Source organism: Lysobacter rhizosphaerae (assembly GCF_054779795.1).
On sequence record NZ_BAAGXO010000003.1, the window covers coordinates 1 to 115,343 of the forward strand.

Below are 115,343 nucleotides of genomic sequence, written 5' to 3' on the forward strand. Positions count from 1 at the left end.
CTTGAAGGACGTCCAGAAGCTGCTGGAAAGCCGGCCCGAGATCGCCGCCCTTACGCGCGGCGGCAACGACAAGGCCATCGCCGATGCGTTGAAAGAACAGCTCAATAATGCCGGCGGCGAAAAGGCCGTTGCCGACGCCGTGAAGGAACAGCTCAAGAATGCCGGCGGCGAGAAGGCCGCTGCCGACGCCTTGAACCAGTACCTCAGCAAGCATCCGTTGAAGGATGGACAAGACATCACGGACCTTGCCCGCAACGGCAAGGAGAAGGCCATCGCCGCTGCCTTGAAGGCACGCTTCGGCAAGCATCCATGATCTCTGGTGAATCAGTAGCGCGTTAGGAACAAGGACTCACAGCCATCCGCCCGCGCTTCTCGTCCAATCACGCGGCGTTGTGAACGGCACAACAGTTTGTAACGCCCGTTGGACTAGTGATTCCGGCTTGGCAACGCAAACTTTGACGCACGGTCGACGGCGAACTTGCAGTGAAGGCTGTTCGTTCCGCCATGTCGATGGTGTGGAGTTTCACCCTTCAAATCCGTTGGCTGTTCCTGGTGGACGCAGCCTGATCAAATCTGAGGTTATTCGTAATGAAGATTCAAGAACTGCTGAAGTCCAAGTCGGGCGCCGTGGTCACTATCGATGTCGGCGACACAGTCGGCGCGGCAGCCCAGAAGATGACGACCCACAAGATTGCCGCGCTGGTCGTTACCCGCGGTTCGCGTCCGGTGGGCGTGATATCCGAACAGGACATCGTGGCCGCCGTGGCCGAAGATGGCACGCAGGCTGTGAGGCGCCCCTTGAGCCAGCTCATCAAGAGCGCCATCGAAAGCATCGCGCCGGACACCAGCCTCAAACAGGCAATGTCGATGATGACCCACGCACGCCTACGTCATCTGCCCGTGATCAGCAACGATGTGCTCGTTGGCATCGTCAGCCTGGGCGACATCGTCAAGAACCGGCTCGACGAACTCGCGCTCGAGCGGGATGTGTTGCGTGACATCTACATCGCAGCACATTGACCACCCCGCGTAACTCCACGCAGGAGCAGGTTAATGCCTCGGTCCCAATCGTGTCTGGTGCAGGTAGAAGGCTCCCAACGCATACGCGCTCGAGCCAAGGATGAGTGATGCGATGGCAAGAGCGGCGATGTTCTGATTCAGCCCCGCAACATGGCTAACGAGCATCATTGCCCCGAACAGGCAGCTCGAAAGAAGGGCTGTTGCTGCAATGGCTTTCATGTCTTCGTACATACCGTCTGTCAAGAAGGAAAGAGCCGAGGGAAGCACCGGCTGTTGGTGCACCAGGCAATTGCCTCCTCCAATTGTTGATCAGCAATCGAAGCATGCCGCCGGTGGATCGCCCGGCGGCATGCTTCCTCCCTGGGCCACTACGACTCACGACAGGTCGGCGGGGATGGGCCAATAGCACCCAGATCACCGCGATGACCAGCAGCGCGACAAACACACCTCTTTCGATTCTGTCGGTGGAGTCGGAGCGGGATTGCATGCCGACATTGATGGTGAGTTGCTGCTGCGGCACTAATGAAACGCTCCTTCATGGCGCTGATCTGCGATTGGCATCACGCGCCGGGACAAATCAGACTTTTCCTAGGAATGGCTGCCTGTGACACGAAAGGATCAAGAGCAGGGGACGTGGCCTGCTCTTGTCAGCAGTCATGCATCCAGCACGTGGGGAAAGCGGCGCTGCAACGAGGCATAGGCCAACAGCGATGCCACCACGCCTGCGGGAAGCGACCGGATCAGCGCCTTGTCGAAGAGCATCGCGGCGGAGGGGCCGTCTTTCACGACGATCGCAACCACGGCCATCATCATCAAGGCCACGAACACGGTGAGTGCCGAGCCAAAAGCGAGGCTCCAGAACGCGTTGATCAGCGTCATTGAGCGCAGCTTCGTTGGATTCTTCAGTTGCCCAGACTGTGGCATCGCATTTGCAACGTTGTGGTCGATGAGCTCTATGTACGCTTTACGACCGTCCACTGGATAGCAGGAATTGAGAACGCCACGTTTGTGTTTCGCGAACGAGTTTCCACTGCGGATGGCTTACCCGCAGGGCCTGGCTGGGATCAGCGGCAGATTCTCTGTCGAATCATTGAAGGCGGGCATGCCGTTGGAAGCAGGTATTCCCGATGCGAATGTGCTCGTTCGTAAAATGCGAACAGCGTGTTCGCTGTTTTTGGCTAGGCGCGTCGGCCACAAACGTATAGCGTCCATTCAACGTCATGGCACACAGCCGGGACGTTCTTCCAGGTAGTTCTGCAGCGACTCCCCTAAGGCAGTTCTCTTTTATTGGTCGTGGCAGCATGGAAGCTCATCGGCGGCATCATCGGTTGCCGTCTTGTTTATCCGCACAAGGAGAAAAGAAATGAGAGAACTGAGTCTTCAAGAAATGGAGATGGTTTCTGCTGGAACCGAGGCGGGCGCCCGAGAAGCACTGAAGATATGCGAAGGGCTTCCTAACAGTGCCACTGTGTCGGTATCCGCAACCATCAAGGGAAATGTGACGCTGAGCGGTGGGTTTGTTTCGGGCGGCCAAGATTCGGAGGTGACGAAGAGTTTTTCAGCTAATTGCGGCGACCTCCGCAGTCGCGAGGGCGGCGGCGCTGGAACCGGGCGGGCTGCTGGCAGCACTTACACCGGGGTTGGCGCGGGCAGCTCCGGCGGCACGCCTACCGTAACTGTTGGAACTCCTGTTCGGATCAACTGATCCATGCCCGCAAGGCGTTTGCAAGTAACAGCCCGAGGAGCATTCCTCGGGCTGTGCCTGATTCTCGGCCTCGGATGCGTGCCGCGTGCGGAGCACGATCAGGATGCAATTCCGATCGAGTTCGACCCGGCGGTATGGTCGCAGGCCGAGCGCATTGTGTGGCCAGGGACGGATCGGCACGTGATGGTGGCTTACAACCACAAGCCCGATGACGAACTTTGTCAAAAGCCACTGAAAGATTCATTTCGCGATTCTCTAAACAAACGCCGGTTTGTCAGTGGAACTGCCTGTGGGCAATTCTGGGTGGTGATGCCGCCATATCCGGAACTTGCGAAATTGACGAGGATGGGGTGGAGAGGGCTAGCCGCTCATGAAGCGTTTCACTCGGCGGTGCAATTGTCAGGGACGAGAAAGGTACCGTTTGCCATCGCCACTGCCGCCGACGCAGATTGGGCGGACGCAGATCTCAAGCAAGCCAATCGGTTCTTCTGGGAGGTCGTGGCGGCAACCCGCCCGCCGCAGACGCTAGACCCTGCTGAAACCTGCTCCAGGCTATCTGAAGCCTACGGGGCGTTGGGCGAGCGTGAACTGAGGTACGTCAGGTACAAGGCACATGCCGAGTGGCCGGCAGAGTTCTTCATGCGGAACTACGACGCCGGCCTTGTCAACGATCAGGCTTACGAATCATATCGTCGTCAGAAGCTGGCATTCGTTGAGGACGACGTCCTCTACTTGGCTGGAGGCTTCTCAATGCAGTTAGTCGACCGCAAGTTGGGTCGGCAGGCGTGGCAGAAGCGCTACATCGAGGGCGAAACCCCGCTCAATCTTCTGTTTGAGGCCTTGGGTTGTGAGAAGCCAGATCCTGGACAGGATGCCTTTCCGGCGACCGTCACGATTACGCAATCCCCGCTCACAGTGAACTAAGGCGAGGCAATAACTGTTGGAACTCCTGTTCGGACCAACTGATCCCATGCCGGCAAGGCGTTTGCAGGCAATAGCCCGAGGAGCGTTCCTCGGGTTGTATCTGATTTGCGGGCTTGGATGCGTGCCGCGTTCGGAGCACGATCAGGATGCAATTCCGATCGGTTTTGACCCGACAGTGTGGTCGCAGGCCGAGCGCATTGTGTGGCCAGGGACGGATCGGCACGTGATGGTGGTTTACAACCACAAGTCCAATGACGGACTTTGTCAAAAGTCACTGAGAGATACAGTTCGCAGTGATCTAAACAGACGCCGTTTTGTCATTGGAACTGCTTGCAGGCAATTCTGGGTGGTGATACCGCCATATCCGGATTTTGCGAAATTGACGAGGATGGAGTGGAGAGGGGTGGCCGCACATGAAGCGTTTCACTCGGCTGTGCAATTGTCAGGGACGAAAAAGATGCCATTTTCCATCGCCACTGCCGCCGACGCAGATTGGGCGGGGGTAGATATCAAGCAGGCCAATCGGTTCTTCTGGGAGGTCGTGGCGGCAACCCGCCTGCCGCAGGACCATGCGGAAACCTGCACCAGGCTATCTGAAGCCTACGGGGTGTTGGGCGAGCGTGAGCTGAGGTACGTCAGGACCAAGGCATACTTCGAGTGGCCGGCCGAGTTCTTCATGCGGAACTACGACGCCGGCCTTGTCAACGATCAGGCTTACGAATCATATCGTCGTCAGAAGCTGGCATTCGTTGAGGGCGATGTTCTCTACTTGGCTGGAGGCTTCTCGATGCAGTTTGTCGACCGGAAGCTGGGGCGGCAGGCGTGGCAGAAGCGCTACATCGAGGGTGAAACCCCGCTCAATCTTCTGTTTGAAGCCTTGGGTTGTGAGAAGCCAGATCCTGGAAAGGATGCCTTTCCGGCGACCGTCACGACTACACAACCCCCGCTCACGGTGCAGTAAGGCGAGGCAATGCTGGAGCGGTTAGAGCTATTCACGCGCCGGAGCACGCCGCTCGTTCTGCAATCCGAGGCAGCCGAATGCACTTTGGCTTGTCTGGCAATGGTGGCTGGCCATCATGGTCATCACGTGGATCTCAGGGAGCTGCGTAGCCGGTTCTCGCTTTCTCTTAAGGGAGCGACGCTTGATCAGCTCGTTCGCATGGCGGCGCGGCTGAACCTGCAGGCGAGGCCCTTACGGCTTGAACCCGATGAGCTGCCCAAGCTCCGCATGCCGTGCGTATTGCACTGGGACCTCAACCACGTCGTGGTGCTAGTTAAGGCGACGCGCAAGTCCGTGATCATCCATGACCCGGCAGTTGGCCGGCGTCGACTCAATCATGACGAGGTGTCGAAGCACTTCACGGGTGTGGCCTTGGAATTGACGCCTTCCATGGCGTTTCAGAAGCACAAGGTCGCTGCGCCATCGGTCTCCCTGGGGCAGTTGATGGGGCAGGTGACCGGGTTCAAGCGGGCCATGTTCCAGATAATCCTGCTGTCGCTGGCCTTGCAGGTGTTTGCGCTGGTTGCACCCATGCTGATGCAAGGTGTGATGGATCAAGTGCTGGTGACGGCCGACCGCGACCTGCTGCTGGTAATCGTGCTTGGATTCGTACTCATGCTGGTGCTGCAGTTGGCGATCGGCCAGTTGCGGAGCTGGTCCCTGCTCTATCTGTCAACCAGCATGGGCCTGCAATGGATGGGCAGCGTGTTCGCTCATCTGTTGCGTCTGCCGCTGGAATTCTTTGAGAAGCGGCATCTGGGCGACATCACCTCGCGCACAGGTTCGGTCGGCGTGATTCAGGACACGCTTACGCGCAGTTTCATCGAGGTGCTACCGGACGGGCTCATGGCCGTCGCAACGCTGTTAATGATGATGCGCTACAGCCCCCGACTGGCGGGTATTACGTTGGCTGCTGTCACCTTGTATCTATTGCTTCGGGTGCTGGCTTACCCCCTCTATCGCCGGGCAAATGAAGAGCAGCCCATCCGGGCCTCGAAGGAGAACAGTCATTTCCTGGAATCGATACGTGGGGTTCAGTCCCTCAAGGTTGCTGGGAAAGAAATCGACCGTCATAGCGCTTGGCAGAATCTGGTCGTCGATTCGGTCAATCAGCATGTGCGGATAGAGAAGATGAACATGGTGTTCGGCACGTCGAGCCAACTGCTCTTCGGCCTCGAACGCATTGTCGTGATCTGGCTGGGATCTTTGCTTGTTCTAGAGAACCAGTTTTCGATTGGCATGCTGGTAGCGTATTTGTCTTACAAGGATCAGTTCAGCGGCCGTATCGGCAATCTTATCGATACCGGCGTCCGGCTACGAGTGTTGCGCCTGCACGGTGAACGTCTCGCCGACATCGTGCTGACGCCGCCCGAAGAGGACTACGCTCTTCCGGATATCTCGCTTCCAGGCCACCCCCGGATCGTCGTTGACAATCTTTCGTTCCGTTATGCGGATGGCGAACCGTGGGTACTGAGGGACTGCAGCTTCATCGTCGAGCCCGGTGAGGCAGTCGCCCTCACGGGGGCGTCCGGATGCGGTAAGACCACGCTGGTCAAGTTGATGCTGGGCCTGATGAAACCCACCGAGGGTACGATCTCGGTCGGGGGACATGACCTGCATAAACTCGGGCCGCGTAGCGTCCGCACGATCGTGGGCGCGGTGATGCAGGACGACCAACTGTTTGCCGGCAGCATCGCCGACAACATCAGCTTCTTTGATTCCGGTGCCGATCCAACCAGGATCGAGGCCTCGGCCCGGCTCGCGGCGGTGCATGATGAGATCGCCGCGATGCCGATGGGCTACTACAGCCTGATTGGCGACATGGGCAGTTCGCTATCAGGCGGACAGAAGCAACGCGTGATTCTCGCCCGTGCCCTGTATCGAAGCCCGAGGCTGCTGTTCCTCGACGAAGCGACCAGTCACCTCGACGTAACGAACGAACGCCTGGTCAACGACGCCGTGCATCAACTCCGACTGACCAAGGTCATCGTGGCGCACCGGCCGGAGACGATCGCCAGTGCAGACCGGGTGTTGCTCATGGAGCAGGGGCGGATCGTGCAGGATTTTCGGCCTCAAGCTCACTCGGCTGCCGCCGCCTCAACGGAAGAACGACATCCCGCTTCCTCATTGGCGCTGTGATCGAAATTCGCGCGGCTTAGCCCGACCAGGGACGACGTTCGCGAAATGCGAACGCGATGTTTCCGTTCGAGCTCTGGGCGTGCGCAGTGCGCTCCGTAAGATCGGCATCAGGTTATGACGGCGTAATCAGTGAATTTATTGCGCTTGCCTGCCTGCGACGCAGCCAGAGACTGCCCATGTTCAATCCGTTCTTTTACAAGACCGAACGTATGCGGCAATTGCCGATTGCCATAACCGGTGCCGCCTCGCTGGGGTGGGTGTTGGTATTGGTGTTGGTATTGCTGTTGGGTCCGCCACTGCTGGGCGTCTCTCTACTTCATCGCGCCCTCGTTTTCCTGGTCGATTGGATGACTGGCACCAAACGATCATGACCATTGAGCAACTGCGTCTAACCCTCAGCAAGGTGTAGATCGAACATGCGACCAGGTATGAAATTCAACTTCGAAGGCGAGCAGCTGACAATTTCCGAGATCCGAAAACGTGTACCGATCCTGGCGAACAACACCATCCGCAGTCATTTGAATGCGGGCCGCAACACGCGGATCTCCATGCTGTCCTATGACCCGAAGATCGGCATGGCGAAAGGTGGGCAACGTGCGGCGCGCAAGAGTGCTCGAACGCACGGGTACGTTCGATAGCCACGTCGGCTTAGGCCAAGTTCCCAGGCGTGGCTCTGGTCCTGCCAGCTGAGCCGTTCAGTTGCCGGCTGCAGCATCTGTTGAATGCCCGCGGAAGGCGGAGTACAGATGCATTCCCTGCAGAGGGAATAAGTGATGGCGTACATGTCAGCGCACCGCGACGAAGTCTTGTTGAATGCCGTTCTTCGTGTCGCACATGAGGAGTGTTCGCACGGCGACTGGGACCAGATCGAACCGGCCCTGGCGGCAACCTGGGAACGATTGCGCAGCCCCAACTGCCCGCATTGGGAAGAGGTGGCGGAGCGCGTCCGATATTGCTGTGACAATGATGGATTGCTGCATTAGCTGAATCCGGCGGCGCATGCCGCTGGTTCCATGCTCGACCGGGTCACGCGCCGGCACGTTGAGGCTGGACCCGGTGGTCTGTTTCGTGGAATCTCCCCGGCGCCATTCCTGGTGGATGCGGCTGCGCGGTGATCGCTTCTCGGCCATACTCCGGCGTAGCTACCGCCCCGGATTGCCGTCATGGATATCGCCGCCACCACCCCTGTCTCCGAGCTCGCGCCGACACTGCACCGCCTGCGTCAGGCGTGGTTGAAGCAGCGCCCGGACTACCAGCAGCGTCGCGATGACCTGCAGCGCCTGCGCAAGGCCTTCCACGCGCGCCTCGACGAAATGGCGGCTGCGGTCAGCGCCGATTTCGGCCATCGCTCCACGCATGAAAGCCTGCTGGCCGATGGCATGACGGTGCTGGCCGAACTCGACCACATGATCGCGAACCTGCGCCGCTGGATGCGTCCGCAGCGCCGCGGCGTGGGCTGGCGCCTGTGGCCCGCGCGCGCGCAGGTGAGGCATGTGCCGCTGGGTGTCGTCGCCGTGATCGGGCCGTGGAATTACCCCGTCAACATCTCACTGGTGCCGCTGGCGACCGCCATCGCCGCGGGCAACCATGTCTACCTGAAGCCTTCCGAGTACAACCCGCGTACCAACCAGTTCCTGTGCGAACTGCTGGCCGAGGTGTTCCCGCCCGACCGCGTCGCCGTCGCCCTGGGCGGCGCCGACGTGGCCGCGGCGTTCGCGGCGCTGCCGTTCGACCACATCATGTTCACCGGCTCGACCTCGGTGGGGCGCAAGATCATGGCCGCGGCCGCGCCGAACCTGACGCCGGTGACGCTGGAACTGGGTGGCAAGTCGCCGGCGGTGATCGGTTCGGATGCGCCGATGGATACGACCGCCGCGCGCATCACCACCGGCAAGCTCTTCAACGGTGGACAGACCTGCATCGCGCCCGACTACGTGCTCGTGCCGCACGCGCGCCGCGATGAGTTCGTACAGGCCTTGCGCCGGGAAGTGGCATCGCGCTATCCGGACCTGGAAAGCACGTCCGACTACACGACGATCATCAACGAGCCCAATTACCGTCGCCTGCGTGGCTATCTGGATGACGCCCGCGAACGCGGCCTGGAAGTAATGCCGCTGGTGGAGTTGAAGGACGCCCAGCGCGCCGAGGTAAGGCGCCTGCTTCCGCCCACCCTGGTGATCGAACCGGGCGACGACGCCAAGGTCATGCAGGACGAGATCTTCGGGCCGATCCTGCCGATCCGCACCTATCGCCACTTCGATGAAGTGATCGACTACATCAACGCCCACGATCGCCCGCTCGCCCTCTACCATTTCGGCCACGACAGCGCCGAGATCGAGCGGCTGCTAGGCAATACCGTCGTCGGCGGCGTCTGCGTCAACGAGACGTTGCTGCAATACGCCTGCAGCAACCTGCCGTTCGGCGGCGTGGGTGCCAGTGGCATGGGCCATTACCACGGCCATGATGGCTTCATCACATTCAGCAAGGCGATGCCGATCCTGCGGCAGGCGCGCTGGACGCTGTCGGACAAATTGAAGCCGCCCTATGGCGGCTTCCCGGCGAAGATGCTCAAGCTGCTGCTGCGCTGAGCAGCCCCTATTGCGAGGCGGCGGACGCGGCCGTGGCGTCCGCATCCCAGCGGCGCAGGGCGGCTTCCACCGCGTCGACGCCGTGCGCCGCTGCATTGGCGTCCACTTGTGCCAGCGTGTCGCCATCGGTGTGGATGACCTGCATCACCTTTGGCACGGATGTGAGCTTCTTGCCGTCATAGGCGGCCAGGATTGCCGTGATCTCGTCGCCGCCGACGAGTGAGTAGGAAACCGCCGGCCAGCCCGACTTGAGGAAGGCCAGGTGATCGGTAGGCGGATAGTGCTCGCCCGCGGCGAGCTTCAATCCGTTCGCACTTGCAGCCTGGCGGCTTGCGTTGGCCAGGCTGTCGTCGGTGTCGGGCGTCATCATCCATACCGTGTCGCCCCAGGCGAAGACATCGAAGTTGACGTACAGCGCGGGTTTGACGCTGCCGTCGGCGACAAAGGCCTTGGAGCCGAGCAGCCCTTTTTCTTCGAGATCCCAGAACGCGATTGCAACGCGGTGGTGGACGAGCGGCCTGGCCTTGAGGCGCTCGGCCAGCGCAAGCACGGTCGCGCTGCCGGAAGCGTTGTCGGTAGCGCCTTCGCCCTTGCTCACCTGGTCCGAATGCGCGCCCAGCAGGAGCAGCGGCGCTGCGCTGTCGCCGGCGACGTCGGCGAGGATGTTGGTGCCGTGCTGGCCCTCGATCTCGAACGGGCTGTTACGCCATTTGATGCCGAGCGTGTCCAGGCGTTTTGCAATCGCGTTGCGTCGACCGGCGGTGGCATCGGCATCCGCGATGGCGCCGACATCGGCCAGCCAGCTTTTGGCCGCAGGGGAGTTGGGCGTCGCGGCTTCCTGGGCGGGATGCGCGCAGGCGGGCAGGGCAAGGATGCAGGCAACGAGGACAGGGAGGAGGTGGGGGCGCATGGCGGGCGGAATATTGGAAGAGCCTGCAGTTTGCTACAAAACGCGGCGGTTGCACGGGCGTGTTGTGCATGCTTAGCCTCGCCCGCAAGGAGTTTCGGTCAAGGGGCGGACAGGGATGAGTATTCGGGTCTTCATCGTGGACGACCACACGCTGGTACGCGCGGGCATGCGCCTGATCCTGTCGGCGCATACCGACATCGAAGTGATCGGGGATGTCGATACCGGCGAGGCGGCATTGCCGCTGATCAGGCGACTCAGGCCGGACATTGTCTTGTGCGACCTGCACCTGCCGGGACTGAGCGGCCTGGAGGTCACCGAGCGCCTGACGCGTGGCGGGAACGGTCCCCGCGTGATCATCGTGTCGGTGCTCGAGGACGGGCCGATGCCGCGAAGGCTGCTCGAAGCGGGTGCGTCGGGCTACGTGGGCAAGGCCGGCGATGCGCATGAACTGCTCGATGCCATCCGCGAAGTCGCACGCGGCAAACGCTATCTCGCCCATGCCATCGCGCGGGGCATGGCGCTGTCCGGAGTCACCGGCAGTGCGACGCCGATCGACAGCCTCACTGCGCGCGAGCTCGAAATCGCCTTGCTGATGGCGCAGGGCATCCGCCAGAACGACATCGCGCAGCGATTGAGCCTGAGTCCCAAGACCGTCAACACCCACAAATCGCGGCTGTTCGAAAAGCTCGGGATCGGCGACACGGTGGCGCTGGTGCGCATGTTGAAGCAGCACGGTCTGCTTGATCCGGCCCTGCCGTTCTAGGACGCGCTGTAATCCAGAAAAAGAAACGGCCGCGATGAGCGGCCGTTTCTGTTCAACATGGCGGTAGCGCCTCAGATGCGCTGTTCGCCACCTTCCTGCTCGATCGCCCTGGCAGCGGCGTCAGCCGGAGGCGGTGCGATCGGCTGCGGCACGTCGTCGAACAGGCCCGCCGTGCGTGGCAGTTCCTCCACCGGCAATTGCGAGGCGGCTCCGGCGGACTCGTCCTCGTCGATGCCAAGTGCCGGCGTCGAGGCGGGTTCGACTTCGGCGCTGACGTTGGCCACCACATGGCCGCTGTCGCCAGGAAGCGTGTTGGTGACAGCGCTCGCGTCATCCGTCGATTCGACGACGTCGACAACGGTGTCGGTGACGATTTCGGGTTCAACCGACTCGGGCGTCGGCACGACTACGGGTTCGACGACCTCGTCGCGGACAACGACGGCGGGTTGCCCGGCGCCGGTCGGTACTTCGCCCGTCCCGCCGGTACCACTGGCCTGCATTGTCGGCGGCGCCTCACTGATGGCCTCGGCGGCGGAGTCGGCCGGGGTCTTTTGCGCTGGTGCTGCGGGCAATGCGTCGATGGCATGGGCAACCGCGACAGCGAGAGGCGCTACGGCCAGGGTCGCCTGCGTCTGCGTCTGCGTCTGAGCGGTCTGAGTCGGCTTGGCGGGCTTGGCAGGCGCGATGTCGTCGAACTCGAACTCGGGCTGGGCGCGGTCCACCGAAGCGACCGGGGTCGGTTCTTCGCCGTCGGCGGCGAATTCGTCGCCATCGTCGGCGTCGAAATCGTCGCCTGCCATCATTTCATCCTGCAGCGCGTCGCTTCCGGAAATTGCACCGGCTTCAGCGGCGCCACCACCGCGACGGCGGCGGCGACCACCACGACGGCCGCGACGGCGGCGGCCCGCGCCTTCGGCAGCAGCTTCGCTACCGGCAGCAGCCGTACCCGCTTCGATCGGGGCAGGTGCACCCGTTTCCACCGGAGCGGCGGTCACGGTGTCGGCAGCGATCGTCGCGGCACTGGCGACGGCGACCACGGGCGCGACATTCATCAGTTCAGGCGTTGCGGCAGCGGTAGCGGTTTCAGGCTGGACGGCCTCCTGCCTAGGCTGCTGCGGCTTGGGCTGCTGCTGTTCGCGGGGCGGACGCGGGGCCTGCGCCTGCGCGCGCTCCTCGGTCTGCTGACGCGGCGCGTTCTGCTTCGGCTGCTGCTGTTGCTGCTTCTGCTGCTGGGGCTGCTGCTGCTTCTGCTGCTTGGGCTGCTGTTGCTGCTGCGGCTGGGCACGGCGCTCTTCGCGACGCTGCTCGTCGCGACGGCCGTCGCGTCCCTGCTTGGCATTGCGGTCACCGCGACCCTGGCCATCGCGGCGTTCATCGCGACGTTGGCTGCCGCGATCGCCGCGACCCTCCTGCGGACGGCCCTGTGCGGCGCGCTCGGCCCGCGTCGGTTCAACCGTGATCGGCTTGCTGCCGCGGAAGAAACCGAGGATGCGATCGACGATGCCGACCGACTGCACGGGTGCAGCCACCGGCGCCGGAGCTGCAACCACTGCCGCAACCGGCGCCTCGCGCGGTTCACGCGGTTCGCGCAGCGGCGCGGGCGAGGCCGGCCTGACGTTGGTGACGACCGGCAGGTCGGGGATGTTGAGGTGGGCCTTGGTCAGCGCATGCGTCGGCAGCTTGCGCGGGGTGCCGCGGTGGTAGCTGGGCTTGCTCGACTCTTCGCCGAGTTCGTTTTCGCGGATGCGGGTGACTTCGTAGTGCGGCGTGTGCAGTTGCTCGTCGGCGACGATCACGATCGGCGAGTCGTGGCGCTTCTCGATCTCGCTCAGTGCGCGGCGCTTTTCGTTGAGCAGGTAATTGGCGATCTCGGTCGGAGCCTGCACCAGCACCTGGCCGGTGTTCTCCTTCATCGCGTGCTCTTCGGCCAGGCGCAGGATCGACAGCGACAGCGATTCCACGCTGCGCATGCGGCCATGGCCCTCGCAGCGCGGGCATACGATCTGGCTGGATTCGCCCAGCGACGGCCGCAGGCGTTGGCGCGACATCTCCATCAGGCCGAAGCGCGAGATGCGGCCGAGCTGGACGCGGGCACGATCCTGCTTGAGGGCGTTCTGCAGGCGGTTCTCGACCTCGCGCTGGTGCTTGTTCGAGGCCATGTCGATGAAGTCGATCACCACCAGGCCGCCGAGGTCACGCAGGCGCAGCTGGCGGGCCGCTTCTTCGGCCGCTTCCAGGTTGGTGTGGAACGCGGTTTCCTCGATGTCGCCGCCCTTGGTGGCGCGCGCCGAGTTGACGTCGATCGCGGTCAGGGCTTCGGTCTGGTCGATCACGAGCGCGCCGCCGGAGGGCAGGCGCACTTCGCGTTCGTACGCGTTCTCGATCTGGGATTCGATCTGGAAGCGGTTGAAGAGAGGGGTGTCGTCGGTGTAGTGCTTCAGCTTGCGCTGGTTGTGCGGCATCACCTGTTCGACGAACTCGCGGGCCTCGGCGTACATCTCCGGCGTATCGACGAGGATCTCGCCGATGTCCGGGCGCATGTAGTCGCGCAGGGCGCGGATGATCAGGCGCGATTCGGCGTAGATCAGGAACGGCGACGGCTTGGTCAGCGCGGCTTCGGCGACCGCCTTCCACACCTGCAGCAGGTAATCGAGGTCCCACTGCAGCTCTTCGGCATCGCGGCCGACGCCGGCGGTGCGGATGATCACCCCCATGTCGTCGGGGATGGTGAGCTTGTCCATCGCTTCCTTGAGCGCGGCGCGGTCGTCACCCTCGATGCGGCGCGACACGCCGCCGGCGGTGGGCGAGTTGGGCATCAGCACCATGTAGCGGCCGGCCAGCGAGATGAACGTGGTCAGGGCCGCGCCCTTGTTGCCGCGTTCTTCCTTGTCGACCTGGACGACGATTTCCTGGCCTTCGCGCAGCAGTTCCTTCAGGCCGGCCTTGTTGTGGTCGACGCCCGGCTGGAAATAGTCGCGGGAGATTTCCTTCAGCGGCAGGAAGCCGTGGCGTTCCGCACCGTAATCGACGAAGGCGGCTTCGAGGGAGGGCTCGAGTCGAGTGATCTTGCCCTTGTAGATGTTGGACTTCTTCTGTTCCTTCGACGGCTGTTCGATATCGATGTCGTACAGGGTCTGGCCGTCGACGATGGCGACGCGCAGTTCTTCCGCCTGCGTCGCGTTGATGAGCATTCGCTTCATTGTTGCGTCCTCGCGCGCTACACCCTGCCCGAAAGCAGGCCGCGCGGAACGCCGTGGGCGTTTCGCCTCTGGATACCGCAAGCCGACTGGCGCGGGGCTGCATCTCATCGATGTGCCCGACTGCCGAACTGCTTGACCGCGCGTGGCACGCGCAGTCGGCTTCAATTTCCAGCGCTACGACACCACGGCAAACCGCGGGAGCGCTTCTTGTTGCTGTTCCTTAAGGCCGGCGACTATGAAGCGGGAACCGATCGTACGGAGGCGAGCCAGGCATTGCGCTGTTGCTCGTCCCTCGGTGCGTCGCTACCAACTCCCGTCGCACGGGTCGTTGTTCATCTCACGGCGGTTTGACCCGCCGGGCGGGAGCCGGTTCCGCCGGGCCGTCGCTGCTAACATGGCTGCCCCCAGGGCAGTGGTCAGGCGCGGACCGGATCGCAGGAGCGGGGCTTTCGGCCCCAAGCCTTCAAAAGCATGGCTTTTGGAAGCGTGCCTCCGGATCGACCGGGGGTTGTGGCAACTCCAGCGAAATCAAAACCTTATCTCGCGCGCTCAGTGTAGCAGATCAACCAATCCTATGACCCGTTCAGACCCCCCCGCCTCGTCCGGCCCGGGCGCGCGCACCGTTCGCGTGCCCGACGACCGCGATGGCCAGCGCCTCGACAACTTCCTGCTGGGCCAGCTCAAGGGGGCCCCGCGCTCGCTGGTCTACAAACTGGTGCGCTCGGGCCAGGTCCGGGTCAATGGCGGCCGGGCCAAGGCGGAGCGCAAGCTGGCCGCGGGCGATGAGGTCCGCATTCCGCCGGTCCGTCTCGGCGAGCCCAGCGACAAGGGGGCGCCGCCGGCCGGCTTCCTGAAGGCGATGGAAGCGGCAATCGTGTTCGAGGACGCGCGCCTGCTGGCCCTGAACAAGCCCTCCGGCGTCGCCAGCCACGGCGGCAGCGGCATCTCTTTCGGCGCGATCGAGACCATGCGCGCACTGCGCCCCGAGCAGTCGCTGGAGCTGGTGCACCGGCTCGATCGCGACACCTCCGGCCTGTTGATCATGGCCAAGAAGCGTTCGGCCCTCACCGAGATGCAGGCCCTGATGCGCGAGGAAGGCGGGATCGCCAAGCGCTATCTCGCGCTGCTGACCGGCCGCATGCCGGACGGCGTGATGAGCGTGGACGCGCCGCTGCACGTCGGCCTGCGCCAGGGCGGCGAGCGCCATGTACAGGTCAATGCCGCAGGCAAGGCCTCACTGAGCCATTTCAGGGTGTTGGAACGCCGCGGCGGGCAATCCTATTGCGAAGTGCGCATCGAAACCGGCCGCACCCATCAGATCCGCGTGCATTCGCAGCACATCGGCCATCCAATCGCGGGCGACGACAAATACGGCGATGCCGAAGCCAACAAACGCCTGCGCGAGCAGGTCGGCCTGAAACGGATGTTCCTGCATGCCTCGACGCTCGAATTCGCGCTCGATGGCGGCAAGGTCCCTTATCTGTTGAATGCGCCGCTGGTGCCGGAATTGCTCGACGTGCTCGACCGTCTGGCCTGAAGGCTGCGTGCCTGGCCAGGCACCGCTACAGGTACTGGTTGCACTCGTCCGGCGGCGGATTCGGCGGCGAAAAGGTGACGGGCACCTGGATCTTGCTCGGCGCGGGCTTGCCGCGGAGGGTCGCAGGCCGGAACTTCCAGCCGTGCACGGCCGTCACCGCCAGGTCGTCCAGTGCCTTGGTGCCGCTGCCCTTGGAGACGTCGATCTTCACCGGATAACCGTTTGCCGCCAGCGCCACGTCGAGTACCACCGTGCCGCCGATCCGCTTGCAGGCATATTCGGGAGGGTAGTCGGGTGGCGGTGTGTCCTGCGCCATCGGTGGGGTGGGGGCCGGCGGAGCAGGTTCCTGCGTCTGCGGGCTTTGCTGGCAGGCAGCCAGCAGGACGAGCAGGGACAACATCCACCAGGCACCCGGTCCGCGGAGGACCGTGCCGCCATCGGTTTTCGGGGAGCAGTGCCGGCTGGACATGGTTCCTCGCTCAGCCCTTCAGGGCTTCGGCTTTGGCCGCGCAGATGAAATCGTTCTCGCTCAGCCCGCCCACGTCGTGTGTGGAGAAGCGCACCACGCAGCGGTTGTAGTGCACGCCGAGATCGGGGTGGTGGTCCTCGCGGTGGGCCATGTAGGCCAGCGCATTCACGAAGGCCATGGTTTCGTAGTAGTTCTTGAAAGCGAAGGTCTTGTTGATCGCGTGGCCATCCTCCACCAGCTCCCAGCCGGGGATCTCCGGCAGCAGCTCGCGCACCCGCGCCGCGCTGAGGCGGTGTTCGCTGCCGCGGCGGGGCAGGCAATGGGCCTGGGAAAGGGGAACGAGGTCGCTCATCGGAGTCTTCCTGGAATGCAGGTGCGTCCGCTTCAAAACGAAGGTTCTGAACGAAAACGCATCGGCCGGTATCGTAGGGTAGGCACGGGGCGGCTTAAGGCCACGTGGACCCCGGTAGAATAGCCCGATGATCAATATTTCCGAATCCGCCCAGACCCACTTCCGCAAGCTGATCGAGCGCGAGGCGCTGCCCGGCCTTGGCGTGAGGCTGTCGGCAATGAATCCGGGTACCGCGCGTGCGGACGTGCGCCTGGAATTTGCCGAGCCCGCGGACCTGCAGGGCGACGAATGGGCGGTGGATTGCGAGGGCTTCACCCTCTGGCTCGATGCCGCCAGCGTGAGTTATCTCGACGGGGCGGAAATCGACTATGAAACCCGCGACACCGGCGGCCAGCTGCAGATCCGCGCTCCCAAGATCAAGGGCGTGGTGCCGGGCGATTCGGCATCCCTGGTCGAACGCGTGCAATGGCTGGTGGAGAACGAGATCAACCCGCAGCTCGCGCAGCATCGCGGCCACGTGTCGGTGCAGGAAGTGACTTCGGACGGCGTGGTGCTGTTGCGTTTTGGCGGTGGCTGCCACGGTTGCGGCATGGCCGACGTGACGCTCAAGCAGGGCATCGAGAAGACCCTGCTGGAAAAGGTCCCCGGTGTGACAGCGGTGCGTGACGCGACCGATCACGACACCGGTGTGGCACCTTACATCCCACGCGACGCGGCCTGAGAGGACCGCGGCGCTTGTACACCGCCGCCGACCTGATCTTCGTTCTGCAGCGGCGGCTGCAGTTACTGCCCTCTCACCTTCGTCGCCCACCCGGTGAATTTCCCCCGGGGTGGAAGCTGTGGTTCGAATCCATGCCGGCGCGTGTCGGCGCGGTCACCGGTGCCACCGCGCAGGCCCTGGTCGACATCTTCCTGCAGCGTCCACTCGCCGAGCGCCCGCGACGGATGGGCGAGCTCACGCGCTGGCAGGCATTCAATACGCTGTGGCGCCAGGACTGGCACGCGCCCGAGCCGGAAGACCGCAAGGTGCGATGGTTCGCCGGCGCGATCACCGCGGTATGGCACGTGGTGCTGTGCATCCTGCTGTTGTGGTTCTGGTACACGCAGCTGCAATTCATCGAAGAGGCGAGCAAGCGACGCGGCGAGGAAGTAGTGCAGGTCGAATTCATCGGCCGTGGCACGCCGGAAGAAGTCGGCGGCGGCCAGAGCCAGGAACCCCCGCAGGAGACCGCGGAGGCTGCGGCCGCTGCGGAGCAAGCAGCTCCCGCGCCGGCGGCGCGAGCCGTCGCAACCCAGGTTCCGCCCCCACCGGCGCCTGCGATCGAAGCACGCATCCCGGAAGTCCCGCAGCGTGATATCCCAGAACCGCAGCTTCCACCGGCACCGCCGGTGCAGCAGAACGTCGCGGTGAGTGCGCCCGTTCCCGAAGCCAGCGAGTTCGTGCTGACCGCGCCGACGCCGCACGTCGCGCAAGCGCAGATCGCCGTGCCCGAAGTCGCGATGCCGACCGCGCCGGTACGCGCCATCGAAGTGCCCGAACCCGCGCAGCCCATCCATCGCGAAGTGGCGCAGCGACCGATCACCGCGCCACAGCTCGAAGCGCGCATTCCCGAGGTGGCGCAGCGCGAGGTCGCCGCGCCGGTGGAGCGCCGGGAGTTGCCGAAGGTCGCAACACCCGCCATCGCACAACCCACCGTGCGTGCGCCCGAAGCCCGCGTGCGCATGCGCGAGGTGCCCGCGCCCACTGCGCCAGCCGCAGCGTCGACTTCCACTGCAACGTCGGCGGCTCCGCATCCCGCCGCATCCGGCACGGCGCCCTCATCCGCCGCAAGTAGTGCGCCGGCATCCAGCGCAAGTAGTGCGCCGAAACCGGCGGCAAGCGGGACCGCACCCACGCCGGCGCAACCCGGCGGCACCTCGCCATCCACGGCTGGCGCGGGGCGGGGACCCAAGCCGGTAACGGCGCCCGGCGGTTTCCCCACACCCGCCAAAGCCGACGACTGGGGCGCCTCCACGCGCAACGTGCCGGGCGGGCAGCGCGGCGAGCCACTCGGGCTTTACAACGCCGAGGGCGGGCCCCGGCTGACCGAGGAGCCGGTGAACACCGGCCAGCCACCAGGTACGTTGGACGACCGCATCGTGGACCTGGACCGCTCGGGTACCTGGCTCAAGCGCAAGCCGACAGGCTACGAACCGACCACGTTCGACAAGTACTGGATTCCCAGCGAAACACTGCTCGCGGAGTGGGTGCGCAAGGGCATCAAGAAGATGGCGATCCCGATCCCGGGCACCAACAAGAAGATCGACTGCGTGGTGTCGATCCTGCAGCTGGGTGGTGGTTGCGGCATCTCCGACCCCAACCTCAACGACCAGCCCGCGGAGGCGCGTCCGCCGCCGGATATTCCGTTCAAACCACAACTGCAGGAAGACAACGGCAGCGTGAAGCCGAAGCCGGGCGGGTGATACCCCGCGCGATGTCGACCGAAAAAGAAAAGGCCCGCGATGCGGGCCTTTTGCTTGGATTCAACCGGATGCTTACTGCACGCCGTGCAGGTCGCGCAGGTTGCCGGTACGCGAGCTGAAGTAGGCACCCAGATCCGAGATCTGCTGGTCGGTCAGGCCGGCGGCCTGGCTCGACATCAGCGCGTGTTCGCGCTTGCCGTCGCGGTAGCCCTGCAGCGAGTGGGCGATGTAGTCGCCGTACTGGCCGGCCAGCTTCGGATAGGACGCGTCGATGGGCGCATTGCCTTCGGCACCGTGGCAATCGACGCAGGCCTGGCCGGTCTTGGCGTTCTTGGTGCTGGCGAGCGTTTCGCCGGCGGTGATATTGCCGGCGGGCAGGCCAGCGGACGACGACCTGGCTTCATGCTCGCCCGCTTCAGCGGCGCCTTCGGCGGCTTCTTCGGACTTGCTGCAACCAGCCAGGGCGACGGCCGCGGTGAGCAGGGCGATGGCGAGAATCTTCTTCGTCATGGGGTGTCTGCTCACTTGATGCTCGAGAGGTAGGCGGCGATGTTGGCGATGTCCTGGTCAGAGAAGCTCTGCGCCTGGGCCTGCATCGTCGGGTGCTTGCGCGTTCCCTTCTTGTATTCGCCCAGCGCATTGAGCAGGTACTGCTCGGACTGGCCGCCGAGACGGGGCACGTGATAGCTCGGATAGGCGTTCTTGTATCCCGTGATGCCGTGGCAGCCCTGGCAGGTGTAGGTGAGCTGCTTGCCGGCGGCGGCATCGCCCTTGATGGCTGGGGTAGCCGGAGCGGCCGTGGCGGCGGGTGCGGGCGTTGCCGCGGTGGTGGTGGCGGCCGGCTCCTGCTTCGGTTCGTCGGCAAAAGCGACGGCCGTAGTCAGGGCGAGGCAGGCGGCGATCATCAGCGGTCGCATCATGTAATCCGCACTCTCGAAGGGCTGAGTTGTTGAAGGGCTGCGTTGTGAAGCAGGTATTGCGGCCGATCCGTTGTCCCGGGGGCGCGCACAAGTCGGAAAGTATAGCGGCCCGTCCGCTCCCGAAGAAACGTACATGCCAACGGGGCGCCGGAACCTGCATCGAATCAGTGCAACCCGCGTGCACCATCCTGCATCCATGTAGCAGCCGCCACGACGAAGTGGAGGCCGAGTTACGGCCGACCAGCGGCCGCGCGAAAGCCGTGGCGGCAGTCACCATGACCTTCGGCGGATGGCTGGCGTTAAGGTAGGTGATATACCTATGTACAACACCGGCATACAGCCAGCAAAACAGCCGGAAACCCGCAATTAACCGCTTGCCCCCAGGGACCGATTCCATGCGCCAGACCCCACTCAGCCGCGTACCCACCGTGTTTGCCAGCCTTCTCGTGACCGGGATTCTGGCCCTGTCCGCCTGCAAGGGAGGTGCTGGAGAAGCGGCCGCCGATGGCAAGGATCCGAAGAAGAAGGGCCCGGAAGCGGTCCCGGTCGAAGTCGCGCAGGCCTCGCGCCGCGCCGTGGCGGCCAGCTACACCGGCACCGCGCCCCTGGAAGCCCGCGCCGAGGCCCAGGTCATCGCCAAGGTCTCCGGCGTCGCCCTGCAGGTGCTGGTCGAAGAAGGCCAGTACGTCCACGCCGGCCAGACCCTGGTCCGCCTGGATTCGGCCCGCACCGCCCTGATCGCCGCCCAGAGCGCCGCCCAGCTGCGCAAGCTCGAAGCCAACTACGCCCGTTCCAAGCAGCTGGGCGACCAGAAGCTGATGAGCGCCAACGACATCGACCTGCTGCGCTACGACCTCGAGAACGCCAGCGCCGCCAACAAGGCCGCGAACCTCGAACTCGCCTACGCCAACGTCACCGCGCCGATCTCCGGCGTGATCGCTTCGCGTTCGATCAAGTCCGGCAACTTCGTGCAGATCAACACGCCGATCATGCGCATCGTCGATGTGTCGCGCCTGGAGGCCGTGCTCAACGTGCCCGAGCGCGAACTGGCCACGCTGAAGGCCGGGCTGCCGGTGCAGCTCGCGGTCGACGCACTGCCGGGCAAGGGCTTCACCGGCACCGTCGACCGCGTGGCGCCGGTGGTGGATTCGGGCAGCGGCACCTTCCGCGTCGTGTGCACCTTCGCTGACGGCAACCAGCTGCGTCCGGGCATGTTCGGCCGCATCAAGATCGACTACGACCAGCGCGCCGATGCCCTCGTGGTCCCGCGCGCCGCGCTGCTCGAGGACGAAAGCGATCCGGCCGTGTTCGTGGTGCGCAACAAGAAGAGCGCACGCGTCCCGGTCAAGCTCGGCTACATGGACGGCGAATGGGCCGAAGTGCGCAGCGGCATCAAGCAGGGCGACCAGGTCGTGATCGCAGGCAAGAGCGCGCTGCGTGACGGCACCGAAGTGCAGGTGATCGGCCAGCCGGGTGCGAAGAGCCAGACCGCCGCGCCCGCCACTGCTACAGCGCAGCGCTGAGCCGGAGGCTTCACGTGAGCCACACCTCCCAAGCCTCATCCGGCCTGATCGAGTTCGCCACCCGTCGCCGCGTCACCGTGGCGATGGTGACGCTCACCTTCGTGCTGTTCGGCGTGATTGCGCTGTTCGGCCTCAAGGTCAACCTGCTGCCTGACCTCAGCTATCCCACGCTGACGGTGCGCACCGAGTACACCGGCGCCGCGCCGACTGAAATCGAAACCCTGATCAGCGAGCCGGTGGAGGAAGCCGTCGGCGTGGTGAAAGGCCTGCGCAAGCTCAAGTCGGTATCGCGCACCGGCCAGAGCGACGTGGTACTCGAGTTCGCCTGGGGCACCGACATGGACCAGGCCAGCCTGGAAGTGCGCGACAAGATGGAAGTCGTGCAGCTGCCGCTGGAAGCCAAGAAGCCGGTGCTGTTGCGCTTCAATCCGTCGACCGAGCCGGTACTCCGCCTCGCGCTGACCTCCAAAGCCGATGGCGACTCGATCCGGGCGCTGACCTCGCTGCGCCGGTATGCAGACGAAGACCTGAAGAAGAAGCTCGAGCCCGTCGATGGCGTCGCCGCCGTCAAGATCGGTGGTGGCCTGGAAGACGAAATCCAGGTCGACATCGACCAGCAGAAGCTCGCCCAGCTCAACCTGCCCATCGACACCGTGATCCAGCGGTTGCAGCAGGAAAACATCAACATCTCCGGCGGCCGCCTGGAAGAAGGTACGCAGCGTTACCTCGTGCGCACCGTCAACCAGTTCGCCACCATCGACGAAATCCGCGAGATGCTGGTGACGACGCAGGCCGCCGGCGCCGGTGCCGCGGCGAATGCGGCCGCCGAGATGGCGCGCGTTGCCGCAGCTACGGGCAATGCGGCGGCCATGGCGGCCGCGCAGTCGGTGCAGAGCGCGAACTCGTCGAGTTCCTCTTCCGTGGCCGGTGGCATGCCGGTCCGGCTCAAGGACATCGCCGACATCCGCCAGGGCTACAAGGAACGCGAAGCGATCATCCGCCTTGGTGGCAAGGAAACGGTCGAACTCGCCATCTACAAGGAAGGTGATGCGAATACCGTCGCCACGGCCGATGCCATCGAGGCCAAGCTGAAGGAAATCAAGGACCAGATTCCGGCCGACGTCGAACTGACCACCATCGACGACCAGTCGCAGTTCATCCGCCACGCCATCAGCGACGTCAAGTGGGATGCCGTGATCGGCGGCTTCCTCGCGATCCTGATCATCTTCCTGTTCCTGCGCGATGGCTGGAGCACCTTCGTCATCGGCCTGTCGCTGCCGGTTTCGATCATCGCGACGTTCTTCTTCATGGGACAGCTCGACCTGAGCCTCAACGTGATGTCGCTGGGCGGCCTCGCGCTGGCCACGGGCCTGGTCGTCGACGACTCGATCGTGGTGCTGGAATCCATCGCCAAGGCGCGCGAACGCGGACTGGGCATCCTCGATGCCGCCATCGCGGGCACCCGCGAAGTCAGCATGGCCGTGGTCGCCTCCACCCTGACCACGATCGCGGTGTTCCTGCCGCTGGTATTCGTCGAAGGCATCGCAGGCCAGTTGTTCCGCGACCAGGCATTGACCGTGGCACTCGCCATCGCGATCTCGCTGGTCGTGGCGATGACGCTGATCCCGATGCTGAGCGCGCTCAAGGGGCGTGCGCCGATGTCCTTCCCGGAAGAAGCGCCGCATCCGAAGTGGACGCCGGCGTCGCGCGTGCTCAAGCCGGTAGCGGCAGTGGAGCACGGCATCGGGGCGGCCTCGCGTGGTGGCTTCTTCGGTATCGCATGGCTCGTCGTGCGGGCCTGGCGCGGCCTCAGTGCCGTCGTCGGTCCGATCATGCGCAAGGCCAGCGACCTGTCGATGGCGCCGTACCATCGCGCCGAAAGCGGTTATCTCAAGCTGCTGCCGGCGGCGCTGCGTCGTCCCTGGCTGGTGCTGGGTTCGGCCGCCATCGTGTTCGCGCTCACGCTGCTGGTGGTGCCGATGCTCGGCGCCGACCTGATTCCGCAGCTGGCGCAGGACCGCTTCGAAATGACCGTCAAGCTGCCGCCCGGCACGCCGTTACGCGACACCGATGCACTGGTGCGCGAACTGCAGCGCCAGCACGCCAAGGACGATGGCATCTCGGTGCTGTACGGCGTGAGTGGTAGCGGCACGCGACTGGATGCCAATCCCACCGAGAGCGGCGAGAACATCGGCAAGCTGACCGTGGTGATGGCCAACGGTGGCAGCAAGGAAATCGAGGCCGCCGAAACCGAACGCCTTCGCGCAACCATGGCCGACCATCCCAGCGCGCAGGTCAACTTCGCCCGTCCCGAGCTCTTCAGCTTCTCGACGCCGCTCGAAATCGAGTTGCGCGGTGCAGATCTCGCGACGATCGAGCGCGCGGGCCAGCAGATGGCAGCGATGCTGCGCAAGAATCCGCACTATGCCGACGTGAAGTCGACGGTGGAGCAGGGCTTCCCTGAAATCCAGATCCGTTTCGACCAGGACCGCGCGGCCTCGCTGGGCCTGACCACGCGCCAGATCGCCGACGTGGTGGTGAAGAAGGTGCGCGGCGACGTCGCCACGCGCTACAGCTTCCGCGATCGCAAGATCGACGTGCTCGTGCGTGCCCGCGAAGCGGATCGTGAATCGGTCGAGAGCATCCGCCACCTGATCGTCAATCCGGGCAGTGCACGCCAGGTGACGCTCGATTCCGTCGCCGACGTCATCGCCACCACCGGTCCGAGCGAGATCCATCGCGCCGACCAGGAACGCGTGGCGATCGTCTCCTCCAACCTGCGCGACATCGACCTGGGCGGCGCCGTCCAGGAAGTGCAGGACATGGTCGAGAAGCAGCCGCTGGGTGCCGACGTGCGCATGCACATCGGCGGCCAGGGCGAAGAGCTGGACCAGTCGGTCAAGTCGCTGATGTTCGCGTTCGGGCTGGCGATCTTCCTCGTCTACCTGGTGATGGCATCGCAGTTCGAATCGCTGCTGCATCCGTTCGTCATCCTGTTCACCATCCCCCTGGCCCTGGTCGGCGCGGTGCTGGCCCTGCTGCTGACCCGCTCGCCGGTGTCGGTGGTGGTGTTCATCGGGCTGATCCTGCTGGTGGGCCTGGTGGTGAAGAACGCGATCATCCTGATCGACAAGGTCAACCAGCTGCGCGAGGAAGGCGTGGCCAAGCGCGAGGCGCTGGTCGAGGGCGCGCGTTCGCGCCTGCGTCCGATCGTGATGACCACGACCTGCACGCTGTTCGGCTTCCTGCCACTCGCGCTGGCCTTTGGCGAGGGCGCGGAAGTGCGCTCGCCGATGGCGATCACGGTGATCGGCGGCCTGCTGGTCTCGACGATGTTGACACTCGTGGTAATCCCGGTGGTGTACGACCTGCTGGATCGCCGCGCCGACGAGTACTACCGCGAACGCGGCCTGCGCGCGCGGCGCGAGAAGGCCGAAGTGACCGCCGCCATCGATGCCGATCCGGAGGCCGCAGGATGATTTCCTTCGCCATTGCCGATCGAACCATCGTCCGCCTGGCGCAGGGGAGCGCATCCGCATGAGTATCGCCGAGCTCAGCATCAAGCGGCCCGTTACGGCGATCATGTTCTTCATATCGCTGTTCGTGGTGGGCCTCATAGCGGCGGTGCGCCTGCCGCTCGAGGCCTTCCCCGAGGTCTCGCCGCCTTTCATCTTCGTGCAGATTCCCTATGCCGGCTCCACGCCGGAGGAAGTCGAGCGCAACGTGCTGCGTCCGGTCGAGGAAGCGATGTCGACCATGAGCGGCATCAAGCGCATCGAGTCGGAAGCCAAGGCCGACGGCGCCACCGTGTTCATGCAGTTCACCGACTGGGAACGCGATGTCGCCATCGCCGCCTCCGAGGCGCGCGAGCGCATCGATGCGATCCGCGACGACCTGCCGGACGACCTGCAGCGCTATTTCGTGCTGAAGTTCTCCACTACCGACCAGCCCGTGCTGCGCGTACGCCTGGCCAGCGAGTCGCAGAACCTCGTCGGTGCCTACGATCTGATCGAGCGCGAGTTCAAGCGGCCGCTGGAGCGCATCGCGGGCGTGGCGCGGGTGGAGATTTCCGGTGCGCCGGCCAACGAGGTCGAGATCGCGATCGAGCCGGATCGCCTGACCGCGCACAACATCGGCCTCAACGACCTCACCAAGAGCCTGCAGGCGTTGAACTTCTCGGTCTCCGCGGGCGAGATCGAAGACGGTGGGCGCCGGTTGCGGGTGCAGCCGGTCGGTGAACTGACCGACCTGCAGCAGCTGCGCGACGTGGTGGTCGCCAACGGCGTGCGCCTGGGCGACATCGCACAGGTGCGGTTGAAGCCGGCGCGCATGGACATGGGCCGGCGCCTGGACGGACACCCCGCCGTCGGCCTGGACATCTTCAAGGAGCGCAACGCCAACCTGGTCGATGTGTCGAAGAACGCGCTGGCCGAAGTGAACCGGATCCGCAAGGAACCGGTGATGGCCGGCATCCAGGTCAAGATCATCGAAGACCAGGGCGACAACGTCACCACGTCGCTGCTGGAGCTCGCCGAAGCGGGCGGCATCGGCCTGATCCTGTCGATCGCGGTGCTGTTCTTCTTCCTGCGCCACTGGCCGTCGACGCTGATGGTGACCCTGGCGATCCCGATCTGCTTCGTGATGACGCTGGGCTTCATGTACTTCGCCGGCGTCACGCTGAACATCCTGTCGATGATGGGCCTGCTGCTGGCGGTCGGCATGCTGGTCGACAACGCCGTGGTCGTGGTGGAGAGCATTTACCAGGAACGCGAGCGCATGCCCGGCCAGCCGCGCCTGGCTTCGATCCTGGGCACGCGCCACGTCGCCATCGCGCTGTCGGCGGGCACCTTGTGCCACTGCATCGTGTTCGTGCCCAACCTCTTCGGCGAGCGCAACTTCCTCAGCATCTACATGGCACAGATCGCGATCACCATCTCGGTGTCGCTGTTGTCCTCGTGGCTGGTGGCGGTGAGCCTCATCCCGATGATCTCCGCGCGGCTGAAGACGCCGCCGGCGGTGAAGGGCGAGGGCGGCCTGATCCCGCGCATGCAGCGCAAGTACGCCGGACTGCTGCGCTGGACGCTGGAACATCGCGGCAAGAGCATCCTGGGCATCCTGCTGATCATCGCCGTGAGTTTCGTGCCGATGAAGCTGACCAAGGTCAACATGTTCGGCGGCGAGGAAGGCAAGGAAACCGAGTTCTACTACCAGTGGAACGGCAGCTACACCAAGGAGCAGATGTCGGACGAAGTGCTGCGGGTCGAGAACTTCTTCGACGCCAACCGCAAGCGCTTCCACATCGAGCAGATCTATTCCTGGTACAGCGAGCAGGGCTTTGCGGGAACGCGCGTCACGTTCGCCGACGACGCCGGTTCGATCAAGCCGCTGGTGGACGCCATCAGCAAGGAACTGCCCAAGTCGGCGCGTGCCACCATCGGCGCGGGCGACCAGGGTGGTCCGGGTGGCGGCGGACCGGGCCAGAAGGCGCAGGTGTACCTGGTCGGCGACTCGACCGAGACACTGTCGGAACTCGGCCGCGACCTGGTGCCCATCCTGTCCAAGCGCAAGGAGCTGCGTGATGTCCGCGTCGACATCGGCGATACCAACAGCGAACTGAACGTGCGCGTCGACCGCGAGCGTGCGGCGGCCTTCGGCTTCAGCGCGCAGCAGGTGTCGCAGTTCGTCGGCCTGGCCCTGCGTGGCGCGCCGCTGCGCGAGTTCCGCCGTGGCGAGAACGAGGTGCCGGTGTGGGTGCGCTTTGCCGGTGCGGACAATTACGGCGTCGAGGACATCGCCTCGTTCACCGTGCGCGCGCCGGACGGCCGCAACGTGCCGTTGCTGGCCATGGTGGATGTCAAGGTCACGCCGGCCGCAACTTCTATCAAGCGCGCTAACCGCCAGACCACCCTGACCATCACGGCAGGCTTGCCGGACAAGGTGACCATGCCCGAAGCGCGCAAGGCCATCGAGGACACGCTGAAGTCGATATCGTTCCCGGCGGGCTACAGCTACACCTTCGAGGGCGGCGGTTTCGGTGACGACGACGAGGCGATGGGCCAGATGCTGTTCAACCTCGCCATCGCCCTGGTCCTGATCTACATCGTGATGGCGGCGGTGTTCGAGTCGCTGCTGTTCCCATCGGCGATCATGAGCGGCGTGCTGTTCTCGGTGTTCGGCGTGTTCTGGTTGTTCTGGATCACCAATACCGAATTCAACATCATGGCCTTCATCGGCATCCTGGTGCTCATGGGCGTGGTGGTGAACAACGGCATCGTGATGATCGAGCACATCAACAACCTGCGGCGGCGTGGCATGTCGCGCACGGAGGCGTTGGTGGAGGGCAGCAAGGAGCGCCTGCGCCCGATCCTGATGACGATGGGCACCGCAATCCTTGCGATGGTGCCGATCGCGATCGGCGGCACGCAGATGGGCGGCAATGGCCCGGCCTACTTCCCGATGGCGCGTGCCATCGCCGGCGGCCTGGCGTTCTCGACCATCGTGAGCCTGCTGTTCCTGCCGACCATCTACGCGATCCTCGACGACCTGCGCGCCGGTACGACCCGCGTCATCCAGCGTGCCCGCGGCAAGTCGGATGTTTCGATGCCGGGCGCCTCGGTCGCCGCGATCAAGGTCGACTAGGCGTGCATCACGGGGCGGTTCCGCTGGCGCGGTTCCGCCCCGTTCGCATCAGGCGGTTAAACCCGGCTGCGACGCAGCCGGGTTTCGTATTGCACACCGCGCATCCCGTCGATGAAGCGGGTGCGTCATTGATGTCCGGGGAGCCGGGAGGCCGCAGGCAACTTCTTCGCGAAGCGCGCGGCGCCTTACCCGCGGGACTGCACGGGCCGGTCTTGCGTTGAGTGCGAAGCAACGGCGGATCGTTCCGCCGCCTTGGCTTCATCCAACGAATTTGCCCAGGATGCGCGCAAGGCCGATCCACTCGCCCGCGATCGTGCCGAAGCAGGTCAGCATGAAGTTGAGCAACACGCGCGAGACGCGATTGCGGTACCAGCCGCGCAGCGTCTGAGCATCCTCGCGCAACGCGAGGAAGTCGGCGTAAGTGGGCTTGCGCAGGCGAGCTTCGACCAGGGCGCTGAAGGCGCCAGATGGCATCGCGGGCCGGAACGGCTTGAACGGGGCCGCAGCGGCGCCGGCGAGGATGCTCAACGGGTGGCCGCCGGCAAGCGCACAGCCTACGGCGGTGAGGCTCGCGGTAATCGCGATCCACTGCAACAGCACGTCGGTGCCTACCTTCAGGCCGCCGTGGCTGAAGCCCCAGACCAGACCGGCCAGCAGGATCGCGGACAACACCAGCGTGAACCACGGCACCTTGCTCTTGCGGTGCACGACTTCCAGTTCCTCGCGGATGGCTGCCGGATCGCGTGTTTCCTCGCGCAGGTGCTTTGCCAGGCCTTGCAGGTGGCCGGCACCGACGACGGCAAGGACTTCACGCGCGTCTCCATGCGTTTCGCGCAGGCGCGCGGCCATGTAGCGGTCGCGCTCGGCGATCACGCCTTCGTACAGCTCGGGACTGCTGCTGGCGAATTCACTGAAGCTCGCCTCGAGCATGTCGCCTTGCTTGAGCTTCTCGATTTCCTCCGCGCCGACCTCTTCGTTGGCGAACAGGCCGGTCACCAGGCCGCTGCCCAGCTTCATGCGTCCCCAGAACCCCAGCTTCGCCGCGGCGCGCTTGAAGGTAAGGCCGACTTCGCGGTCGATCAGGTGCACCGGCAGGTTGCGCTCGCGTGCTTCCAGCACCGCCTGCTTGAGTTCGGCGCCGGGCTCGATGCCGAGCTGCTCGGCGAGGCGGCGCTGGTAGGCGGACAACGCCAGGTTGGCGGCGAACATCGCCACGCGCCCGGTGCGGATCACCTGGATGAGGTCGAGCTTGGCCAGCGCTTCGGGATCGGTCAGCGCCTGCAGGCGCGGCGGATCGAGTTCGACCGCGACGGCATCGAAGCGCCCGCTGCCCACGGCTTCCTTGACCGCGTCGACACTGGCGCGTGAGACATGCGCGGTGCCGAGGAGGGTGTAGCGCACGCCGTCGCGTTCGACGATGGCATGCGGCTGCGTGGCGAGGAAGTTTTCGGGCGTTGAGAGGGTTTCAGCGGTCATCGATGGGTCGGCTTGCTGCGGAACGCCGGGATTCTCCCGGTGGTCGCGCAGCATAGTCGTTCCGGCGCAGCTGTGCCCGGTGCCGCGCCGGCATTCCGTGCCGAACGGTTCAGGCAAACCCGTAGGGCAGGTTGGGGCTGGAAACGACGCGGTCGCCAACCGCTTCTCCCCGCAGGAACCGCAGCGTGGCGGCGATGACGCCGGCGTCGTCGGCGACGCGGTTGTGGCCCAGGCCGCGCGTGCTCAACAGGCGTGAATCGCGCCAAAACCGCGCGTAGCGCTCGCCTTCCGACCACGGGACTTCGCGGTCCTCCACGTCGTGCACGATCAGCGCCGGACGCGCGATTTTCGGTGCGTTGTTGTGCGCCTGCAGCTCGCCTGCGTCGAACCCCATGGCCTGCTCGAAACCCGCAAACATGCGTCGCCCGACGTGGCCCGCGAGCCAGACGAAACGGGAGAAGCGTTCCACGGCCGCAAGCGGATCGGCTGCCGGTGCGATCAGCACGGCGCGTTGCGCCTCAAGCCCGCGTGCCAGTGCAAGCGCGGCCGCCGCGCCGCCCAGCGAATGCCCTATGACGGCGGCCGCTGGGCCAAAGTGGTGGCCCACTGCGAGCAGATGGGAGGTGAAATCGGGCAGGGTGGTGTGCGTGCCGCCGCTGCGGCCATGCGCGGCCTGGTCGAAGGCGACCACGGCGTAGCCGGCGTCCCGAAGCGGTTTCAGCCAGGAGGCGACCCGCGTGCCGTAGCTCGACCAGCCATGGGCGAACAGGACATAGGGCTGCCGGCTGGGATCGCCCCACACATAGGCATGGATCGGCGTGCCATCGACGTTGAGTTCGAGTTCGGCCGCGCCGAGGGTCGGTGCAGCCAATGCCCGCTCGCGTGCGGAGCGGAACGGGCGCGTGAACAGTTCGCCGGCCCTGCGGGCCATGGCCTCGGGGGCAATCGGGCCACCCAGGAGAAACTCGAACCGCAACGCGTAAAGCGGAATGGCAGTGCGAACGGTCGTGCTAATTTTGGACATGGAAGTGGGCATGGGGCACCTCATCAGCGATCAGGCAGTGGGGGAGTGATTGGCGATCCAGCGCTCGACGGCGGTATCGCCATGACGGCGGGCCTGTTCGTAGCCGAACAGCCCGGATTCGTGGTGGACGGCGAGGGGGATGGCATAGAGCTCGAACGCGTACTGGTCGGTGTCGCCATCGCGCAGGTGACCGCAGTCGATGGCGAGCTGGATGGCACGGCGCAGTTCGGTACGCCAGCGCTGTTCGTTGAGCAGCACGTGGTCGCGCAGCACGCCCGGACGGTCGTCGTACTCGGTTACCGAGCCCAGCAGTACGCATCCGCCGGAATTGCCGCGCACCCATTCGAACCAGTGGTGCATCACCGCGCGCAGGCGCGGCAAACCGCGCGGCTGCGACAGGGCCGGAAGCAGGACCGCCCCGGCGAAGCGGGTGGCCGCCGATTCGATCACGGCAAGCTGAAGGTCCTCGCGAGAGCCGAAATGGGCGAAAACGCCGCTCTTCGACATCCCGACCGCCTGCGCCAGGGGCCCGATCGACAACCCTTCCACACCGGAAAAACGGGCGATCTCGTAGGCCCGCTCGATGATCGTGTCGCGGGTGGCGGCGCCCTTGCTGGTGGCGGTCAGGCTGGTCATGCCGGGAAAATAGCACGACCGATCGTTTTATGTGTGCCGTTCGTCGGACAAGGGAAAGGCACCGCTGGCGGGGTCTAGTCCCGGTACCGCTTGAGCAGGTCGCCGTACGCGTCGATACGGCGGTCGCGCAGGAAGGGCCAGATGCGGCGGACGTGCTCGCTGCGCTCCATGTCGACTTCGCACATGAGGATTTCCGGCTCGTTCTGGTTGGCTTCGGCGAGGAATTCGCCCTGCGGTCCCAGCACATGGCTGGATCCCCAGAACTGGATCCCCGACGTCCCCAACGGCGAGGCTTCATGCCCGATGCGGTTGCACGACAGCACCGGCAGGCCATTGGCGACGGCATGGCCCCGATGGCTGAGGATCCAGGCGTTGCGCTGGCGATCCTTCTCGGCCTGCTCGTCTTCGGGATCCCAACCGATCGCGGTCGGGTACAGCAGCAACTCCGCGCCAGCCAGCGCCATCATGCGCGCGCCCTCGGGATACCACTGATCCCAGCACACCATGACGCCAAGTCGACCCACCGAGGTATCTATCGGCTCGAAGCCGATGTCGCCTGGCGTGAAATAGAACTTCTCGTAAAAACCCGGATCGTCCGGGATATGCATCTTGCGGTACTTGCCGGCGGTCGAGCCGTCTTTCTCGAAGACCACGGCGGTGTTGTGGTACAGGCCGGTGGCGCGCTTCTCGAACAGCGAACTGACCAGCACCACGCCATGCTGCTTGGCCAGCTTACCCAGACGTTCGGTGCTGGCGCCGGGAATGGTTTCGGCCAGGTCGAATTCGCTCACCGACTCGTGCTGGCAGAAGTACGGGCCGTTGTGCAGTTCCTGTAGCAGGACCAGGCGCGCACCGCGCTTGGCCGCCTCGGCGACGCGGGCCTCGATCACCGACAGGTTGGCATCCGCATCGCCATGGTTGCGTTCCTGGATCAGGGCAACGGGCAGGGTGGTCTTTTTCATCGGTCTGCAAGTCCAGGAGGGCGCGGACATATTGTAGGTAAGCCCCTTGGTAAGGGGCGATTCGTGCCGAAGGCACGAATGGGATTGGAGGAAATGGAGCGGGATTGCTGGGCGTCAGCCCAGCAGTCCGCTCGGCAACTGCATGGTGATGCAATGCAGGCTGCCGTTCTGCCAGATCAGTGGACGGCACGGCACCGGGACGATCTCGCGGTCCGGGAAGGCTTCGGCCAGCACCGCCTGCGCGCGGGCATCGGCTTCATCGCCATAGGCGGGCATCAGTACTGCGCCGTTGATGATGAGGAAGTTGGCATAGCTGGCAGCCAGGCGTCGATCCTGATCGATGATCGGTTTGGCCCAGGGCAACGGAAACGGGCGGTAGGGCTTGCCGTCGCGGGTACGCAGCGCCGCGATTTCCCTGGCCATCGCGTTGAGCTCGGCGTAGTGCGAATCGGCCGGGTCGTCGCAGGCCTGGAACACGATGGCGTCCGGGGCGGCGAAGCGGGCGAGAGTGTCGATGTGGGCGTCGGTGTCGTCGCCCTCGAGGTAGCCGTGATCCAGCCACAGGACCCGGTCCTGTTGCAGCCAGCCCGCCAGCTTGCGGGTGATGTCGTCGCGGCTGGCCGCCGGATGGCGCTCCTGCAGGCACCGCCACGTGCTCAGCAGCGTGCCGTCACCGTCGGTTTCGATGGCACCGCCTTCCAAAGCAAAATCAATAGGTTGCCGTGAACTGTTGAGAAATATTCCAGTCTGGTCGAGGTGCTCGACCAACTGGTCGTCGCGGCTGGCTTCGAACTTCCCGCCCCAGCCGGTGAAACGGAAATCGAGGAGCTGGAAGCCGTTGCCGTCTTTCAACGAGATCGGCCCGGAATCGCGCAGCCAGGTGTCGTCGTACTCGGCCGGCACGAAGCGCACGCGCGACAGGTCGATCCGCGCCGAGCGCAGGCGGGCTTCCGCGTACGTCTGCAGGTCGTCGTCCGCGACGCAGATAAGCACTGGCTGGAAGCGGGTGATGGCCGCAACCAGCGCGATGTAGGTTTCCTCGACATCACCCAGGCGTTCGGCCCAGTCGGTATCGGCATGGGGCCAGGCGATCAGGATGGCGGACTGGGGTTCCCATTCCGCGGGGAAGCGCGCTGTGGAAGCTGGGTTCATGGGTGCCTGCAAACGCAAAGCGGGCCATGACGGCCCGCAGGGAAACAATGCCGTCCCGGGCGCCGGACGAGGCCGGCGCGCGGGTGGGGAATGTTAAATCATCGGGCCGAGGGCCCGTTTACTTGATCGGCGGCTTCGGGCCGATTTCCTCTGCGTCGGCCTTGTTGGCGACGACGTCGATCACGCGGCTCTTCTCGAAGTACACCGTGAAGCTGGGGTACATCCAGCGATTGATCGTCGGCCACGCGCGCTTCTGGCCGCCGCGCGGATCGAGCTTTTCAGTGGGAGCGCCGTACTTTGCCTCGACCTCGGCCATGGTCTGGCCGCGGACCGGCATAGCGGCCTTGTTTTCCTCCTGCACGCGCTCGATCAGCAGCGTGCTGCTGGTGGTGTCGGTGCTGGTGGCGGTTTCGGCGCTGGTGGTATCGACACTGGTGCTGGTATCGACTTGCGGCGCTTCGGTCTCGGTCTGGGCCGAGGCGGCGCCGGCAATGGCCAGCAGGGCGAACATCGGGACGGCAGCAATACGAGCTTTCATGGCGTGGCACTCCCCAGTGGACGGGCGATTGTACGCATAAGCCTGCGCGGGTCGGCAGCAAGACGCCGTCACGGTTCTGGATGCCGTGCTTCCGTGGAGCCGCACGTTGAAACGCGAAAGGCCGCCTTGCGGCGGCCTTTCTGTCGAATCGCTACCCGACGACTGTCGGGCAGGCGAAGCGTCGGATCAGCGCTGACGCGCCTTGAAACGCGGGTTCGACTTGCAGATCACGAAGACCTTGCCACGGCGGCGAACGACCTTGCAGTCGCGGTGACGGGCCTTCGCCGACTTCAGGGAGGACAGGACCTTCATGACAGACCTCGGACGAATACGTAAGGGTGGAAAAACGGAGTGGTGCGAAACGAAGCCCGCAATTCTAGCGGACAAATCGCCGGAGGATCAAGTGGTTGCGTGCCCGCCCCGCGTCAGGGGCACCGGGAGCACCGTCTTTCAGGGCGCTGCCAGCATAATGGCTGGATGAACGAACCCATTCCCGTCCTCACCATCGATGGTCCCTCCGGTTCCGGCAAGGGCACCATCAGCCGCCTCGTCGCCCAGCGCCTGGGCTGGCACTACCTCGATTCCGGAGCGCTGTACCGGGCCGTCGGCGTCGCGGCGGGCTGGGCCGCGATCGACCTGGACGACCATTCCGCCCTGGTTCGCTGCACCTTCGATACCCGGATCGAATTCCGCGAAACCGGCACCGAGTTGCGGGTGCTGGTCAATGGCCAGGACGCCACCGATGAGTTGCGCACCGAAACCGCCGGCGCCGCTGCTTCGGCCATCGCCGCAATCCCCGAGGTCCGGGCTGCACTCAAGGATGCCCAGCGTGCCTTCCGCCAGGCGCCCGGCCTGGTGGCCGACGGCCGGGACATGGGGACGGTCATCTTCCCCGATGCCGCCCACAAGGTCTTCCTGACCGCCAGTGCCGAGGAAAGGGCAGAAAGACGCTATAAGCAGTTGATGGAAAAAGGGGTTTCGGTTACATTGAGCGGTCTGCTGCGGGAGATCCTCGCCCGTGATGCCCGTGACGCCCAGCGTGCCGTAGCGCCGCTGCGGCCGGCCGATGACGCCGTCCGCATCGACACCACGGGGCTGGGAATCGAAGCGGTCGTCGAGCAGGTGCTGGGCTTGTTGCCACGGCACTGAGCGCCTCGCGCGGCAGACAAGAATGCCCGTCGCAATCCCGCGGCGGGTCCATCCACAGGTGCGAATCCTTCGCGCCGCACAACGGGTGGGTCGCCGGATCCTGGTGGACTGTGAAGTCCCCGTCCCCCGTCTGCGACCCGTGTGTTCAACCGAGTATTTTTCAATGACCGAATCATTTGCCGAACTGTTTGAACAGAGCCAGACCAATCTGGCCAAGCTGAAGCCGGGCTCCATCGTCATCGGCACCGTCATCGAGGTTCGTGGCGATGTCGTGGTGATCAACGCCGGCCTCAAGTCCGAAGGCATCGTGCCGATCGAACAGTTCCGTAACGACGCCGGCGAAATCGACGTCGCTGAAGGCGACGAAGTAAAGGTTGCCCTCGACTCCATCGAGAATGGTTTTGGCGAAACCGTGCTGTCGCGCGAGAAGGCCAAGCGTTCGATGGTGTGGGACGAACTCGAAGAGGCCCTGCAGGCCAACGCCACCATCACCGGCCGCATCAGCGGCAAGGTCAAGGGCGGCTTCACCGTCGACATCAAGGACGTCCGTGGCTTCCTGCCCGGTTCGCTGGTCGACGTGCGCCCGGTGCGCGACTCGTCCTACCTGGAAGGCAAGGAACTCGAGTTCAAGCTCATCAAGCTGGACCGCAAGCGCAACAACATCGTCGTCTCCCGCCGCGCGGTGGTCGAGAGCGAACATTCGGAAGAGCGCGAGCAGCTGCTTGAGAAGCTGGTCGAGGGCGCCGTGCTGAAGGGTGTGGTCAAGAACCTCACCGACTACGGCGCGTTCGTCGACCTCGGCGGCATCGACGGCCTGCTGCACATCACCGACATGGCGTGGAAGCGCGTGCGCCATCCGTCCGAAGTCGTGGAAGTCGGCGCCGAGCTCGACGTCCGCGTGCTCAAGTACGACCGCGAGCGCAACCGTGTTTCGCTGGGCCTCAAGCAGCTGGGCGAGGATCCGTGGGACAACATCGCGCGCCGCTACCCGGCCAACACCCGCGTGTTCGGCAAGGTCTCCAACGTCACCGATTACGGCGCGTTCGTCGAGATCGAGCCGGGCGTCGAAGGCCTGGTGCACGTCTCCGAAATGGATTGGACCAACAAGAACGTCAACCCGGGCAAGATCGTCCAGGTCGGCGACGAAGTGCAGGTCATGGTCCTCGACGTGGATGAAGAGCGCCGCCGCATCTCGCTGGGCATGAAGCAGGTCACCTCGAATCCGTGGGAAACCTTCTCCGTGCTGCACAAGAAGGGCGACAAGGTGTCGGGCCAGATCAAGTCGATCACCGACTTCGGCATCTTCATCGGCCTGGATGGCGGCATCGATGGCCTGGTCCACCTGTCCGACATCAGCTGGAACACCACCGGCGAAGACATCGTGCGCAACTTCAAGAAGGGCGACACGCTGGAAGCCGTTGTGCTGGCCGTCGATCCGGAACGCGAGCGCATCTCGCTCGGCGTGAAGCAGCTGGAACAGGACCCGATGGGTACGTTCGTGGCGACCAACGCCAAGGGCTCGATCGTCAAGGGCATCGTGAAGGAAGTCGACGCCAAGGGCGCCACCATCGAACTCGATGGCGGCATCGAAGGCTACATCGCCGCGCGCGACATCTCCCACGACCGCGTGGACGATGCCAGCAAGGTGCTGAAGGTCGGCGATGAAGTCGAAGCGAAGATCGTGGGCACCGATCGCAAGGGTCGCAGCATGCAGCTGTCGATCAAGGCGAAGGACCAGGCCGAGCAGGCCGAAGCCCTGGCCGATTACAACCGTGCGGCCGCCGATGCTTCCAGTGGTACCACCAAGCTGGGCGCGCTGCTGCGCGAACAGCTGGGCAACAAGGGCGAGTAATCGCGCTTCGTTGAGGTAGTTGAAACAACGAAGGCGGCCCGGCAATCCGGGTCGCCTTCGGGCTGTAAGCCGGTCCTGCATTGAGCGCGCAGCGTGTCAATGCAGGGTCGTCGAGGAGGCGCAAAGGGGTGCGTCCTCCGGCAAGTCAGGGGAGTAAGGCCACGTCATGACCAAGTCCGAACTGATCGAGATCCTGTCGCAGCGTCAGGCGCACCTGAAGGGTGACGACGTGGATCTGGCGGTGAAGGCCCTGCTCGAAATGATGGGCGGCTCACTGTCCAGCGGAGAGCGGATCGAAATCCGCGGCTTCGGCAGCTTCTCCCTGCATTTCCGCCCGCCGCGCCTGGGCCGCAACCCGAAGACGGGTGAATCGGTCGCGCTTCCGGGCAAGCATGTCCCGCATTTCAAGCCAGGCAAGGAATTGCGCGAACGCGTCAGCGGCGTGATTCCGGTCGAAGAGAACGATTGAGCCGGCAAGGGCGCATCAGGCGCCTGCAAGTCCATCCGTAATGCCGGGCGCATGCAAGGCCCCGGGCGTCGATTTCGCCTCATTGCGCGTCGCTTCGTCGCAACGTGTCCGTTAAGCTACGTCAATGACGACATGGCCGTTGGAGGCCGTCATGCGCGTGCTACGCCTGCTGATTGCGTTTGCCTGCATCGCACTGGGTGCGATCGTGGGTGCATTGAACCGCCAGGCGGCGATCATCGATCTTGGCGCTGCGCGTATTCCGACGACGCTTGGCGTGGCCCTGCTGGTTGCCTTGCTGCTGGGCGTGGTTCTCGGAGGGGCGGCGATCGCAACCAGCGTCGTCCTGCCATTGCGGCGTCGGCTGGCTCGCTGCGAACGCCAGGCCATAGCACCTTCCACTACCAGGGCATGATCGATGGAATTCATCAACGAATGGTTCTGGTTCTTCCTCCTGCTCCCCGTCGCCGCCGTCAGTGGCTGGGTGATCGGTCGTCGCGGTGGTGAGCGCCACAGCGACAGCCAGGTAAGCAAGCTGTCGACCACGTACTTCCGTGGCCTGAATTACCTGCTCAACGAACAGCCCGACAAGGCGATCGAACTGTTCCTGCATATCGCCGAACTCGACAAGGACACCTTTGAAACCCAGGTGGCCCTCGGGCATCTGTTCCGTCGCCGTGGCGAAGTCGACCGCGCCATCCGCCTGCATCAGGCGCTGGTGCAGCGTCCCGGCCTGAGCGACCAGCAGAAGGTGCAGGCGCTGCTGGCCCTTGGCGAGGACTACATGAGATCGGGCCTGCTGGATCGTGCTGAAACCGTCTTCAGTGACCTGGTCGCGCTCGACATGGCGCCGCTGGCGCTCAAGCATCTCATTGGCATCTACCAGTCGGAACGCGACTGGGACAAGGCGATCGAGAATGCGCGCCGTTACGAAGCCGCCACGGGCGAGCCGATGGGCAAGCTGATCGCGCAATTCGAGTGCGAGGTCGCGGAGCGCCAGCGCGCAGCGGGTGATACCGGAGCCGCGAGTGCGGCGGCCGCGCGCGCATACGAAGCCGACGCGAATTCGGTGCGAGCGGGCATGATCGAAGGGCGCATCGAACTCGATGCCGGCAATGACCCCGGCGCGATCCGCGCCTTCGAGCGGGTCGCGCGCGCCGATCCCGACTACTTGCCGGAAATCCTGCCGCCGCTGCTTTCCGCTTATGAGCGCGTTGGTGACAACCCCGGCGCGCGAGCCTTCCTGGCGGAGATGTGCGAACACTATCGCGGCATCGCACCGGTGTTGGCCCTGACCCAGATGGTTGAAGCGGATGAAGGCGTGTCCGCAGCCCGCGCCTATCTGGCGCGTCAACTCAAGGATCGCCCTTCCGTGCGCGGCGAAGCGGCGCTGATCGACCTCACGCTGGCGGAGCAGGCCGACCCGCTGGCGACTTTGAATGACCTGAAGCACATCACCGACCAATTGCTCGTGCGCAATCCGAGTTACCGCTGCACGCGTTGCGGCTTCGGCGCGCGCAGCCACCACTGGCAGTGCCCGAGTTGCAAGGAATGGGGCACGGTCAAGCCGCTGTTGAACTACGCGGTGGTCTGAGCAACATGCTGTTCTGGCTTTCCCTGCACTTCATCATCGGATTGACGGGCACTTGGATGGCGCGCGGCTATGCACTGCGGCGCGAGCTCATCGACCACCCTGGTGAGCGTCGCAGTCACGATATCCCCACGCCGCGCGGCGGCGGCGTGGCCATCGTCATCGCATTGCTGGTCGCCGCATGCGTGCTTGGCTGGCGCAATCCACACCAGTTCATCCTGATCGCTGGATTCACCTTGGGGCTGCTGCTGGTCGCCGGGGTGGGGATGATCGATGATCACCGGCCTTTGTCGCCGTGGCTGCGGTTGGGCGTACAGGCAATGGCGGCCGGCATATTTGCCCTGGCCGTCGCCGGTACCTGGGGCGACCTGTCGATGGCGATGATCGCGTTCGTTGCCGTCATGGTCCTGACCAACATCTGGAACTTCATGGATGGCATCAACGGCATCGCCGCTAGCCAAGCCACCCTGGTGGCGGTTGGGCTGGCTTTCGTGCTGGGCGGTAGCTGGTTTTGGCTGACCCTGGCGCTGGCGGCTGCCTGCCTGGGATTCCTGCCGTTCAATTTCCCCAAGGCGCGGATTTTTCTCGGCGACGTCGGGAGCGGGGCACTGGGGTTCGCGCTCGCCGCCTTGCTGGTGACCGCCCTGGCAGGGCTGGGCCAACAGTCGCGCGGAATCCTGTTGTTGTTGCCCTTGTCTGCCTTCCTGGTCGATAGCGGTTTGACCTTGCTGCGACGCCTGCTCATGGGCGAGCGCTGGTGGACGCCTCACGCCCAGCACGCCTACCAGCGCTGGGCTGCCGGCGCCGGTACTCACGTGCTCGTGACATTGATGTACGCAGGCTGGACCGCCGCCGCGTGGATGCTTGCCTGGTGGCTCGCGCCCAAAACGGAGGGGCAAATGACGTTTTGGTGCGCTCTCTGGTTCACAATGACGGCCGCCCTTTGGGGCCGGTTGCAGCATTCGTATTCGGATCGCAAGGAGCCGCAGGCTGCGGCGATAGGGAAGGGCAGGAAATGAGTTCCTGGTTTGAGCAATGGAAGAACCTCCTGCCGCGCCAAGCCGTGGTGGTACACGACCTTTTCATGGTGTGGGTGGTGTGGCAGGGCCTGTACCGCCTGCGCTGGGGCATGTCCCTCAACCCCCCGGAAATAGCGCTGTGGAATACGGAAATCGCGCTGGTGCTCGCGGCACAGGGACTCGTGTTCTGGCAGATCGGTCTGTACCGGGGGCTCTGGCGCTTCGCCAGCGTGCCTGACCTCTGGAACATCGTTAAGGCCTGCGTGCTCGGGCTGTTCGCGATCCTGCTGGGCCTGTTCCTCTACAACCGGCTCGACATGGTGCCGCGCACCGTTCTGGTCATGTATCCGCTTGCGCTGATGGCCCTGCTGGGTGCGCCACGGCTCCTGTATCGCGCGTGGAAAGACAACCGCATCGAAGGCAGGAGCAGGGAAGGGAGCGTTCGCACGCTGATTCTCGGCGCCGGCCGCGCCGGTGAGGCGCTGGTGCGCGATCTGCGCCGGGTCGGAACCTACCAGCCCGTCGGTTTCCTCGATGATGCCTCGGCCCTTCGCGGCAGCAAGGTGCAGGGTGTCCCTGTCCTTGGAACCGTGCAGGACGTAGCGGAAATCGCGCGCGAGACAGCTGCCAAGCTGCTCGTCATCGCGATGCCGTCCGCGGATGCGCGCGCGATGCAGCGCGTGTTAACCGCCTGTGAACGCACCGGACTGCCATTCCGGATGGTTCCGCGCCTGCAGGACGTACTCGAGGGACGCTCCCTGCCGGGCGAACTGAAGGAAGTGGCGATCGAGGACCTGCTGGGCCGCAAGCCCGTATTGCCCGACTGGAAATCCATCCGTGGCTGGCTCGGTGCCCGCACGGTGCTGGTGACGGGCGCGGGTGGTTCGATCGGCTCTGAACTGTGTCGTCAGTGCGCGCGCCACGGTGCGCGGCGCATCGCGTTGATCGAGATGGACGAGATCGCGCTGACCACGACGGTGGCGAAACTCCGGCGCGACTTCCCCGACATCGAATACGTACCGCTGCTGGGCGATTGCGGCGATCCCGCCCTGATCAACCATGCGCTTTCGCGGACCGAGCCCGATGCGGTTTTCCATGCCGCCGCCTATAAGCAGGTTCCGTTGCTCGAAGAGCAGTTGCGCGAAGCGATTCGCAACAACGTGCTCGCGACCAGCACGGTGGCCCATGCCTGCCGGGAACATGGGGTGGGTACATTCGTATTGATCTCCACCGACAAGGCCGTGGATCCGGTCAACGTGCTGGGTGCCACCAAGCGCCTGGCGGAAATGACCTGCCAGTCCCTGGCCGACCATCGCTCCACGCGTTTCGTCACCGTCCGTTTCGGCAATGTGCTCGACTCGGCGGGTAGCGTGGTGCCCTTGTTCCGCGATCAGATCCGCAACGGGGGGCCCGTCACCGTCACCGATCCTGAGGTCACGCGTTTCTTCATGACGATCCCCGAAGCCTGCCAGCTGATCCTGCAGGCTTCGGCGATCGGCACGCACGAGGCGATCTATACGCTCGACATGGGAGAGCCGGTCCCGATCCGCCTGCTCGCTGAGCAGATGATCCGGCTGGCCGGCAAGCAACCCGGTCGCGACATTGCCGTCGTCTACACCGGCCTGCGACCGGGCGAAAAGCTGCACGAAACGCTATTCCACGCGGACGAGCGCTATCGGCCGACCGCGCATCCCAAGATCCTGCAGGCCGAACCGCGCCAGGTCTCGGCGCAGGTCATCGAGCACGCGATTTCGCAGCTGCGCGACGCCAGTGCGCGTTACGACGTCGAAGCGCTGAAACTCCAGTTGCGCGCAGCGGTACCGGAATTCGAGCCGGTGGGTTCGCATGGCGTGCATTACGAAGCCTCCACGGTAATCGCATTCCCATCTCGTAACGTCAGGAAAGTTTGATGTCTCCCGTTTCAAAGCAGACCCGCATTCGTACTGCTGTTTTCCCCGTCGCCGGCCTCGGCACGCGCTTCCTCCCTGCCACCAAGACGGTGCCCAAGGAGATGCTGCCGATCATCGACAAGCCGCTCATCCAATACGCTGTCGACGAGGCGGTGGAAGCAGGTTGCGACACGCTGGTGTTCATCACCAACCGCTACAAGCATGCCGTTGCCGATTACTTCGACAAGGCCTACGAGCTCGAACAGAAGCTGGAACGCGCCGGCAAGTCCGAGCAGCTCGACCTCATCCGCAACGTGCTGCCGCCGCACGTGCGCGCGGTGTTCGTGACGCAGGCCGAAGCGCTTGGCCTTGGCCACGCCGTCCTGTGCGCCAAGCCCATCGTCGGCGACCAGCCCTTTGCCGTGCTGCTGCCGGACGACCTGATCTGGAACCGCGGTCCCGGTGCCTTGAAGCAGATGGCGGATGTCGCCGAGACGACCGGCACCAGCGTCATCGCCGTCCAGGACGTGCCGCGCGAGCAGACCGGCAGCTACGGCATCGTCGCCACCGACTCCTTCGAGAATCGCCGCGGGCGAATCAATGCCATCGTCGAGAAGCCCCAGCCCGATGTCGCCCCGAGCACGCTGGCGGTCGTGGGCCGCTATGTCCTGACGCCGCGCATCTTCGAGCTCCTGGAGTCCACGAAGCCAGGCGCCGGGGGCGAAATCCAGCTGACCGATGCCATCGCTGCATTACTGGCCGAAGAGTCGGTCAATGCATACAGGTTCCAGGGCACGCGTTTCGACTGTGGCACGCACATCGGCTTGATCGAAGCCACGATCCGCTACGCGCTGGATCACGAAAAACTCAGTGATTCAGCTCGCCGGATGATGCAGAACGCCTTGGATGAGCTCGGCGTCGAAGACCTGTAGAACAACCCTGTAGAAAACGGGTATCGGGGCAGGGCGGCTCGGCCGCCCACGCCTTCCCTGGGCTCAGGCGCCAAAACGCCACCAGGCCCAGATCGACCAGCCGATCAGCAAGCCGGCCAACGCCAGTGCGGCGACGCCCGCGGCTTCGATCCTTTTGGCCCACGCCAGCCCGGCGGCATCGCGTAACACCCGCACGTCGCGCAAGGTCTTCCATTGCGCAGGCGGAAACCGTCCCTCCAGTCGCGCCAGGTAGCCCATCTGCCTGAGCGTCACGCCCAAGCCGATTGCCGGTATCGCCAGCGCGACTCCAAGCGCGCACAACAGCAACCGCACCCACGCTCGCACGGTGTCCGGGTCGTGGCCTTCCAAGTGCACGGTCAACTGGTCCAGCCATGCGTGCAGTTGCCATAGCAGCACACCGCACATGAGCACGATTCCGGCAAGCAGCCACAGCGCCCGCTTGCGATAGGCTTTGTCCGCGTGATGGATTTCCATTGAGCATCTCCCCAAGCGCTGCAATCACACCCGTGGCGCGCGCCCATGTCCATACCTCCCGTCAGCTATTAGCGCGCAACCGTCACAGAACGGGGATTGGTGGCGCCGGCCTTGGTCGGCAGGCGGACGGCTGCGCCGTGGTGGTGTTCACCAGGCACCCAGAGCAACCGATGCGTGGATGAAACGGATTTAATCTTCGTGTAATCGTCGCGAAAGTCAGGCGCGCCTAGCCTCGAAGCTCCACCAGACGAGGGTCCGCCGATGCGCCGTTTTCTGATCCCAGCCGCCGCCGTACTGGCGTTTGCCAGCCTGAATGTCATGGCGGCCACGCCCGCGGCCAGCGCGGCCGCACCTGCAACCAAGGCTGTTCCCGCGGCCAGTGCTGCCGCACCCGCGGCGAAGACCACGGCATCGGTCCGATGCCGGGATGCGAAGGGCCACTTCATCGCTTGTGCGAAGACGGCCGCGCCGCAGCACTGTCGCGATGCCAAGGGCAAGTTCGTGGCTTGCCCGAAGTAGGTTCCAGCGGGTGCTTCAACGACGAAGGGCGGCCTTGAGCCGCCCTTCGTATTGCTGTCTTCGGAGGCAGCTTGCTTACAGCGCTTCGAAGATGCCCGCAGCACCCATGCCGGTGCCGATGCACATCGTCACCATGCCGTACTTCTGCTGCCGGCGGCGCATGCCGTGGACGATGGTCGCGGTGCGGATCGCGCCGGTCGCGCCGAGCGGATGGCCAAGTGCAATCGCACCGCCAAGCGGATTCACCTTGGACGGATCCAGTTGCGAATCACGGATCACTGCCAATGCCTGTGCGGCGAAAGCTTCGTTGAGTTCGATCCAGTCGAGCTGGTCTTTCGTGAGGCCCGCCTGCCTGAGCGCCTTCGGGATTGCGGCGATCGGGCCGATGCCCATTACTTCCGGGCGCACGCCAGCCACGGAGAAGCTCACGAAGCGGGCCAGCGGGGTCAGGCCGTAGTCCTTGATCGCCTGCTCCGAGGCCAGCATCACGGCGGCGGCGCCGTCGCTCATCTGCGACGAATTGCCTGCGGTCACGGTGCCGCCGAACTGGGCATTGCGGAATACCGGCTTCAGCCTGGCCAGGCCTTCCAGCGAGGAATCGGCGCGCGGGCCCTCATCGATTTCGATCAGCGCTTTCTTCAGGCGGATCGCGTTGCCGGCAAGATCGGGCAGGTGCGACACGACTTCGTACGGCGAAATCTCGGACTTGAACTCGCCCGCCTGGATCGCAGCGATAGCCTTCTGGTGCGAGGCGAGGGCGAATGCGTCCTGGTCCTCGCGCGAGACCTTCCATTCCTCGGCGACCTTCTCGGCGGTGATGCCCATGCCGTATGCGATGGCGACGTTCTCGTTGTTGGCGAAGACGCTCGGTGACAGCGCCACCTTGTTACCCATCATGGGCACCATCGACATCGATTCGGTTCCGCCGGCCAGCATCAGGTCGGCGTTGCCCAGGCGGATCTGGTCCGCAGCCAGCGCCACGGCCTGCAGGCCCGACGAGCAGAAGCGGTTGATGGTCTGAGCGGCAATGGTATTGGGCAGGCCGGCGAGCAGCGCGCCGATGCGCGCCACGTTCATGCCCTGCTCGCCTTCGGGCATGGCGCAGCCGATGATCGCGTCGTCGATGCGGTTGACGTCGATGCCCGGTGCCTGCGCGACCACGCTGCGCAACACGTGCGCGAGCATGTCGTCGGGACGGGTGTTGCGGAACACGCCGCGCGGGGCCTTGCCGACCGGGGTGCGGGTGGCGGCGACGATGTAGGCGTCTTGAACTTGCTTGGTCATCTTGATGATCCCTTGTTGTTCTCCTTCCTCCGCTTGCGGGGGAAGGTTCCTCCCCCGCGAGCGGGGGAGGAGCTTAAGAGCATTAGTTGCGCAGCGGCTTGCCGGTCTTGAGCATGTGCGCGATGCGCTCCTGCGTCTTGGGCATTTGCGCCAGGGCGACGAAGTGTTCGCGTTCCAGGCGGATGAGCCATTCCTCGTCCACCAGCGTGCCGCGATCGACTTCACCGCCGCAGAGAACCGTGGCGATGCGGGAGGCGATCTCGTAGTCATGCGGCGAGATGAAGCGGCCTTCCAGCATGTTCACCAGCATCATCTTGAAGGTGGCGATGCCGACGTCGCCGGCCACCTGGATGCGGCGGGCGGGCAGGGGCGGGCGGTAGCCGGATTCGCTCAGTGCACGTGCCTGCTGCCGGGCGACGTGGAGCAATTCGAACGCATTGAACACCACGACGTCGCTCTCCCGCGCCAGCTTGAGCGAACGGGCTTCGAAGGCCGAGGTCGACACCTTGCCCATCGCCACGCTCTCGAATGCGGTCTTGAGCTGCGCGAACACGTCGCCCCCCGGACCGGCCGCTTCGGAAGCGCGCACGGCGAGTTCCTTCAGGCCTCCACCGGCCGGCAGCAGGCCCACGCCCGCTTCGACCAGGCCGATATAGCTTTCCAATGCCAATACGGTCTTCGCCGCATGCATCTGGAATTCGCAACCACCGCCCAGTGCCAGGCCGCGCACCGCGGCTACGACCGGTACCTGCGCGTACTTGATGCGCTGGCTGGTCTTCTGGAAGTTGGCGACCATCGCCTCGAAGCCTTTCACGTCACCGGCTTGCAGCAGGCCCAGTGCGCCCGACAGGTCGGCGCCCGCGGAGAAGGGTTCCTTCGGCTGCCAGATCACGAGCCCGCGGAAATCGCGCTCGGCGATCGCGATGGCTTCCTGGAGTCCGTTGAGCACATGGTCGTTGACCGTGTGCAGCTTGGTCTTGAAGCTGACCACGGCGATATCGTCGCCCTCGTCGACCCACATGCGCACGCCATCGTTCTCGTACACGGTGCGGCCCTGCGAGAACTTCTCGCCGACCAGCGCGTCGGGAAAACGCTGGCGCGCATACACCGGGTTGGCAGAGCGCGGCACCATCGCGTTGCGGCCCGGGCTGTAGCTGCCGGCGGTGCCGTGCACGCCGTCGCGGCCATCGAACACCCAGTCCGGCAGCGGCGCATTGCTCATCGCCAGGCCCTTCACGATGTCGTCGGCGATCCATTCGGCCACCTGCTTCCAGCCCGCGGCCTGCCAGGTTTCGAACGGGCCCAACGACCAGCCGTAACCCCAGCGGATGGCGAAGTCGACATCGCGTGCGGTGTCGGCGATGGCTTCCAGGTGGTAGGCGCTGTAGTGGAAGGTGTCGCGGAAACAGGCCCAGAGGAACTTCGCCTGCGGATTCTCGCTGGCGCGCAGTGCGGCGAACTTCTTCGCCGGATCTTTTTCCTTGAGCAGGGCGGCAACGTCGCCATCAAGCTCGCCGGCCGAGACACGGAAGTCCTGCGCCTTCAGGTCGAGGACGAGGATGTCCTTGCCCTTCTTGGTGTAGAAGCCAGCGCCGGTCTTCTGGCCCAGTGCGCCTTTATCGATCAGGGCGGTCAGCCATTTCGGCGCCTGGAAGTACGTGTGCCAGGGATCTTCCGGCAGCGTATCGGCCATGGTCTTGATGACATGGGCCATGGTGTCCAGGCCGACCACGTCCGCCGTGCGATAGGTCGCCGACTTCGGGCGGCCGACGGCCGGGCCGGTCAGCGCGTCGACGGTGTCGAAGCCGAGCCCGAACTGCTCGGTGTGGTGCATGGCGGCCAGCATCGAGAAGACGCCGATGCGGTTGCCGATGAAGTTCGGCGTGTCCTTGGCGTAGACCACGCCCTTGCCGAGCGTGGTGGTCAGGAAGGCTTCGAGACTCTCGAGCACCGCGGCGTCCGTGGTGCGCGCAGGGATCAGTTCGGCCAGGTGCATGTAGCGCGGCGGGTTGAAGAAGTGCACGCCACAGAAGCGGTGGCGCATTTCTTCCGGCAGCACCTCGGCCAGCTTGTTGATGCCCAGGCCGGAGGTGTTGGAGGCCAGCACCGTGTGCGCGGGCACGAAGGGGGCGATCTTCTTGTACAGGTCCTGCTTCCAGTCCATCCGTTCGGCGATGGCCTCGATGATCAGGTCGCAGTCCTTCAGCAATTCCAGCTCAGTTTCGTAATTGGCCGCGACGATGCGTTCGGCCAGCGCCTTGTCGGCGAGCGGGGCGGGGCTGAGCTTGGCCAGGTTGGCGATGGCTTTGGTCACCACGCCGTTGGGGTCGCCTTCCTTCGCGGGCAGGTCGAACAGCACCGTATCCACGCCGGCGTTGGTCAGGTGGGCGGCGATCTGCGCACCCATCACGCCTGCGCCCAGTACGGCGGCGCGGCGCAAAAGTAGTTTATTAGACATGGTTCATAAGTCCTTGTATTAACGACAAAGCCGTTTGAGCGATGCGGTTCGAAGCCGAAATCTTGGCGGGCTTCTGCCGCCTATGAATTGCGGAAGCCGGCAGCCGCGAACTCGATCAGCTCGCGTGCGGCGCGGTCACGGTGCGCCGCCTCGGTGACACCGGCGGGACGCTTGATCAGGCCGAAATCGGCCATGGCGTAGGTCAGGGCCCCGACCACGATGTCGAGGCGCCAGTACAGGGATTCCTTGCTCAGACCGGGCAGGCAGGTGCTGATGGCCTTGGCGAACTCCCGCAGCACGTGGCCGTAGTGTTCGGACAGGAACCTCCGCAGAACGTCGTTCTTCTCGGCGTAGGCGCGCGCGACCATGCGTGCGAAGGCGCCGTTGTGGCGGTCCTGGGCCATCGCCAGCGCCGGTTCAACGAAAGCGGCCAGGATCGGCTCCAGTTCACCCGGATGTTCCTTGACTGCGCTTTTGAGCGCTGCCAGGCGTCGCTGGCTCATTTCGTCCATGCGGCGCCGGAACACCTCGTTGACCAGGTTTTCCTTGCTGCCGAAGTGATAATTCACTGCCGCTATGTTCACGTCGGCGCGGCTGGTGACCTGTCGTAGCGAGGTTCCGGCGAAACCGAACTGGGCAAAGAGCTCCTCGGCGGCGCCGAGGATGCGGTCCTTGGTGGAGAAAGGATGCGGAGTGGCCATGGCGTCGAAGCGTGGTTCCAAAGGTCGATTCAAACAACCGTTTAAGGCTAGAACCATACCGCACCGCACGTCAACTGCCGTTGGCGAAAAAATCTCCAAAACAGACCGTACTTCCGCTAGAATTTCCCCCAGCCATATTGGCTAAACCCGCGATTCGACGCGGGTTTTTCTGTTATTCTCGGGCGCGAACAAGGACTGTCCCCGCGGCCCGCCTATCCGGAGAAATTCCCATGGCGCTGGAGCGCACCCTTTCGATCATCAAGCCCGATGCCGTCGCCAAGAACGTCATTGGCGAAATCTATTCGCGTTTCGAGAAGTCCGGCCTGAAGGTCGTCGCCTCGAAGATGACGCAGCTCTCGCGCGCCGAAGCCGAAGGCTTCTACGCCGTGCACCGCGAGCGTCCCTTCTTCAATGCGCTGGTTGAATTCATGATCAGCGGCCCGGTGATGATCCAGGTCCTGCAGGGCGAAGGCGCCGTGCTCAAGAACCGCGACCTGATGGGCGCCACCAATCCGAAGGACGCAGCGCCGGGCACCATCCGCGCCGACTTCGCCGACAGCATCGACGCCAACGCCGTGCACGGTTCGGACTCGCTGGAGAACGCCGCGATCGAAGTCTCGTACTTCTTCCCGGCGACCGACGTCTTCGCCCGTTGACCTGAAGTAGAGCAATGAACCAGACCCGCGACATCGCCATCGACATCGTTCCCATCGGCGCAGCCGCCGACGAGGCGACGCAGGCGGCGCTGCGCGAGCCTGCCGGCAAGACCGCGTCGGAGTCGAAGACCCCCGGACTGGCCTCGGCCAGTCCGGCAAAGACAAACATCTTCGACTTCGACCGCGCTTCGCTGGAGCATTTCTTCGAGCATGAGCTGGGCGAGAAGAAGTTTCGCGCGCACCAGGTGATGAAGTGGATCCATCACCGCTACGTCACCGACTTCGCCGACATGACCGACCTCGGCAAGGCGCTGCGCGCCAAGCTCGAGGAACGGGCCGTGGTGCACGCCCCGCAGCTCATCTTCGACAAGGAATCCACCGACGGCACGCACAAGTGGCTGCTCGGCATGGATCCCAAGAACGCGATCGAGACGGTTTACATCCCCGACAAGGGACGCGGCACGCTGTGCGTGTCCTCGCAGGTCGGCTGCGCGCTGAACTGCCAGTTCTGCTCGACCGCCACCCAGGGGTTCAACCGCAACCTGTCGACCGCCGAGATCATCGGCCAGGTCTGGATCGCGGCGCGCCACCTGGGCAACGTTCCGCACCAGCAGCGCAAGCTCACCAACGTGGTGATGATGGGCATGGGCGAGCCGCTGGCGAACTTCGACAACGTCGTGCGCGCGATGAGCATCATGCGCGACGACCTCGGCTACGGGCTGGCCAACAAGCGGGTCACGCTCTCCACCGCCGGCATGGTGCCGATGATCGACAAGCTGGGCGAGGTGAGCGACGTCTCGCTGGCCGTGTCGCTGCATGCGCCCAACAACGAGCTGCGAAGCGAACTCGTACCGCTCAACAAGAAGTATCCGATCGAAGCGCTGATGGAAGCCTGCGTGCGCTATGCGCTGCGCAAGCGCGGCACATCCGTTACCTTCGAATACACCCTGATGAAGGGCGTAAACGACCAGCCGCAGCACGCGCGCGAACTCATCCGCCTGCTGCGGGCATTCGACAATGCCGTGCAGATGAAGGACGCGGCAAAGGTCAACCTGATTCCGTTCAATCCGTTCCCGGGGACGCGTTTCGCGCGCCCGGACGAAGAGGCGATCCGCGGCTTCCAGAAGCTGCTGAACAACGCGGGGATGATCGCGCCCGTGCGTCGTACGCGCGGCGACGATATCGACGCGGCCTGCGGCCAGCTGAAGGGCCAGGTCATGGACCGCACTCGCCGCCAGGCCGAATTCCGCAAGCGATTGGATGCACAGGAGGCGGGTGATGCTGCTGCGTGACGTTCGCGCCGTTGTCCTGGCCGTAGCCATGGTCGCCATCAGCGGCTGTGGCAGCGGTGGCAGCTATGTGAGCACCAGCCTCGGCAAGGAGCATCACATCGAGCCAGCGGTCAATCGCATCAGCGAGGACAAGCACGCAAAGAGCGATGCAGGCATGCAGCGCGACCTTGCGGAGATCGGCAGGGCACTGGCCAATGGCGACTTCGACGCCGCCAAGCGCCAGGCCACCGGTCTGCTCAAGCGGCAACCCAACTCCTTCGAAGCCCACACCTACCTGGCGGTGGCGCTGGACAAATCCGGCGACGGCGCAGGTGCGGGCAAGCATTACTTGCGCGCGACCGAGCTCGCTCCGAAGAACGGAGGCGTGCTCGGCAACTACGGCATCTGGCTGTGTGAGCAGGGGCGGGCGGGCGAATCGCTGGACTGGTTCGATCGCGCGCTGGCGCTCCCCGGCTATGCGGATTCCCCCGTGATCCTGGCTAATTCCGGTGCCTGCGCCAGCACGGTCGGACAGCAGGAGCGGGCCGAACGTGACCTGCATCGCGCTGTCGAGCTCGATCCGACCAACCCCGTGGCGCTGGGGTCGCTCGCCGAACGCGAATTCCGCGCAGGAGACGCTTTCGAGGCCAGGGCATTTTCGGAACGGCGTCTCGCTGCTGCACCAGCGGACCCCAAGGCGTTGTTGCTTGCGTCACAGATTGAACAAAAACTCGGAGACAGTGCTTCAGCCGCGCGCTACGTTTCGCGCCTGAAAACGGAGTTCCCCGATGCACCGGAAGCACGGAACTCCGTAATGGGGGATGGTGGCAGGCAATGATGGATTCCGACCAGGCGGTACCGGGCGTGAGTGCTGGCTGCGGCGCAGTCCTTAGGGAGGCACGTGAAGCAGCGGGCATGTCCATCGAGCAGGTGGCGTCGCAGCTGCGCATGACCGTGCGCAGCGTTGCCAACCTCGAGTCCGACGACTGGACCTCCCTGGGCGCCCCGGTTTTCGTGCGTGGCCAGCTGCGCAGCTATGCGCGACTGCTCGTCGTCGACATCGAACCCTATATCGAGCAGACCCCGGTTGCGGCGGTTGCACCGTCCACCCTTGTCAGCCATGCCCATACACCGGGCTACCAGCGCATCGCCGAGCAGATCGGCCGGCGCGCCATCTACGTCGCCATCACCGCGGCGATCGCCGTGCCGGTGTGGCTGGGTACCCGTTCGCATTTCGGCAATGGCGACCTGGCGGTGCAATCGCTCGATGTTCCCGCCACGATCGAGCAGGCGGAAAACGCCTCGCCCGAACAGGCGGCCCCCAGGCGCACGCCGCTGGTGGCATCGATCGCCTCGCTGCCGCCTGCCACGCAAGCAGCCGGTGCATTGACGATCACCTTCAACGGCGACAGCTGGGTCGAGATCCTCGCGGCCGACAACCAGCGCGTGCTGGAGCGTGGCCTGCTGACCGCCGGACAGCAGCGCAGCTACGCACCTGGCGAAGTCGGGCGCATCAAGCTCGGCAACGCCAATGCGGTCGAAGTGAAGCGCGGGGGCGCGATTGTCGACCTGGAACCGTTCAGCCGCGCGAATGTGGCGCGCTTTACGCTATCCTCTGACGGTTCCCTCGCGCCGGTCGCCAACTGACCCGCGACGCGGGTCGACCCTCCCACCGGCGGAAAGCCGGTTCCTGATGAACCCTGCCTTCCGGGCGGGGTGAGATTCCATGGCGATCGACGAACTACTAGACGAACACGAACAGAGCGAGCGCGTCCGCGAATGGCTGCGCCGCAACGGCAGCGCTCTTGTCTTTGGCATTGCGCTCGGCCTCGCCGCGATTGGCGGCTGGCAGTGGTGGCAGCGCCACCAGGCTGCCCAGCAGTCGAAGGCGGCCAGCGACTACCAGGCCGCCGTCGATGCCATCCAGGCCGGCGACAAGGCGGCCAGTGCCAAGGTCCAGGCCGTGCCGGAAGGCATCTTCCGTGCGCTGGCGCAGCTGGAAATGGCCAAGTCCCAGCTCCAGGCCAACCAGAACGACGCCGCCATCGCGACCTTGCGTTCGGTCAGGACGAGCGATCCTGCGCTGACGGCGATCGTCAACCAGCGCCTGGCGCGCGTGCTGATCGATGCGAAGCAGGCCGATGCCGCGCTCAAGCTGGTCGGCAACGGAGACTCGATGGTCGTGCTGGAGATCCGCGGCGACGCGCAACTGGCCCTGGGCCAGCGCGACCAGGCCCGCGACAGCTACGGCAAGGCCCTGCTCAAGGCCGAAGTCGGCACGCCGCAGCGACGCCTGATCGAACTGAAACTGATCCAAGCCGGCGGTACTCCCCCCAAGACCGAGAGCCAGTCCTGATGACGTCGATCAAGCGCCCGACCTCCCGCACTCCGGCCGTCGCGGCCACGTTGCGTACTTCCGCCGTGCTGATGTGCGTTCTCGCACTGGGCGGCTGCTCGACCGTCAAGGGTTGGTTCGGTGGCAAGAGCGAGGCCAAGCCGAATGAGCCGGCGGCGCTCACCGACTTCACCCCGACGGTGACGGTGTCCAAGATCTGGTCGGCGAATGCGGGCAAGGGCGAAGGGCGCGTCGGGGTCCGACAGGGACCGGCCGTGGCCGATGGCCGCGTCTATGCCGCGGCCGTTGAGGGTGGCGTGCGCGCGTTCGACCTGCAGACCGGCAAGCCGGTCTGGCATTACGAAAGCAAGCTGCTCCTTTCCGGCGGTCCCGGTGCAGGCGACGGCCTGGTGGTGGTTGGCGGCCTCGATGGCCAGGTGATCGCGCTCGATGCCGCTACCGGAGCCGAGAAGTGGCAGGCCAAGGTGCCGGCCGAAGTCATCGCGGCCCCGACGATCGGCCTCGGCAGCGTCTTCGTCCGTTCCAACGATGGCCATGTCACTGCTTTCGACGCCGCCACCGGCGAACGCAAGTGGTTCTGGGTCTATGAAGTGCCGACCCTCAGCCTGCGCGGTAACGACGCCGTGGTGCTGGGGCCTGGCTACGTGTTTTCCGGCAACGACGATGGTTCGGTCAGCGCGCTGTCGGCCACCGATGGTCATTCGCTCTGGAACGTGGCTGTTGCGCAGCCGGAAGGTCGCAGCGAGCTGGATCGCCTTGCCGACGTCGACGGAACGCCGGTGCTGGAAGGCAGCACGCTGTTCGCGACCAGCTTCAAGAAGCAGACGGTAGCCATCGATGCGCCGAGCGGCCGGGCCCTGTGGGGTAGCCAGTTCGGTGGTGCCGGTCGCCTGGGTGTCGCCAGCGATCGCCTGGTGGTGGCCGACGCCTCCGGCAGCGTCTACGCGCTCGACAAGAGCAGCGGCGCCTCGTTGTGGCAGCAACCTGCGCTGGCTCGTCGCCTGTTGACCTCGGCAGTGATCCAGGGTGATTACGCCGTGGTCGGTGACTATGACGGCTACCTGCACTGGATGAAGCTGGATACCGGTGAACTGGCCGCCCGCGCCCGGATGGGTGGCGATGCGCTGCGTGGCTCGCCCGTGGTCGCCGACGGCATCCTGGTGGCCCAGAACATCGACGGTGAACTGGCAGCGTTCCGCCTCGGCCAGTAATCGCCGTTTTCGCTTACCGATGACCCCGGCCCGCGGCCGGGGTTATTGTTTCCGGGTACCACTCTGTGGCCCCGTCCGGTTCGTCCCTCGATCCGGACCCTTGATTGGCAGGTTTCCATGCTTCCCCTCGTCGCCCTGGTGGGCCGCCCCAATGTCGGCAAGTCGACGCTGTTCAATGCGCTGACGCGTACCCGTGACGCGCTGGTGCACGACCAGCCGGGCGTGACTCGCGACCGCAACTACGGCGTGTGCCGGCCGGAAGGCCAGCGCCACTTCGCCGTGGTCGATACCGGCGGCATCGCCGGCGTGGATGAAGGCCTCGCCGGCGCCACCGCGCGCCAGGCCCGGGCGGCAGCGGAAGAAGCCGATCTCGTCCTGTTCGTGGTCGATGGCCGCGAAGGCGCGTCGTCGCTGGACGACGACATCCTGCAATGGCTGCGCAAGGCCGCACGGCCGACGGTGCTCGTGGTCAACAAGACCGATGGCCTAGATGCGCGCGCCGCGATGGCCGAATTCGCCCGCTACGGCTTCAGCGATGTCATCGCGATCTCGTCCGCGCACCGCGTCGGCCTGGACGAGTTGCTCGTCGATATCCAGAAGCGCCTGCCGGAAGCGGGCAGCTCGGTCGAACTCGACAGCGACCCCAACCGCATCCGCGTCGCCTTCATCGGCCGCCCCAATGTCGGCAAGTCGACGCTGGTGAACCGCCTGCTCGGCGAGGAACGCATGATCGCGTCCGAGGTGCCGGGCACGACGCGCGATTCGGTCTCGATCGACATGGAGCGCGACGGCCGCCTGTACCGCCTGATCGACACCGCCGGCCTGCGCCGCAAGTCGAAGGTGGAGGAGGCGGTCGAGAAATTCTCGATCGTGAAGACGCTCGCCGCGATCGAGGAATGCCAGGTCGCCGTGGTCATGCTCGATGCGGGCGAGGGCGTGACCGACCAGGATGCCAGCGTGCTCGGCTACGCACTCGATGCGGGCCGTGCGCTGGTCGTTGCGGTCAACAAGTGGGATGGCCAGACCGAATACCAGCGCCAGCAGACCGAAAACCTGCTGGTGCGCAAGCTCGCGTTCGTCGAATGGGCCGAAGCGGTGCGCATCAGCGCCAAGCACGGTTCGGGCCTGCGTGAGCTGTTCAACGCCATCCATCGCGCGCACAAGTCCGCGACCACCGAGTTGGGTACCAGCGAGGTGACCAAGGCAATGGAAATCGCCTACGAAACCAACCCGCCGCCGGTCGTTCGCGGCCACGTGGCGAAGATGCGCTTCGCCCACCCGGGTGGCGTCAATCCGCCGACCTTCATCATCCACGGCACGCGCCTGCGCACGCTGGCGGACAGCTACAAGCGCTATCTCGAGAACTTCTTCCGCAAGCGCTTCAAGCTCGTGGGCACGCCGGTGCGCTTCATCTTCAAGGAAGGCACCAATCCGTACGAAGGCAAGAAGAACGTGCTGACCGAGCGGCAGGTAGCGAAGAAGCGCCGCCTCATCCGCCACGTCAAACGCGGGAAGTGATGCGAGCGTGCCTGCGCCTGTCGGACGCGACGACGAGTCCATAACGGCTGCGATCCGCGCCGCGGACATCACGCTGGGCATTCTCGCCGGCGGCCGTGCGACGCGGTTGGGTGGTATCGACAAGGCCTGGATGGAGCGCGGCGGCATCCCGCAGGTGCTGCGCTGGCAGCGCCGCTTCGCACATGAAACGGGAGCGCTGCTGGTCAGCGCCAATCGCGACCTGCCGCGTTACGCGCAAGCCGGCCTGCACGCGGTAGCGGATCGGATCGCAGGCGACCGTGGACCCATCGCCGGGTTGGACGCCTTGCTGGCAGCGTGCCGCACACCGTGGCTGCTGACCCTTCCCGTGGACCTCGTCGGCGTCAACGATTGCCTGTTGCCCAGTCTGTGTTCCGTGCGTGGTGAAAACGGTGCATTCGCCATCGATGATGATGGCCCACAGCCGCTGGTCGCGCTGTGGCGTGTCGAAGCCGCAACGCTGGCACTATCCCAGGCCGTCGAACGCAACGACGTCGCGATCCACTCCTTGCACGGACGCCTCCGCATGACGGGCGTGCGTCTCGAAGGCGTACGCTTCGGCAACCTCAATACGCCCGATGATCTGCGCGCCGCCGGCGTGACGCCGGAATCCCGTCATGACTGATTTCCCGACTGGCCTGTTGTTCGATGAAGCCCTGGCCGTGCTGCGTGATACGGCCGCGCGACACCGGCTCGAAACCGAATCCTTGGCGTTGGCCCGCTGCCATGGCCGCGTGCTGGCCCAGGATCTCGTCGCGCCGATGGCGCTGCCGCCGTTCGACAACAGCGCGATGGACGGTTTCGCATTCCGCCATGGCGACCTGGACGGCGAAGAGACCGCGCTGCGCCTCGTTGGTGAGCAGTTCGCGGGCATCGCCAACAACCTGCCGCTGCAAGCAGGCGAATGCATCCGCATCACCACCGGCGCGCCGATGCCACCCGGTAGCGACAGCGTCGCCATCAAGGAAAACTGCCGCATCGCAGGTGCGACGGTGGTCGTCCCCGGCGCCACGCCCCTGGGGGCGAACGTGCGTCGCGCAGGCGAGGATGTGCGCGAAGGCGATGGCGTCTTGCGCGCGGGCGACCTGCTCACCCCTGCGCGCGTGTCGCTCGCCGCCTCGCTGGGCGTTGCGTCGCTGCGCGTTTCGCGCAAGCCCACGGTGGCTGTATTCACCACCGGCGACGAACTGGTCGAAGCCGGCCTGCCGCTCGCACCGGGCCAGATCTACGACAGCAATCGCGACCTGTTGATGGGACTGCTGCGCGCCGACGGACTGGAACCCACCGCCTGGCCGTGCCTGCCCGACGATCCGAAGCAGGTCGAGATCGCCCTGCGCGATGCGGGTTGCGCTTTCGACCTGATCGTCACCGCCGGCGGTGTTTCCGCGGGCGAGAAGGACCACCTGCCGGGCGTGCTTGCCCAGTTCGGCGAGACGCATTTCTGGAAGGTGAAGATGAAGCCGGGCATGCCGCTGTTGTTCGGCAGCCTCGACCAGGCGCGCGTGCTGGGACTGCCGGGCAACCCCGTCTCCGTACTGGCGACATGGCTCACGTTCGGCCGCGCCCTGATCGACGCCCTGCAGGGGCGCCGGGAGCCACGGCCGACATGGCAGGCGCAACTGGTGGCGCCGCTGGACAAGCTCCATCCGCGCCGCGAGTTCATCCGCGGTCATCTGTCCAGCGGCAGCAACGGCGCGATGCACGTGGAGGCCAGCGCAGCGACGGGTTCGCACCGGCTGCGTGCCGCCGCGGATGCGAATGCACTGATCGTGGTGCCTGAGGGACCGCAACGCTATGCCGCGGGCGCCGTGGTCGAGGTGATGCCGCTGTAACCACCGCGTTGGCGCCGGATGGCACGGGCGTCGATAATCCTCGCATGGCCATTGCAACGATTTCCCCCGCCGAAGCGCTGCGCCGATTGCAGGCAGGCGCCTTACTGGTCGATGTACGCGAAGCGCATGAACGCGCCACCGGTTTCGCCACCGGCGCCCTCGGCATCGCGCGGGTCGAGCTCGAGGCGGATCCCGGGTCCGCGATTCCCGGGCTCGGCAGCGAAGTCCTGCTGATCTGCCAGTCGGGCGGTCGCTCGATGAAGGCGGCCCAGGCATTGGAAGCCGCGGGCTACACGAATCTCGCCTCCGTGGAGGGCGGAACGACGCGCTGGCTCGCCGAAGGCCTGCCGGTCACCCGGCCCGACGTCGACGCCGATTTCTACGATCGCTATTCGCGCCATCTGCGCCTGCCGGAAGTCGGTGAGGCGGGGCAGCGCAAGCTCGAGGCCGCGCGCGTGGCCATGGTGGGTGCGGGCGGACTCGGCTCGCCCGCCGCGTATTACCTCGCCGCCGCGGGCATCGGCACTCTGGTCTTGGCCGACGACGACGTGGTCGACCGCAGCAACCTGCAACGGCAGATCCTGCACACCGACGCGCGCATCGGGATGGCGAAGGTCGAGTCCGCGCGCACCGCGTTGTCCGCGTTGAATCCACGCCTGACGATCGAAGGCTTCGCCGAGCGAATCACCGCCGCCAACGTCGAGCGGCTCATCGCCGATGCCGACGTGGTCATCGACGGCGCGGACAACTTCCCCGTGCGTTACCTGCTCAACGATGCGTGCGTGAAACTGCGCAAGCCGCTGGTGTACGGCGCGGTGCATCGCTTCGAGGGACAGGTGAGCGTGTACGACGCGGGCCGGCACCGTGGCCAGGCGCCGTGCTACCGCTGCCTGTTTCCCGAGCCGCCCCCGCCGGAAGCGGCGCCTAATTGCGTTGAAGCAGGTGTGCTCGGTGTCCTTCCAGGGGTCATCGGCCTGTTGCAGGCGACGGAAGCGATCAAGCTGATCCTCGGAATAGGCGAGCCGTTGCGCGGGCGGTTGCTGAATTTCGATGCATTGGCGATGCGTTTCCGGGAGACCAGGCTGCGGCCGGACCAGGATTGCGTCGTGTGCGCTCCGGGGCGTGAATTCCCCGGCTACATCGACTATGCGAGGTTCTGCTCGGGAACCTGACGGAGATCACCGATGGGCAGTCCAGGCGGTCGGAAGGGATGTCGAATCGTTCGCCGCCTGGTGCTGTCTGCCTCGCTCATCCTGCTGGCCTGCAGCGCGCTGATTCCGGCGCGCGCGTCGGCGACCCAGATATGCAGCCAGATCCCGCAATCGCCGCCGTCGTACGCCGCGCGCATTGCCCTGCTGGCCTGCAGCGAGAACGCGCTCTGGTACGGCCCTTTCATCGATGTACAGGGGCGACTGGCAAGCCTCACGGTCTCTGAAACCGAGCGCGTGCGCCTGAGCGACGGCACCACGCCTGCGTGGCAGCGCGTCGCCGAGTACTGGAAGGGCAGCGGCCTGCTGTCGCAGATGTCCAATTTCGCCGGCGCGACCGATTGCAGCTATGGCGGCTACGGAGTCCTGCAGTCGGCTTCGTGCAGGGCCTTCCTGAGCGACACCCCCTGGTCCGCGGTGTTCGTGTCGTACGTGATGAACCGGGCCGGTCTGCCCGGTTTCAGGAGTTCGGCGAGCCACATCGATTTCATCCGGGACGCCTATCGGACGCCTGCCTTGTCGCCCTATGTGTTCGACGACCCCGATACCACCGCGCCGGCGGCCGGCGACCTGCTGTGTTTCGCGCGTGGTCGCAACACGATTGGGCCGCAGGGATTGCGCGATTTTCTTGGCAACGGATCGGGTGAAGGCCTGAACATGCATTGCGACATCGTCGTCGCAGCCAATCCCGGTGGCGACGGCAAGGTCTACCTCGTCGGCGGTAACGTGCTCCAGGGCGTGACCATGCGCGTCCTGCCTTTGAACCGGAACGGCGCGATCTTCAATTTGCCACGGCGCCTGGGGGTTCCCGGCGACTGCGAGCCCGGCAATGAGGGGTTCTGCAGTTTCAACCGCCAGGATTGGGTGGCGCTGCTCAAGCTCAAGTCATTGCCCGCACCGCAGGGAATGCTGCCGCTGCCTGGAGTCCGGCCACAACAGTGCTGCACCCTGTGCCCCTTGCCCATGCCGGAAAACATGAAGCGTTGCCCGGTGCTGCAGCGGCCGGTGGATGCGCTGCCCGTGCCAGCGGACCATCCGCGCTGATCGCAAGCGCGTCGGTCATCGAGGGGTGTTGTCGGAGTGTGGCGGGCGGATCAGGTCACGCGTTCGACGCCCGCGGCTGCGGTCCTGCGCCGCGGCTTCGCTCGTGGGTCCAGCTGGATGTTGAGCACGACGTTGCAGTGGATGCAGCTGTAGCTCAGGCAGCGAATGTCATCACTGTCGTTGTTCTGGCCGAGAACGCTCTCGATGCGGACGTGGAACAGTCGCTTGCCGCACTTCGGGCAGTCGCCTTGGTTGATCATGTGATTTCTCTCCGGGGGTAACACGGACTTGTGCGGTGGTGCTGGTGAAGACAGGCGCTTGAACCTGCCGACCCGGACCGCGCAATTTGGACCGAGGCTTGCTGGCACTCGGATCGACGGGTGCGAAGAACGTCTTGAGCGTTCGCGCCAGCGCCGGCGAAGAGGCGAGGTTGCTGTGATCGGCGGATCGCAGCTCCAGCACCTGCGGCGGACGGGGAAGGGAATCGATCAGGCGCTGGGTATTGGCGGCGGGGATGACCTTGTCCAATCCGGCGCGGACCACCAGCAATCGACCGGTATAGCTCGACAGATGGGAAATCGAGTCGTAACGGTCACGGGCGAGCAGACGTATGGGCAGCCAGCGGTAATACGCCTGTCCCAGGTCGGCCAGGGTGTCGTAGGGGGTGACCAGGGCCAGGCGACGCACAGGCCGTTTGGCCGCGACGTGGGCGGCGACCCCGGAGCCGAGACTGCGTCCGATCACATCGATGTGGGCGCCCGGATGCTGCTGTTCCACATGGTCGTACAGGGCGAGCGCATCGCCGGTGATTCCCGCTTCCGTCGGCGCGCCTTCACTCGCGCCGAAGCCGCGATAGGCCACGAGATAGACCGTATGGCGTGGGAACCAGCGGGCGAAGCGCTCGCGGTTGACCTGCACGGGTTCGGAATTTCCGCCGAAATAGACCAGCGCCTGCGCCTGTCCCGGGTTGACCACCCAGCCGCGCAGCGTGACGCCGTCACGCACCAGCGCAAAATCCGTCTGGGAGGCTTCCACGCGTGTGTCCTGGGGGCAATACACCAGCTCCCGCTGGCGCACATACATCAGGCCGCAAGCCCCCAGGTACACCAATGACAGCGGTAGCGCGATCCAGAACATCGCAGCACCTGTTTTATCGACGCGGTCCCTGGGAGAAGCCTGCCCCCGGCCACGTGATGCGGATGCATGCAGATGCGTCCGCTGCGTCGCCGAAGGAGGCTAGCTCTTGTGCAAACGCTGTGCCGTCTCGAACGCGGCCAGTTGTTCCGGGGTCGCCTCGCGCTGGTGCTTCGCCTTCCATTGCGCGAAGGGTTCGCCATAGACCGACTCGCGCGCCTCGTCCCGGGTCATGGTGATGCCGCGATGCTCGGCGGCTTCGCGGTACCAGTCCGCCAGGCAGTTGCGGCAGAAACCAGCCAGGATCATCAGGTCGATGTTCTGCACCTCGGGCCGTTCTTGCAGCAGGTGGTCGCGGAGCCGGCGGAAGACGGCGGCTTCGATCTGGGTGGTTTCGAAATCGGTATCGGACATGGGGGCGCCGGCGAGGTCGGATCGATGGAGTGTTGGGCGATAATGTGCGCCTTCATCGCCTGGATTCCCATTGGCCACCGCATGACCGCCCGCATCCTTGACGGCAAACGCATCGCCGAAGACCTGCTCGACAACCTCAAGGCGCAGGTCGACGCCCGTATTGCCGCTGGCAAGCAGGCGCCCGGACTGGCCGTCGTGCTGGTGGGCAACGACCCGGCCTCGGCCGTGTACGTCAAGAACAAGCGCCGGGCCGCGCAGAAGGTCGGCATCCGCGCCATCGACCACGACCTGCCGGCCGACACCAGCGACGAGCAATTACTGGCCCTGATCGACCGGCTCAATGCCGACCCGGAGGTCCACGGCATCCTGGTCCAGTTGCCCTTGCCGGGACATCGCGACGCGACCCGGCTGATCCACCGCATCGACCCGCGCAAGGACGTCGACGGCTTCCATCCCGAGAACGTCGGCCACCTGGCCCTGCGCCAGTTCGGCCTGCGCCCATGCACGCCGCGCGGCATCACCACGCTGCTGGCCTACACCGACCGTCCGGTGCGCGGGCAGAGCGCGACGATCGTCGGGGTCTCCAATCACGTGGGCCGGCCGATGGCGCTGGAACTCCTGATCGCGGGCTGCACGGTGACCAGTTGCCACAAATTCACCCCGCCCGAGGTGCTGGAGCAGTCCGTCCGCAACGCCGACATCCTCGTGGTGGCCGTAGGCAGGCCCCAGCTGATCCCGGGTGAATGGGTGAAGCCGGGTGCCGTGGTGATCGACGTGGGCATCAACCGGCTCGATGACGGCCGGCTGGTGGGTGATGTGGGCTTCGAAGCCGCATCCCGGCGCGCCAGCTGGATCACCCCGGTGCCGGGTGGGGTGGGGCCGATGACGGTGGCCACGCTCATGCAGAACACCCTGGAAGCCGCCGAGGCCGGCGTCGCCTGAGCGGGGATTAAGCACAGCCCGTGACCACAGTTTCCCACGCGCTGCGGCGCGTTTTTGCCAAATCGCGTGCCAATCAGGGCCGCGGCGCGATAGAATGACGCGCTTCATCCATCCGGGACCGCCCATGCTGCGTATCCAGGCTGAAGCGCTGACCTACGACGACGTCTCGCTCGTCCCCGCGCATTCTTCCGTCCTGCCCAAGGACGTCTCGCTCGCCACGCGCCTTACCCGCAACCTGACCCTGCGTCTGCCGATCGTCTCGGCGGCGATGGACACGGTCAGCGAAGCCCGCCTCGCCATCGCGATGGCCCAGCTCGGCGGCATCAGCATCATCCACAAGAACATGAGCCTTGAGGCGCAGGCGGCGCAGGTCGCCCACGTCAAGAAGTTCGAGGCGGGCGTGATCAAGGAGCCGTTCACCGTCGGCCCCGACACGACGATCGCCGAGGTGCTCAAGCTCACCCGCGCCCGCAACATCTCCGGCGTGCCGGTGGTGGAACACGGCACGCTGCTCGGCATCGTCACCAGCCGCGACATGCGCTTCGAGAAGAAGCTCGACGATCCGGTCCGCCACATCATGACCAAGAAGGATCGCCTCATTACCGTGCGCGAAGGCGCGTCGGACGATGAGGTCGTGCAACTGCTGCACAAGCACCGCATCGAGAAGGTGTTGGTGGTCAACGATGGCTTCGAGTTGCGCGGCCTGATCACCGTCAAGGACATCCAGAAGAAGTCCGACAATCCCAATGCCGCCTACGACAGCAGCGAACGCCTGCTGGTCGGCGCCGCGGTCGGTGTCGGTGGCGATACCGAAGCCCGCATCGAGGCACTGGCTGCCGCGGGCGTCGACGTCGTGGTGGTCGACACCGCCCATGGCCACTCGCAGGGCGTGCTCGATCGCGTGAAGTGGGTGAAGAAGAACTTCCCGCAGCTCCAGGTCATCGGCGGCAACATCGTCACCGGCGATGCGGCGCTCGCGCTGATGGACCACGGCGCGGATGCGGTCAAGGTCGGCGTCGGTCCGGGCTCGATCTGCACCACGCGCATTGTTGCCGGCGTGGGCGTGCCGCAGGTCACCGCCGTCGACATGGTCGCCGAAGCGCTGCAGGACCGCATCCCGCTGATCGCCGATGGCGGCATCCGCTACTCGGGCGACATCGGCAAGGCAATCGTCGCGGGTGCATCGACGGTGATGATCGGCGGCCTGTTCGCCGGTACCGAGGAAGCGCCGGGCGAAGTCGAACTGTTCCAGGGTCGCAGCTACAAGAGCTACCGTGGCATGGGCTCGCTGGGAGCGATGGAGCAGGGGTCCAAGGACCGCTACTTCCAGGATGCCTCGGACGCCGACAAGCTGGTGCCGGAAGGCATCGAAGGCCGTGTTCCGTACCGTGGCCCGTTGCGCGGTGTCGTGCACCAGCTCGCCGGTGGCCTGCGCGCCACGATGGGTTACGTCGGCTGCGCCACCATCGAGGAGATGCGCAAGAAGCCATCCTTCGTGAAGATCACCAGTGCCGGCGCGCGCGAGAGCCACGTGCACGACGTGCAGATCACGAAAGAACCGCCGAATTACAGGGCCGGTTAAGCACGCCGAGGAAGGGAGACGACAGTTTCCCTTCTTCGTTTCAAGCCTTCGATTTTCGTATCACCGAGCCCATGACCACCAATATCCACAGCGACAAGATCCTGATCCTCGACTTCGGCGCGCAGTACACGCAGCTGATCGCCCGCCGCATCCGCGAGATCGGTGTCTATTGCGAAGTCTGGGCGTGGGACCACGACCCGGCGGAGATCGCCAGGTACGGCGCCAGGGGCATCATCCTGTCGGGTGGCCCGGAATCCACCACGGAGTTCGGCGCCCCGGCGGCGCCGCAGGAAGTCTTCGACAGTGGCCTGCCGATCCTCGGCATCTGCTACGGCATGCAGACGCTGGCCGCGCAGCTTGGGGGCGCGACTGAAGCGGCCGATGCCCGCGAATTCGGCCACGCCGAAGTCGAACTGGTCGCGCACGACGCGCTGCTCGGCGGCCTGAGCGACCACGACGGCGAACCGCGCATCGACGTGTGGATGAGCCACGGCGACCATGTCGCCAAGGCACCGCCGGGCTGGACGATCACCGCAACCACCGATCGCATTCCCGTTGCCGCGATGGCGAACGAGGAAAAGCGCTGGTATGGCGTGCAGTTCCATCCCGAGGTCACCCATACCAAGCAGGGCCAGGCGCTGTTGCGCCGTTTCGTCGTCGACATCTGCGGCTGCCAGACGCTGTGGACCGCGGCCAACATCATCGAAGACCAGGTTGCCCGCGTGCGCGAGCAGGTCGGCTCGGACGAAGTGATCCTCGGCCTGTCCGGTGGCGTCGACTCGTCCGTCGTGGCCGCGCTGCTGCACAAGGCCATCGGCAAGCAACTGACCTGCGTATTCGTCGATACCGGCCTGCTGCGCTGGAACGAAGGCGACCAGGTCATGGCGATGTTCGCCGAACACATGGGCGTCAAGGTCATCCGCGTCAACGCGGCCGACCGCTATTTCGACCGGCTCAAGGGCGTCAACGATCCGGAAGCCAAGCGCAAGATCATCGGCAACCTCTTCATCGAGATCTTCGACGAGGAATCGGCCAGGCTCGCCAACGCGAAGTGGCTGGCGCAGGGCACGATCTACCCGGACGTGATCGAGTCGGCCGGCAGCAAGACCGGCAAGGCGCACGTCATCAAGAGCCACCACAACGTCGGCGGCCTGCCCGAGGACATGAAGCTCAAGCTGGTCGAGCCGCTGCGCGAACTGTTCAAGGACGAAGTGCGGCGCCTGGGCGTCGAACTCGGCCTGCCGCGCGAGATGGTCTACCGCCATCCGTTCCCGGGCCCGGGCCTGGGCGTGCGCATCCTGGGTGAAGTGAAGCGCGAGCACGCCGAACTCCTGGCCAAAGCCGACCACATTTTCATCGACGAACTGCGCAAGGCCGGCTGGTACGACAAGACCAGCCAGGCGTTCGCGGTGTTCCTGCCGGTGAAGTCGGTCGGCGTGGTTGGCGACGCGCGTGCCTACGAATGGGTGATCGCACTGCGGGCGGTCGAAACCATCGACTTCATGACGGCGCATTGGGCGCACCTGCCTTACGAACTGCTCGGCACGGTGTCCAATCGCATCATCAATGAACTGCGCGGTGTCTCGCGCGTCGTCTACGACATCAGCGGCAAGCCGCCGGCAACGATCGAGTGGGAATGACCGGAACCCGCGACGAACTCTGGATGCGCCACGCACTCGACCTGGCGCTGCGCGGCCAGCACGAGGACGACGAAATTCCGGTCGGCGCGGTCGTGGTGTCCGCCGAAGGCGAGCTGCTTGGCGAGGGTTGGAACCGCAACATCACCCAAAGCGACCCGACGGCGCACGCGGAAGTCGTGGCGATGCGCGCGGCAGGTACGAAGGTGGGCAATTACCGGCTGCTCGGCGCAACGCTGTACGTCACCCTCGAACCCTGCGCGATGTGCGCGATGGCGATGGTGCACGCGCGCGTCAGTCGCGTGGTCTATGGCGCGACCGACCCCAAGACGGGCGCGGCCGGCAGCGTCTTCGACCTGCTCACCGACCCGCGCCACAACCATCGCGTGGAAGTACAGGGAGGGGTGCTGGCGGAAGAAGCCAGCCAGCGCCTCACGAACTATTTCCGCGCCAAGCGCGGGAAGCCCCTGCTGTAGGCCATCAGCTCCGGCGACGCGCCAGCTCGTGGTCGAGTTCCTCGTCGAAGCTGAGCACCGACAGGCTGACTTCACGCCACAGTGAGAAGCTCGCGGCGAGCAGGAACAGGACACCGATGACCGCCAGCAGGGTGGGCAGCACCCCGAGGCGGAATCCCAGGAAGGCATCCATGGCGAGGGTCAGGCTGGTGCCCACGAAACTGGCCAGCGCTGCGTACAGCATCTGGCACGCACGCAGGACCAGGTAAGCGCGCTGCCGATGCCGCGTGATCTGGATGTCGCGCTCGGCGCGATCCGGCGCTTCTTCTTCCCAGGCCACGATGAGCGACCGCAGCCGGTCCACCACGCGTGCCAGCCTTGCGTTGGCCGAGGCCAGCAATCCGGCCGTGGCGGTGAGGAAGAACGCTGGCGCCAGCATCGAAGTGAGGATGGCGTAGTGGACGTAGGTCGGATTCGAAAGCATGGCGCCGGGACGGGACGGAGGCTGGGCTATGATGCGACGTCCTGACGAGCAGCGCGAGCGCATGGCAGCCAACCCGCAAAAGGAACAACGCCTGATCTGGATCGACCTCGAGATGACGGGGCTCGATACCGACAACGACTCCATCCTGGAGATCGCCACGATCGTGACCGATGCGCAACTCGAGATCCTCGCCGAAGGTCCCGAACTTGCCATCGCGCACCCGGTGGAACGCCTCCAGGCGATGGACGAATGGAACCGCAACCAGCACGGCAAGTCCGGTCTATGGCAGCGCGTGCTGGAGCAGGGCGTGACGATGGCGGACGCCGAAAAGCGGACGCTCGATTTCCTGGCGCAATGGGTTCCGGCCAACTGTTCGCCGATCTGCGGCAATTCGATCTGCCAGGACCGTCGCTTCCTGCATCGCTGCATGCCGCAGCTGGAGAAGCATTTCCACTATCGCAACCTGGATGTCAGCACGATCAAGGAGCTGGCGCGCCGATGGGCGCCGGACGTTCTCAATGGCGTGCGCAAGGATGCCAAGCACACCGCGCTCAGCGACATCCATGATTCGATCGCCGAGCTGCGGCACTACCGCACGGCGATGGGCAAGCTCGGCGGACTGGGCTGACGATCAGCCCGCGGGGGTACTGGCGCCGGGATTTCCGATGACCTGGCTACCCAGCACTTCGTCCAGCGCACGGCCATCGGCTCCGTGGTGGTAGACGCGCACGTCGCGCACCGTGGCTGGCAGGCCAACGCCCAGCTCGACCATGCCGTTGCGCACGGCTTCGGTGAGATCGCTGCGGAGCTGCTGCACATCGCCGGTGCGTACCCAGGCCCGTAACTCGATGTTGATGCGGTTGTCGGCGGTGAGGCCGGTCGCGAAGACCGCAGGAGCGGGATCCTGCAGGATGCGCGACTCCGTGCGGGCAATATCAAGCAGGCGCGAACGCGCCGTCGCCAGGTCGTCGCCATGGGCCAGCGAGGTGGCGATGTCGATGCGCCGCTTCATCGTTGCGGTGAAGTTGGTGATCGCCGCCGCGGTGATCAGGCTGTTGGGCAGGATCACCACGCGGTTGTCGGGGGTGCGCAGGCGGGTCTGGAAGACGCGCACCTGTTCAACGGTGCCCTCGACATTCGCCGCCTGCACATAGTCGCCAGCCCGGAATGGGCTCTGGGCGATCAGCTGGAAGCCGGCAACGAGATTCGACAGCGAATCCTTCAGCGCCAGACCGATGCCGAGGCCCGCCGCGCCCAGCACCGCGAACAGCGAAGCTGTCGGGAAACCCAGGACCTGCAGGGCGGCGGCAACCACCACGGCCACCATCGCGCCATACGCGATGTTGCGCAGGAAGCCACGCAGGGTGGTCTCCGTATGCGTGCGCTCCAACACGCGGTCGAGCGTGCGCGCGACTCGCTTGGCCAGCCACAAACCGACCAGCAGGATGAGCGTGGCGCCCACCAGCTTCAGGCCGTAGGTCTCACCCAGGGCGCGCCAGTGATCCAGCGAGTGCAGTTCCTTCAGCGTGGTGGCAGCGGCGGCCTGCTCCATGGCGGTGCGATCAACCCGCCTTAACCTTGGCCAGGCGCAGCCAGGTATCCACGACCGTGTCCGGATTGAGCGACACGGATTCGATACCTTCCTTCATCAGCCATTCGGCCAGGTCCGGATGGTCGCTCGGGCCCTGGCCGCAGATGCCGACGTACTTGCCCTTGGCACGCGCGGCCTGGATGGCCATGGAAAGCAGCTTCTTCACGGCCGGATCGCGTTCGTCGAAGAGGTTGGCAACGATCGCCGAGTCGCGGTCGAGGCCCAGCGTCAGCTGGGTGAGGTCGTTCGAACCGATCGAGAATCCATCGAAGATGTCGAGGAACTCGTCGGCCAGCAACGCATTCGACGGCACCTCGCACATCATGATGATCTTGAGGCCGCCTTCGCCCTTCTTGAGGCCGTTGGCTTCCAGCACCTCGATGACCTTGCGGCCTTCCTCCAGCGTGCGCACGAACGGGATCATGACCCAGCAGTTGGTCAGGCCCATCGTCTCGCGCACCTTCTTCACCGCGCGGCATTCCAGCGCGAAGGCCTCGGCGAAGCTGGGATCGACGTAACGGCTGGCGCCGCGGAAGCCGATCATCGGGTTTTCTTCATGCGGCTCGTAGCGCGAGCCGCCGAGGAGGTTGGCGTATTCGTTCGACTTGAAGTCGGACAGGCGCACGATCACGGGGTTCGGCGCGACCGAAGCGGTGATGGTGGCGATGCCCTCGGCGAGGCGGTCGACGTAGAAGTCGACCGGGCTGCCGTAACCGGCGATCTTCGCGTCGATCTTCTTCTTCGTCTCGGCATCCTGCGATGCGTATTCGAGCAGCGCCTTGGGGTGGATGCCGATGTGGCTGGCGATGATCATTTCCAGGCGCGCCAGGCCGATACCGGCGTTGGGCAGCATGGCGAAGTCGAACGCGCGTTCCGGGTTGGCGACGTTCATCATCACCTTGAGCGGTGCCGGCGGCATCTTGTCGAGGTCGGCGACGTGCCGCTCGAAGGGCAGGGCACCGGCGTAGATGAAGCCGGTGTCGCCTTCGGCGCAGGAGATGGTGACCTCCTGGCCGTCCTTGATCGTGTCCAGCGCGTTGCCGGTGCCGACGACGGCAGGCACGCCGAGTTCGCGCGCGATGATCGCGGCGTGGCAGGTGCGGCCGCCACGGTTGGTGACGATCGCAGCCGAGCGCTTCATCACCGGTTCCCAGTCCGGGTCGGTCATGTCCGCGACCAGCACGTCGCCGGGCTGGACGCGGCTCATGTCGTCCAGCGAACGCACGACGCGGGCAATGCCGCTGCCGATCTTGTGGCCAATGGCGCGGCCTTCGGCGATGACGTTGCCGCGCTTGCCCAGCGAATACCGCTCGATCTGCGTGGCGTGCGCGCGCGACTTCACCGTTTCCGGGCGCGCCTGCACGATGAAGAGCTTGCCGGTGACGCCGTCCTTCGCCCATTCGATATCCATCGGGCGGCCGTAGTGCTTTTCGATGACCAGCGCCTGCTTGGCGAGTTCGTGCACGTCGGCGTCGTTGATCGAGAAGGTGTTGCGCAACTCGGCCGGCGTCTCCTCGGTCCGTACGCGCTCGCCGGGCTGGTCCGAATAGACCATGCGCAGCTGCTTGGCGCCGATCGAACGGCGCAGGATCGCCGGTTTGCCCTGCTGCAACGTCGGCTTGTAGACGTAGAACTCGTCCGGATTCACCGCGCCCTGCACGACCATCTCGCCGAGGCCGAAGCTCGACGTGATGAAGACGACGTCGCGGAAACCCGATTCGGTGTCCAGCGTGAACAACACGCCGGACGAACCGACGTTCGAGCGGACCATCAACTGCACGCCGGCGGAGAGGAACACGTCCTCGTGCTTGAAGCCGTGGTGCACGCGGTAGGCGATGGCGCGGTCGTTGTAGAGCGAGGCGAAGACTTCCTTGACCTTGTGCACGACATCGTCGGCACCGGTCACGTTGAGGAAGGTTTCCTGCTGGCCGGCGAAGCTCGCATCGGGCAGGTCTTCAGCGGTCGCGGAGGAACGCACGGCGACGGCGACGTCCGAGCCGCCGTTCTCGTCGCACAACTGCCTGTAGGCCGTGCGGATGTCCGCATCCAGGTCGGCCTGCAGGGGGGCGTCGATGACCCAGCCGCGGATCTCGGCGCCGGCCCTGGTGAGGGCAGGCACGTCCTCGACGTCCAGCGTAGCCAGCTTGTCGTAGATGCGCTGGTGCAGGTTGTTGTGGGCGATGAAGGCCTTGAAGGCTTCCGCCGTGGTCGCGAAACCGCCGGGAACGGAGACGCCGAGGTTCGCAAGGTTGCCGATCATCTCGCCGAGCGAGGAATTCTTGCCGCCCACGCGGGCCAGGTCGGACAGGCGAAGCGCGTGCAGCCAGAGGATGTTCTCGTTCAAGACGGGGGCTCCGTGGGGGTAGGGCCGGAGGGCCTAACGTGGCGAAACCGTTATTATCGCCGCTGCATCGGGCCCAGACAAACGCGGCCCGGTGGCTTTCTGGCGATGGCGAACCCTTGACGAGGTGTGTGATGCCCGGAGTGCGGCCGGTTTTCTATGTGTCCGACGGCACGGGCATCACCGCCGAGACCATCGGCCACAGCCTGCTGACGCAGTTCACCCAGACCCGGTTCGTCACCGAACGCTATTCCTTCGTCGACAGCGTCGAGCGCGCAGCCGAGATCGCCCCCAAGATCCGGGCCGCCGCCGAGGAGTACGGGGTCCGTGCCGTGGTGATCAATTCCTGCGTCGACAGCGTCGTGAGCAGCGCGCTGGCCGAGAGCGGGGCGCTCATGCTCGATGTGTTCGCGCCCTTCATCGAGCCGCTGGAGCGCGAACTGGGCGAGGCGCGCGAGCGTCGCATCGGCCAGGCGCACGGGCTGGTCAATTTCGAGACCTACCACCGCCGCATCAACGCGATGAACTTCGCATTGACCCACGATGACGGCGCAGCCACCGATTACGCCGGCGCGGACGTCATCCTCGTGGCCGTCTCGCGCGCGGGCAAAACGCCGACCTGCGTGTATCTCGCCCTGCATTACGGCATCCGCGCGGCCAATTATCCGTTGACCGAGGAAGACCTCGAGCACGATCGCCTGCCGCCACGCCTGCGGCCATGGCGCAACAAACTGTTCGGGTTGACCATCGACCCTGTCCGCCTGCAGCAGATCCGCCAGGAACGCCGGCCGAACTCGCGCTATGCCCAGTTCGATACCTGCAAGCGGGAAGTGGCGGCGGCGGAAATGATGTTCCGTGGCGAGGGCATTCCGATCCTCAGCACCACGCATACCTCGATCGAGGAAATCGCCAGCAAGGTGCTTACGACCCTGGGCATCCACCGCGAAATGTTCTGAGCGGCGCCTGAATTGCAGGCGTCAATTGGCGCGGGAGAACTGTGACGATAGGCGCGTTCATCGTGCGCGTCAACGCTGCGCATTGCGCACCGCGCGTGTAGCATCGGGCCCATGCAGCAGCTCGTTTCCCGCGCCAAGCATGCCGACGCTCTGGGCCGTCTCCGGCTCGGAAAGTTCGGCTGGCTGATGGCGCTGTATGCGGAAAACCATGGCCGCCTGCAGCGGCTGTTCGAGCCTGCGGATCTCGCCCCGGGCCGTTACGCATCCGATATCGGGGATGGCTTGGCCCTGCAGCTGGACGTGCTCGGGCAGCATCGTTACACCACCGAATTGCGCCTGACCTACAACATGCTCGATCCGGTGACCGGAGAGCCGGACCCGTCGGCGTATCTGCGTGTCTACCACGATGCCCGCCAGGTCGAAGCCACGCATTGCTACGTCGGCCGCCGCTGGCAGGACGTGATCGGCATGTATCCGCCACCGGCTGAAGTGATCGGCCATCGACTGCGGATGAACACGTTCCTTGGAAAATGGTTGCAATACCTGGCCGAGAGTGGCCACGGCGTTGCGACCTTGCGCCTGCGTGCAGCGGCGGATGTGAAAAAAATCGAAAAGGTGGCTTGACGGTCCTGTATCAGCCCCCTAAACTTGCCGTCTTTCCAGCGCCGTGGGGCCATAGCTCAGCTGGGAGAGCGCCTGCATGGCATGCAGGAGGTCGGCGGTTCGATCCCGCCTGGCTCCACCAACTTCTGGACACGTTTTTAGAAGCACGTTTTCAGAAGGCGCATCGGAAACAAGTTTCAAAACAGGCCGGCTTTTCAACGAAGTCCATCTCGGTGAAAGCAAAGTTCTACAGCGTCCCCATCGTCTAGAGGCCTAGGACATTACCCTTTCACGGTAGCGACCGGGGTTCGAATCCCCGTGGGGACGCCAATTGATACAGCAACAAGGGCTCGGGAAACCGGGCCCTTGTTGTTTTTGTGCTTTCGTTCGGATTGATCAGCAGTAGAAACCGTTCGAACGACATTGCGATGCGATCAACGGCGCATTGTGGGCGATTGCATCGACCGAATCCACGAATCGTCAATGCGTCAACCCGAGCAGGCGCGCGCGGTCGACTGCATGTTTGCGATTGCCGGCCGAGAGCTTGAGGAACAGGTTCTTGAGGTGCCACTTCACGGTCTCGCCGCTGATGTCCAGGGTGCGGGCGATTTCCTTGTTCGACATGCCTTTTTCGATCAGGGACAGGATCTGTGCTTCCTTCGAAGTGAGCAGGCCATGCCGTGGTGGCGCCGCGCGGATGGGCGTAGGGGCCGGGGGCGGCGTTTCGCCGCTGGAAGCAGGGTGCAGTTCGGCCGCCATCTCTACCGCCAGCGGGTGGGTGTCGATCAGCAGGCGCGCGTAGCCGGAAATCTCGGCCAGCTCGAGAACTTCCTGCAACAGCGGCAACGCATCGACGCTGCCGCGCTGGCGCGCGATGACCGCGCGCAGCACTTTGACCGTGAGCGCATCGCGGCCACGATTCAACTGCGCGGCGAGCCGACCGACTGCGGCGACCTCCGACTCCGCTTCATCCAGTTCCCGCTTCGCCAGTGCTGCATGGGTGCGCGCGAGCGATGCGATCAGCTGGTATTCCAATGCGAGTGGGTGCAGTTGTTCGTGCTCGAACGCGGGCGCCAGCTGCTCAAGGGCAGCGAGCAGCGTGGCGACGGTTTCGTTGCGGCCACGCAATGCATGGATACGGATCTGGTCAGCCAGTGCATATGCGCGCAGGCGCGGCAGCTGCCGGCGTTCGGCGACGTCTTCGAGGTTGCCGAGCACATTGAGGGCGCGACGCTCGTCATGCTGGCTGAGCGCCACGTTGGCGAGCGTGCGATAGGCCAGCAGGACGTTGTCCGGAAAGCCACTGCGTTCGATCACGTCGAGCCGGTTCGCAAGCACGGCCTGCGCGGCCGCGGGCTGGTCGCGCCCGAAGAGTGCGGCGGCGAGTACCGACGCCAGGAGCGCGGCTGCCATGCCGCGGCGCTGGCCCTCGCGCTCGGCCTGGGCGAGTGCCGGCTGGATCACCGCCTCGGCCTGGCAGGCGTCGCCCTCCCAGAGATGGCTCAATCCCACCAGCATGAGTCCGACTTGCGCCGACAGCCGCAGCGAGCCGCTGTTGCCGAACCGGGCCGCCTGCGCGACCAGCGCGCGGGCATCGCCGGTCGCGCCCTCGTGCAGCGCGACGAGCGCACGGAAATTGAGGTGCGTCACGGCATGGAGGGGCTCGCCGCCGCACTCGTGCAGGCCCGGCCAGCGGGCGACGAAATCCGGCAGGAGGCCCAACTGGTCCGCATAGGCCGCTGCGCCTGCGGCGACGCGCAGCGCGACCGCCAACGTTGCCGACGGGGCCGCCGGGTCGTCGATGACCTCGCGCGCGATCTCCAGCGCGGCTGCGTTGCGGTCGCCCAGCGCGAGGATCCATGCAGCGGCCAGGCGGAGATCGAGGTCGCCGGCCAACACCTCTGGCGGAATACGGCCGAGCCACTCGCGTGCTTCGGCGTACTTGCCCGAAATGCCGAGTGTCCAGAGCGATCGCGCCGCATGGGATTGCGCAAGCGCATGGTCGCCAGCCGCAAGCGCGTGGCCGGCCGCCTCGTGGAAACGCTCCTTGCCGGCGAACCACGACGCGGCGCGCATATGCAGGGTCGCCTGTTCGGCCATCGGTAACCGCTCGAAGCGCGCCAGCAGGAAATCCCGCGCCAACGGGTGCAGGCGGATCCAGTCGGTGCGTTCGCCCTGGATCATGATTGGCGTTTCCGCGACGAGCTGATCCAGCACTTCCGCCGAGTCTTCCACGCCGGTTACTGCGGCGCATAGCTCCGCGTTCATTCGATCGAGGATGGCGATGCGGGGCAGGAATTCCGTCAGCGCCGGCGACAGTTGCGCGAGCAGGGACTCGACGAAGTAATCCTGGATGGTGCCGTGGCGCGCCGACAGCGACTCGAGCGCGGCCACCGGATCCGGAGCGTGCTCGATCGCCGCGATCGCCAGCTGCAATCCGAGCGGCCAGCCCTCGGTTGTTTCGTGCAGGTGCGCGCGCGCATCCACGCTCAGTTGCGGCAGGCGCTTCTCGAGCAGTTCGATCGATTCCTCCATCCGCAAGCGCAATGCATCGGTCGCCAGCGTTGCGTAATTGCCCTTGGCGGCCAGTTCCGCCACCGGCAGCGCCAGCGGCACGCGCGAACCGAACACGAGATGCAGGTTGGCCGGGGCGTTGAACAGCAGGTACTGGACCGCGCCACGCAGCGTGGGCAGCGGCAGGCGCTCCGCGTCGTCGAGCATCAGGACGGTTTGACCGCCCTGTTGGGCGACTTCGGACAGCAATGCAGTCAGGGCTTCCATCCCGGTCTTGCCAACCCGGTTCGCGACGGCCTGGGTGGGGCGCCGGTTCGCATCGCGTATCGCCTGGCACACGGCTTCGGCGAAACGCACTGGATCGTCCTGCGTGCCGGCCGTCAGCCACGCGACGCGCGCGCCCTGTTCGAGCCAACGGCGTCGCCATTGCAGCAGCAGGGTCGTCTTGCCGAAGCCGGCCGGTGCGACCACCGCGATCGCGGTGCGGTCATGGACATCGGCCCAGAACCGCTGCAGCCGCTCGCGCTCGAGCGCCGTGCGCGGCATGCGCGGCGGCGTGGCCTTGAGGGCGAACTCGGATTCGGACATGGGCCAGGGTTGGTCGGGGGACGGATCCGCGCTCGCCACAAGCGCAAGCGCAGGCCCGTCGCGGCGTGCCGGTTCGGCGCCGGTCCCGAGGGCAGGGGTATTCCCATCGTTCGCGGCGTTCACGGGCACGGCGTGCCCCGAAGGCATGGCAGAAAAACGCATGGCGCTGGCCTCAAGCGGCGGGCCGCGACGAGCGGTGGATGTGGATGATCTTCCAGCCTTCCGCGGTCTTGGCCAGCATCACCGTTTCGGTGACGAACTGCCCCGCGGGCTTGCCGCCGGCGTTGGTGCGCAGCAGCTTCTCGGTGATCACCCAGCCGATGGCCGGTCCGGCATTGGCGTCACGCCCCAGCAATTCGCGTTGCGCGCCCTGCAACTGCGCCGCGTCGCTGCGCGCCTGGGTGGCGAAGTAGGCGTCGCGATCTCCCAGCACCTTGCCGTTGGCGATCACCAGCGCGCCCGGCGCCATGAAGTTGCGTGCGGCGTCGAGCTGGCCTTTGGCGAGCGCGTCCATGTAGCTGTTGACGACCATCACCGGCTGCTCGGCGCCGGGGGCGATCCGGACCGCGGGTGCGCGCGCCTGTGCGGGAGCAGACGTGGTCTTCGGGGCCGATGCCGCAGGAGGCGCCGCCCGCACCAGCAGCGGTGCGGCGAGAGCTAGCGCGATGACGGCCGCGCGCAGGAATCGGGTGGTCATGGGGGCATTTCTCGTGGGGAGGGTGCCCGTGTATTTGGGGGGCGACAGACCCCCGCAGCGCCCCCCCAAGGCGGGGGGGACACCGTGACGTCCGTAGCGGTTACGGCTCCATCCGGTCCGGTGTGGATGCCTCTGCGAGACGCCCCTCACGAGTCGCGCCTATTCGCTGTCGACGACACAAAAAAAGAACCCGCCGAAAATCGGCGGGTTCTCAATTCGATCACGCATCGCGCCGCCCCCACGGGGACGACACGACGTATGCCGGGTCGATCAGAAGACGCTTACTGCGGCCCAGGCATCATTCACGGCCTGCTGCTCCCGCGAGCCGGCACCGTACAGGTCGGCGGCGGCGTTGAGGGTGGCGACACGCGCAGCGGCGTAGTTGGTGTTGGAAACGAAGTACTGAGTCAGGGCCTTGTACCAGATCTGCTGGGCGGCCTCGCGGCCGATGCCGGCGAGGGTGGTGTTGCCGTTGCAGACCAGGTTGGCCGGGGTCAGGTTGGCGGGCGTACCGGCGTCGTAGCCGGCCGGCACCACCGCGCCTTCGGCGAGCAGGTAGTAGAAGTGGTTGGCCACGCCCGAGTTGTAGTGCACGTCCAGGCCCGCCCACTGGGACGCCGTCCTGTTACCGCCACCCGCCGGGTTGTTGACGTTCGGGTAGCAGTCCGGCGAGATGCCGTCCAGGAACGGCTTGAACATCGTGCGGATGAACTTGTTCCAGGCCGGCGTGGCGAAGATCTGCTCGCCGATCACGTAGTTCGGCGGCTGGTTCGCATTGTTGGCGTAGTACTCGATCATGGTGCCGAGGATGTCCGAGTTGGCCTCGTTCAGGCCGCCCGACTCGCCGCTGTAGATCAGCTTGGCGGTGGCCGCGGTCACGCCGTGGCTCACTTCGTGGCCGACGATATCGATCGCGACCAGCGGACGCACGGTGGTGCCGTTGCCGTCGCCGAAGGACATGCAGAAGCAGTCGTCGCTCCAGAAGGCGTTGACGTAGTTGATCGAGTAGTGGACCGCGCCGAACGCGCCGACGCCATCGCCACGGATGCCGTCGCGGCCGAAGGTGTTCTTGTAGTAGTCCCAGGTCTTGGCGAAGCCGTAGGCCGCGTCGACGCCGGTGCTGACGCGATCGCTGAGTGCGGCATTGCCCCACTTGTTGTCGGCGTCGACCATCAGCGTGGCAGCATCGGTACGGTAGCCGTTGCCGGCGTCCTTGATGTGGGTGTTGCCGCGGGTCGAGTCCTTCAGCTCATAGATGCGACGGGTCGCGTTCCACTGGGTGTTCAGCGGAAGCGTGCCCGCGAACAGCGAGTAGCCCGTGCCGATCGCCGGCGTGACGGCCGGCGGCACCGGCGGCGTGCCGGTCTGTGCGCCGGTGCCGGGCAGTACGCCGGTCTTGATGGCGTCTTCCTTGGCCAGGATCGTGCCGTCGAGGGCGTCGACGTAGTAGTGCATGCGCTGCGGCGTGCCGTCCTTCGCGGTGCCGGTGTAGAGCACGTCATAGGCCAGCTTCGGCTCGGCGCTTGCCGCCCAGACCGCGAGGCTGGCGGTCGGCACGGCATCGAACTGGGTGCCGAACTGCACGCCCGCGGCGGTGATCGCGGCGTCGACCGACAGGGCCGGGGTGACGCCGACGTTGATCGGCTTGGCCTGGGTCAGGCTGGTGCCCTGCAGCACGCCGGCGCGGGAGTGGACGACCATGTCGCCACCGATCACGGGCAGGCCGCGATAGGTGCGGTCCAGGCGCACGTGCTCGGTGCCGTTGGCGTCGACGATCACGCTGCGCGCGGTGAAGGCGTCGGCAGCGGACAGGCGGGTCGCCGTCGGGTTCAGGCGGACGGCGGTCAGGGCGCGGTCGACCGCGGCCCCGTTGATGGCCGCGGCCGACTGGCCGGCGGTACCCATGAGAATGGCCACGGACAGGGCCTTAGCTAACGACGACATGAATTCCCCTAAAAACTCGAAATGATTGGACGCCGCGGACACTCGCGACCGGGCAAGACTCGGGCTTGGCGGGCAGCCCCCGAAACCCCCCACGGCGGGGGGTCCGGCGCCCCGCCCGGGGTGGTCAACTGCGTGTGCGGATTCGGCGCCACAGGCGCGAACGAAGGCACGCACACCGATGCCAAGGACAGCCCCGGCCCCCCCCAAGAAATCGGTATCCGTCCAATGCAGCAACCCGACCTCCCGGCCCTGTGGCAGCAGGCCGTCGCCCATTTCCAGCAGCAGCGCTACGCCGAGGCGGAAGCGCTGTGCTTCGAGCTGATCCGGCATGCGCCCGGCAAGCCCATGGCCTACACCATGCTGGCGAGGACCTGCCACGCGGCAGGACTGACCCGTGAGGCCACCCACAATGCCTTTCTGGCCGGCCAGCGCGTCGCCGACGCAGCCGCCGCCGAGATCCTCGAGGTCGCGTCCGTCCTGACCGAGCTCGGCGAGAACCAGCTGGCGCATGCCGTGCTCGGGTTCGTGAACCCCGAGGACCCGGCCAACGCCGGCGTGCTGGTTCCGCTCGCCAAGGCGTACAGCACGCTCGAAGACCAGCCGCTCGCCCTGCGCTGCATCGAGCTGGCCCGCGCCCGTGGCGATGACAGCGCGTTCGTCGCGCATATCCAGGGCATCGTGCAGAGCTTCCTGGGCCCGATCGAGGCTGCGATCGCGGCCAGCGAGGAAAGCGTCGCCAAGGACCCGTACTACGGCCACGCCCACTGGTTCGCCGCCCAGGTCGGACGCAAGGACAGTGCACGGGCGCGCGTGGCGCGCATGCGCGAGGCACAGCAGCACTCCGGTCTCGACAGCGACGACATCACCTACCTGCATTACGGGTTGTTCAAGGAGTTGGACAAACTCGGCGAGACCGACGAGGCATGGGCAGCGCTCATGGCCGGCGCGCAGGCGCGCCGCAGCGTCACCCAGCACGATGCCGCGCAAGAGACCGCGGCCTATGACGCCCTGATCGCGGCCACGCCGGAGGGCTTCCTCGACGCCTGCGGCGACGTCCCCCGCGACGCCACGCCGATCTTCGTGGTCGGCATGCCGCGTACCGGCACGACCCTGCTCGAGCGCATCCTGGGCAACCACCCGCAGATCAAGACCTGTGGCGAGCTCAACGACTTCCGCCAGCAGATGCAGTGGGTCAACAACCGGCGGCTGACGCTGACCCTGGATCCGGGCATCGGCGAGTACGTCGCCCGCCTGGACCCGACGCTCCTCGGCAACCGTTACCTGGCCAAGACCGAGTGGGTCGCCGACGGCAATGCGTTCTACGTCGACAAGCACCCGATGAACTTCCAGTGGTGCGGCGCGATCCTCAAGGCCCTGCCGCACGCGAAGATCATCCACCTGCGCCGCCATCCGCTGGACAGCTGCTTCTCCAACCTGAAGGAGCTGTTCGCGCACCACTACTACCCGTACAGCTACGCGCTGGACGAGCTGGCCACGCACTACCGCAACTACGCGCGGTTGATGCAGCACTGGCACGCCATCGCGCCGGGGCGGATCCTCGACGTGCGCTACGAAGACCTCGCGTCGCAACCGGACGTCGAAGCGCGACGCGTGCAGGCCTACCTGGGGCTGCCGGAGGTCGAGGGCGTCACCGACATCCTCGCCAACAAGACCGTCACCACGACCGCGAGCACGCTGCAGCTGCGCCAGCCGATCCATACCCGCAACGTCGGTGGCTGGCGCCGCTACGCGACCGGCATGGCGCCGGTGCAGGCGTTGCTGGCCGACCTCATCGAGGCTTACGAAGCCGAAGACGTATCGCTGCAGCCGGCCGGCGCGGCGGCCGCCTAGGCGCCGGCCAGGCAGTCCTGCCTGCACGCACGCGCAAACGCAAAATGATCAGGCCGGGCCGTGAAGCGGCTTCGGCCTGAATGATTGTGAGTGCCTAGTGCGCCGCAGCGGCCAGACGTGCCGCCACTTTGGCCCGCGCAATGGCAAGCACCTTTTTGATGTCAGCGAAGGTGGTTGCCGGAAGGTTGTTGAAGTCCATCAGGCGATGCTCGAACTCGCGGCCACCTGATACATCCTCGATGGCGAAACGCACCTCTTGCAGGGCCACCCGTCTGTGATCGTATGAACCAAGCACTCCGATGCTTGCCTTCTGGAGCGCGCAGAACAGGCTCAGCGTCTGCGCGTCAGGCGGGCACTCCCTTGTGTCATTCCGGTTCCAGTCGGATTCATTGGCCAGCAGCGCATCCGCTTTATCCAGGATCTCGACATCCTTGATGGATACGGGCTGATCGCGATCCTCGTACGCCGGGGGCGGCGTGGTTGCGCAGCTAACCAGCGCCGCGAACACCAGGCCAAGCGCAACGTTCTTCCATTGCTTAAAGAGACTCATGGTTACTCGCCTGGGATCTAACGGGTGAATGTGGCCTCGAAGCTTCGGCTTCAATGAATTGCTGGATCGCCGAACCGTGCTCATTCCTCGATCGCCTCGACACCACGCTGCCTGAGGTTCTCGAGGTGGTCGTGCATTTCCCTGAGCTGGGTGGGGGAGTGGCCGCTCCAATCCGTGACCTCGCCGATGATGCGGAACGGATTCCGGGAACGGTATGACTTCGTGGGATTTCCGGGAAACCGCTTGTTCGTCAGGTTGGGATCATCCTCAATGGACCCTGTCGGTTCCACGATGTAGATCCTGCCGTGTCCTGCGCCAACGGCCAGCTCGGCGCCCCAGGTGGCCGCATCCAGCGTGGCGCTCAGGTAAACGAAGGCCGCCTGCTTCCCTTGGCCGTAATTGGAGGCATAACCCGGCTCGATCAGGTCGCCCGCCTTCAGGTCGGCCTTGGTGCCGTGGTAGTACGTCTGCGAATCGGTCATCGCGTCGCTCCGGTTTCCTGCCATTCCGACAGGCCGGCGATGCTGCATGAGGCGCAGGGGCTGGCCGCAAGCCCCCCTGCGTTGTATAAATTGATTGTGGGAGGCGCGTGCAGCGCCTCCCTTTTTGTTTTTGGCGTCCCGGTGCTTTTGGGCGTCCCGGCTTCCTGCGCCGACGGGGCATAAAAAAGCCGTGCCGGTCCAATGGGACCGGCACGGCAACTCTCCGGATTTACATCAAGTGCGTTACATCAAAGCGTGGCGCCTCAGGGAGGCGCCACGCCGGCCTCGATCAGAGGTCGATGCCGAAACCGGCACCGATCGACTGGTCGTCGCTGCTGAAGGCGCCGCCCAGGCTGAACGACGCACGCTCGCCGATCTGCTTGGAGTAGCCCACCGACAACGCGCTCTCGCCGTTCTGCCAGCCAGCGCCGACGCCGATGCGACCACGCGGGCTACGGCTGTTGGCCGTGTTGATCGCCATGTTCATCATCGCCGCGCTCATCGCACCTTCGCGGTCGATGCGCTGGTCCTGCTTGTCCAGGCGCGAACCGATCTGGGTGAACTGGTCGTTCATCAACTGCAGCTTGGTGTCGGTGTAGCTGTTGGCGCGGGTCAGCGTCTGCGTGGCGGTGGTGTCGGTGTAGGCATGGGCCGACGCCAGCGTTGCAGCGTCACCGGCCTGCATCTGGCCGACGTTGGCGGCATCGGTCGCGGCCGTGCCGGCGGCGACGTTGGTCACGCGACGCTGCTGCGTGGCGCTGCCCATCGACACAGTGTTGGCCTGGTCGGCCACCGAGCCCTGGCCGACCGCCACGGAACCCGCGGCGCTGACCGTAGCACCCTGGCCAATGGCGGTGCCGCTGGCGGCGCTGACATGGGTGTCCGCGCCGATGGCGACCGCATTGGTCGCGGCAGCGTCGATCACGCTGTTGCTGCCGAGCGCGGTGCTGCCGTCGGCGTGCACGGAGGCGCCGGTGCCGTAGGCGGTATCGCGGGCGTCTTCCGCGTGGCTGCCGCTACCGATGGCGAGGCCGTTGCCGTCGCCCATCGGCAGACCGTAGCCCGGGCTGCTTTCCATCCAGCTCATGCGCGTGCTCAGGCTGCTCAGCGACGAATCGAACGCGGCGAAGGCATCGCCGACGCTGTAGTAGCTGCCGCCCTGGACGCTGTAGGTGGGCGCACCGAGCAGACCGTTGCCGTTGATCGCGGCGCCGCCACCGAGCGCGGCAGCGACGCTGTCGAGCTGGGCGAACGTGTCCGCGCCGATCGTGGCCAGCCTGGTGTTGAGCTGGCCGAGGTTGACCGCGTCGGTGTCTTCCGTACCGGCAGCGACGTTGGTGACCTGGCGTTCGGCACCAGCGGCGCCGACCGAGACCGTGTTGGCGCGATCGTTGTACGAACCGGCGCCGAGCGCGACGGCATTGTCGACGCCGAAGTCGACCTTCGCGCCCGAACCGATCGCGGTGCTGGCCACGCCACGTGCCTTGGCATTGGCGCCGAGCGAGGTCGCATCGTCCGCCGAGGCCGAGGCCGAGAAGCCGACCGCCGTGCCGTTCAGGATCTCGACGATGTTGCCCGGGCGGCCGCCCGCGCCGGTCCAGTCGAAGTCACCACCGGCGAATGCCCAGGTGCCCAGCGCCGTCGTGCCCTGGCCGAAGGCCAGCGCCGAACCGAACGCCGCGCTGTAGGAACCGCGCGCTTCCGACAGGAAGCCCACCGCGGTGCTCTCGTAGCCGTAGGCGTAGGCGCCGCCGCCGAGCGCGGTGGAGAAGCCAGCCGTTGCCTCCGCGCCGGTGCCGAACGCCGACGACCAGCTACCGGTCGCCTTCGATCCCGCACCCGAAGCAATCGAGCGGCCGCCGGTGGCGTAGGCGGCATCGCTGCCGTCGAGGGTGCCTTCGGCAACGAAGTATTCGCTGACGCCGGCCATGGACGCCGCGAGCGAGTCGAGCTGCGACTTGTTCACCGCGTCGGTCGATTCGGTACCGGCGGCGACGTTGGTGATCTGGCGTTCGGCGCCGGCCGAGCCGACAGAGATCGTGTTGTCGCGGTCGGCGACCGAGAACGAGCCCAGCGCGACGCTGTCCCTGCCGATGGCATTGCTGTTCATGCCGATCGCCGAGGCGCCGTCGCCCGAGGCGGTGGCGTAGTAGCCGGTCGCGTTGCTGCCCAGGCCGGTCGCCATGCTGTACGCACCGAGTGCGGTGCTGTAGTCGGCAATTGCCGTCGAGGTGTCGCCCAGCGCGGTGCTGGAGATGCCACCCGCGGTCGCCAGCGGGCCCACGGCCGTGCCGAAGCTGTTGACCGCGAGGCTGTAGGCACCGACGGCGAGGCCGGCTTCGCCGCGCGCCTGCGCATACGCGCCTTCGGCGGTGCTCATCTTGCCCAGCGCCGTGGCGTAGGCGCCGGTGGCGCTGGCGAAGTCGCCGGCGGTCCAGGAATAGGCACCAGTGGCGTTGCTGAATCGGCCGAAGGCATTCGAATAGGTGCCGACGGCGGTGCTGGCGAAGCTGTAGGCATTGGCGTAGGCGCCAAGACCCGTGGCGTAGTCGTCAGCGCCGGTCGCCAACAGGCCGACCGCGGTGCTGTTCTTACCCGACGCCCACGTGTAGCTGCCCACGGCGACGGACTCGTCGCCGATGCCGCCGGCGGCGTAGCCAACAGCGAGCGCGTCCCAGCCGTTGGCGAACGCCTCGTTGCCGATCGACATCGCGAAGGCACCCGTGGTGTAGGCACCGGTGCCGATGGCGATGGCGTATTGGGTCATGGCGCGGGCATACGAACCGACGGCCAGGGTGTTGTCCTTCATGGCATGCGAGTCTTGGCCCAACGCGACGGCGTACTTGCCCACCGCTTCCGTGTAGGGGCCGATGGCCGCGCTCAGGATGCCCGACGCGCGCGCGGTGTTACCGATAGCGGTGGCGTAGGCGTTGGTGGCCTTGGCGCCGCCGCCGACCGCCGTGGCGAACTTGAAGGTCGCCTGGGAACCCTGGCCCACGGCGACGGACTCGTTGCCCCAGGCCCGGGAGTTGTAGCCCACGGCGGTCGCCTTGAACACGGTGGGGTCGGGGGTGAACGGGTTGCCGGCGGAGGCGTTGGCGCCGACGGCGACGGATTGGTTGACGGTGGCCTTGGCGGTGCTGCCGTAGGCCGTGCTGTACGCGCCGCTGGCGATGCTGCCGTTGCCGGACGCTATGGAATTGGTGCCGCTGGCATTGGCCAGGTTGCCGAACGCCGAGCTGTTGTTGCCGCTGGCGATGGTGCCGTTGCCGAACGCCGAGCTGTTGTTGCCGGTGGCGCTGGCGTTGTTACCGACGGCGGTGGCGTTGGTGATGGTGGCGGTCGCGCTGCCGGCGATGGCGTTGTTGCCGAAGGCGCTGTTGTTGTTGCCGAAGGCGCGGGCGTTGTTGCCGACGGCCGAGCTGTTGTTACCGGTGGTGCTGGCAAGCCAGCCCACTGCGGTGGTGAACGCGCCGGTACCCGCGTTGGCGCCAGCGCACTGCGTCTGGCCCGGGGTGGCGGTGCCGCAGTCCTGTGCCAGCGCGATCGACGGCGCCAGGCCCATGGCCACGAGCAGGGAAGCGGTGAGGTTCGCGCGGTGGAGGGTCTTGGAACGCGCGTTACGAGCGGTTTTCACGGAAAAAATCCCCAGGGAAATAAACGGATCGGCAACGGCCGGACGCGTTGGGCCGGATGCGCCAACGGTGCGACTCTGCTTCGCGCTGCCTGCGATGGCTCCCCCCTGTGGTGGGGGGGGCGCGGGGGGCCGGCCCCGGTGCCCAATGGCGCCATCCCCCATCACCCGGTAAAGCCCATGCGCCGCCTGCTTCTTGTTGCTTCCATTGCCCTGGTCACGATCGCACCCGCGACGGCGTTCGCGCGTTCGTCCGAGCCTGTGGCCAGCGTGCCCGCACCTAACGTGCCTGCCGCCAGTGCGCCTGCGGCGGCCCAGTCGCCTGCGGCCAAAGAAGCCGCACAGGTCGTCGACGGCTTCATGGCCGCGCTGGCCAGCGGACAGCTCGAGAGCGCGCGCCGGTTCATGGCGCCGGATGCCGTCGTCATCGCCAACGGCCAGGTGCTCGGCCTGCGCGACAGCTACATCGATGGCGCCGCGAAAGGCGACGCCGCCGCGTTGAGCACGGTCCAGCACGAACTCCTGCGCCGCGACACCCATGCCGGCGCCGATACCGCCTGGGTCCTGAGCGAGAAGCGCGTGCACACGGGCGCGGCGCAGGGACCGAGCGAAGTGGTCGTCGAATCCATGGTGCTCACGCGGACGACGGCGGGCTGGAAGATCACCCACATCCATTGGTCCGGCCGGCACGCCTGATACGACAAACAATTGCGCCGGCAGCCATAGGGATGGCTGCCGGCCTCAACGGTGGGAAGGGGTTGCCGGTATCTCGGGGGAGTTTCGGCAGCCTCTGGCACGTGCCGGCGCGTCGACTCATTCGGCGCGCCGGCGCGTCCCCCTTCGGGATGCAGCGGCCTGTCGTGCCGCAAGCGACGAATGGGGCGGAGCCATGACGCTCACGCCCCGTGGTCGCGCTTACTTCTTGCCGTGCGCCGCCTGCTCGATGAGCTTGGCCACGGCTTCCGGCTTCGACACATAGATCGCATGGCTGCCGGGCACTTCGACCACCGTTGCGCCGGCGCGCTTGGCCATCATCTGCTGCGCCGGCGGCGGGATCATGTGGTCTTCCGTTGCGACGAGATACCAGCTCGGCTTCGACTTCCACGCGGGCACGGTCACTGCGCCACCGAGCGCCTCGACACCCCACGGCACCTGTGAGTTCGCCATGAAATCGGCTTCGTCGGCGGAGACATCGCCCGCGAACGAGGCCGCGAACTTCGCACGATCCAGGAACAGGAAGCCATCCTGCGGCGGCAGGATCGGCGGCTGCGCCGCACCCGGCGGCGGATTGGAAATCAGCGACTGCACCGATTCGCCCTGGTCGGGCGCGAACGCAGCGATGTAGACCAGGCGATCGACCTTGGGGTCGGTGCCGGCTTCGGAGATGACGACGCCGCCATAAGAGTGGCCGACGAGGACGACCGGGCCGTCCTGCTGCGCGATGGCGCGCTTGGTGAACGCGACGTCGTCCGCGAGCGACGTGGTCGGGTTCTGCACGATGGTGACGTTGTAGCCGTCTTTCTTCAGGATGTTGTAGACCTTGGCCCAGCCGGAGCCGTCGACGAATCCGCCGTGCACCAGCACGACGTTCTTGACGGCTTCAGGGGTCTTGGCGGGCGCAGCGTTCGAGTTCGAGGCAAGGGTCATGGCGGTAGCGGCGGCGAGGCCGAGCATCTTGATGTTCACGGAGTGAGCTCCAGAGGTTAGGTGGCGAAGCGAGGCGGGCACATACATCGACCGGGGGAGAGCGGACATCACGATCACCCTCGAGGCAAAGGTTGCGCTCCGCCCCCTGTGCGCACCATCGGTTGAATGACCGAGGTCGCTGCGGAGGGGAGGCACTAGACTTCCCGGCCCTGGTACAGGTACTTGATCCCACGTGGACGCTTCCTCCTCCGTTCCGCTGCTGGATGTGATCCGCTCGCTCGCGTTCGTGGGCGACCTGGCGATGGGGCAGCCCACCGATCACTCGCCGCGCGCTGCCTGGCTGGCCGGGCAACTGGCCAAGAGCGCCGGCGCCGATGAAGTCGGTTGTCGGGAAGCCACTACCGTCGCCCTGTTGCGCTGGTCCGGCTGCACCGCCAACGCGCCCGAATTCGCGCAGTTGTTCGGCGACGATGTGAGTGGACGCAAGGCGCTGCTTGCCATCCAGTCGCCAGGCAGCGGGTTTCGTTCCGGCACGCGTCACAAGGCATCGGCATTCCTCTCGCTGTCGCGCATCCACTGCGAAGTGGCGGGCGACATAGCGGTGCAGTTGGGGCTGGAGGAAGCGACGCAGTTCGCCTTGCGCCACCTGTTCGAAAGCCACGACGGCAGTGGTGCGCCGGATGGCCTGCGCGGCGAGCAGGTGCCCGCTTCGGTCTACATGGCCTCGCTCGCCGGCGATCTGGATATCTTCAATCGCCTGTATGGCCTCGAGCAGGCATGCAAGCTCATCGAACAGCGTGCAGGCGCTCTGTATCCGCAAGCGCTCGCCCATCTGGTCGTCGCCCATGCCTCGCGCTGGCTGATGGCGCTAGACGACGATCCAACGTTGTCCGGTCCGTGTTCGCTCGACGCCGCATTCGCCGGCCGCACGACATCATTGGAAATCCTGGCGCACGTCATCGACCTGAAGCTGCCGTGGATGACCGGCTATTCGCGCGCGGTGGCGCAACTGGCCAGGAATGCGGCGACGGAACTCGGGCTGGATGCGTCCGTCCAGCAGAAGGTGTATCGCGCCGCGCTGATCCATGGCATGGGCCGCGCCGCAGTGCCCAACATGATCTGGGAAACCCCGGGCAAGCTCGCGGAGTCGGCGTGGGAGCGCGTGCGGCTGGTTCCCTACTGGACTGGACGCGCCGCGCGGCAGATCGGTTCCCTCGCGGGCGAGGCGGAAATCGCGTCGTATGCCTATGAACGACCCGATGGGTCCGGCTATTTCCGCGAGGCCAGGGCGGCGGGCATTCCCATCGAAGGACGCATCCTTGCCGCCGCCGCGGCGCTGGCCGCCCTGCGCGTCGCGCGTCCCTGGCGCGATGCATTTGCAGAAGACGCCGCCGCCTCGCTGCTGATGGCCGAAGCCACCGCCGGGCGCCATGACGTCGATGTCGTGCGTGCACTGTTGAACAAGTCGCGACCGGCCAAGGGCAGGGTGCCCACCACGCCGTCGACCAGTCTCCTTTCGGAACGCGAGCGGGATGTGCTGCGCTGGATCAGTCTTGGAGCGAGCAACAAGGTTGTCGCGCAGAAACTGTCCATCAGCCCAAGCACCGTGCGCACCCATGTCGAGAGCGTGTTTCGCAAGCTCGAGTGTGCGACGCGTGCAGCGGCTACGTTGAAGGCCACGCAACTGGGTTTGCTGTAGACGTCGACGTCCGCTTTTGGTCGGAAGCGGTACGTGGCCAGGAAGTACGCCAGCTTGTTAGCCGGATGCCGCGTCGCTAATCTGCCTCCTGATCAAGGGGATGCGCGGGTCGGCATTTCACTGCCATAGATGTATAACCGCACCTCGCGGTCCGTCTAATCAGTAGTTAGGGGCCAATGAAACTGTCGATGCGCTTCCCGATACAAGCAGTGCTGCTCTTGGTCTTCACTTTTCTTGCCGCTTGCAACGGCAATTCGTCGCAGAAGACCGAGATCGCGCCCGCTAAACAGGATAACTTTGGCATCCTGCCAGAAGCCAAAATTACTCAAACAGCGCATTACAAGATCTATAGCACCGCTTCAGATGATCAGACTGGCAAGGTTTCTCACGCAGTTGAAGCGCTCTACCAATCTTACATCGGCTACTTCGATTCAAAGGAACACTCCAGGGAGCTTGAGCTTGTCCTGTACAGGGATCGGACTCAGTTCCGCGCCTACAACCGCAGCAGCCCTTGGGCAGAGGCGTATTACCGTACGCCGCGTTGCTATGCGTACTTCGCGGAGGGTAGCAACCCATACCACTGGATGATTCATGAGGCCACGCATCAACTGTTGCGCGAGCTTTCCGGCCACAAACCAGCCAAATGGATCAATGAAGGTGTCGCCAGCTATTTTGGAGCGAGTCAAGTGGTCGGCGCCCGCTTGCAGCGCGGCCGTATCGATTACGCCGCATACCCCATCTGGTGGCTTTCATCTTTAGGTTTGAGCGGAGATTTGGAGCGGGATATTGCGTCAGGAAGAATCATTCCTTTGCACCAACTCATCTCAAACACAGGGCCGGACATAAATCAGAACGTCAACCTGTACTACATCCACTACTGGAGCCTGACTCACTTTCTGCTTCACTATCGCAACGGCCTCTATTCCAAGCCGTACAAAGAGCTTATTGCACTTGGCGGATCACCCGACGGCTTCCGACGATTGATAGGTCCGCCGGATAGGATCCAACTTGAGTGGTACCAATACTTGGTTGAGCAAGCGCGAATAGCTGCGGACAATGGGGATGTGCAGGCTGGCCCCTAACAATTCATTCAAGCCGAAGCCGCTTCGCGACTCGGCCAAATTCAGGCGCCAGGCTGACCCCCATCCTGCATGAGCCTCCGCCGTGAAACCATGCGCAGGACATGGCAGATCAGTCCCGCTGCCCAGATCGTTACGACAGAGATCGCGATCTAAAAACCTAGGGCCGCGGTGCGGCACCTAGGTCGGTGGTTCAGCAGGTCAAGGTATTGTCAGTGTGCCTGCCGTGCAGAGCGCGGAAGTGGCTGCATAGACGTTCGCCGGCTCAGTTCCATCATTTCTGTATTCGATTGTCCAACCGCTATTGGTGCCGTCATAGGCAAGCGATGAATAAACAATTGTCGCATTAGGGGGGATGCTCGTTGCCGATCCGCTTAGTATCGTCTCGCCAGGCAAGCAGACACTGGTCACGCCTCCGGTCTCGCCTGGTGCCAGCACGAAACTGCGGCCGTACTCTCGCAGGACTACCTTCAGTCCCGGCGGCGGTGTCGGTGCCGGCGCGGGTCTGCCATCGGCCAAGGCCGTCGATGCCATCACCATGCCTGCGAGAAGTCCACCTACGATCACGATCGTCTTCTTCATGCGATCCCCAATCTGGAGCGCCCGGAATTGGGCGCGTCGAGAGAGTAGCGGGTACACATACTCACTCCTGCAACGCTCAACACAGTTTTCAACTACTGGGACTGATTCCAGGCCGAAGCTGCTTCGCGGGAGACCGGCTGATGCGCCAGGCTCTACTCGTGGTAACTCACACACAGCAGTCGCAAATTACCTGTGATCGCAGGGCGCAATGAGCTTTGCAGCGCCTGACGCTTTTGTTAACGTCACGCCTCCACGTCGCTTGGGGGCCGCTGTTCGGCGGCAGCGACGTGAGCATGAGTCAGGGGAAAACAGAATGAACTTCAGGCCAGTACTTTTTCTTCTTATTGCCGCCTTCCTGTCCGGCTGCATGGGGACGACCGGGCAGGTCTACGTGCCGAACAAGGCAGTGGGTTCGCGCTACTGGTACGAAATCGTCAACTCAGCAGAAATGTCCGAGGCGGGTGTGCAGGAATTGCGCAAGGAGCTGGATATCGAGCTTCGCAGCAGAGATCTCCTGGCGGTGGAGACCGATCCGGAAGCCCGGAAGGTCAAAATCACTATCACCAACTACTACATGCGCGCCGCTGCAGCGAGATTCCTGGTCGGAATCATGGCCGGTCGCGACAACATCCATAGTGTCGTAACGATTACGGATGTGAAGAGCGGCGAGGAGCTCGGCCGCATGGAAGTGGACTCCAGGAATTCGACTGCCATGGGCACGGCGGGCGGCTTGATCGAAAGCCATGCGACGGAAATCGCGGACTTCATGTCGGGCGTCAGGGGCTAAGCGGCGATGCCACAATTCAAGCATTTTGTCTGCACCCTTGCACTGCTTCTTGTTGCCACGGGTTGCAAAATGGGCACCTTGAGAGACGAAGTCCGCCTTGATCAGGACGTAGTCCTTGGTGGTACGGGAAGGGCGTTGTTGAAGACGGATTCCGAGAACGATCACCCCGTGGCCGTGCTGCTGGACAGGAAGGTATTCATCACGCAACTGGATGGAAGAAGCCTGTATCGGATGGGATGGACAACTGAGTATCCAGAAGCGATGCGGATATGGCCGGGGACGCACTCCGTAGGTGTTCGATACCTGCATAGCAGCATGGGCGGACCTGTCGTCAACTATGCCAATGCATTGCTCACTCTCGATGCAAAAGCGGAAAGGAAGTACATCGTCCGGAAGCTGATCGTGGGTGGCTCAATCCGCTTCTGGATAGAAGATATGGACACTGGCGAAGTCGTGGGAAGTGAGCTTCCGGTGCAAGCCAGCGCAGGGCCGTAGGCTGGGTTGGCTTGCCTCGCGGCTCGGCATAAAAGCGCCCTGGCATGGTCGAACTCCCAGGGTGGGGTTCGACCATGCGCCCAAGGGACGCAGTGAGCGCCGACGCGGCCTCATACTGCGAAGCATCCCTGCATCGGTCCGGAGTCTTCATGCGTCGTCGCGACTTCCTTACTGCGGCTGTAGCTGCCACCGGCAGCGCATCCACTGCGCTCATGCTGGCCGGGCGGTCGGCTCAGGCTGCGCCTGCCGCAAAGGCCGGATTGGCCTCCATGACCGCCGTCGCAAAGGCAATCCCGGTTGAGGAGCGTCTGGCGCGGATTGCCAAGCTGCAACGGCTGATGGTCGACCAGAAGATCGGCGCCTTGATCCTGGAGTCGGGCTCGAGCCTGGATTACTTCACCGGCGTCCAGTGGCATCGCTCGGAGCGCACGACGGCCGCCGTGATCCCGGCCCGCGGCGAGGTCGTCGTCGTGACCCCAGCCTTCGAAGAACCCTCGGTGCGCGAGACCCTGGCGGTGGGCGGTGATGTGCGGCCCTGGAATGAGCATGAAAGCCCGTTCGCCCTCATTGTTGGCGCGCTTGGCGACCGCGGCGTTGCCTCCGGCGCGATCGCATTCGAATCCACCACGCGTCTGTTCATCGTCGATGGCGTGCGTGAGGCAAGCGCCGGGGCCTATCGTGTGGTTTCCGGCGATGCGCTGGTGAAAGCAGTCCGGCTGATCAAGTCCCCGGCTGAACTCGCGCTGCTGCAAACCGCCAATGACGTCACCCTGGCGGCGCTGCGCCATGTCCATGGCAACGTCCGCCCCGGCATGCGCCCCGACGAGATCGCCGCCATGGTGAACGCCGCCACCGTGGCGCTGGGCGGCGTGCCGGAATTCGCCCTCGTGTTGATCAACGAGGCCAGCGCCTATCCGCACGGCTCAAAACAGCCGCAGACCGTGCGCGAGGGCTCGGTCATCCTGGTGGATGTGGGCTGCAACGTGCATGGCTATCAATCGGACATCTCGCGCACCTGGGTGATGGGCGAGCCAACCGCAAAACAGCGAAAAGTGTGGGATACCGTCAAGCGGGGCCAGGAGCTTGCGTTGGCGACCGCCAAGCTGGGTACTCCAGTGGGCGCCATCGACGACGCGGTGCGCGCCCTCTACGAAAAGGAAGGCTGGGGCCCTGGCTACCATCTGCCTGGTCTTCCTCACCGCACCGGCCACGGCATCGGCATGGACGGTCACGAGCCGCCCTATCTGGTACATGGCGACGCCACACCGCTGGCACCCGGCATGTGTTTTTCCGACGAGCCGGGAATCTACATTCCCGGCGAATTCGGAATCCGGCTGGAAGACTGCTGGTACATGACCGAGACCGGTCCGAAACTTTTCACCAAGCTGGCCAGGTCGCTCGAAGATCCGATCTGATTGGTTTCGCGGCAAGGCATGGAGTGGAAGGCATTGGGCATCCGCTTCCGACCCGAAGCGGACATCGAATCGCAACGCACTACGCGCGTCACACCGCCAGTCCGGCATCGCCTTCCAGGATTGTCTGCCGCATCCGTGGCCGTTCGCCTGGCCGCCAGAGCGGCACCTCGTGGCGGACGCGATACCGCAGGGGTCCGCCGTCCACGCCGGGGCTGCGTTCGATGGGCCGCGGGATGCAGACGAAGTCGGTCGCCATCGTGCTGGCGTCGACCCGCACGATGGCGTAGCCGTGTCCGCCCATGTCGACGAAGGACAGGTGCGGGGCCAGGCCGGGATTGCTCACCGCGTGCGCCCTCGAAAGGTCGCCGCTGCTGGCGAACTCCAGCGCCGAACGCACGCCGTGGTGCAGCAGCAGGTTGACGGTAGGCTGCGGTGATCCGCCACCCGGGTTGGCGACGTACAGCGGGCGCAACGGATTTTCTTTTTTCTGGTTGTGCTCGTTGGCTTCGGCCATGCCCGGGGCAGAGATCGAGCCGGTCACGAAGGTGACGCCCACAGGTTCGAACGCCGCAGGCGGCAAGGCTTTGGCCGCGTAGCCCGCCCAGAAGCTGTGGCGATCGCCGGACACGATGGCGAAACCGGTGATGCCGGCATCGCGCACGGCGTCGAAGATTTCGGCGCGCTCAAAGTAGGTGCTACCCCAGTCGCCGGTGGACATGATGGCAAAGCCTGCGCCCTCGGGATATTTGCCCAGCGCGGCCGGGAGATTCTGCGGATCGACGCGCCAGTCGGGGGTTCCCAGCGAATTGCCCCAGATCTTCCAGGTGGCCGTCGCGCCGCGCAGGCGCTCGAGGAACCAGGCCTTCTGCTTCGCCCCCAGCATCGTCTGCGCGGCTTCGCCGGCGCGGTAATTGGCCACGCTCTTGTCGCCGAAGGACAGCCTCAAAGGCGGATGGCCGTTGGCATAGTCGCGGCCGCCATCGAGCTGCCGCATCAATTCCTCGGGTACGAAACCCAGCGTGTCGTCTTCGAACAGCGGATTGATTTCGTCGTGATTACCGGGGTCGCGCGAGCGGAAGCTGCGCTGGTCGGTGATGATCAGGTCGATGTGCCGGCCCCAGCGCAGGGCGCGATACGCGATCAGACTGTTGATCGCGGCGAGGTTGTTGGCTTCGGTTCCCAGTCCGTCGTCGTCGAAATCCTTCACCAGCGTGTCGACGACGTTCGGCGCGTTGAAGGTGTCCCGCTCGGAGCCTGGCGGTAGAACGCGAGCCGGCTGGTATTCGAACCAGGCCTGGTTTGCCGCGACCTTGAGCGTCTGCGCGGGGATCCAGCCCTCGTCGCCAGGGAACTCCTGGATCGACTGCCAGCCCTGCCAGGAGAATTCGTGGTTGTCCCACATCGCCACGAACGGCCAGCGCGCACGCGCATCCTGGATGTCGGGGTCCTGCAGGTAGGCGTGGTAGAGGGCGCGGTAGTCCTCCAACGAGTCCGGCGCCCAGAAGCGATTCTTGGCGACCGCTTTACCCTTCGGAAACTTGATCGGAAACTTGATGAGACGGTCGTAGCGATGTCCGTTCTTGACCTGGTCCGGGTACTGCACGACCTCGTAGACGAAATCTCCCAGGTGCAGCACGAAGCCGAGCCTTTCCTCGGGCGCGGCGCGCTCGTCTTCCCAGATCATCCGCCGATAGGCGTTCTGGGCACCTTCGCAAATGGTCTGGCAACTGACGAAGGCGAAGCGCGCAGGCCGTGGATCGTCGGGCGAGGGCGCCGTCAGCGTCCGACCGATCCGGCTGCCGTTGCCCTCCTCATCGACAAAGCGGTACCAGTATTCGCCGGCCGGCGGCAGGTCGCCGACCAGCACGCGACAGGTCCAGTCGGCCTGGGCCAGCACCGGCGCCGCCGTGGTCGCAATGACGCGCATGAATGCCGGATCTTCCGCCACTTCAACCAGCAGCGTGGCGCGCTCGCGGCCATCCGCATAGGGGCGCCGCGTCCAGAGCAGGACGCTGTGGTCATCGGGATCGCCCGAAGCGACGCCTTGCGGAAACAGGTCACGACGCTCGCGCCAGCCACTGGAGGAAGGACGCACCGTCGCGCAGCCCCAGGCCAGGGTCGCGCCCAGTGCGGCGGCGAGCTTCAGGAAATGGCGGCGGCTGAGTGTCGGCATGTCGGCTCACCATCCGGGTGTCGATTCGCCGCAACGCTAGACCTGGAGCATGAGCCGATGAACGTGCCGGAAGTACCGCGCTGAAGCCACAGCTGACGCACCATCGCGAGGGTGCGGGGTGCTCGCTAGCGCTCGACGCTATCGGCCAAGCGCTGCGCGAAGCCCTTGATCGCTTCGATGATCGGTGTCGTCTCGCCCAGCCACCACCAATGCGCGGTCCCAGGCAATTCGAGCCACTGGGCGCCGGAAATAGCGGTCGCGACCTGGCGGCCGGCGTCGACGCGCACGGCGCGGTCGCCGGTTCGATGCATGACAAGCGCCGGCACGCGCACCTGCGGCAGCAAAGCGCGTACATCGCTCAGCGCGAGCGTGCGCAGGACGGCTTGCATGCAGCGCGGGCTGGAGCCGAGGCGCAGCATGCGCGCCCACCAGCGCTGCAGCAGCGGATCGCTCGCGTGGTCGGGCGCGAAGGTGTCGATTGCAGCCGGTCGCCCCCATTGCGCGACGAGCGCATCGAGCCAGCGCTCGAACTGCTCGGCGGTCAGTGCCCACGGATAGTCGTGCGCGGCGGTACCTCGTGCAAGCGTTGCCCAAAGGGCCAGCCCCGCAACTCGATCTGGATGTTCGACAGCGAGCCGGATCGCGATCGGCCCGCCTTCGGATACCGCGAACACGAGCGCGCGTCGGCTGCCCACGGCGTCGAGTACCGATAGTGCGTCGGCGCTACTCACCGACGTATCGGCAGGGTCGACGGTGCGATCCGAGAGCCCGACACCGCGCCGGTCGTAGAGGATGAGCCGGAAGTCGCGCGCGAGTTCGCGGAAGAAGGCCGCGGGCCCACCAGGCTCCCAGGCCTGCTCCAGGTTCGAGACGAAGCCGCTGATGAGGAGCACATCGAGTGGGCCGGAACCCAGCACTTGATAAGCGAGATGAACGTCGCCGCTGCGCGTGTACCGCACCGCCACCGGAGGGGGCGGGTTGTCGGCAAGCGTCGTCGTGGTGGCGTCGCGCGCGCGTGTTTCATCGGCGCGGATCTCATGGGAACGTACTTCATCGGCGACCTGGAGTGTCGCGGCTTCCGGCTCGACGCCGAGCTCGGCGTGCAGGATCTCCCGGCATCGCTCGAACTGTTGCAACGCTGCGTGGGGCTGTCCGACGGCGGCATACAACCGGATGAGCCGGCGCTGCGCAGCTTCGTTCAACGAATCGATCGCTACCAGGTCTTGCGCATGGGGGAGCGCGCGCTCGTGCTGCTGTGTGCCTTCGAGCTGCGTGACGAGCTGCGCCAGCGCCTGCGCGCGCGCCTGGCGCAGCGATTCGCGCTGTCGTTCGAGCCACGCCGACAGCTCGTCGCATTCGTCGAGCGCCAGCCCCTCCGCGAACTCGGCGGCCGCCAGGCGCGCCGCGTGTTCGAGGGCGGCGAGGCTCTCCTTGCTCGCGTCATCGCTCGCTTCATTGGTCGAGCGATACAGTCCTTGCGCGAGGAAGCGGCGCAGCGAGGCGAGATCGGTGGCGGCACACACATCGTTCGCGAGCACGACGGTTTGACGATCAGTGACAAGTGCGTCGTGCCCCACGTGGATCGACAGTTCGTGCAACAACCGGCGCATGCGCCCGCGCGCGTCCACGTCGTCGGCGTCGGGCCAGAGCATGGCAGCGAGGCGGGCGCGACTCATCGGACGCGCCTCGGCGGCGAGCAGGGCGAGGACTGCCTGCTCGCGCCGTGCGCCCGGCTCGAACACCCCCGATTCGCGCTCGAGCCGCACCGGCCCGAGCACGCGAAGCACGAGACGTCCAGTCACCTCAGGGCTCATGCAACGGCTCGCTCGCGACATTCGACGTCGGCTCGGCGCAATGGCGCGCGCACCCAGGCGATGATTTCAGCGACCACCTCGTCCGGACTCCGCGCCCAGGAAAAGTGACGCCGCCACGGCGCGTCGGCGGTGACGCCGTCGATCTGCCGACGCTCGATCGCGCAGGATGCGAGCTTCGCGAGCAGCTCGGTCGTCGCGCCCGTCGGCGCCACGGGATCGGCGCGGATTTCGATCGACAGGACGGGCAACACGAGGTCATCCAGCGCCTCCTCGTAGTCGATTCTACTGCCCGCACAGCGATACCGGCCGGTGCTGGCGTTGTAACTCCAATCGGCCATCAATCGACGCGGCTGATCGCCGCCGAAGCCGAGCAGCCGGCCCGGGTACCAGGGCAGCAATGCAGCCACGACGCGGACGGCCTGCACCGCGATGCCCGCGCGCCAACGCAGCGCTTTTGGCCACGCGCGATAGTGCGCGGTGCCGCTCGCCACCAGGATCAGGCCCGCGAGGCCAGGCGCCGCGTGCACTGCCGCGAGGCTGCCGAGCTGGCCGCCCAGGCTATGGCCGACGAGATAAATGGGCCGACCAGGGAACTGCGCGGCGATCGCGGCGATCAACGACGGAATGTCCTGCGCGACGATTTCCTGATAGCCGAATCGCGCGCCACGTCGTGCAAGCGCCGCGCTGTCGCCCTGTCCGCGCAGATCGGCCAGCACCACCGCGCCCGCTGTAGCTTGCGCAAGCGCTTCCGCGAACGGCGTGTAGAAGCTCGCGGCGACACCCATCGCCGGCAGGCAGACGAACACCGGCGTGCGTGCGTGCGGCCGGGAATGATTGAAGATGACGACGGTCGCCTGATCGTCGTCGGCGAACAATGTCCGGTTGGTATCGAAGATCGCCATGAGCGGCTCCAGGTTCGATTAGGAGCCGCGAGCGTAGTGAGCGAGCGTCCGCTGATCGTCCGCTGGCAGCCCGGCTCGGGGCGTGAAGCCGGTCAGAATCGGCTCTGGGGATCAGGCGGCTTGGAACACAGTGCCCTTTCGGAACGCGTCAATGGCAGCTCATGGCCGAAAGCAGGCATGGATCAACAGCCCGCTGCGTCGAGTCGACGAGTGACCGTTAACCAAAGCGGACGCTTGGCACGTCCCGCTTGCTCCGGCTATACAACAACTTGTTAGCCGGATGTCGCGTCGCTAATCTGCCGCCTGATCAAGGGGTGCGCGGGGCCGGTCGTTGCGCTGCCACCGACGTATAACCGGACCTGGCGGTTCCGTCTAATCAGTAGTCAGGGGGCACACGGATGATTTCGCTACTACTTGGGTTTGCGGTCGCAACTGTTTCCGCCACCGCACCGTCTGGGGAGCAGACCGTCAGCTCCTGCACTGCGGCACGCCTTCGCCCCTTTGTCGGTCCTACGGGCGTTCGGCCATCTTGGCCTGTGACGAAAGAACTACCAGGCAACCTAGATGGCCAGCCAGGGGTGCTGCTATCTGATCAGGGCGGCGTCTTAGACGGCTACAGCCACTGGCTGCTCGTCGATGACCGCACTGCATCTTCGTACGTAGTTCAGCGTGGCGGCTTTGCGGGCTCACAAAGGATTTATGGCCCGTTTCCCGTAGCTGCCTGTTCGCAGGTTCCCCCTGACAGTTCATTCAAGCCGAAGCCGCTTCGCGGCTCGACCTAATTCAGGCGTTAGGCACCCATGAGATACCTGGTCAAACCCGTACTCGTTCTTTCGGCTATCGGCCTTGTCCTCAGCGTGATTGTGCACATCATCGCGCTGCTTGGCTTTGATCCACGGCTGGGCGAGTCCGTCTTCGCGCTCCATGTCGGCATCTTCGTTGTCTGGTTCCCGGCCGTGTTCCTGTCGATGAGGATGGGGCGTGGCAAGAAGGCATCAGCCTGGGGCTTTGGCGGCTCATGGAAACAAGTCCTGTCGGGCTGCCCAGGGTGGATGACGTATCTGCTCTACGTCTTGTTCGCCTACACTTTCTTGAACTTCTTCTTGTTCATGGGAAGTGCCGCAAGTGGTGCGTCCCAAGTCGATTCGGCATCTTCGCCGCAAGTTATCCGGGGATTCTCCGGCCACTGGATGGTCTTCTACTACGCAGCCTTCGCAATTGCCTATTCGGCGCTCATGAAGCCGGAGTTGCTGGGGGATGCAGTGTGCAAGATGGGCCACAAGGCACTACCCATCGACAAATTCTGCTCGGAATGCGGCAACCCTGTCGTCGTCAAGAAGGGTTCCTGACACTTCATTCAAGCCGACGCCACTTCGCGGGCATCGCATGCTGCCGACCGTCGCTACGCGCGCATAAGGGCGCAGGACCTATGCAGGCTTGCGATCCAGTTTCAGGGCACCTAATCTCGTCCTCGCGCCGGCGGCGCAATCATTCTGCGGGGGCAGAATGTGATCAAGGGGATCCCGGGCGTTGTGCCAGGCATGGCGACGGGCTGTTGTGCAAACCAATCCAGGGGACGATGTACGTGTACAGATTTTTATTGCTGCTCGGCTTGATTCTTGCGCCGCTCCAGGCACTGGCTGCCGATGACAACGTTGCCAGCGTTCCGAAAGACGCTGTCGATGCACCGGCTGAAACGATGGGCACCGTCATTGGCACGATCGGTTATCGCGTCGACAAGACACCAAAGGTCGGTGACGCGGCCTTCTTTTTTCGAAGGGTGGGATCACAGGAGTACGGGTACGCTCATGTCTCGCGTGGGTGGCTGGGCATTGACAAGAACGCGGGCGCACTGAAGGACGGCAAGTTCCGTTATGCAGCCTTCAAGATGCAGCTGCCCGAGGGCCGCTACGAAATCGCTCGAGTCGCCGGGTCGTATGACCTGTCCGGCTGCGTGGCTGGCAACAGCCCGACCAGGTTCGCCAATGAAAGGGATTTCTCCGTCCCGTTCGAAGTCAAGCGAGGCAAAACCCTTTACCTCGGCTCTTTCCTGGCTCACGGCACGTTAGAAAAGGGAAAAGTTTGCTTCATCCCTATTCCCGTCCCCAGCACCGTCTACTTCTCGTACGCGAACAAGTGGCAACGTGATGTACAGGTCTTCTCGCAGGGCCAATGGGCGGTCGATCTCGACCTGGTTGACCACGTCGATTTGGCTGTAAACGAGCACACTGACTACTACATCATCGCGGAGGACCACGTCCCCGAAAAGCCCCGAATGCGCGACTACACCGCCGGCAAGCTGTCGCATGCTGGCAAGATCGCGGAGTACAAGGCTGCCCATGGCGACACTTCAGCCGCGGAGTCTACGGGGTCAGCGGATTCCGCTGGGACTACAGCGCAAGGCGCGCCAGCGGGCGTCGAATGAGCGAGGCCGGGGTGGCGACCTGCCGCCCCGAGGCTCAACCAGTTGATCGATCCCAGAGACAAAGGCCCGCTTGCGCGGGCCTTTGCTCCGGAAGTAGGCCGCAGGTGGGTATGGGTCGACCAAGCACAACGGGGCGTTGGTCAAGCCGAAGCCGCTTCGCGGCTCGGCTCAGTTATTTCGTACAGGGGGAGTCTGTAATGCGAAGTGTGTTGTTTGCGTTTGGCCTGCTGCTGGCGTTGCCGGTGGCCGCCAAGGAAAAGCCGCAGGTGCCCGCCGTGTTGGCGCCAACACACGGCTATGTCTATCTGGCATTTCCGAAGGGGGGCGGTGACGCGATCACGGTCGCTCCGGTGGCGGGCGGCAGGGATCTGAAGGTCAACACACCGGCCACCGCCGTGTCGTTGCCTGCCGCACAGGCGTTTGGCCAGTGGCTGCCCGCTGGGCGCTACCGGATCAAGCAGTGGGGCGTATGGCAGTGGCCCGACGGGCCGCAGTTCGAGGTGCAGGCCGGGCGCGTGACGGATCTCGGCGACGTGATGCCGGTGAACGTTGGCGGATATCAGTTCGTCGTGGTGCCTGTCACGCACCCGGAACACGCGGGATCACTGGCTGAAGCCATCAAGCCCATGGCGTCGGTGCTGAAGGAATCCACGCCTATTCCAGCTACGATGACCGCGGTATCTCTGCCCATCACCATCGGCCAGAAGCCGAGTGGAATGGGGTTGATCTGGGATCTGCTGGTGGCGCACGACCGCAAGGTCAACAAGCCCTCCACGCTGGATGCGCTGATCGCCGCCAAGGACCCCAACGAGTTCCTGCGCCTGCTGCGAGGAGTCACGCCGCCGCTGCAGGATGAGCCCGGGCGACTTTCCGATGGCACGCTTTTCTTTCCCGCGGATCTGGGCCAGTTGCGCAAGCGCACTCCCGACGGCCAGTGGAGCAGCCTGGGCATGGACACGCTGCGCCAGATTCTCGCAGTGGAGTATGCGGACGGCCGCCTGATCGCTGGCAGCGACGACGGCCATCTGCGCGACAGTCGCGACGGCGGAGCGACGTGGACGGACCTGAAGGCGCTCGGGCGCCTGGAGTCCATCCTCGACATCGACCACACCCGCGACGCGTGGGTCGTAACCACGACCGAGAGGTTCGACGATCCCGATGCAGAGCGTGGCAGCGGCTTCGTGGTCGCGGCGAGGGGCACGCTGTCGGTCCGCCTGCGCGTGTATGTCGGACACCGCGAAGACCTCTCCGACCTCGCGCTCTCCAAGGAGTTCACGCTGGCCCCCAAGGACCAGGCCGGTTGGCTTGGTGCGCGCGGACAGTTGGTAGGCAGTCACTACTATGTGATGGCAGGTACGGCGTTGCAGCGCCTGGACCTCGCCAGTGGCGATTGGAAGACCATCACGCCGGGCCCGCGTATCTCCTCCCACCGCGTTGACCCGACCACGGAGGTGGTGACCGCGCTCTGGAGCCAGGGCGCCTTCTCGAAGGTCTACATCTCATCCGATCACGGCGACACCTGGACCCAGATCGGTCGCCCGCCGTACATCATTAGTGACGTGCAGATGGACAGCACCGACCGCGGCTGGGCGAGCCGCTGGAACATGAATGCCTTTGGCGGTGTCTGGGAGACGTACGCCTTCGTTCCCGCCAAGAACGACTGGGACAAATCGGGCGAAGCGCCGTTCAACTGCCGCCTGATGCGCATCGCGCCGGACCTGCCGGTGCTATGCTTGGCACCGGACGCGAGCATCCTCGGTCTGCACGATGGCAAGTGGGACGCGGAGTTTTCCGCACAGTGATGGAGGCGAGGGGCTTCGCCTCGGTGCCGCCATGAGGATTACGCGGCCGTGGCCCAACGCGCGGTCGAGCAGGGGCTGGACATCCAGTGCTGTCAGGTCTCCGACGGCACCAACGACGAGGGCGGCCCAGTGGCGGCCCTCGTCGTTTCATCCAATTCGTTGCTTCAGAGGTGGCGCGGCTTCAGTTCATTCGCCGTGCCGTCAGTGGAAGTCCCGCGAGTTCGTAACCAGGCCCGACAGCAGCGGCGTCAGGTTTTCCAGGCGCATGGCGATCAGGTGTTGCACGCCGTCGGCACGTTCGATCCGTCCTTCAATGCCCATCAGCCTGGATTCGAGGAATTCGCGCCGTTGCCGCTCGGCCACGTGTAGCCAGATCACCGCATTGACCAGGCCGTCCTCGTCTTCGAGGGTGATGAAAGTGACGCCGCTGGCGGTCTGTGGCCGCTGCCGCATGGTGACCAGGCCGGCGAAGCTGACACGTTGGCCATGCGGCAGGTCGCGCAATTCCGAGGAGCGTTTGAAGCGACGCGCGCGCAGTTGCTTGCGCAGCAGGCTCAACGGATGCCGGCCCAGGCTGAGTCCGGTCATGGCGTAATCGGCATGCACATCCTCGGCCGTGCTCGGCAGCGGCAGGGCCACCGCAGCTTCGGCCGTGGCACCGATGGCATCGAACAAGGGGCGCTGCGCTTCCACGCCCGCCACGGCCCAGTGCGCCTTGTGGCGATGGCCTGCCAGCCCGCGCAAGGCCGCGGCATCGGCCAGGATGCCGCGCAGGCGCTGGTCGAGGTCCGCGCGCTGGCACAGGTCGGTGACATCGTGGAAGGCCTGCCGTGCGCGGGCCTGTTCGATGCGCAATGCCGCGTCTTCACGGAAGCCGTTGACCAGGCGCAATCCAAGGCGCAGGGCAGGCTGCGCTGCCGGATCGATGGAGACCGGTTCCAGCGTGCAGTTCCAGTTGCTGTATCGCACATCGACCGGACGCACTTCGATGCCGTGGCGCCGTGCGTCCTGCACGATCTGGCCGGGTGAGTAGAAACCCATCGGTTGCGAATTGATCAACGCCGCGGCAAAGGCTGTCGGCTCGTGCCGCTTGAGCCAGCTGCTGGCGTAGGCGAGCAGGGCGAAACTGGCGGCGTGGGATTCCGGGAAGCCGTAGCTGCCGAAGCCCTTGATCTGCTCGAACAGGCGCGTGGCGAATTCGAGCGTGTAGCCGCGCTTGAGCATGCCGTCGAACAGGCGCTCGCGATGCGACTCGAGTCCGCCGTGGCGCTTCCACGCCGCCATCGAGCGACGCAACGCATCGGCTTCGCCGGGCGTGTACCCGGCCGCGACGATGGCGACCTGCATCACCTGTTCCTGGAACAACGGCACGCCGAGCGTGCGCCTGAATACTTCCTCGAGTTGCGGTGATGGATAGTCGACGGGCTCCTCGCCATTGCGGCGCCGCAGGTAGGGATGGACCATGTCGCCCTGGATCGGCCCCGGGCGCACGATCGCGACCTGGATCACCAGGTCGTAGAACGTCTTCGGCTTCAGCCGCGGCAGCATCGCCATCTGCGCGCGCGATTCGATCTGGAACACGCCGACGGTATCGGCGGCCTGGATCATTGTGTAGGTCGCCGTGTCCTCGCGCGGGATGTCGTCCATGCTCATGTCGCGGCGCCCGCTGTCGCGCAGCAGGTCGAAGGTCTTGCGGATGCAGGTCAGCATGCCCAGGGCCAGGCAGTCGACCTTGAGCAGCTTCAGCACGTCCAGGTCGTCCTTGTCCCACTGCAGGACCGTGCGCTCGTCCATCGCCGCGTTCTCGATCGGCCCGATCGTCGACAGTGGCCGTTCGGAAATCACGAATCCGCCCGGATGCTGGGACAGATGCCGCGGAAAACCGAGCAGCTGCGCGGTCAAGGCGATCACGCGCCGCATCACCGGCGACTCCGGATCGAAGCCATGCTCGCGCAGGTATTCGGATGGAGGCACGTCTTCGCCCCAGCGATCCATGGTCTTGGCGAGCTCCTCGACCTGGTCCGAGGGCAGCCCCAAAGCCTTGGCCACGTCGCGCACCGCGCTGCGTCCGCGATAGCGGATGGCGACGGCGGTCAGCGCGGCGCGCTCGCGGCCATAGCGGTTGAAGACGTACTGCAGGACTTCCTCGCGACGTTCGTGCTCGAAGTCCACGTCGATGTCGGGCGGCTCGTCGCGCTCTTCCGAAACGAAGCGCTCGAACAGCAGCTCGGTCTCGCCGGGCTGCAGCTCGGTGATTCCCAGCGCATAGCAGACCGCGGAGTTGGCGGCGGAGCCGCGACCCTGGCAGAGGATGTCCCGGCTGCGTGCATGACGCACGATGTCATGCACGGTGAGGAAGTAGGATTCGTAGCGCTTCTTCGCAATGATCGCGAGCTCCTTGCGGATCAGCTCGATGGCTTTCGCCTTTTCCTTCCTGCCGGATCCGGCTTTTTTCCAGCGCTTGCGAATGCCCATCCGCACGAGGCGGCGTAGCCAGCGGGTGGCGTCGTAGCCGGCAGGCACCAGCTCATGCGGATACTGGTATTCGAGTTGCCGCAGGCTGAAGGCGCAGCGCCCTGCGATGGCAACCGATTCGGCCAGCAAGGCTTGCGGATGGATCGCCGCCAGCGCCTGGCGCGTGCGCAGGTGGCGCTCGCCATTCGGGAACAAGGCATGACCGGCCTCCGCCAGCGTGGTGCGCAGGCGGATGGCCGTCATCGTGTCCTGCAAGGCCCTGCGGCCGCGGACGTGCATGTGGACGTCACCGCAGGCGACGGCGGGAATGTCCAGTTGCCTCGACAGTTGTTGCAGCGAATGCAGGCGTCCGGCGTCGTCGGGGCCGCGGTGCAGTTCGATGGCCAGCCAGGTGCGATGCGGGAATGTCGCCTTCATCCAATGGGCTTCATCCGGCTGTGGCTCATCGCCAGGAATCCACAGTGCCAGCAGGCCGTCGTTGGCGCCTTCGAAATCCTCGCGCAGGGCACGGTACGTTCCCTTGCCGGCGCGGCGTCGCGCGATGGTGATCAGCTGGCATAGCCGTTGATAGCCGGCCAGGGTTTCGGCCAGCAGCACCAGCTTCGGGCCGTCCTCGATGCGGAATTCGCTGCCGACGATCAGTTTGAGGTCGGTGGCTTCCGCGGCCTCCAGTGCGCGCACGATACCGGCCATGCTGCATTCGTCGGTGATGGCCAGGGCGGCATAACCCTGTTGTCTGGCGCGTTCGAACAGCTCCCGGGCATTCGAAGCGCCGCGCTGGAAACTGAAGTTCGAAAGGCAATGGAGCTCGGCATAGGCGGGCAGGGCGTTCATGCGAACCACCCGTGCAGCATGAACGGCCCGGCCTGCTCGCCGGCGATGCGGAATGCCCACGCCCGTTGACCCTGCGCGGTTTCGACAAGGTAGTAATCGCGGCGGATGTCTTCGTCGTCCCACCAGCCCGACTCGATGCGCTCGGGGCCGGCAAGCACGTGCTGGACGCGATCGCGAAGCGGCATGGGTTGCGGCAGCAGCCAGCCGGGGCGAAGCAGGGCAGGCCCGTCCGGTGTCCTGCGCAGTGGCGCTTCGCTGGCCACGCGTTCGGGCCGATGGTCGGGCAGCCAGCCGACGGTTTGCACGGCGCCATCGCCCAGCCGTGCACGCAGGCGCTCGCGCAGCTGCGTCCATGGCACGGCCTGCTGCGGGCGCGGATCGAACAGGTCGCGCTCGGCGGGAACGAAGGCAGGCAATTCGCGCGCGACCAGGTGCATGCCGCGCACCGGCGCAGGCACCTGTGCCTGCTCGATGCGGCCGCGCGCGAGTTCGAACAGCATCGTCGGTTCGCGCTCGGCCGCCAGCAGGCCGATCTCGACTTCGCTGTGCGCCATGAGTTCGTGTTCCAGCACCACGGTGAAGCGCTGCACGCCGCCATCGCGGCCGGCGAGGAAAGCCGCGAGATCCGCGGTGAGCCGGCGCAGCGGGAACAGCAAGGCCTGGCTGGATTCGACCTCGTGGTCGAATTCGATGCGGCCTTCGAACACATCCGGCGGCTGGTACCAGGCCAGCGGTGCCTCCGCGCCACGCAGGCGATCGAGATGCTGCAGCACCTCGCGCGGGAAGCGCCGGTTCAGCGCATCGCGCGGCAGGGCGAATACCTGCCGCAATTTGCGCAGGCCCATGTGCGATAACGAACGCGCCACGTCCGGCGCGAAACCGGCGCGCTCCACCGGCAACTGGCCCAGCGCATTGAGGAACGTGCTGTCGCCCACGGCCAGCCCGTCATGGACGTTGGCCAGCACGCGTGCCGCATACGGGTTTGGCGCCGCGACGAGATGGTGGCGGAAACCGAGTGCGCGCAGTTCCTCGCGCATCTGTGCTTCCAGGCGCGGCCAGGGCCCGAACAACTGCAGGCTGTGGCCGACTTCGAGCACGAGGGCATGCGGAAGATCGGTGCTTACCTGCGAACTGAAGCGATAGGCCCATGCGGCCAGCAGTTGGCGCCAGCGCTCGGCATCGAGTGGATCGTGCTCGACCGTGGCGAAGCCATTGCCCAGAGCTTGCGCGGCGGCGAGCGGCATGCCCGGCCGCAGGCCCATTGCACGCGCCGCGGGATTGACGGCATGCAGCACGCGGCGTTGTGCCGGGCCGCTGATCAAGACCAGCGGCGCTTCCGGGGCGGGATGGCGTCGGAGGACGCCATCGATCGCCAGTTGCGGCAGGAGCAGGCAGGCCCAGTGCATCGATCAGGCCTCGGGGGCGCCGATCCTGGCCGGCGCGTTCCGCGCGGATGCGAGCGGAACCAGCTCGGTGATGCGCGGGAAATGCCGGGCATCGGAAACCGTTCTTTCCCGCGCAACGGGGAATGGCTGCGCGGCGGGGAAGACGGCACCTTCCCGGCGTTCCGGCTGACGCGAAGGCAACTCCGGATGCCCGATTTGCGGAAAAGGAATCGGCCGCGCCGGCGGAATACCGCCGCGGCACTTGAGCACGCGCAGCTGCCGCGGCGATGCATCGAGGGCGATGCGCAGCGCCGCCGGCGACGGATTCACCGCGGCTTTCATCGGCCGGAAGGCAAAGCCCAACGCCTGGCCGGTTTCCGCGGCGACCTGCAGGCGCCGCAAGGCGCGATCATCCGCCTGCTGCGGCCAGCACAGCACGGCATTGCATGCGCCGGAGCGCAGGCACTGCTCGGCGGCCCACAACGCATCGCGTGGCGTCTTCGTCCGGATCACCTGCAAGGCGCCCAAGCGCACGCCTGCGGCATGCCATGCCGGCGGATACGGATGGTAGGGCGGAGCGATCAGTGCAATGACGCCATCCCTGGGCTGGCTCAAGCGCGCGAGCGCCGGCCACAGCAATTGCATCTCGCCAATGCCATCGGCTGGCAGCAGCAGTTCGCTCAGTGCGGCGTCGGGCCAGCCGTGCATGGGCAGCACGGCATCGAGTGCGGACCATCCTGTCGGGTGTTCGAAGGCCGGCGTGACCGCGGACGACTGCCCGCGCCACACTCGGCGTTGCGAGATCAGGCCGTCGAGGGAAGGCGTGCTCACGCCTTCCGCTGCGGTTCCGCCGAGTGCCGTCACCGAGCCCATGACGGCAGGTCTCGTGATGTCGGGCGAGGGCAGGAGAGATGCATGTTAGTAATAATACTAACAATGCAGTCTCATGTATTAAGACTAGCTTTTTCAGTTTGTTACGATCACTAATTCCAGTTGAAGGCGAATTTATTCGTAAGCGGCAGCGGAGCCTGGCGCGGCATTGCTTGCCGGAAAGGCAGTGGGCGCCCCGCGTCCTTCCACCACGCGCGGCCAGTATCCGAGGCGTCCGTTCTGCCGGCGGCAAAGCGTTTGTTTCAGGTACGGCGCCGGTGCGGCGTTGACGGCAGGATCCATGCTGCAACTGAAAGCCAGCCCTGGCTTCGCGGACACGCGGTGGTCATGCAAAACGTTGCGCGAGGCGTTCGAAAGCGCATTGAAGGAGTCGGGCTGGAGCGCGACGGCGGACGCCTGTGTGCTCGTGGGGCTGTTCGATCTCGCTGACTGGCTGCCGTGGCTGGCGGGCGCCTACGCGATGCTGGATGAGCAGGAGCATCAACGCGTGCAGCGCCGGCGCGCCGTGGTCGATCAGGACCAGCTGGCACTCAGTTACGCGCTGCATCGCCTGCTGCTGGGCAAGGTGCTGGACTGCGATCCCGCCGAGGTACCGATCGGGCGGGATGCGGCGGGTTGTCCCTGCCTGCCGGGTGGGATCCTGTGCACCAGCCTCAGCCATGCGGACCGTCGCGCCCTGGCATTGGCAATTACCGCAACCGGACGCGTAGGCGTGGATATCGAGTCCTCGAACCGCGCATCGGTCATGCCGGAGGTGGCCGAACGCGTGTGCCATCCCCACGAAATGGCTGAATTGAGGCTGCTGGCGGAGCCCGCGCGAAGCGAAGCCCTGCTCGCGCTTTGGGTGCGCAAGGAGGCTTACCTCAAGGCGGCGGGCATCGGCCTGCAGCGTGAGATGGGGACCTTCGCGGCGCCACAGGATGCGCTGCTCGAATTACCCGGTGGCGAAATGACACGGGTGCGAATGCTCGAGGCGGGGCCGCACTGGGTCGCCGCGGTGGCGGGAGCACCGGAGGTTCCGATTGCAAGCCGCTGGCTGCGGATTTGCAGCGCTGGAACTGAATAGCACTGGCGATCTGTTGCTGGCCCGTCCAGGCCAACCATCGCACCGCCTGCGCAAGAGGCCGGGAAACGGCCGGGAAACGGCGTTTCTGTCGTTTCACTAATCGAGCCAACCCGTTGGATCGCGGCACTGGCCTGCTCAGGCACCACAACTTTGGGGGCGAAATGCGTCGGCAGGTAAAGCGTCTGGGGTCACAAGCCCTTTCGGCCCCCGTTGTAATGTGCAAGCAGTCCTGCGCCATGGTGCATTGCCATCGTGAACGATTGGTTGCCGCTTTCCGCGCGCAACGGGTGACGCCATGAGCATCGCCCTGGCAAGCCGGAAGAGCCGTGCACTGGTGCTGCTATGGCTGGCAGAGATGGGGCTGCTGATGCTTGCCGTCATCAGCGCGGCCGCGTTGCGCTTCCTGCGCAATTCGGAAGGCTACGCGGTCTTCTTCGAATCCGCGCCGGAACGGGCTTTCCTGTTCGCTGCCTTCATCACCGTATCGATGGTGGCGTTCGGCTTGTACCAGGTGCATGTGCGCCACAACCGCATGGAGTTCTTCATTCGGCTGCTGCTGTCGTTCGCATTCGGCGGCGTCTCGTTGCTGGTCCTGTATTACCTGGTTCCGCCTGCCTACATCGGCCGCGGCGTGCTGGCGCTGGCGCTGGCGATCGGCCTTGTCGCGGTGGCGGCGCTGCGCATGGCCGTCGGGCGCCTGGTCAAGACGGATATCTTCAGGCGCCGGGTGCTGGTGCTGGGCGCGGGCCAGAATGCCGATCTCATCAACAGCCGCCTTCGCCGGCGCTCCGACAGGCAATCCTTCGTGGTGGTGGGATTCCTGGCAGTGCCGGACCAGCCCGTGCTCGTGCCGGAAAAGCTCCTGCTCAATACGGATTTTTCCCTGTCCGAAATAGCGGAATGGCTGCAGGTCTACGAAATCGTCGTAGCTCCCGACGAACGACGCGGCGCGCTTCCGATGGAGGAGATGCTGAAATGCGCGCAGCGGGGGATCACCGTTACCGATCTCTCGACGTTCTTCGAACGCGAAGCGGGAATGGTCAAGCTCAGCGTGGCAGACCCGTCCTGGCTCGCATTCGGCGGCGGCTTCGACCATTCGATTCCACGTCGCCTCAACAAGCGCTTCTTCGATCTGGTGGCGGCCTGCGCCCTGTTGCTGGTCGCTTGGCCCTTCATGCTGGTAGTGGCGGCATGCGTCGCGCTGGAATCGCGCGGCCCGATCCTGTATCGACAGACACGCATCGGCGAGAACGGACGAAGGTTCGAACTGATCAAGTTCCGCAGCATGCGCGTGGATGCCGAAGCAGATGGCGTTGCCCGCTGGGCCAGCGAGGGTGACGATCGCACTACCCGCGTTGGACGGATCATCCGCCTGGTACGCCTCGACGAACTTCCCCAGCTGTTCAACGTCATCCGTGGCGACATGAGCTTCGTCGGCCCGCGACCCGAGCGCCCGCAATTCGTCGACATGCTCAGCCAGGAAGTGCGTTATTACAACGTCCGCCACTGCGTCAAACCCGGCCTGACCGGCTGGGCGCAGCTGCGCTATCCCTATGGCGCATCCGTGCAGGACGCCGAGGAAAAACTGACGTTCGATCTCTTCTACGTCAAGAACCACGGCCTGGTGTTCGACCTGTTGATCCTGCTGCAGACGGTCGAAGTGGTGCTGTTCCACCGCGGCTCGCGCTGAGGGCGTGCGCGGGCGCGATGACAGCCGTGGCCCGGACGCCATCGAAATCCAGTCGCAGTTCGCCGTAGCGGTGGGCGATGTAATGCATCAAGGCATTGATGAAGAAGATGACACCCGCCATTTCCATGGCCTCTTCGAGGGTGACGAACGCGTGATACACCACGTTGCGGTGCCCATATGCCTCCTTCCACGCGCCTTCGAACAGTTCCACGCCCAGGGCGCCGCCGAGGTAGATCGCCGCGGATAGCGCGAATGCGATTGCGGTCCGGCGAGGGAGGCGGAGCATGAAGGGAAGGAAGAACATCCCCAGGGCGGCGACGAGGACAATGCCCGGAACGACCCAGGCAAAATAGAGAAGACCGAGATGTCCGCCACCGAGCAGGTGGCGCATCGGATCGATCAGTTGTTCGTGCAGCGAAACGGCTTCGTCCACGCTCATGAATACAAAGCCTGCGGCCAGGATGGCCCATTTCGGCGCATCGAATTCCCGGTGCTTGCGTTCGAGGGTCGCAATGAGGGCAAGGAGCGCTGCCGCGATCAACAGCAATACGGTCGAGAAATGCGCGGGGATGTTGTGCTCGCGGTCCAGGCTCATCATCGCCAGGCCAAAGACGTGCTCGCGATGGAGCGCGAGTCTGTACAGCTGCATTCCAAAGCTGGTGGCCACGAGCAGGACCGCCGCCAGGCTCAGCAGCCAGGTGATGGCCCAGGGATCGATCGAGACCTTGCTGGTCCGTCGGGCAATCGGATGTGCGGCCATGACGTGATCCCCTGTGTCTTGTCTCGACAAACGGGGCTGTCACATATCTCCGGTCAATTCCTGGCGTGCCCGACGGCAGAGGTCACTGATGGCGCGGGGGCGGTGCCGCACACCGGATCACCTCAGCCACTCACCCGAGGCCATGGCGAGCAGGACAAACAGCAAGACAAGGAGCATGACGGCCAGGGCCAACGCGACCCGGGGCTGCGATGACGCGCGATTGCCGGAAGGAGGAGGGCTGTCGTCCTCCGCGTAACTACGCCGGGTACCGACTGCAGCTGAACTCCACACACCTGATTGATGTGGCGCTGCGCCCGGAAGACGCCCGTACCGTCGGTAGAAGCGGTTTGCGGTGGTGTACAGACCGATCAGTTCACGCAGGACAGCAGTGGACTCGGGCGATTGCACGCCGCCGGTGCGATTGGGCTGCAGTTCGGAGATCCGTCGACGGTACGCGAGCTGCAGCTCCGCCAGGCTGCAGTTGGGCTTCAGCCCCAGCTCGGAATAGAGCATGGTCAGGTCGGGTTTCATGGCGTGCCATCCATCGACCTATCGTAACGCGGGTCAGCCTTGGAAACGCCCCAGGGAGAGGGTCGCCGCGGTCATTGCGTGGCCGCATGGGGTGTCCCAGGACGTTTGCCCGGACATCAGCGCGATCTCTTCATGACCGCCCGGCCGGCGCGAACCGGGGACGACTTGAGTGGGGCATCACGAATGACAGGTTATCCCTGGTGGTGCAGCGCGGGCATTGGAAGGTGGGCATGAACAGGCAATCCGACGGTCCTTCACCGCGTATTTTTCCAACCAATTTGGCTTCGTGCATACCGCAACAGATCGAGCAGCAGGCCGCGAAACAGCCGGATGCGATAGCGGTCACCTGTGAAGGCGCCGGCCTGAGCTACAGGGAACTCAACAGCCGGGCCAATCAGCTGGCCCATCGGCTGCGCGCGTTGGGTGTCGGCCCGGAAACCCTGGTCGCCATCGGCCTGGAACGCACGCTGGAAATGGTCGTCGGGCTTCTCGCCATCCTCAAGGCGGGCGGGGCGTACCTGCCGATCGATGCCGCATATCCACGCGAGCGCGTGCAGTTCATGTTCGAGGATGCGCGTCCAGCGGTATTGCTGACATCGTCCGGGCAGCGCGACTCCATGCCTGCCAGCGATGTGCCGACCTTGCTGCTGGACCAGGGCTGGGAGCAATTCGCAACGGAGTCTTCACACGATCCGGTGCCGCTGGCGCAGCCGGACAATCTCGCCTATGTGATTTACACCTCAGGTTCGACGGGCAAGCCGAAGGGCTGCCAGGTCACGCACGCCAATGTCGCGCGCCTGTTCACCGCGACCCGCGACTGGTTCCAGTTCGGGCCAGGGGACGTGTGGACGTTCTTCCATTCCCACGCCTTCGATTTTTCGGTGTGGGAGATATGGGGCGCACTGATCCATGGTGGCCGCGTCGTCGTGGTCCCGTACCTGCATACCCGCTCGCCAGAGATGTTCCACGCTCTGCTTGTACGCGAACGCGTCACCGTGCTGAACCAGACGCCATCGGCGTTCCGCAACCTGATCCATGCCGATCTGGCGTCCGGCATCGCACCTTCCGCGCTGTCTTTGCGATACGTGATCTTTGGCGGTGAAGCGCTCGAGCTGCAGATGCTGCATCCCTGGTTCGAGCGCCATGGCGACCAGCATCCGCAACTGATCAACATGTATGGCATCACCGAAACCACCGTCCACGTCACCTACCGCCCGATCAGCATCGCCGACCTCCAGCGCAATGCCGGCAGCGTCATCGGAGAGCCCATCCCGGACCTGCGCCTGTTCGTACTCGACCCCGGCCTCATGCCCGTCCCGGTTGGCGAAGTGGGCGAGATCCACGTGGCCGGCGGCGGTGTGTCGCGTGGCTATCTCAACCGTCCGGAATTGACGGCCGAACGGTTCCTGCAATGGCAGTCGCCCGCCGGCGAATCCCTGCGCCTCTACAAGACGGGAGACCTCGCACGCCAACTTCCGGATGGCGATCTCGAATACCTGGGCCGCAGCGACCACCAGGTGAAGATCCGCGGTTTCCGCATCGAGACGGGTGAGATCGAAAGCGTTCTCGCGCGCCACCCATCCGTGCGCGCATGCGCCGTGATCGCGCGCAACGACAGCGCGGGCGGCGAAGCAAGACTGGTGGCCTACGTCGTTCCCCGGGGAGCAGCGGCATCGCATGCATCTCTGCGCGCGCACCTCGCGCCGTCGTTGCCGGATTACATGATTCCCAGCGCCTTCGTCGAACTCGAGGCGCTGCCCCTGACGGAGAACGGCAAGCTCGATCGTCGCGCGCTTCCCGCACCCGCACGGCAGCGCCCCGAGCTGGCCTATGCCTACGAGCCGCCGATAGGGGCGATGGAAACCTCCCTGTGCGCTGCGTTCGGCGAACTGCTTGCGATGGACAATGTCGGCCGGCACGACAACTTCTTCGAGTTGGGGGGCGACTCGCTGCTCGCGGTGCGCCTGTTGCAGCAGATCAGCAAGGCACATCCGCGCGAATCCGGCGGCGTGATTCCGACATCGCTGCTGTTCCGCAATTCCACCCCGGCGACGCTTGCCGCGTCACTGGAAGGGCGTGAAGGCACCGGAATCGAACCCAAGCGGTTCGCGGCGGCACACCGCTCCAACAGCCAGATGGCAGCCGAGCCCATCGCCATCGTTGCGATGGCCGGTCGATTTCCAGGAGCCCAGGACGTTGAGGCGTTCTGGCGCAACCTGTGCGAGGGCCGCGATTCGATCACGAAGTTCGGCCCCGATGACCTCGATCCCGCCGTCAGCGCGCAGGAGCGCAACGATCCGGCCTATGTAAAGGCGCGGGGCGTGATCGACGGTGTCGAGCAGTTCGACGCGGCGTTCTTCGGCATTGGCCCGAAGGAAGCCGAACTGATGGACCCGCAGCAGCGGATCTTCCTTGAGCTGGCGTGGGAATGCCTGGAGCGGGGCGGCCATGTTCCCGATGCGACATCGGGCCCGGTCGGCGTGTTTGCCGGGATGTTCAATGCCAGCTACTTCCAGCGCCACGTCTCCGGGCGTCCGGACCTGATCGACAAGGTCGGCGCCTTCCAGGTGATGCTGGACAACGAGAAGGATTTCATCGCCACGCGCGTCGCGCACAAACTCAACCTCACCGGTCCCGCGGTCAGCGTGCACACGGCCTGCTCGACGTCGCTGGTGGCGATCTGCCAGGCGATGGACAGCCTGCGCCTCGGTCATTGCGACATGGCGTTGGCCGGTGGCATCACCGTGACCTGTCCGCCGCGCAGTGGGTATTTCCACCAGGAAGGCGCAATGCTGTCGCCCGACGGGCATACGCGGCCGTTCGCCGCCAATGCGCAGGGCACGGTGTTCAGCGATGGCGCCGCGATCGTGCTGCTCAAGCGTCTGTCCGATGCGGTGGCCGACGGCAACCAGGTGTTCGCCGTTCTCCGCGGCGGCGCCGTCAACAACGACGGCGCCGGCAAGGCCAGCTTCACCGCGCCCAGCAGCGAAGGGCAGGCGGCCGTCATCGCGATGGCCCATGATCGCGCCCAGGTCGATCCGCGCACCATCAGTTATGTCGAAGCCCACGGCACCGCCACGCCAGTGGGAGATCCGATCGAGATCGAAGGATTGACGCGGGCCTTCCGTCGCGCGACCGACGACAGCGGCTTCTGCAGGATCGGATCGGTGAAGAGCAACGTCGGCCACCTGGTGATCGCCGCCGGCGCCGCCGGCGTCATCAAGACCGCTTTCTCGCTGGCCGAGCAGCGCATTCCGGCCAGCCTGCATTTCGACGCGCCCAACCCGTCCATCGACTTCGCCACGTCGCCGTTCGTGGTCAACGCCACGCAGAGCGAGTGGCCCTTGGCAGAGGCGCCGCGCCGGGCCGGCGTGAGTTCGTTCGGCGTGGGCGGAACCAACGCCCATGTGGTGATGGAAGAAGCGCCGCAATTGCCGGCATCGGAAACGGCAAGCGGTCCGCAGCTGCTGGTGCTGTCGGCACGCACCTCCGCCGCGCTTGCCAACGCCGCCACACAACTGGCCGACCATCTCGAAGCGCAACCGGATGCCAATCTCGCTGACGTGGCCTGGACGCTCGTCGTCGGCCGCAAGGCTTTCGCCCAGCGCATCGCCGTGGTCGCCTCTGACATCAACGATGCGATCGCACAACTCCGCAGCTCCGAGGTCGCCTCGGCTGCCGCGCGCGGGCTTCCGGCACGACAAGGAGATGTGGTGTTCCTGTTCCCGGGGCAGGGCGCGACCTATCCGGGCATGGGGCGCAATCTTTATGAATCGGAGCCAGCCTTCAGGGTGGCGTTCGATGATTGCGCCGACGCCTTGCGCGCGGAACTGGGATTCGACCTGCGCGAACGTGTTTTCGCCGACGATCCGGAAGCGTTGCTGCCCACTGCGATCATGCAACCGGCGACGTTCGCGATCGAGTATTCCCTGGCCCAGTGGTGGATGAGCCAGGGCGTCATGCCGGCGGCGATGATCGGCCACAGCGTCGGTGAATTCGTGGCTGCGACGCTCGCCGGAGTTTTTACCCTGCCGGATGCACTGCGGCTGGTCGCGCGCCGCGGCGCGCTGATGCAGGCGCAGTCTGCCGGCGGCATGTTGTCCGTGCGGCTGCCGCTGGACGAGCTGCTTACGCGCCTCCCCGCGGACTTGTCGCTGGCGGCGGAAAATGCGCCGGGCAATTGCGTCGTGTCGGGCCCCCTGGAGGCGATCACGCGATTCCAGGCGCTGCTCGAAGCCGATTGCATCGCCTGCCGGGCGTTGCGGACGTCGCACGCCTTCCACTCGCAGATGATGGAACCCGTGGTTGCGCCGTTCCGTGCGGAAGTGGCGTCGCTCGAGTTGTCCGCTCCGCGCATCCCCATCGTTTCGACGGCGACCGGCGACTGGCTCGATGCAGCGCGGGCGACTTCGCCTGATTACTGGGCTTCCCACCTTCGCGAGCCCGTGCGGTTTGCGGCGGCGCTGGGCCAGGTGCTTGGCACGCCCTCGCGCGTCCTGCTGGAAGTAGGACCACGCGCCACCCTGTGCACGCTGTCGCGCCAACATCCCGGCGTCCAGAAAGACCATGTACCCAGCGTGGCAACGCTCGCTGACAACCCGGAAGGAGAGCTGGCAAGCGTCCGGCTGGCCGCGGGCCAGTTGTGGACGCAGGGCATCACGCTGGATCCAGGCATGTTCGATCGTCGCCACGTGCGCCGGCGCGTGCGCTTGCCGACCTATCCGTTCGAGCGCCAGCGTTTCTGGGTCGATGCCATCCCCGCAACGGACAACGTCGTGCCGCTGCCGGGCGTCGTTGCCGCGGAGCCGGAGCTGCACGTGGCCCCACCACCCACCGTCGAGCCACCTGCCATGCAACAACAAACGGGCGACCGGCGTTCCCGCCTGATCGCGCAGCTCAGGGACTTGTTCGAGGATGTGGCGGGTTTCGACCTGGCCGACGCCGATCCCGATGCGAACTTCATGGAACTCGGGTTGGACAGCCTGATGCTGACCCAGGTCTCCCTGCAGTTGCAGAAGAGCTTCCCGGTCAAGACAAGTTTCCGGCAATTGATGGGCGAACTTGCGAGCCTGGATCGACTGGC

96 protein-coding genes, 2 tRNA genes and 1 pseudogene (1 of these 99 running past the window's edge) are annotated in these 115,343 nt (G+C 65.3%); 58 read left to right on the top strand and 41 right to left on the bottom strand.

Annotated elements, in window-relative coordinates; translation table 11 throughout:
* Nucleotides 1–313, top strand: a 313-nt coding sequence (locus tag ACYVGE_RS05060; RefSeq protein ID WP_460727690.1) for a hypothetical protein, incomplete at its 5' end; no start/stop codon positions are given.
* Nucleotides 314–588: 275 nt separating this feature from the next.
* Complete coding sequence (locus ACYVGE_RS05065) at nt 589–1,020, top strand: CBS domain-containing protein (protein ID WP_460727692.1); 432 nt, start codon at nt 589–591, stop codon at nt 1,018–1,020.
* A 30-nt stretch (nt 1,021–1,050) separates the two neighbouring features.
* Here ACYVGE_RS05065 and ACYVGE_RS05070 read toward each other — a convergent pair whose 3' ends face one another.
* Complete coding sequence (locus ACYVGE_RS05070) at nt 1,051–1,239, bottom strand: hypothetical protein (RefSeq protein ID WP_460727694.1); 189 nt, start codon at nt 1,237–1,239, stop codon at nt 1,051–1,053.
* Nucleotides 1,240–1,674: 435 nt separating this feature from the next.
* Nucleotides 1,675–1,899 (bottom strand): hypothetical protein, encoded by a 225-nt coding sequence (locus ACYVGE_RS05075; RefSeq protein ID WP_460727696.1) that lies wholly within the window; start codon nt 1,897–1,899, stop codon nt 1,675–1,677.
* A gap of 484 nt (nt 1,900–2,383) precedes the next feature.
* Between ACYVGE_RS05075 and ACYVGE_RS05080 the strand changes: the two genes are divergently transcribed.
* From ACYVGE_RS05080 to ACYVGE_RS05105, 6 genes are all read left to right on the top strand, one after another.
* Nucleotides 2,384–2,725 (top strand): hypothetical protein, encoded by a 342-nt coding sequence (locus ACYVGE_RS05080; RefSeq protein ID WP_460727698.1) that lies wholly within the window; start codon nt 2,384–2,386, stop codon nt 2,723–2,725.
* 3 nt (nt 2,726–2,728) lie between these two features.
* On the top strand, nt 2,729–3,649 hold the full coding sequence (locus ACYVGE_RS05085) for a hypothetical protein (RefSeq protein ID WP_460727700.1): 921 nt from the start codon (nt 2,729–2,731) through the stop codon (nt 3,647–3,649).
* Nucleotides 3,650–3,665: 16 nt separating this feature from the next.
* Nucleotides 3,666–4,610 carry a hypothetical protein gene (locus ACYVGE_RS05090; protein ID WP_460727702.1) on the top strand — a complete coding sequence of 315 codons (945 nt, stop codon included), beginning with the start codon at nt 3,666–3,668 and terminating at the stop codon, nt 4,608–4,610.
* Nucleotides 4,611–4,619: 9 nt separating this feature from the next.
* Complete coding sequence (locus tag ACYVGE_RS05095; RefSeq protein ID WP_460727704.1) at nt 4,620–6,788, top strand: peptidase domain-containing ABC transporter; 2,169 nt, start codon at nt 4,620–4,622, stop codon at nt 6,786–6,788.
* A 176-nt stretch (nt 6,789–6,964) separates the two neighbouring features.
* The gene (locus tag ACYVGE_RS05100) at nt 6,965–7,159 is read left to right on the top strand and encodes a hypothetical protein (protein ID WP_460727706.1); all 195 of its coding nucleotides are present in this window, start codon (nt 6,965–6,967) and stop codon (nt 7,157–7,159) included.
* A gap of 57 nt (nt 7,160–7,216) precedes the next feature.
* Nucleotides 7,217–7,426 (top strand): hypothetical protein, encoded by a 210-nt coding sequence (locus tag ACYVGE_RS05105; RefSeq protein WP_460727708.1) that lies wholly within the window; start codon nt 7,217–7,219, stop codon nt 7,424–7,426.
* A 147-nt stretch (nt 7,427–7,573) separates the two neighbouring features.
* On the opposite strand, the gene ACYVGE_RS05110 is transcribed toward ACYVGE_RS05105, so the two are convergent.
* A complete protein-coding gene (locus ACYVGE_RS05110; protein ID WP_460727710.1) occupies nt 7,574–7,918 on the bottom strand; it encodes a hypothetical protein in 345 nt (114 codons plus the stop codon).
* A 33-nt stretch (nt 7,919–7,951) separates the two neighbouring features.
* Between ACYVGE_RS05110 and ACYVGE_RS05115 the strand changes: the two genes are divergently transcribed.
* Nucleotides 7,952–9,376, top strand: coding sequence for a coniferyl aldehyde dehydrogenase (locus ACYVGE_RS05115; protein WP_460727712.1), 1,425 nt, complete (start codon nt 7,952–7,954; stop codon nt 9,374–9,376).
* 7 nt (nt 9,377–9,383) lie between these two features.
* Here ACYVGE_RS05115 and ACYVGE_RS05120 read toward each other — a convergent pair whose 3' ends face one another.
* Nucleotides 9,384–10,286, bottom strand: coding sequence for a M28 family metallopeptidase (locus ACYVGE_RS05120; protein ID WP_460727714.1), 903 nt, complete (start codon nt 10,284–10,286; stop codon nt 9,384–9,386).
* 115 nt (nt 10,287–10,401) lie between these two features.
* Between ACYVGE_RS05120 and ACYVGE_RS05125 the strand changes: the two genes are divergently transcribed.
* Nucleotides 10,402–11,049, top strand: a complete 648-nt coding sequence (locus tag ACYVGE_RS05125) for a response regulator (RefSeq protein ID WP_460727716.1) — start codon at nt 10,402–10,404, stop codon at nt 11,047–11,049.
* A gap of 71 nt (nt 11,050–11,120) precedes the next feature.
* On the opposite strand, the gene rne is transcribed toward ACYVGE_RS05125, so the two are convergent.
* A complete protein-coding gene (gene rne / locus ACYVGE_RS05130) occupies nt 11,121–14,240 on the bottom strand; it encodes a ribonuclease E (protein WP_460728402.1) in 3,120 nt (1,039 codons plus the stop codon).
* A 583-nt stretch (nt 14,241–14,823) separates the two neighbouring features.
* Between rne and ACYVGE_RS05135 the strand changes: the two genes are divergently transcribed.
* Nucleotides 14,824–15,786, top strand: a complete 963-nt coding sequence (locus ACYVGE_RS05135; protein ID WP_460727718.1) for an RluA family pseudouridine synthase — start codon at nt 14,824–14,826, stop codon at nt 15,784–15,786.
* A 25-nt stretch (nt 15,787–15,811) separates the two neighbouring features.
* Here ACYVGE_RS05135 and ACYVGE_RS05140 read toward each other — a convergent pair whose 3' ends face one another.
* Together ACYVGE_RS05140 and ACYVGE_RS05145 are read right to left on the bottom strand one after the other, a co-directional pair.
* On the bottom strand, nt 15,812–16,186 hold the full coding sequence (locus tag ACYVGE_RS05140) for an energy transducer TonB (protein WP_460727720.1): 375 nt from the start codon (nt 16,184–16,186) through the stop codon (nt 15,812–15,814).
* A gap of 79 nt (nt 16,187–16,265) precedes the next feature.
* Entirely contained in the window at nt 16,266–16,607 is a 342-nt protein-coding gene (locus ACYVGE_RS05145) for a 4a-hydroxytetrahydrobiopterin dehydratase (RefSeq protein ID WP_460727722.1), read from the bottom strand.
* 127 nt (nt 16,608–16,734) lie between these two features.
* On the opposite strand from ACYVGE_RS05145, the gene ACYVGE_RS05150 reads away from it, so the two are divergent.
* A complete protein-coding gene (locus tag ACYVGE_RS05150) occupies nt 16,735–17,328 on the top strand; it encodes an NfuA family Fe-S biogenesis protein (protein WP_460727724.1) in 594 nt (197 codons plus the stop codon).
* Between the two features lie 131 nt (nt 17,329–17,459).
* Nucleotides 17,460–19,070 (top strand): hypothetical protein, encoded by a 1,611-nt coding sequence (locus ACYVGE_RS05155; protein ID WP_460727726.1) that lies wholly within the window; start codon nt 17,460–17,462, stop codon nt 19,068–19,070.
* Nucleotides 19,071–19,142: 72 nt separating this feature from the next.
* Here ACYVGE_RS05155 and ACYVGE_RS05160 read toward each other — a convergent pair whose 3' ends face one another.
* Nucleotides 19,143–19,580, bottom strand: a complete 438-nt coding sequence (locus tag ACYVGE_RS05160; protein ID WP_460727728.1) for a c-type cytochrome — start codon at nt 19,578–19,580, stop codon at nt 19,143–19,145.
* Nucleotides 19,581–19,591: 11 nt separating this feature from the next.
* Entirely contained in the window at nt 19,592–19,987 is a 396-nt protein-coding gene (locus ACYVGE_RS05165; RefSeq protein ID WP_460727730.1) for a c-type cytochrome, read from the bottom strand.
* A gap of 398 nt (nt 19,988–20,385) precedes the next feature.
* On the opposite strand from ACYVGE_RS05165, the gene ACYVGE_RS05170 reads away from it, so the two are divergent.
* The 3 genes from ACYVGE_RS05170 to ACYVGE_RS05180 are packed head-to-tail and all read left to right on the top strand — an operon-like array spanning nt 20,386 to nt 28,152.
* On the top strand, nt 20,386–21,513 hold the full coding sequence (locus ACYVGE_RS05170) for an efflux RND transporter periplasmic adaptor subunit (protein WP_460727732.1): 1,128 nt from the start codon (nt 20,386–20,388) through the stop codon (nt 21,511–21,513).
* Nucleotides 21,510–24,992 carry an efflux RND transporter permease subunit gene (locus ACYVGE_RS05175; RefSeq protein WP_460728404.1) on the top strand — a complete coding sequence of 1,161 codons (3,483 nt, stop codon included), beginning with the start codon at nt 21,510–21,512 and terminating at the stop codon, nt 24,990–24,992. The genes ACYVGE_RS05170 and ACYVGE_RS05175 overlap by 4 nt, the downstream gene beginning before the upstream one ends.
* A gap of 58 nt (nt 24,993–25,050) precedes the next feature.
* The gene (locus ACYVGE_RS05180) at nt 25,051–28,152 is read left to right on the top strand and encodes an efflux RND transporter permease subunit (protein WP_460727734.1); all 3,102 of its coding nucleotides are present in this window, start codon (nt 25,051–25,053) and stop codon (nt 28,150–28,152) included.
* A 258-nt stretch (nt 28,153–28,410) separates the two neighbouring features.
* Here the strand turns inward: ACYVGE_RS05180 and ACYVGE_RS05185 are convergent, their stop codons facing one another.
* The 7 genes from ACYVGE_RS05185 to ykgO form a co-directional block, all read right to left on the bottom strand.
* Nucleotides 28,411–29,628, bottom strand: coding sequence for a TraB/GumN family protein (locus tag ACYVGE_RS05185; RefSeq protein ID WP_460727736.1), 1,218 nt, complete (start codon nt 29,626–29,628; stop codon nt 28,411–28,413).
* Nucleotides 29,629–29,737: 109 nt separating this feature from the next.
* Entirely contained in the window at nt 29,738–30,559 is an 822-nt protein-coding gene (locus ACYVGE_RS05190; protein WP_460727738.1) for an alpha/beta hydrolase, read from the bottom strand.
* A gap of 123 nt (nt 30,560–30,682) precedes the next feature.
* Nucleotides 30,683–31,288, bottom strand: a complete 606-nt coding sequence (locus tag ACYVGE_RS05195; protein ID WP_460727740.1) for a TetR/AcrR family transcriptional regulator — start codon at nt 31,286–31,288, stop codon at nt 30,683–30,685.
* A 74-nt stretch (nt 31,289–31,362) separates the two neighbouring features.
* On the bottom strand, nt 31,363–32,250 hold the full coding sequence (locus ACYVGE_RS05200; RefSeq protein WP_460727742.1) for a carbon-nitrogen hydrolase: 888 nt from the start codon (nt 32,248–32,250) through the stop codon (nt 31,363–31,365).
* 114 nt (nt 32,251–32,364) lie between these two features.
* Complete coding sequence (locus ACYVGE_RS05205; protein ID WP_460727744.1) at nt 32,365–33,402, bottom strand: agmatine deiminase family protein; 1,038 nt, start codon at nt 33,400–33,402, stop codon at nt 32,365–32,367.
* A gap of 118 nt (nt 33,403–33,520) precedes the next feature.
* Nucleotides 33,521–33,940 (bottom strand): hypothetical protein, encoded by a 420-nt coding sequence (locus ACYVGE_RS05210; RefSeq protein ID WP_460727746.1) that lies wholly within the window; start codon nt 33,938–33,940, stop codon nt 33,521–33,523.
* Nucleotides 33,941–34,126: 186 nt separating this feature from the next.
* Entirely contained in the window at nt 34,127–34,252 is a 126-nt protein-coding gene (ykgO, locus tag ACYVGE_RS05215; RefSeq protein ID WP_010342887.1) for a type B 50S ribosomal protein L36, read from the bottom strand.
* Between the two features lie 165 nt (nt 34,253–34,417).
* Here ykgO and cmk point away from each other — a divergent pair, with 165 nt between their 5' ends.
* From cmk to galU, 8 genes are all read left to right on the top strand, one after another.
* Nucleotides 34,418–35,089 carry a (d)CMP kinase gene (gene cmk, locus ACYVGE_RS05220; RefSeq protein ID WP_460728406.1) on the top strand — a complete coding sequence of 224 codons (672 nt, stop codon included), beginning with the start codon at nt 34,418–34,420 and terminating at the stop codon, nt 35,087–35,089.
* 163 nt (nt 35,090–35,252) lie between these two features.
* Nucleotides 35,253–36,941, top strand: a complete 1,689-nt coding sequence (rpsA, locus tag ACYVGE_RS05225; RefSeq protein ID WP_460727748.1) for a 30S ribosomal protein S1 — start codon at nt 35,253–35,255, stop codon at nt 36,939–36,941.
* A 166-nt stretch (nt 36,942–37,107) separates the two neighbouring features.
* Nucleotides 37,108–37,410 (top strand): integration host factor subunit beta, encoded by a 303-nt coding sequence (locus ACYVGE_RS05230; protein WP_310052585.1) that lies wholly within the window; start codon nt 37,108–37,110, stop codon nt 37,408–37,410.
* A gap of 151 nt (nt 37,411–37,561) precedes the next feature.
* Complete coding sequence (locus tag ACYVGE_RS05235; RefSeq protein ID WP_310052586.1) at nt 37,562–37,822, top strand: hypothetical protein; 261 nt, start codon at nt 37,562–37,564, stop codon at nt 37,820–37,822.
* A gap of 3 nt (nt 37,823–37,825) precedes the next feature.
* Nucleotides 37,826–39,001: a lipopolysaccharide assembly protein LapB gene (lapB, locus tag ACYVGE_RS05240; RefSeq protein ID WP_310052587.1), complete on the top strand. Its 1,176-nt coding sequence runs from the start codon at nt 37,826–37,828 to the stop codon at nt 38,999–39,001.
* A 5-nt stretch (nt 39,002–39,006) separates the two neighbouring features.
* Nucleotides 39,007–40,017, top strand: coding sequence for an MraY family glycosyltransferase (locus ACYVGE_RS05245; RefSeq protein WP_460727751.1), 1,011 nt, complete (start codon nt 39,007–39,009; stop codon nt 40,015–40,017).
* A complete protein-coding gene (locus tag ACYVGE_RS05250) occupies nt 40,014–41,927 on the top strand; it encodes a polysaccharide biosynthesis protein (protein WP_460727753.1) in 1,914 nt (637 codons plus the stop codon). Before ACYVGE_RS05245 ends, ACYVGE_RS05250 begins: the two co-directional genes overlap by 4 nt.
* Nucleotides 41,927–42,838, top strand: coding sequence for a UTP--glucose-1-phosphate uridylyltransferase GalU (gene galU / locus ACYVGE_RS05255; RefSeq protein ID WP_460727755.1), 912 nt, complete (start codon nt 41,927–41,929; stop codon nt 42,836–42,838). The genes ACYVGE_RS05250 and galU overlap by 1 nt, the downstream gene beginning before the upstream one ends.
* Before the next feature lie 63 nt (nt 42,839–42,901).
* Here the strand turns inward: galU and ACYVGE_RS05260 are convergent, their stop codons facing one another.
* Nucleotides 42,902–43,333, bottom strand: coding sequence for a hypothetical protein (locus ACYVGE_RS05260; protein ID WP_460727757.1), 432 nt, complete (start codon nt 43,331–43,333; stop codon nt 42,902–42,904).
* A gap of 261 nt (nt 43,334–43,594) precedes the next feature.
* Here ACYVGE_RS05260 and ACYVGE_RS05265 point away from each other — a divergent pair, with 261 nt between their 5' ends.
* Nucleotides 43,595–43,852, top strand: coding sequence for a hypothetical protein (locus ACYVGE_RS05265; RefSeq protein ID WP_460727759.1), 258 nt, complete (start codon nt 43,595–43,597; stop codon nt 43,850–43,852).
* Nucleotides 43,853–43,927: 75 nt separating this feature from the next.
* On the opposite strand, the gene ACYVGE_RS05270 is transcribed toward ACYVGE_RS05265, so the two are convergent.
* The 3 genes from ACYVGE_RS05270 to ACYVGE_RS05280 all read right to left on the bottom strand — a co-directional run bounded on the left by ACYVGE_RS05270 (nt 43,928) and on the right by ACYVGE_RS05280 (nt 48,295).
* Nucleotides 43,928–45,136, bottom strand: a complete 1,209-nt coding sequence (locus tag ACYVGE_RS05270; RefSeq protein WP_460727761.1) for an acetyl-CoA C-acyltransferase — start codon at nt 45,134–45,136, stop codon at nt 43,928–43,930.
* Nucleotides 45,137–45,218: 82 nt separating this feature from the next.
* The gene (locus ACYVGE_RS05275) at nt 45,219–47,594 is read right to left on the bottom strand and encodes a 3-hydroxyacyl-CoA dehydrogenase/enoyl-CoA hydratase family protein (RefSeq protein ID WP_460727764.1); all 2,376 of its coding nucleotides are present in this window, start codon (nt 47,592–47,594) and stop codon (nt 45,219–45,221) included.
* An 80-nt stretch (nt 47,595–47,674) separates the two neighbouring features.
* Complete coding sequence (locus ACYVGE_RS05280; RefSeq protein ID WP_457097754.1) at nt 47,675–48,295, bottom strand: TetR/AcrR family transcriptional regulator; 621 nt, start codon at nt 48,293–48,295, stop codon at nt 47,675–47,677.
* Nucleotides 48,296–48,525: 230 nt separating this feature from the next.
* On the opposite strand from ACYVGE_RS05280, the gene ndk reads away from it, so the two are divergent.
* The 11 genes from ndk (at nt 48,526) to ACYVGE_RS05335 (ending at nt 59,409) form a co-directional block, all read left to right on the top strand.
* Nucleotides 48,526–48,951 carry a nucleoside-diphosphate kinase gene (gene ndk, locus ACYVGE_RS05285; protein WP_460727767.1) on the top strand — a complete coding sequence of 142 codons (426 nt, stop codon included), beginning with the start codon at nt 48,526–48,528 and terminating at the stop codon, nt 48,949–48,951.
* Nucleotides 48,952–49,088: 137 nt separating this feature from the next.
* The gene (rlmN, locus tag ACYVGE_RS05290) at nt 49,089–50,243 is read left to right on the top strand and encodes a dual-specificity RNA methyltransferase RlmN (protein ID WP_460728408.1); all 1,155 of its coding nucleotides are present in this window, start codon (nt 49,089–49,091) and stop codon (nt 50,241–50,243) included.
* The gene (locus ACYVGE_RS05295; RefSeq protein ID WP_460727769.1) at nt 50,230–51,060 is read left to right on the top strand and encodes a tetratricopeptide repeat protein; all 831 of its coding nucleotides are present in this window, start codon (nt 50,230–50,232) and stop codon (nt 51,058–51,060) included. Before rlmN ends, ACYVGE_RS05295 begins: the two co-directional genes overlap by 14 nt.
* A complete protein-coding gene (locus tag ACYVGE_RS05300; RefSeq protein ID WP_460728410.1) occupies nt 51,060–51,869 on the top strand; it encodes a helix-turn-helix domain-containing protein in 810 nt (269 codons plus the stop codon). The genes ACYVGE_RS05295 and ACYVGE_RS05300 overlap by 1 nt, the downstream gene beginning before the upstream one ends.
* A 79-nt stretch (nt 51,870–51,948) precedes the next feature.
* Nucleotides 51,949–52,578, top strand: coding sequence for a YfgM family protein (locus ACYVGE_RS05305; protein WP_460727771.1), 630 nt, complete (start codon nt 51,949–51,951; stop codon nt 52,576–52,578).
* A complete protein-coding gene (gene bamB / locus ACYVGE_RS05310) occupies nt 52,578–53,789 on the top strand; it encodes an outer membrane protein assembly factor BamB (RefSeq protein ID WP_460727773.1) in 1,212 nt (403 codons plus the stop codon). Before ACYVGE_RS05305 ends, bamB begins: the two co-directional genes overlap by 1 nt.
* Nucleotides 53,790–53,906: 117 nt before the next feature.
* Entirely contained in the window at nt 53,907–55,307 is a 1,401-nt protein-coding gene (der, locus tag ACYVGE_RS05315; RefSeq protein WP_460727775.1) for a ribosome biogenesis GTPase Der, read from the top strand.
* A 7-nt stretch (nt 55,308–55,314) separates the two neighbouring features.
* Entirely contained in the window at nt 55,315–55,950 is a 636-nt protein-coding gene (mobA, locus tag ACYVGE_RS05320) for a molybdenum cofactor guanylyltransferase (protein WP_460727777.1), read from the top strand.
* Nucleotides 55,943–57,157: a molybdopterin molybdotransferase MoeA gene (locus ACYVGE_RS05325; protein ID WP_460727779.1), complete on the top strand. Its 1,215-nt coding sequence runs from the start codon at nt 55,943–55,945 to the stop codon at nt 57,155–57,157. Before mobA ends, ACYVGE_RS05325 begins: the two co-directional genes overlap by 8 nt.
* 44 nt (nt 57,158–57,201) lie before the next feature.
* Nucleotides 57,202–58,329 (top strand): molybdopterin-synthase adenylyltransferase MoeB, encoded by a 1,128-nt coding sequence (gene moeB, locus ACYVGE_RS05330; RefSeq protein WP_460727781.1) that lies wholly within the window; start codon nt 57,202–57,204, stop codon nt 58,327–58,329.
* 60 nt (nt 58,330–58,389) lie between these two features.
* Nucleotides 58,390–59,409, top strand: a complete 1,020-nt coding sequence (locus ACYVGE_RS05335) for a DUF2272 domain-containing protein (protein ID WP_460727783.1) — start codon at nt 58,390–58,392, stop codon at nt 59,407–59,409.
* A gap of 171 nt (nt 59,410–59,580) precedes the next feature.
* Here ACYVGE_RS05335 and ACYVGE_RS05340 read toward each other — a convergent pair whose 3' ends face one another.
* Entirely contained in the window at nt 59,581–60,546 is a 966-nt protein-coding gene (locus ACYVGE_RS05340) for an alpha/beta hydrolase (RefSeq protein WP_460727785.1), read from the bottom strand.
* Nucleotides 60,547–60,645: 99 nt separating this feature from the next.
* Nucleotides 60,646–60,957 carry a DUF1244 domain-containing protein gene (locus ACYVGE_RS05345; RefSeq protein ID WP_310052609.1) on the bottom strand — a complete coding sequence of 104 codons (312 nt, stop codon included), beginning with the start codon at nt 60,955–60,957 and terminating at the stop codon, nt 60,646–60,648.
* Between the two features lie 81 nt (nt 60,958–61,038).
* On the opposite strand from ACYVGE_RS05345, the gene folD reads away from it, so the two are divergent.
* The 4 genes from folD to tadA all read left to right on the top strand — a co-directional run bounded on the left by folD (nt 61,039) and on the right by tadA (nt 65,594).
* On the top strand, nt 61,039–61,899 hold the full coding sequence (gene folD, locus ACYVGE_RS05350; RefSeq protein ID WP_460727787.1) for a bifunctional methylenetetrahydrofolate dehydrogenase/methenyltetrahydrofolate cyclohydrolase FolD: 861 nt from the start codon (nt 61,039–61,041) through the stop codon (nt 61,897–61,899).
* Between the two features lie 124 nt (nt 61,900–62,023).
* Entirely contained in the window at nt 62,024–63,481 is a 1,458-nt protein-coding gene (gene guaB / locus ACYVGE_RS05355) for an IMP dehydrogenase (RefSeq protein ID WP_460728412.1), read from the top strand.
* A 71-nt stretch (nt 63,482–63,552) separates the two neighbouring features.
* Complete coding sequence (gene guaA / locus ACYVGE_RS05360) at nt 63,553–65,121, top strand: glutamine-hydrolyzing GMP synthase (RefSeq protein ID WP_460727789.1); 1,569 nt, start codon at nt 63,553–63,555, stop codon at nt 65,119–65,121.
* Nucleotides 65,118–65,594, top strand: a complete 477-nt coding sequence (tadA, locus tag ACYVGE_RS05365) for a tRNA adenosine(34) deaminase TadA (protein WP_460727791.1) — start codon at nt 65,118–65,120, stop codon at nt 65,592–65,594. Before guaA ends, tadA begins: the two co-directional genes overlap by 4 nt.
* Nucleotides 65,595–65,598: 4 nt before the next feature.
* On the opposite strand, the gene ACYVGE_RS05370 is transcribed toward tadA, so the two are convergent.
* Entirely contained in the window at nt 65,599–66,057 is a 459-nt protein-coding gene (locus tag ACYVGE_RS05370) for a DUF2721 domain-containing protein (protein ID WP_460727793.1), read from the bottom strand.
* A 61-nt stretch (nt 66,058–66,118) separates the two neighbouring features.
* Here ACYVGE_RS05370 and orn point away from each other — a divergent pair, with 61 nt between their 5' ends.
* Nucleotides 66,119–66,685, top strand: a complete 567-nt coding sequence (orn, locus tag ACYVGE_RS05375; RefSeq protein ID WP_460728414.1) for an oligoribonuclease — start codon at nt 66,119–66,121, stop codon at nt 66,683–66,685.
* Nucleotides 66,686–66,688: 3 nt separating this feature from the next.
* Here the strand turns inward: orn and ACYVGE_RS05380 are convergent, their stop codons facing one another.
* On the bottom strand, nt 66,689–67,609 hold the full coding sequence (locus tag ACYVGE_RS05380; RefSeq protein WP_460727795.1) for a mechanosensitive ion channel family protein: 921 nt from the start codon (nt 67,607–67,609) through the stop codon (nt 66,689–66,691).
* Between the two features lie 10 nt (nt 67,610–67,619).
* On the bottom strand, nt 67,620–69,992 hold the full coding sequence (gene ppsA, locus ACYVGE_RS05385) for a phosphoenolpyruvate synthase (RefSeq protein ID WP_460727797.1): 2,373 nt from the start codon (nt 69,990–69,992) through the stop codon (nt 67,620–67,622).
* A gap of 131 nt (nt 69,993–70,123) precedes the next feature.
* On the opposite strand from ppsA, the gene ppsR reads away from it, so the two are divergent.
* The 4 genes from ppsR (at nt 70,124) to ACYVGE_RS05405 (ending at nt 71,878) form a co-directional block, all read left to right on the top strand.
* Nucleotides 70,124–70,945: a posphoenolpyruvate synthetase regulatory kinase/phosphorylase PpsR gene (gene ppsR / locus ACYVGE_RS05390; protein WP_460727799.1), complete on the top strand. Its 822-nt coding sequence runs from the start codon at nt 70,124–70,126 to the stop codon at nt 70,943–70,945.
* 111 nt (nt 70,946–71,056) lie between these two features.
* On the top strand, nt 71,057–71,569 hold the full coding sequence (locus ACYVGE_RS05395) for a DUF1249 domain-containing protein (protein ID WP_460727801.1): 513 nt from the start codon (nt 71,057–71,059) through the stop codon (nt 71,567–71,569).
* Between the two features lie 45 nt (nt 71,570–71,614).
* Nucleotides 71,615–71,690: transfer RNA gene (locus ACYVGE_RS05400), tRNA-Ala, on the top strand.
* Nucleotides 71,691–71,802: 112 nt separating this feature from the next.
* Nucleotides 71,803–71,878, top strand: a tRNA-Glu gene (locus tag ACYVGE_RS05405).
* Between the two features lie 150 nt (nt 71,879–72,028).
* Here ACYVGE_RS05405 and ACYVGE_RS05410 read toward each other — a convergent pair.
* The 3 genes from ACYVGE_RS05410 to ACYVGE_RS05420 form a co-directional block, all read right to left on the bottom strand.
* The gene (locus ACYVGE_RS05410; protein ID WP_460727803.1) at nt 72,029–74,650 is read right to left on the bottom strand and encodes a LuxR C-terminal-related transcriptional regulator; all 2,622 of its coding nucleotides are present in this window, start codon (nt 74,648–74,650) and stop codon (nt 72,029–72,031) included.
* 172 nt (nt 74,651–74,822) lie between these two features.
* Nucleotides 74,823–75,347 (bottom strand): nuclear transport factor 2 family protein, encoded by a 525-nt coding sequence (locus ACYVGE_RS05415; RefSeq protein WP_460727805.1) that lies wholly within the window; start codon nt 75,345–75,347, stop codon nt 74,823–74,825.
* Nucleotides 75,348–75,617: 270 nt separating this feature from the next.
* On the bottom strand, nt 75,618–77,291 hold the full coding sequence (locus ACYVGE_RS05420) for a M4 family metallopeptidase (protein WP_460727807.1): 1,674 nt from the start codon (nt 77,289–77,291) through the stop codon (nt 75,618–75,620).
* 225 nt (nt 77,292–77,516) lie between these two features.
* Here ACYVGE_RS05420 and ACYVGE_RS05425 point away from each other — a divergent pair, with 225 nt between their 5' ends.
* The gene (locus ACYVGE_RS05425) at nt 77,517–79,142 is read left to right on the top strand and encodes a tetratricopeptide repeat-containing sulfotransferase family protein (protein ID WP_460727809.1); all 1,626 of its coding nucleotides are present in this window, start codon (nt 77,517–77,519) and stop codon (nt 79,140–79,142) included.
* A gap of 94 nt (nt 79,143–79,236) precedes the next feature.
* Here the strand turns inward: ACYVGE_RS05425 and ACYVGE_RS05430 are convergent, their stop codons facing one another.
* From ACYVGE_RS05430 to ACYVGE_RS05440, 3 genes are all read right to left on the bottom strand, one after another.
* Nucleotides 79,237–79,692: a DUF6197 family protein gene (locus ACYVGE_RS05430; protein WP_460727811.1), complete on the bottom strand. Its 456-nt coding sequence runs from the start codon at nt 79,690–79,692 to the stop codon at nt 79,237–79,239.
* A gap of 80 nt (nt 79,693–79,772) precedes the next feature.
* Entirely contained in the window at nt 79,773–80,174 is a 402-nt protein-coding gene (gene arr / locus ACYVGE_RS05435; protein WP_460727813.1) for an NAD(+)--rifampin ADP-ribosyltransferase, read from the bottom strand.
* A 289-nt stretch (nt 80,175–80,463) separates the two neighbouring features.
* On the bottom strand, nt 80,464–83,811 hold the full coding sequence (locus ACYVGE_RS05440) for a hypothetical protein (protein WP_460727815.1): 3,348 nt from the start codon (nt 83,809–83,811) through the stop codon (nt 80,464–80,466).
* 177 nt (nt 83,812–83,988) lie between these two features.
* On the opposite strand from ACYVGE_RS05440, the gene ACYVGE_RS05445 reads away from it, so the two are divergent.
* Nucleotides 83,989–84,504 carry a YybH family protein gene (locus ACYVGE_RS05445; RefSeq protein WP_460727817.1) on the top strand — a complete coding sequence of 172 codons (516 nt, stop codon included), beginning with the start codon at nt 83,989–83,991 and terminating at the stop codon, nt 84,502–84,504.
* Between the two features lie 219 nt (nt 84,505–84,723).
* Here ACYVGE_RS05445 and ACYVGE_RS05450 read toward each other — a convergent pair whose 3' ends face one another.
* The gene (locus ACYVGE_RS05450) at nt 84,724–85,494 is read right to left on the bottom strand and encodes an alpha/beta hydrolase (protein ID WP_460727819.1); all 771 of its coding nucleotides are present in this window, start codon (nt 85,492–85,494) and stop codon (nt 84,724–84,726) included.
* A 193-nt stretch (nt 85,495–85,687) separates the two neighbouring features.
* On the opposite strand from ACYVGE_RS05450, the gene ACYVGE_RS05455 reads away from it, so the two are divergent.
* Entirely contained in the window at nt 85,688–87,154 is a 1,467-nt protein-coding gene (locus ACYVGE_RS05455; protein WP_460727821.1) for an HD domain-containing phosphohydrolase, read from the top strand.
* Between the two features lie 176 nt (nt 87,155–87,330).
* The gene (locus ACYVGE_RS05460) at nt 87,331–88,236 is read left to right on the top strand and encodes a hypothetical protein (protein ID WP_460727823.1); all 906 of its coding nucleotides are present in this window, start codon (nt 87,331–87,333) and stop codon (nt 88,234–88,236) included.
* 198 nt (nt 88,237–88,434) lie between these two features.
* Here the strand turns inward: ACYVGE_RS05460 and ACYVGE_RS05465 are convergent, their stop codons facing one another.
* Complete coding sequence (locus tag ACYVGE_RS05465; RefSeq protein WP_460727825.1) at nt 88,435–88,815, bottom strand: hypothetical protein; 381 nt, start codon at nt 88,813–88,815, stop codon at nt 88,435–88,437.
* A gap of 313 nt (nt 88,816–89,128) precedes the next feature.
* Here ACYVGE_RS05465 and ACYVGE_RS05470 point away from each other — a divergent pair, with 313 nt between their 5' ends.
* The 3 genes from ACYVGE_RS05470 (at nt 89,129) to ACYVGE_RS05480 (ending at nt 91,512) form a co-directional block, all read left to right on the top strand.
* Nucleotides 89,129–89,602 (top strand): DUF4410 domain-containing protein, encoded by a 474-nt coding sequence (locus ACYVGE_RS05470; RefSeq protein WP_460727827.1) that lies wholly within the window; start codon nt 89,129–89,131, stop codon nt 89,600–89,602.
* Nucleotides 89,603–89,608: 6 nt separating this feature from the next.
* Nucleotides 89,609–90,097, top strand: a complete 489-nt coding sequence (locus ACYVGE_RS05475) for a hypothetical protein (RefSeq protein ID WP_460727829.1) — start codon at nt 89,609–89,611, stop codon at nt 90,095–90,097.
* Nucleotides 90,098–90,246: 149 nt separating this feature from the next.
* Entirely contained in the window at nt 90,247–91,512 is a 1,266-nt protein-coding gene (locus tag ACYVGE_RS05480) for a M24 family metallopeptidase (protein WP_460727831.1), read from the top strand.
* An 88-nt stretch (nt 91,513–91,600) separates the two neighbouring features.
* On the opposite strand, the gene ACYVGE_RS05485 is transcribed toward ACYVGE_RS05480, so the two are convergent.
* The 3 genes from ACYVGE_RS05485 to ACYVGE_RS05495 form a co-directional block, all read right to left on the bottom strand.
* A complete protein-coding gene (locus tag ACYVGE_RS05485) occupies nt 91,601–93,685 on the bottom strand; it encodes an alkaline phosphatase D family protein (protein ID WP_460727833.1) in 2,085 nt (694 codons plus the stop codon).
* A 125-nt stretch (nt 93,686–93,810) separates the two neighbouring features.
* Complete coding sequence (locus ACYVGE_RS05490) at nt 93,811–95,499, bottom strand: bifunctional AfsR/SARP family transcriptional regulator/alpha/beta hydrolase (protein ID WP_460727835.1); 1,689 nt, start codon at nt 95,497–95,499, stop codon at nt 93,811–93,813.
* A complete protein-coding gene (locus tag ACYVGE_RS05495) occupies nt 95,496–96,401 on the bottom strand; it encodes an alpha/beta hydrolase family protein (RefSeq protein WP_460727837.1) in 906 nt (301 codons plus the stop codon). Before ACYVGE_RS05495 ends, ACYVGE_RS05490 begins: the two co-directional genes overlap by 4 nt.
* Nucleotides 96,402–97,201: 800 nt before the next feature.
* Between ACYVGE_RS05495 and ACYVGE_RS05500 the strand changes: the two genes are divergently transcribed.
* From ACYVGE_RS05500 to ACYVGE_RS05510, 3 genes are all read left to right on the top strand, one after another.
* Entirely contained in the window at nt 97,202–97,750 is a 549-nt protein-coding gene (locus tag ACYVGE_RS05500; protein ID WP_460727839.1) for a hypothetical protein, read from the top strand.
* Nucleotides 97,751–97,980: 230 nt separating this feature from the next.
* Nucleotides 97,981–98,826 carry a hypothetical protein gene (locus tag ACYVGE_RS05505; RefSeq protein WP_460727841.1) on the top strand — a complete coding sequence of 282 codons (846 nt, stop codon included), beginning with the start codon at nt 97,981–97,983 and terminating at the stop codon, nt 98,824–98,826.
* Between the two features lie 242 nt (nt 98,827–99,068).
* Nucleotides 99,069–100,628 (top strand): hypothetical protein, encoded by a 1,560-nt coding sequence (locus tag ACYVGE_RS05510; RefSeq protein ID WP_460727843.1) that lies wholly within the window; start codon nt 99,069–99,071, stop codon nt 100,626–100,628.
* Nucleotides 100,629–100,829: 201 nt separating this feature from the next.
* Here the strand turns inward: ACYVGE_RS05510 and ACYVGE_RS05515 are convergent, their stop codons facing one another.
* The 3 genes and pseudogenes from ACYVGE_RS05515 to imuA form a co-directional block, all read right to left on the bottom strand.
* Nucleotides 100,830–103,937, bottom strand: coding sequence for an error-prone DNA polymerase (locus ACYVGE_RS05515; protein WP_460727845.1), 3,108 nt, complete (start codon nt 103,935–103,937; stop codon nt 100,830–100,832).
* Entirely contained in the window at nt 103,934–105,343 is a 1,410-nt protein-coding gene (locus ACYVGE_RS05520) for a Y-family DNA polymerase (RefSeq protein WP_460727847.1), read from the bottom strand. The genes ACYVGE_RS05515 and ACYVGE_RS05520 overlap by 4 nt, the downstream gene beginning before the upstream one ends.
* Before the next feature lie 204 nt (nt 105,344–105,547).
* Nucleotides 105,548–106,195, bottom strand: a pseudogene (imuA, locus tag ACYVGE_RS05525) (translesion DNA synthesis-associated protein ImuA); the annotation flags it as partial.
* 298 nt (nt 106,196–106,493) lie between these two features.
* Between imuA and ACYVGE_RS05530 the strand changes: the two are divergent.
* Nucleotides 106,494–107,279, top strand: a complete 786-nt coding sequence (locus ACYVGE_RS05530; RefSeq protein ID WP_460727849.1) for a 4'-phosphopantetheinyl transferase family protein — start codon at nt 106,494–106,496, stop codon at nt 107,277–107,279.
* A gap of 295 nt (nt 107,280–107,574) precedes the next feature.
* Complete coding sequence (locus ACYVGE_RS05535; protein ID WP_460727850.1) at nt 107,575–108,969, top strand: TIGR03013 family XrtA/PEP-CTERM system glycosyltransferase; 1,395 nt, start codon at nt 107,575–107,577, stop codon at nt 108,967–108,969.
* Here ACYVGE_RS05535 and ACYVGE_RS05540 read toward each other — a convergent pair.
* Nucleotides 108,887–109,729: a hypothetical protein gene (locus tag ACYVGE_RS05540; RefSeq protein WP_460727852.1), complete on the bottom strand. Its 843-nt coding sequence runs from the start codon at nt 109,727–109,729 to the stop codon at nt 108,887–108,889. The genes ACYVGE_RS05535 and ACYVGE_RS05540 overlap by 83 nt on opposite strands.
* Nucleotides 109,730–109,846: 117 nt before the next feature.
* Complete coding sequence (locus ACYVGE_RS05545) at nt 109,847–110,260, bottom strand: hypothetical protein (RefSeq protein WP_460727854.1); 414 nt, start codon at nt 110,258–110,260, stop codon at nt 109,847–109,849.
* Nucleotides 110,261–110,490: 230 nt separating this feature from the next.
* On the opposite strand from ACYVGE_RS05545, the gene ACYVGE_RS05550 reads away from it, so the two are divergent.
* Nucleotides 110,491–115,343 carry the start of an amino acid adenylation domain-containing protein gene (locus tag ACYVGE_RS05550; protein WP_460727856.1) on the top strand. 5,173 nt of this gene lie beyond the right edge of the window, so the window shows 4,853 of its 10,026 coding nt (coding positions 1–4,853); the start codon lies at nt 110,491–110,493; its stop codon lies off the right edge, out of view.

Bases quoted from the DNA above. Each gene is read 5' to 3' on its own strand.
- ACYVGE_RS05065 (WP_460727692.1), top strand. From the start codon at position 589: ATGAAGATTCAAGAACTGCTGAAGTCCAAGTCGGGCGCCGTGGTCACT.
- ACYVGE_RS05070 (WP_460727694.1), bottom strand. From the start codon at position 1,239: ATGAAAGCCATTGCAGCAACAGCCCTTCTTTCGAGCTGCCTGTTCGGG.
- ACYVGE_RS05075 (WP_460727696.1), bottom strand. From the start codon at position 1,899: ATGACGCTGATCAACGCGTTCTGGAGCCTCGCTTTTGGCTCGGCACTC.
- ACYVGE_RS05080 (WP_460727698.1), top strand. From the start codon at position 2,384: ATGAGAGAACTGAGTCTTCAAGAAATGGAGATGGTTTCTGCTGGAACC.
- ACYVGE_RS05085 (WP_460727700.1), top strand. From the start codon at position 2,729: ATGCCCGCAAGGCGTTTGCAAGTAACAGCCCGAGGAGCATTCCTCGGG.
- ACYVGE_RS05095 (WP_460727704.1), top strand. From the start codon at position 4,620: ATGCTGGAGCGGTTAGAGCTATTCACGCGCCGGAGCACGCCGCTCGTT.
- ACYVGE_RS05100 (WP_460727706.1), top strand. From the start codon at position 6,965: ATGTTCAATCCGTTCTTTTACAAGACCGAACGTATGCGGCAATTGCCG.
- ACYVGE_RS05105 (WP_460727708.1), top strand. From the start codon at position 7,217: ATGAAATTCAACTTCGAAGGCGAGCAGCTGACAATTTCCGAGATCCGA.
- ACYVGE_RS05110 (WP_460727710.1), bottom strand. From the start codon at position 7,918: ATGGCCGAGAAGCGATCACCGCGCAGCCGCATCCACCAGGAATGGCGC.
- ACYVGE_RS05115 (WP_460727712.1), top strand. From the start codon at position 7,952: ATGGATATCGCCGCCACCACCCCTGTCTCCGAGCTCGCGCCGACACTG.
- ACYVGE_RS05120 (WP_460727714.1), bottom strand. From the start codon at position 10,286: ATGCGCCCCCACCTCCTCCCTGTCCTCGTTGCCTGCATCCTTGCCCTG.
- ACYVGE_RS05125 (WP_460727716.1), top strand. From the start codon at position 10,402: ATGAGTATTCGGGTCTTCATCGTGGACGACCACACGCTGGTACGCGCG.
- rne (WP_460728402.1), bottom strand. From the start codon at position 14,240: ATGCTCATCAACGCGACGCAGGCGGAAGAACTGCGCGTCGCCATCGTC.
- ACYVGE_RS05135 (WP_460727718.1), top strand. From the start codon at position 14,824: ATGACCCGTTCAGACCCCCCCGCCTCGTCCGGCCCGGGCGCGCGCACC.
- ACYVGE_RS05140 (WP_460727720.1), bottom strand. From the start codon at position 16,186: ATGTTGTCCCTGCTCGTCCTGCTGGCTGCCTGCCAGCAAAGCCCGCAG.
- ACYVGE_RS05145 (WP_460727722.1), bottom strand. From the start codon at position 16,607: ATGAGCGACCTCGTTCCCCTTTCCCAGGCCCATTGCCTGCCCCGCCGC.
- ACYVGE_RS05150 (WP_460727724.1), top strand. From the start codon at position 16,735: ATGATCAATATTTCCGAATCCGCCCAGACCCACTTCCGCAAGCTGATC.
- ACYVGE_RS05155 (WP_460727726.1), top strand. From the start codon at position 17,460: ATGCCGGCGCGTGTCGGCGCGGTCACCGGTGCCACCGCGCAGGCCCTG.
- ACYVGE_RS05160 (WP_460727728.1), bottom strand. From the start codon at position 19,580: ATGACGAAGAAGATTCTCGCCATCGCCCTGCTCACCGCGGCCGTCGCC.
- ACYVGE_RS05165 (WP_460727730.1), bottom strand. From the start codon at position 19,987: ATGCGACCGCTGATGATCGCCGCCTGCCTCGCCCTGACTACGGCCGTC.
- ACYVGE_RS05170 (WP_460727732.1), top strand. From the start codon at position 20,386: ATGCGCCAGACCCCACTCAGCCGCGTACCCACCGTGTTTGCCAGCCTT.
- ACYVGE_RS05180 (WP_460727734.1), top strand. From the start codon at position 25,051: ATGAGTATCGCCGAGCTCAGCATCAAGCGGCCCGTTACGGCGATCATG.
- ACYVGE_RS05185 (WP_460727736.1), bottom strand. From the start codon at position 29,628: ATGACCGCTGAAACCCTCTCAACGCCCGAAAACTTCCTCGCCACGCAG.
- ACYVGE_RS05190 (WP_460727738.1), bottom strand. From the start codon at position 30,559: ATGGCCCGCAGGGCCGGCGAACTGTTCACGCGCCCGTTCCGCTCCGCA.
- ACYVGE_RS05195 (WP_460727740.1), bottom strand. From the start codon at position 31,288: ATGACCAGCCTGACCGCCACCAGCAAGGGCGCCGCCACCCGCGACACG.
- ACYVGE_RS05200 (WP_460727742.1), bottom strand. From the start codon at position 32,250: ATGAAAAAGACCACCCTGCCCGTTGCCCTGATCCAGGAACGCAACCAT.
- ACYVGE_RS05205 (WP_460727744.1), bottom strand. From the start codon at position 33,402: ATGAACCCAGCTTCCACAGCGCGCTTCCCCGCGGAATGGGAACCCCAG.
- ACYVGE_RS05210 (WP_460727746.1), bottom strand. From the start codon at position 33,940: ATGAAAGCTCGTATTGCTGCCGTCCCGATGTTCGCCCTGCTGGCCATT.
- ykgO (WP_010342887.1), bottom strand. From the start codon at position 34,252: ATGAAGGTCCTGTCCTCCCTGAAGTCGGCGAAGGCCCGTCACCGCGAC.
- cmk (WP_460728406.1), top strand. From the start codon at position 34,418: ATGAACGAACCCATTCCCGTCCTCACCATCGATGGTCCCTCCGGTTCC.
- rpsA (WP_460727748.1), top strand. From the start codon at position 35,253: ATGACCGAATCATTTGCCGAACTGTTTGAACAGAGCCAGACCAATCTG.
- ACYVGE_RS05230 (WP_310052585.1), top strand. From the start codon at position 37,108: ATGACCAAGTCCGAACTGATCGAGATCCTGTCGCAGCGTCAGGCGCAC.
- ACYVGE_RS05235 (WP_310052586.1), top strand. From the start codon at position 37,562: ATGCGCGTGCTACGCCTGCTGATTGCGTTTGCCTGCATCGCACTGGGT.
- lapB (WP_310052587.1), top strand. From the start codon at position 37,826: ATGGAATTCATCAACGAATGGTTCTGGTTCTTCCTCCTGCTCCCCGTC.
- ACYVGE_RS05245 (WP_460727751.1), top strand. From the start codon at position 39,007: ATGCTGTTCTGGCTTTCCCTGCACTTCATCATCGGATTGACGGGCACT.
- ACYVGE_RS05250 (WP_460727753.1), top strand. From the start codon at position 40,014: ATGAGTTCCTGGTTTGAGCAATGGAAGAACCTCCTGCCGCGCCAAGCC.
- galU (WP_460727755.1), top strand. From the start codon at position 41,927: ATGTCTCCCGTTTCAAAGCAGACCCGCATTCGTACTGCTGTTTTCCCC.
- ACYVGE_RS05260 (WP_460727757.1), bottom strand. From the start codon at position 43,333: ATGGAAATCCATCACGCGGACAAAGCCTATCGCAAGCGGGCGCTGTGG.
- ACYVGE_RS05265 (WP_460727759.1), top strand. From the start codon at position 43,595: ATGCGCCGTTTTCTGATCCCAGCCGCCGCCGTACTGGCGTTTGCCAGC.
- ACYVGE_RS05270 (WP_460727761.1), bottom strand. From the start codon at position 45,136: ATGACCAAGCAAGTTCAAGACGCCTACATCGTCGCCGCCACCCGCACC.
- ACYVGE_RS05275 (WP_460727764.1), bottom strand. From the start codon at position 47,594: ATGTCTAATAAACTACTTTTGCGCCGCGCCGCCGTACTGGGCGCAGGC.
- ACYVGE_RS05280 (WP_457097754.1), bottom strand. From the start codon at position 48,295: ATGGCCACTCCGCATCCTTTCTCCACCAAGGACCGCATCCTCGGCGCC.
- ndk (WP_460727767.1), top strand. From the start codon at position 48,526: ATGGCGCTGGAGCGCACCCTTTCGATCATCAAGCCCGATGCCGTCGCC.
- ACYVGE_RS05295 (WP_460727769.1), top strand. From the start codon at position 50,230: ATGCTGCTGCGTGACGTTCGCGCCGTTGTCCTGGCCGTAGCCATGGTC.
- ACYVGE_RS05300 (WP_460728410.1), top strand. From the start codon at position 51,060: ATGGATTCCGACCAGGCGGTACCGGGCGTGAGTGCTGGCTGCGGCGCA.
- ACYVGE_RS05305 (WP_460727771.1), top strand. From the start codon at position 51,949: ATGGCGATCGACGAACTACTAGACGAACACGAACAGAGCGAGCGCGTC.
- bamB (WP_460727773.1), top strand. From the start codon at position 52,578: ATGACGTCGATCAAGCGCCCGACCTCCCGCACTCCGGCCGTCGCGGCC.
- der (WP_460727775.1), top strand. From the start codon at position 53,907: ATGCTTCCCCTCGTCGCCCTGGTGGGCCGCCCCAATGTCGGCAAGTCG.
- ACYVGE_RS05325 (WP_460727779.1), top strand. From the start codon at position 55,943: ATGACTGATTTCCCGACTGGCCTGTTGTTCGATGAAGCCCTGGCCGTG.
- moeB (WP_460727781.1), top strand. From the start codon at position 57,202: ATGGCCATTGCAACGATTTCCCCCGCCGAAGCGCTGCGCCGATTGCAG.
- ACYVGE_RS05340 (WP_460727785.1), bottom strand. From the start codon at position 60,546: ATGTTCTGGATCGCGCTACCGCTGTCATTGGTGTACCTGGGGGCTTGC.
- ACYVGE_RS05345 (WP_310052609.1), bottom strand. From the start codon at position 60,957: ATGTCCGATACCGATTTCGAAACCACCCAGATCGAAGCCGCCGTCTTC.
- folD (WP_460727787.1), top strand. From the start codon at position 61,039: ATGACCGCCCGCATCCTTGACGGCAAACGCATCGCCGAAGACCTGCTC.
- guaB (WP_460728412.1), top strand. From the start codon at position 62,024: ATGCTGCGTATCCAGGCTGAAGCGCTGACCTACGACGACGTCTCGCTC.
- guaA (WP_460727789.1), top strand. From the start codon at position 63,553: ATGACCACCAATATCCACAGCGACAAGATCCTGATCCTCGACTTCGGC.
- tadA (WP_460727791.1), top strand. From the start codon at position 65,118: ATGACCGGAACCCGCGACGAACTCTGGATGCGCCACGCACTCGACCTG.
- ACYVGE_RS05370 (WP_460727793.1), bottom strand. From the start codon at position 66,057: ATGCTTTCGAATCCGACCTACGTCCACTACGCCATCCTCACTTCGATG.
- orn (WP_460728414.1), top strand. From the start codon at position 66,119: ATGGCAGCCAACCCGCAAAAGGAACAACGCCTGATCTGGATCGACCTC.
- ACYVGE_RS05380 (WP_460727795.1), bottom strand. From the start codon at position 67,609: ATGGAGCAGGCCGCCGCTGCCACCACGCTGAAGGAACTGCACTCGCTG.
- ppsR (WP_460727799.1), top strand. From the start codon at position 70,124: ATGCCCGGAGTGCGGCCGGTTTTCTATGTGTCCGACGGCACGGGCATC.
- ACYVGE_RS05395 (WP_460727801.1), top strand. From the start codon at position 71,057: ATGCAGCAGCTCGTTTCCCGCGCCAAGCATGCCGACGCTCTGGGCCGT.
- ACYVGE_RS05410 (WP_460727803.1), bottom strand. From the start codon at position 74,650: ATGTCCGAATCCGAGTTCGCCCTCAAGGCCACGCCGCCGCGCATGCCG.
- ACYVGE_RS05415 (WP_460727805.1), bottom strand. From the start codon at position 75,347: ATGACCACCCGATTCCTGCGCGCGGCCGTCATCGCGCTAGCTCTCGCC.
- ACYVGE_RS05420 (WP_460727807.1), bottom strand. From the start codon at position 77,291: ATGTCGTCGTTAGCTAAGGCCCTGTCCGTGGCCATTCTCATGGGTACC.
- ACYVGE_RS05425 (WP_460727809.1), top strand. From the start codon at position 77,517: ATGCAGCAACCCGACCTCCCGGCCCTGTGGCAGCAGGCCGTCGCCCAT.
- ACYVGE_RS05430 (WP_460727811.1), bottom strand. From the start codon at position 79,692: ATGAGTCTCTTTAAGCAATGGAAGAACGTTGCGCTTGGCCTGGTGTTC.
- arr (WP_460727813.1), bottom strand. From the start codon at position 80,174: ATGACCGATTCGCAGACGTACTACCACGGCACCAAGGCCGACCTGAAG.
- ACYVGE_RS05445 (WP_460727817.1), top strand. From the start codon at position 83,989: ATGCGCCGCCTGCTTCTTGTTGCTTCCATTGCCCTGGTCACGATCGCA.
- ACYVGE_RS05460 (WP_460727823.1), top strand. From the start codon at position 87,331: ATGAAACTGTCGATGCGCTTCCCGATACAAGCAGTGCTGCTCTTGGTC.
- ACYVGE_RS05465 (WP_460727825.1), bottom strand. From the start codon at position 88,815: ATGAAGAAGACGATCGTGATCGTAGGTGGACTTCTCGCAGGCATGGTG.
- ACYVGE_RS05470 (WP_460727827.1), top strand. From the start codon at position 89,129: ATGAACTTCAGGCCAGTACTTTTTCTTCTTATTGCCGCCTTCCTGTCC.
- ACYVGE_RS05475 (WP_460727829.1), top strand. From the start codon at position 89,609: ATGCCACAATTCAAGCATTTTGTCTGCACCCTTGCACTGCTTCTTGTT.
- ACYVGE_RS05480 (WP_460727831.1), top strand. From the start codon at position 90,247: ATGCGTCGTCGCGACTTCCTTACTGCGGCTGTAGCTGCCACCGGCAGC.
- ACYVGE_RS05485 (WP_460727833.1), bottom strand. From the start codon at position 93,685: ATGCCGACACTCAGCCGCCGCCATTTCCTGAAGCTCGCCGCCGCACTG.
- ACYVGE_RS05490 (WP_460727835.1), bottom strand. From the start codon at position 95,499: ATGAGCCCTGAGGTGACTGGACGTCTCGTGCTTCGCGTGCTCGGGCCG.
- ACYVGE_RS05495 (WP_460727837.1), bottom strand. From the start codon at position 96,401: ATGGCGATCTTCGATACCAACCGGACATTGTTCGCCGACGACGATCAG.
- ACYVGE_RS05500 (WP_460727839.1), top strand. From the start codon at position 97,202: ATGAGATACCTGGTCAAACCCGTACTCGTTCTTTCGGCTATCGGCCTT.
- ACYVGE_RS05505 (WP_460727841.1), top strand. From the start codon at position 97,981: ATGTACGTGTACAGATTTTTATTGCTGCTCGGCTTGATTCTTGCGCCG.
- ACYVGE_RS05515 (WP_460727845.1), bottom strand. From the start codon at position 103,937: ATGAACGCCCTGCCCGCCTATGCCGAGCTCCATTGCCTTTCGAACTTC.
- ACYVGE_RS05520 (WP_460727847.1), bottom strand. From the start codon at position 105,343: ATGCACTGGGCCTGCCTGCTCCTGCCGCAACTGGCGATCGATGGCGTC.
- ACYVGE_RS05530 (WP_460727849.1), top strand. From the start codon at position 106,494: ATGCTGCAACTGAAAGCCAGCCCTGGCTTCGCGGACACGCGGTGGTCA.
- ACYVGE_RS05535 (WP_460727850.1), top strand. From the start codon at position 107,575: ATGAGCATCGCCCTGGCAAGCCGGAAGAGCCGTGCACTGGTGCTGCTA.
- ACYVGE_RS05540 (WP_460727852.1), bottom strand. From the start codon at position 109,729: ATGGCCGCACATCCGATTGCCCGACGGACCAGCAAGGTCTCGATCGAT.
- ACYVGE_RS05545 (WP_460727854.1), bottom strand. From the start codon at position 110,260: ATGAAACCCGACCTGACCATGCTCTATTCCGAGCTGGGGCTGAAGCCC.